The sequence below is a fragment of the Sphaerisporangium corydalis genome, from assembly GCF_025506355.1.
GTDB lineage: Bacteria > Actinomycetota > Actinomycetes > Streptosporangiales > Streptosporangiaceae > Sphaerisporangium > Sphaerisporangium corydalis.
The window spans coordinates 1-114639 of sequence record NZ_JANZYP010000014.1; the positions used below are offsets into that span (position 1 = coordinate 1).

At 72.7% G+C, this 114639-nt stretch carries 103 protein-coding genes and 2 riboswitches (1 of these 105 only partly in view); of the genes, 73 read left to right on the top strand and 30 right to left on the bottom strand.

The features are described 5' to 3' along the window. The coding region (locus NYZ98_RS12455; RefSeq protein ID WP_262842810.1) for a helix-turn-helix domain-containing protein at nucleotides 1–317 on the bottom strand (317 nt) is incomplete at its 3' end. A 115-nt stretch (nucleotides 318–432) separates the two neighbouring features. On the opposite strand from NYZ98_RS12455, the gene NYZ98_RS12460 reads away from it, so the two are divergent. Continuing rightward, nucleotides 433–900 (top strand): Dps family protein, encoded by a 468-nt coding sequence (locus NYZ98_RS12460; RefSeq protein ID WP_262842811.1) that lies wholly within the window; start codon nucleotides 433–435, stop codon nucleotides 898–900. Nucleotides 901–915: 15 nt separating this feature from the next. On the opposite strand, the gene NYZ98_RS12465 is transcribed toward NYZ98_RS12460, so the two are convergent. Continuing rightward, entirely contained in the window at nucleotides 916–4077 is a 3162-nt protein-coding gene (locus NYZ98_RS12465; protein ID WP_262842813.1) for a KAP family NTPase, read from the bottom strand. A 160-nt stretch (nucleotides 4078–4237) separates the two neighbouring features. Continuing rightward, on the bottom strand, nucleotides 4238–5149 hold the full coding sequence (locus tag NYZ98_RS12470; protein ID WP_262842814.1) for a bifunctional helix-turn-helix transcriptional regulator/GNAT family N-acetyltransferase: 912 nt from the start codon (nucleotides 5147–5149) through the stop codon (nucleotides 4238–4240). 164 nt (nucleotides 5150–5313) lie between these two features. Between NYZ98_RS12470 and NYZ98_RS12475 the strand changes: the two genes are divergently transcribed. The 3 genes from NYZ98_RS12475 to thiI all read left to right on the top strand — a co-directional run bounded on the left by NYZ98_RS12475 (nucleotide 5314) and on the right by thiI (nucleotide 9075). Next, a complete protein-coding gene (locus tag NYZ98_RS12475; protein WP_262842816.1) occupies nucleotides 5314–6327 on the top strand; it encodes a lactonase family protein in 1014 nt (337 codons plus the stop codon). A 234-nt stretch (nucleotides 6328–6561) separates the two neighbouring features. Next, nucleotides 6562–7587, top strand: a complete 1026-nt coding sequence (locus tag NYZ98_RS12480; protein WP_262842817.1) for a 6-phosphofructokinase — start codon at nucleotides 6562–6564, stop codon at nucleotides 7585–7587. Nucleotides 7588–7863: 276 nt separating this feature from the next. Then, entirely contained in the window at nucleotides 7864–9075 is a 1212-nt protein-coding gene (gene thiI / locus NYZ98_RS12485; RefSeq protein WP_262842818.1) for a tRNA uracil 4-sulfurtransferase ThiI, read from the top strand. A 53-nt stretch (nucleotides 9076–9128) separates the two neighbouring features. On the opposite strand, the gene NYZ98_RS12490 is transcribed toward thiI, so the two are convergent. Together NYZ98_RS12490 and aroF are read right to left on the bottom strand one after the other, a co-directional pair. Then, nucleotides 9129–9872, bottom strand: a complete 744-nt coding sequence (locus tag NYZ98_RS12490) for an N-acetyltransferase (RefSeq protein WP_262842819.1) — start codon at nucleotides 9870–9872, stop codon at nucleotides 9129–9131. Between the two features lie 189 nt (nucleotides 9873–10061). Further along, on the bottom strand, nucleotides 10062–11099 hold the full coding sequence (aroF, locus tag NYZ98_RS12495) for a 3-deoxy-7-phosphoheptulonate synthase (RefSeq protein WP_262842820.1): 1038 nt from the start codon (nucleotides 11097–11099) through the stop codon (nucleotides 10062–10064). A 295-nt stretch (nucleotides 11100–11394) separates the two neighbouring features. Between aroF and NYZ98_RS12500 the strand changes: the two genes are divergently transcribed. The 3 genes from NYZ98_RS12500 (at nucleotide 11395) to NYZ98_RS12510 (ending at nucleotide 14217) form a co-directional block, all read left to right on the top strand. Continuing rightward, nucleotides 11395–12003 (top strand): molybdopterin-dependent oxidoreductase, encoded by a 609-nt coding sequence (locus NYZ98_RS12500; RefSeq protein ID WP_262842821.1) that lies wholly within the window; start codon nucleotides 11395–11397, stop codon nucleotides 12001–12003. Between the two features lie 44 nt (nucleotides 12004–12047). Next, the gene (locus tag NYZ98_RS12505; protein ID WP_262842822.1) at nucleotides 12048–13235 is read left to right on the top strand and encodes a histidine kinase; all 1188 of its coding nucleotides are present in this window, start codon (nucleotides 12048–12050) and stop codon (nucleotides 13233–13235) included. 73 nt (nucleotides 13236–13308) lie between these two features. After that, nucleotides 13309–14217, top strand: coding sequence for a LytTR family transcriptional regulator DNA-binding domain-containing protein (locus NYZ98_RS12510; RefSeq protein ID WP_316249560.1), 909 nt, complete (start codon nucleotides 13309–13311; stop codon nucleotides 14215–14217). A gap of 436 nt (nucleotides 14218–14653) precedes the next feature. Here the strand turns inward: NYZ98_RS12510 and NYZ98_RS12515 are convergent, their stop codons facing one another. After that, entirely contained in the window at nucleotides 14654–15496 is an 843-nt protein-coding gene (locus tag NYZ98_RS12515) for a deoxyribonuclease IV (protein WP_262842823.1), read from the bottom strand. 256 nt (nucleotides 15497–15752) lie between these two features. On the opposite strand from NYZ98_RS12515, the gene uraD reads away from it, so the two are divergent. The 9 genes from uraD to alc all read left to right on the top strand — a co-directional run bounded on the left by uraD (nucleotide 15753) and on the right by alc (nucleotide 24303). Then, nucleotides 15753–16289 carry a 2-oxo-4-hydroxy-4-carboxy-5-ureidoimidazoline decarboxylase gene (uraD, locus tag NYZ98_RS12520; RefSeq protein WP_262842824.1) on the top strand — a complete coding sequence of 179 codons (537 nt, stop codon included), beginning with the start codon at nucleotides 15753–15755 and terminating at the stop codon, nucleotides 16287–16289. Between the two features lie 49 nt (nucleotides 16290–16338). Continuing rightward, nucleotides 16339–16662, top strand: a complete 324-nt coding sequence (uraH, locus tag NYZ98_RS12525; RefSeq protein WP_262842825.1) for a hydroxyisourate hydrolase — start codon at nucleotides 16339–16341, stop codon at nucleotides 16660–16662. Nucleotides 16663–16664: 2 nt separating this feature from the next. Next, nucleotides 16665–17537, top strand: a complete 873-nt coding sequence (gene pucL, locus NYZ98_RS12530) for a factor-independent urate hydroxylase (RefSeq protein WP_262842826.1) — start codon at nucleotides 16665–16667, stop codon at nucleotides 17535–17537. A 12-nt stretch (nucleotides 17538–17549) separates the two neighbouring features. Next, nucleotides 17550–18425, top strand: a complete 876-nt coding sequence (locus NYZ98_RS12535) for an FAD binding domain-containing protein (RefSeq protein WP_262842827.1) — start codon at nucleotides 17550–17552, stop codon at nucleotides 18423–18425. Continuing rightward, a complete protein-coding gene (locus tag NYZ98_RS12540) occupies nucleotides 18416–18889 on the top strand; it encodes a (2Fe-2S)-binding protein (RefSeq protein WP_262842828.1) in 474 nt (157 codons plus the stop codon). Before NYZ98_RS12535 ends, NYZ98_RS12540 begins: the two co-directional genes overlap by 10 nt. A gap of 79 nt (nucleotides 18890–18968) precedes the next feature. Next, nucleotides 18969–20354 (top strand): 8-oxoguanine deaminase, encoded by a 1386-nt coding sequence (locus NYZ98_RS12545; RefSeq protein ID WP_262842829.1) that lies wholly within the window; start codon nucleotides 18969–18971, stop codon nucleotides 20352–20354. A gap of 132 nt (nucleotides 20355–20486) precedes the next feature. After that, nucleotides 20487–21620, top strand: coding sequence for a glycerate kinase (locus NYZ98_RS12550; protein ID WP_262842830.1), 1134 nt, complete (start codon nucleotides 20487–20489; stop codon nucleotides 21618–21620). Between the two features lie 338 nt (nucleotides 21621–21958). Further along, nucleotides 21959–23236, top strand: coding sequence for an allantoinase AllB (gene allB / locus NYZ98_RS12555; protein WP_262842831.1), 1278 nt, complete (start codon nucleotides 21959–21961; stop codon nucleotides 23234–23236). A 92-nt stretch (nucleotides 23237–23328) separates the two neighbouring features. Further along, complete coding sequence (gene alc / locus NYZ98_RS12560; RefSeq protein WP_262842832.1) at nucleotides 23329–24303, top strand: allantoicase; 975 nt, start codon at nucleotides 23329–23331, stop codon at nucleotides 24301–24303. 7 nt (nucleotides 24304–24310) lie between these two features. On the opposite strand, the gene pknB is transcribed toward alc, so the two are convergent. From pknB to thiO, 4 genes are all read right to left on the bottom strand, one after another. Continuing rightward, nucleotides 24311–26230: a Stk1 family PASTA domain-containing Ser/Thr kinase gene (gene pknB, locus NYZ98_RS12565; protein WP_407696420.1), complete on the bottom strand. Its 1920-nt coding sequence runs from the start codon at nucleotides 26228–26230 to the stop codon at nucleotides 24311–24313. A 73-nt stretch (nucleotides 26231–26303) separates the two neighbouring features. Continuing rightward, nucleotides 26304–27128, bottom strand: a complete 825-nt coding sequence (locus NYZ98_RS12570; protein ID WP_316249561.1) for a thiazole synthase — start codon at nucleotides 27126–27128, stop codon at nucleotides 26304–26306. After that, a complete protein-coding gene (thiS, locus tag NYZ98_RS12575; protein WP_262842834.1) occupies nucleotides 27121–27321 on the bottom strand; it encodes a sulfur carrier protein ThiS in 201 nt (66 codons plus the stop codon). The genes NYZ98_RS12570 and thiS overlap by 8 nt, the downstream gene beginning before the upstream one ends. Beyond that, entirely contained in the window at nucleotides 27318–28574 is a 1257-nt protein-coding gene (thiO, locus tag NYZ98_RS12580) for a glycine oxidase ThiO (RefSeq protein ID WP_262842835.1), read from the bottom strand. The genes thiS and thiO overlap by 4 nt, the downstream gene beginning before the upstream one ends. Beyond that, nucleotides 28570–28682, bottom strand: a riboswitch (TPP riboswitch). (Overlaps the previous gene by 5 nt.) Nucleotides 28683–28820: 138 nt before the next feature. On the opposite strand from thiO, the gene NYZ98_RS12585 reads away from it, so the two are divergent. Genes NYZ98_RS12585 through thiE form a run of 3 tightly spaced genes read left to right on the top strand, consistent with a single transcriptional unit; the run spans nucleotide 28821 to nucleotide 31030 of the window. Then, the gene (locus NYZ98_RS12585; protein WP_262842836.1) at nucleotides 28821–29990 is read left to right on the top strand and encodes an NAD(P)/FAD-dependent oxidoreductase; all 1170 of its coding nucleotides are present in this window, start codon (nucleotides 28821–28823) and stop codon (nucleotides 29988–29990) included. Between the two features lie 49 nt (nucleotides 29991–30039). Beyond that, the gene (locus NYZ98_RS12590; RefSeq protein ID WP_262842837.1) at nucleotides 30040–30414 is read left to right on the top strand and encodes an Rv2175c family DNA-binding protein; all 375 of its coding nucleotides are present in this window, start codon (nucleotides 30040–30042) and stop codon (nucleotides 30412–30414) included. Continuing rightward, nucleotides 30392–31030: a thiamine phosphate synthase gene (gene thiE, locus NYZ98_RS12595; protein WP_262842838.1), complete on the top strand. Its 639-nt coding sequence runs from the start codon at nucleotides 30392–30394 to the stop codon at nucleotides 31028–31030. The genes NYZ98_RS12590 and thiE overlap by 23 nt, the downstream gene beginning before the upstream one ends. A 3-nt stretch (nucleotides 31031–31033) precedes the next feature. Here thiE and NYZ98_RS12600 read toward each other — a convergent pair whose 3' ends face one another. Continuing rightward, entirely contained in the window at nucleotides 31034–32101 is a 1068-nt protein-coding gene (locus tag NYZ98_RS12600; RefSeq protein WP_262842839.1) for a polyprenyl synthetase family protein, read from the bottom strand. Between the two features lie 192 nt (nucleotides 32102–32293). Here NYZ98_RS12600 and metF point away from each other — a divergent pair, with 192 nt between their 5' ends. Beyond that, nucleotides 32294–33220: a methylenetetrahydrofolate reductase [NAD(P)H] gene (metF, locus tag NYZ98_RS12605; protein WP_262842840.1), complete on the top strand. Its 927-nt coding sequence runs from the start codon at nucleotides 32294–32296 to the stop codon at nucleotides 33218–33220. An 18-nt stretch (nucleotides 33221–33238) separates the two neighbouring features. On the opposite strand, the gene NYZ98_RS12610 is transcribed toward metF, so the two are convergent. The 3 genes from NYZ98_RS12610 to NYZ98_RS12620 form a co-directional block, all read right to left on the bottom strand. Beyond that, nucleotides 33239–33814: a GNAT family N-acetyltransferase gene (locus NYZ98_RS12610; RefSeq protein WP_262842841.1), complete on the bottom strand. Its 576-nt coding sequence runs from the start codon at nucleotides 33812–33814 to the stop codon at nucleotides 33239–33241. A 251-nt stretch (nucleotides 33815–34065) separates the two neighbouring features. Then, complete coding sequence (locus NYZ98_RS12615; protein ID WP_262842842.1) at nucleotides 34066–34914, bottom strand: LLM class flavin-dependent oxidoreductase; 849 nt, start codon at nucleotides 34912–34914, stop codon at nucleotides 34066–34068. Nucleotides 34915–35165: 251 nt separating this feature from the next. Continuing rightward, nucleotides 35166–35642 (bottom strand): YbaK/EbsC family protein, encoded by a 477-nt coding sequence (locus NYZ98_RS12620; protein ID WP_262842843.1) that lies wholly within the window; start codon nucleotides 35640–35642, stop codon nucleotides 35166–35168. Between the two features lie 129 nt (nucleotides 35643–35771). Here NYZ98_RS12620 and NYZ98_RS12625 point away from each other — a divergent pair, with 129 nt between their 5' ends. Both NYZ98_RS12625 and NYZ98_RS12630 read left to right on the top strand, forming a co-directional pair. After that, nucleotides 35772–36581 carry a L,D-transpeptidase family protein gene (locus tag NYZ98_RS12625; protein WP_262842844.1) on the top strand — a complete coding sequence of 270 codons (810 nt, stop codon included), beginning with the start codon at nucleotides 35772–35774 and terminating at the stop codon, nucleotides 36579–36581. Between the two features lie 632 nt (nucleotides 36582–37213). Next, on the top strand, nucleotides 37214–37654 hold the full coding sequence (locus NYZ98_RS12630) for an SAV_6107 family HEPN domain-containing protein (RefSeq protein ID WP_262842845.1): 441 nt from the start codon (nucleotides 37214–37216) through the stop codon (nucleotides 37652–37654). 131 nt (nucleotides 37655–37785) lie between these two features. Here the strand turns inward: NYZ98_RS12630 and bldD are convergent, their stop codons facing one another. Continuing rightward, complete coding sequence (gene bldD / locus NYZ98_RS12635) at nucleotides 37786–38280, bottom strand: transcriptional regulator BldD (RefSeq protein WP_262842846.1); 495 nt, start codon at nucleotides 38278–38280, stop codon at nucleotides 37786–37788. A gap of 474 nt (nucleotides 38281–38754) precedes the next feature. On the opposite strand from bldD, the gene pyrR reads away from it, so the two are divergent. The 23 genes from pyrR to NYZ98_RS12750 all read left to right on the top strand — a co-directional run bounded on the left by pyrR (nucleotide 38755) and on the right by NYZ98_RS12750 (nucleotide 66050). Beyond that, nucleotides 38755–39390: a bifunctional pyr operon transcriptional regulator/uracil phosphoribosyltransferase PyrR gene (pyrR, locus tag NYZ98_RS12640; protein WP_262842847.1), complete on the top strand. Its 636-nt coding sequence runs from the start codon at nucleotides 38755–38757 to the stop codon at nucleotides 39388–39390. After that, complete coding sequence (locus NYZ98_RS12645; RefSeq protein ID WP_262842848.1) at nucleotides 39387–40322, top strand: aspartate carbamoyltransferase catalytic subunit; 936 nt, start codon at nucleotides 39387–39389, stop codon at nucleotides 40320–40322. Before pyrR ends, NYZ98_RS12645 begins: the two co-directional genes overlap by 4 nt. Continuing rightward, entirely contained in the window at nucleotides 40319–41623 is a 1305-nt protein-coding gene (locus tag NYZ98_RS12650) for a dihydroorotase (protein ID WP_262842849.1), read from the top strand. Before NYZ98_RS12645 ends, NYZ98_RS12650 begins: the two co-directional genes overlap by 4 nt. Next, on the top strand, nucleotides 41620–42777 hold the full coding sequence (gene carA / locus NYZ98_RS12655) for a glutamine-hydrolyzing carbamoyl-phosphate synthase small subunit (protein WP_262842850.1): 1158 nt from the start codon (nucleotides 41620–41622) through the stop codon (nucleotides 42775–42777). The genes NYZ98_RS12650 and carA overlap by 4 nt, the downstream gene beginning before the upstream one ends. Beyond that, complete coding sequence (carB, locus tag NYZ98_RS12660) at nucleotides 42770–46060, top strand: carbamoyl-phosphate synthase large subunit (protein ID WP_262842852.1); 3291 nt, start codon at nucleotides 42770–42772, stop codon at nucleotides 46058–46060. Before carA ends, carB begins: the two co-directional genes overlap by 8 nt. A 38-nt stretch (nucleotides 46061–46098) precedes the next feature. Next, nucleotides 46099–46971 carry a dihydroorotate dehydrogenase electron transfer subunit gene (locus NYZ98_RS12665; RefSeq protein ID WP_262842990.1) on the top strand — a complete coding sequence of 291 codons (873 nt, stop codon included), beginning with the start codon at nucleotides 46099–46101 and terminating at the stop codon, nucleotides 46969–46971. Next, nucleotides 46961–47935 (top strand): dihydroorotate dehydrogenase, encoded by a 975-nt coding sequence (locus NYZ98_RS12670; RefSeq protein WP_262842853.1) that lies wholly within the window; start codon nucleotides 46961–46963, stop codon nucleotides 47933–47935. The genes NYZ98_RS12665 and NYZ98_RS12670 overlap by 11 nt, the downstream gene beginning before the upstream one ends. Next, nucleotides 47932–48630 carry an orotidine-5'-phosphate decarboxylase gene (gene pyrF, locus NYZ98_RS12675; RefSeq protein WP_262842854.1) on the top strand — a complete coding sequence of 233 codons (699 nt, stop codon included), beginning with the start codon at nucleotides 47932–47934 and terminating at the stop codon, nucleotides 48628–48630. The genes NYZ98_RS12670 and pyrF overlap by 4 nt, the downstream gene beginning before the upstream one ends. A gap of 343 nt (nucleotides 48631–48973) precedes the next feature. Further along, nucleotides 48974–49297, top strand: coding sequence for an integration host factor, actinobacterial type (gene mihF / locus NYZ98_RS12680; RefSeq protein ID WP_262842855.1), 324 nt, complete (start codon nucleotides 48974–48976; stop codon nucleotides 49295–49297). Between the two features lie 151 nt (nucleotides 49298–49448). Next, on the top strand, nucleotides 49449–50012 hold the full coding sequence (gene gmk / locus NYZ98_RS12685; protein WP_262842856.1) for a guanylate kinase: 564 nt from the start codon (nucleotides 49449–49451) through the stop codon (nucleotides 50010–50012). Between the two features lie 98 nt (nucleotides 50013–50110). Then, nucleotides 50111–50374, top strand: a complete 264-nt coding sequence (gene rpoZ / locus NYZ98_RS12690; RefSeq protein WP_203982740.1) for a DNA-directed RNA polymerase subunit omega — start codon at nucleotides 50111–50113, stop codon at nucleotides 50372–50374. 23 nt (nucleotides 50375–50397) lie between these two features. Beyond that, complete coding sequence (gene coaBC, locus NYZ98_RS12695; protein ID WP_262842857.1) at nucleotides 50398–51618, top strand: bifunctional phosphopantothenoylcysteine decarboxylase/phosphopantothenate--cysteine ligase CoaBC; 1221 nt, start codon at nucleotides 50398–50400, stop codon at nucleotides 51616–51618. Between the two features lie 168 nt (nucleotides 51619–51786). After that, nucleotides 51787–52155, top strand: coding sequence for a hypothetical protein (locus NYZ98_RS12700; protein WP_262842858.1), 369 nt, complete (start codon nucleotides 51787–51789; stop codon nucleotides 52153–52155). Nucleotides 52156–52288: 133 nt separating this feature from the next. Continuing rightward, a complete protein-coding gene (gene metK, locus NYZ98_RS12705; protein WP_262842859.1) occupies nucleotides 52289–53482 on the top strand; it encodes a methionine adenosyltransferase in 1194 nt (397 codons plus the stop codon). A gap of 253 nt (nucleotides 53483–53735) precedes the next feature. After that, on the top strand, nucleotides 53736–56285 hold the full coding sequence (locus NYZ98_RS12710) for a primosomal protein N' (protein WP_262842860.1): 2550 nt from the start codon (nucleotides 53736–53738) through the stop codon (nucleotides 56283–56285). Between the two features lie 50 nt (nucleotides 56286–56335). Then, nucleotides 56336–58066 carry a hypothetical protein gene (locus tag NYZ98_RS12715; RefSeq protein ID WP_262842861.1) on the top strand — a complete coding sequence of 577 codons (1731 nt, stop codon included), beginning with the start codon at nucleotides 56336–56338 and terminating at the stop codon, nucleotides 58064–58066. Nucleotides 58067–58129: 63 nt separating this feature from the next. Further along, nucleotides 58130–59491 carry a hypothetical protein gene (locus tag NYZ98_RS12720; protein WP_262842863.1) on the top strand — a complete coding sequence of 454 codons (1362 nt, stop codon included), beginning with the start codon at nucleotides 58130–58132 and terminating at the stop codon, nucleotides 59489–59491. A gap of 105 nt (nucleotides 59492–59596) precedes the next feature. Next, on the top strand, nucleotides 59597–60145 hold the full coding sequence (def, locus tag NYZ98_RS12725) for a peptide deformylase (RefSeq protein WP_262842864.1): 549 nt from the start codon (nucleotides 59597–59599) through the stop codon (nucleotides 60143–60145). Between the two features lie 4 nt (nucleotides 60146–60149). Next, the gene (gene fmt / locus NYZ98_RS12730; RefSeq protein WP_262842865.1) at nucleotides 60150–61103 is read left to right on the top strand and encodes a methionyl-tRNA formyltransferase; all 954 of its coding nucleotides are present in this window, start codon (nucleotides 60150–60152) and stop codon (nucleotides 61101–61103) included. Between the two features lie 17 nt (nucleotides 61104–61120). Beyond that, nucleotides 61121–62563, top strand: coding sequence for an RsmB/NOP family class I SAM-dependent RNA methyltransferase (locus NYZ98_RS12735; RefSeq protein ID WP_380707681.1), 1443 nt, complete (start codon nucleotides 61121–61123; stop codon nucleotides 62561–62563). Between the two features lie 1203 nt (nucleotides 62564–63766). After that, nucleotides 63767–65161: a DUF3696 domain-containing protein gene (locus NYZ98_RS12740; protein ID WP_262842867.1), complete on the top strand. Its 1395-nt coding sequence runs from the start codon at nucleotides 63767–63769 to the stop codon at nucleotides 65159–65161. Nucleotides 65162–65166: 5 nt separating this feature from the next. Beyond that, nucleotides 65167–65655, top strand: coding sequence for a hypothetical protein (locus NYZ98_RS12745; RefSeq protein ID WP_262842868.1), 489 nt, complete (start codon nucleotides 65167–65169; stop codon nucleotides 65653–65655). 44 nt (nucleotides 65656–65699) lie between these two features. After that, nucleotides 65700–66050 carry a hypothetical protein gene (locus NYZ98_RS12750; RefSeq protein WP_262842869.1) on the top strand — a complete coding sequence of 117 codons (351 nt, stop codon included), beginning with the start codon at nucleotides 65700–65702 and terminating at the stop codon, nucleotides 66048–66050. Here NYZ98_RS12750 and NYZ98_RS12755 read toward each other — a convergent pair. After that, nucleotides 66043–67620: a phenylacetate--CoA ligase family protein gene (locus NYZ98_RS12755; protein ID WP_262842871.1), complete on the bottom strand. Its 1578-nt coding sequence runs from the start codon at nucleotides 67618–67620 to the stop codon at nucleotides 66043–66045. The two genes, NYZ98_RS12750 and NYZ98_RS12755, sit on opposite strands and share 8 nt — an antisense overlap. A gap of 118 nt (nucleotides 67621–67738) precedes the next feature. On the opposite strand from NYZ98_RS12755, the gene NYZ98_RS12760 reads away from it, so the two are divergent. The 3 genes from NYZ98_RS12760 (at nucleotide 67739) to NYZ98_RS12770 (ending at nucleotide 70473) form a co-directional block, all read left to right on the top strand. Continuing rightward, on the top strand, nucleotides 67739–68569 hold the full coding sequence (locus tag NYZ98_RS12760; RefSeq protein WP_262842873.1) for a TetR/AcrR family transcriptional regulator: 831 nt from the start codon (nucleotides 67739–67741) through the stop codon (nucleotides 68567–68569). 11 nt (nucleotides 68570–68580) lie between these two features. Then, the gene (rpe, locus tag NYZ98_RS12765; RefSeq protein ID WP_262842875.1) at nucleotides 68581–69243 is read left to right on the top strand and encodes a ribulose-phosphate 3-epimerase; all 663 of its coding nucleotides are present in this window, start codon (nucleotides 68581–68583) and stop codon (nucleotides 69241–69243) included. A gap of 219 nt (nucleotides 69244–69462) precedes the next feature. Next, the gene (locus NYZ98_RS12770) at nucleotides 69463–70473 is read left to right on the top strand and encodes an NAD-dependent epimerase/dehydratase family protein (protein WP_262842876.1); all 1011 of its coding nucleotides are present in this window, start codon (nucleotides 69463–69465) and stop codon (nucleotides 70471–70473) included. Between the two features lie 43 nt (nucleotides 70474–70516). Here NYZ98_RS12770 and NYZ98_RS12775 read toward each other — a convergent pair whose 3' ends face one another. The 5 genes from NYZ98_RS12775 to NYZ98_RS12795 all read right to left on the bottom strand — a co-directional run bounded on the left by NYZ98_RS12775 (nucleotide 70517) and on the right by NYZ98_RS12795 (nucleotide 76592). Continuing rightward, a complete protein-coding gene (locus NYZ98_RS12775) occupies nucleotides 70517–71557 on the bottom strand; it encodes an ABC transporter ATP-binding protein (protein WP_316249562.1) in 1041 nt (346 codons plus the stop codon). Continuing rightward, a complete protein-coding gene (locus tag NYZ98_RS12780) occupies nucleotides 71554–72618 on the bottom strand; it encodes an ABC transporter ATP-binding protein (RefSeq protein WP_262842878.1) in 1065 nt (354 codons plus the stop codon). The genes NYZ98_RS12775 and NYZ98_RS12780 overlap by 4 nt, the downstream gene beginning before the upstream one ends. A gap of 40 nt (nucleotides 72619–72658) precedes the next feature. Further along, nucleotides 72659–73639 carry an ABC transporter permease gene (locus tag NYZ98_RS12785; RefSeq protein WP_262842879.1) on the bottom strand — a complete coding sequence of 327 codons (981 nt, stop codon included), beginning with the start codon at nucleotides 73637–73639 and terminating at the stop codon, nucleotides 72659–72661. A gap of 86 nt (nucleotides 73640–73725) precedes the next feature. Beyond that, nucleotides 73726–75510: an ABC transporter substrate-binding protein gene (locus NYZ98_RS12790; RefSeq protein ID WP_262842880.1), complete on the bottom strand. Its 1785-nt coding sequence runs from the start codon at nucleotides 75508–75510 to the stop codon at nucleotides 73726–73728. Nucleotides 75511–75569: 59 nt separating this feature from the next. After that, the gene (locus NYZ98_RS12795; RefSeq protein ID WP_262842882.1) at nucleotides 75570–76592 is read right to left on the bottom strand and encodes an ABC transporter permease; all 1023 of its coding nucleotides are present in this window, start codon (nucleotides 76590–76592) and stop codon (nucleotides 75570–75572) included. Between the two features lie 530 nt (nucleotides 76593–77122). After that, nucleotides 77123–77253, top strand: a riboswitch (FMN riboswitch). A gap of 303 nt (nucleotides 77254–77556) precedes the next feature. Between NYZ98_RS12795 and NYZ98_RS12800 the strand changes: the two genes are divergently transcribed. From NYZ98_RS12800 to NYZ98_RS12820, 5 genes are all read left to right on the top strand, one after another. Further along, nucleotides 77557–78165, top strand: coding sequence for a riboflavin synthase (locus tag NYZ98_RS12800; protein WP_262842884.1), 609 nt, complete (start codon nucleotides 77557–77559; stop codon nucleotides 78163–78165). Further along, nucleotides 78162–78782, top strand: coding sequence for a nicotinamide mononucleotide transporter family protein (locus tag NYZ98_RS12805; RefSeq protein WP_262842886.1), 621 nt, complete (start codon nucleotides 78162–78164; stop codon nucleotides 78780–78782). Before NYZ98_RS12800 ends, NYZ98_RS12805 begins: the two co-directional genes overlap by 4 nt. Continuing rightward, on the top strand, nucleotides 78779–79996 hold the full coding sequence (locus NYZ98_RS12810) for a bifunctional 3,4-dihydroxy-2-butanone-4-phosphate synthase/GTP cyclohydrolase II (RefSeq protein ID WP_262842888.1): 1218 nt from the start codon (nucleotides 78779–78781) through the stop codon (nucleotides 79994–79996). Before NYZ98_RS12805 ends, NYZ98_RS12810 begins: the two co-directional genes overlap by 4 nt. Nucleotides 79997–80063: 67 nt before the next feature. Beyond that, nucleotides 80064–80534 (top strand): 6,7-dimethyl-8-ribityllumazine synthase, encoded by a 471-nt coding sequence (gene ribH, locus NYZ98_RS12815; RefSeq protein ID WP_262842890.1) that lies wholly within the window; start codon nucleotides 80064–80066, stop codon nucleotides 80532–80534. A gap of 48 nt (nucleotides 80535–80582) precedes the next feature. Then, nucleotides 80583–81035: a PH domain-containing protein gene (locus NYZ98_RS12820; protein ID WP_262842892.1), complete on the top strand. Its 453-nt coding sequence runs from the start codon at nucleotides 80583–80585 to the stop codon at nucleotides 81033–81035. A 76-nt stretch (nucleotides 81036–81111) separates the two neighbouring features. On the opposite strand, the gene NYZ98_RS12825 is transcribed toward NYZ98_RS12820, so the two are convergent. The 6 genes from NYZ98_RS12825 to NYZ98_RS12850 all read right to left on the bottom strand — a co-directional run bounded on the left by NYZ98_RS12825 (nucleotide 81112) and on the right by NYZ98_RS12850 (nucleotide 88129). Next, complete coding sequence (locus NYZ98_RS12825; protein WP_262842894.1) at nucleotides 81112–83331, bottom strand: discoidin domain-containing protein; 2220 nt, start codon at nucleotides 83329–83331, stop codon at nucleotides 81112–81114. Nucleotides 83332–83672: 341 nt separating this feature from the next. Then, a complete protein-coding gene (locus tag NYZ98_RS12830) occupies nucleotides 83673–83927 on the bottom strand; it encodes a hypothetical protein (RefSeq protein WP_262842896.1) in 255 nt (84 codons plus the stop codon). Between the two features lie 426 nt (nucleotides 83928–84353). Beyond that, nucleotides 84354–85505, bottom strand: coding sequence for an LLM class flavin-dependent oxidoreductase (locus NYZ98_RS12835; protein WP_262842898.1), 1152 nt, complete (start codon nucleotides 85503–85505; stop codon nucleotides 84354–84356). Nucleotides 85506–85507: 2 nt separating this feature from the next. Next, nucleotides 85508–86500, bottom strand: a complete 993-nt coding sequence (locus tag NYZ98_RS12840; protein ID WP_262842899.1) for an ABC transporter substrate-binding protein — start codon at nucleotides 86498–86500, stop codon at nucleotides 85508–85510. A gap of 34 nt (nucleotides 86501–86534) precedes the next feature. Then, nucleotides 86535–87293, bottom strand: a complete 759-nt coding sequence (locus tag NYZ98_RS12845) for an ABC transporter ATP-binding protein (protein ID WP_262842900.1) — start codon at nucleotides 87291–87293, stop codon at nucleotides 86535–86537. After that, a complete protein-coding gene (locus NYZ98_RS12850) occupies nucleotides 87266–88129 on the bottom strand; it encodes an ABC transporter permease (protein WP_380707689.1) in 864 nt (287 codons plus the stop codon). Before NYZ98_RS12850 ends, NYZ98_RS12845 begins: the two co-directional genes overlap by 28 nt. Nucleotides 88130–88332: 203 nt before the next feature. On the opposite strand from NYZ98_RS12850, the gene NYZ98_RS12855 reads away from it, so the two are divergent. The 11 genes from NYZ98_RS12855 to NYZ98_RS12905 all read left to right on the top strand — a co-directional run bounded on the left by NYZ98_RS12855 (nucleotide 88333) and on the right by NYZ98_RS12905 (nucleotide 98055). Then, a complete protein-coding gene (locus NYZ98_RS12855; protein WP_262842994.1) occupies nucleotides 88333–89184 on the top strand; it encodes an AAA family ATPase in 852 nt (283 codons plus the stop codon). After that, nucleotides 89177–90265 (top strand): vWA domain-containing protein, encoded by a 1089-nt coding sequence (locus tag NYZ98_RS12860; protein WP_262842903.1) that lies wholly within the window; start codon nucleotides 89177–89179, stop codon nucleotides 90263–90265. The genes NYZ98_RS12855 and NYZ98_RS12860 overlap by 8 nt, the downstream gene beginning before the upstream one ends. After that, nucleotides 90258–91448, top strand: a complete 1191-nt coding sequence (locus NYZ98_RS12865; protein WP_262842905.1) for an XdhC family protein — start codon at nucleotides 90258–90260, stop codon at nucleotides 91446–91448. The genes NYZ98_RS12860 and NYZ98_RS12865 overlap by 8 nt, the downstream gene beginning before the upstream one ends. 2 nt (nucleotides 91449–91450) lie before the next feature. Continuing rightward, the gene (locus NYZ98_RS12870; protein WP_262842907.1) at nucleotides 91451–92095 is read left to right on the top strand and encodes a nucleotidyltransferase family protein; all 645 of its coding nucleotides are present in this window, start codon (nucleotides 91451–91453) and stop codon (nucleotides 92093–92095) included. A 52-nt stretch (nucleotides 92096–92147) separates the two neighbouring features. Then, entirely contained in the window at nucleotides 92148–93188 is a 1041-nt protein-coding gene (locus tag NYZ98_RS12875) for an LLM class F420-dependent oxidoreductase (RefSeq protein WP_262842909.1), read from the top strand. A 76-nt stretch (nucleotides 93189–93264) separates the two neighbouring features. Then, nucleotides 93265–94311: a M24 family metallopeptidase gene (locus NYZ98_RS12880; RefSeq protein ID WP_262842912.1), complete on the top strand. Its 1047-nt coding sequence runs from the start codon at nucleotides 93265–93267 to the stop codon at nucleotides 94309–94311. 52 nt (nucleotides 94312–94363) lie between these two features. Beyond that, entirely contained in the window at nucleotides 94364–94924 is a 561-nt protein-coding gene (efp, locus tag NYZ98_RS12885; RefSeq protein ID WP_262842915.1) for an elongation factor P, read from the top strand. 1 nt (nucleotide 94925) lies between these two features. After that, a complete protein-coding gene (gene nusB / locus NYZ98_RS12890; RefSeq protein ID WP_262842918.1) occupies nucleotides 94926–95336 on the top strand; it encodes a transcription antitermination factor NusB in 411 nt (136 codons plus the stop codon). Between the two features lie 99 nt (nucleotides 95337–95435). Further along, nucleotides 95436–96197: a class I SAM-dependent methyltransferase gene (locus NYZ98_RS12895; protein WP_262842920.1), complete on the top strand. Its 762-nt coding sequence runs from the start codon at nucleotides 95436–95438 to the stop codon at nucleotides 96195–96197. A 67-nt stretch (nucleotides 96198–96264) separates the two neighbouring features. Then, a complete protein-coding gene (locus NYZ98_RS12900; RefSeq protein WP_262842922.1) occupies nucleotides 96265–97515 on the top strand; it encodes a DNA polymerase IV in 1251 nt (416 codons plus the stop codon). Nucleotides 97516–97662: 147 nt separating this feature from the next. Next, nucleotides 97663–98055 (top strand): DUF3040 domain-containing protein, encoded by a 393-nt coding sequence (locus NYZ98_RS12905; protein ID WP_262842923.1) that lies wholly within the window; start codon nucleotides 97663–97665, stop codon nucleotides 98053–98055. 406 nt (nucleotides 98056–98461) lie between these two features. Here the strand turns inward: NYZ98_RS12905 and NYZ98_RS12910 are convergent, their stop codons facing one another. From NYZ98_RS12910 to NYZ98_RS12920, 3 genes are read right to left on the bottom strand one after another with little or no spacing between them, the layout of a single operon-like run. Then, nucleotides 98462–100939, bottom strand: a complete 2478-nt coding sequence (locus NYZ98_RS12910) for a transglutaminase TgpA family protein (RefSeq protein ID WP_262842925.1) — start codon at nucleotides 100937–100939, stop codon at nucleotides 98462–98464. Further along, nucleotides 100936–102219, bottom strand: coding sequence for a DUF58 domain-containing protein (locus NYZ98_RS12915; RefSeq protein WP_262842927.1), 1284 nt, complete (start codon nucleotides 102217–102219; stop codon nucleotides 100936–100938). The genes NYZ98_RS12910 and NYZ98_RS12915 overlap by 4 nt, the downstream gene beginning before the upstream one ends. Next, nucleotides 102216–103220, bottom strand: a complete 1005-nt coding sequence (locus NYZ98_RS12920; RefSeq protein ID WP_262842929.1) for an AAA family ATPase — start codon at nucleotides 103218–103220, stop codon at nucleotides 102216–102218. Before NYZ98_RS12920 ends, NYZ98_RS12915 begins: the two co-directional genes overlap by 4 nt. A 502-nt stretch (nucleotides 103221–103722) precedes the next feature. On the opposite strand from NYZ98_RS12920, the gene mraZ reads away from it, so the two are divergent. The 9 genes from mraZ to ftsW form a co-directional block, all read left to right on the top strand. Then, the gene (gene mraZ, locus NYZ98_RS12925; protein ID WP_262842931.1) at nucleotides 103723–104154 is read left to right on the top strand and encodes a division/cell wall cluster transcriptional repressor MraZ; all 432 of its coding nucleotides are present in this window, start codon (nucleotides 103723–103725) and stop codon (nucleotides 104152–104154) included. Nucleotides 104155–104449: 295 nt separating this feature from the next. Beyond that, entirely contained in the window at nucleotides 104450–105421 is a 972-nt protein-coding gene (gene rsmH, locus NYZ98_RS12930) for a 16S rRNA (cytosine(1402)-N(4))-methyltransferase RsmH (protein WP_262842933.1), read from the top strand. Further along, nucleotides 105418–105957 (top strand): hypothetical protein, encoded by a 540-nt coding sequence (locus NYZ98_RS12935; protein WP_262842935.1) that lies wholly within the window; start codon nucleotides 105418–105420, stop codon nucleotides 105955–105957. The genes rsmH and NYZ98_RS12935 overlap by 4 nt, the downstream gene beginning before the upstream one ends. A 407-nt stretch (nucleotides 105958–106364) precedes the next feature. Next, on the top strand, nucleotides 106365–108062 hold the full coding sequence (locus NYZ98_RS12940) for a peptidoglycan D,D-transpeptidase FtsI family protein (RefSeq protein WP_456115249.1): 1698 nt from the start codon (nucleotides 106365–106367) through the stop codon (nucleotides 108060–108062). A 41-nt stretch (nucleotides 108063–108103) separates the two neighbouring features. Then, nucleotides 108104–109621 carry a UDP-N-acetylmuramoyl-L-alanyl-D-glutamate--2,6-diaminopimelate ligase gene (locus NYZ98_RS12945; RefSeq protein ID WP_262842996.1) on the top strand — a complete coding sequence of 506 codons (1518 nt, stop codon included), beginning with the start codon at nucleotides 108104–108106 and terminating at the stop codon, nucleotides 109619–109621. 110 nt (nucleotides 109622–109731) lie between these two features. Further along, nucleotides 109732–111105: a UDP-N-acetylmuramoyl-tripeptide--D-alanyl-D-alanine ligase gene (locus tag NYZ98_RS12950; protein WP_262842939.1), complete on the top strand. Its 1374-nt coding sequence runs from the start codon at nucleotides 109732–109734 to the stop codon at nucleotides 111103–111105. Beyond that, on the top strand, nucleotides 111102–112160 hold the full coding sequence (gene mraY, locus NYZ98_RS12955) for a phospho-N-acetylmuramoyl-pentapeptide-transferase (protein ID WP_262842941.1): 1059 nt from the start codon (nucleotides 111102–111104) through the stop codon (nucleotides 112158–112160). Before NYZ98_RS12950 ends, mraY begins: the two co-directional genes overlap by 4 nt. Before the next feature lie 100 nt (nucleotides 112161–112260). Continuing rightward, entirely contained in the window at nucleotides 112261–113655 is a 1395-nt protein-coding gene (gene murD, locus NYZ98_RS12960) for a UDP-N-acetylmuramoyl-L-alanine--D-glutamate ligase (protein WP_262842998.1), read from the top strand. Further along, on the top strand, nucleotides 113652–114639 hold the 5' portion of the coding sequence (gene ftsW / locus NYZ98_RS12965) for a putative lipid II flippase FtsW (RefSeq protein WP_262842943.1). 320 nt of this gene lie beyond the right edge of the window; only the first 988 of its 1308 coding nucleotides appear in the window; its start codon is at nucleotides 113652–113654; the stop codon falls past the right edge of the window. Before murD ends, ftsW begins: the two co-directional genes overlap by 4 nt.

Sequence of the window (114639 nt, forward strand, 5' to 3'; positions counted from 1 at the left end):
GGCGGGGTGGGGATGCGGGCGATGGTCTCCAGGGTGGTGTCCGTCGCGCCGGCCAGTTCGGCCTGGATGCCGGCGATGGAGCCGCCCTCGGCCTGGCGGCGCTTGATCGCGACGATCTGCAGCAGGTGGCGCCTGCCGTACAGGGCGACCCGGCCCCGGCGGGTCAGGGGCGGGTCGAGCAGGCCGATCGTCGTGTACCACCGGACGAGGCGCTCGTTGGGCACGTCACGGACCCGGCCGTTGGATCGCTGGGAGGTGGGGCTCAGCGTGGCCGCCGCCCGCTCCACCAGCTCGCCGATCGTCCAGGAGTCGCTCATGGGCTCATAGTGACACTGTAATCATTACAGTGTCAACGTTTAGCGCGGCCGGGACCGGTTAAGGCTTCTATGACGACAAATGGCCATTTCACGACTCCTGAGGGGGAGATCATTCATGGCGCAGATCACCAGCTCACTGTCGGCCGACAACCAGAAGATCACCGGTGAGGCCCTGCAGGGGGCGCTCATCGACCTGCTCGACCTCTCGCTCGTGGGCAAGCAGGCCCACTGGAACCTGATCGGGCGCAACTTCCGGTCGCTGCACCTCCAGCTCGACGAGATCGTGTCGATCGGGCGCCTGCGCGCCGACGACGTCGCCGAGCGCGCCGTGGCCCTCGGGGTGAACCCCGACGGGCGGGCCGCGACCGTGGGGCGTGACACCCGGCTCGACCAGCTCCAGGCGGGGTACATCGACGACGGCAAGGTCGTCGCCGCGTTCACCGACATCCTCGGCGGCCTGGTCACGCGCATGCGCGAGCGCATCGCCGCCACCGAGGAGGCCGACCCGGTCTCGCAGGACCTGCTGATCGAGATCACCCAGGACCTGGAGAAGCAGCACTGGATGATCCAGGCCCAGCGCTGACGCACCGGCGCGTTCTCAAAGGAGATCGCGGGCGAGGTGGGCGATCGGGGGGCCGGCGGCCAGCAGGGCGCGCAACGCGTCCCAGCGGCCCGTCCCTGCCGCCCCTTCCGCGGCGCCCGGCGGCAGGCCCACCTCGGCCAGGACCCGGGGCCACTCGTCCGGCCCTGAGGCGGGCGCCGCGCGTTCCAGCCGGTCGAGCACCGGCCCGCCCGAGTCCCGGGCGAGCAGGGACAGCAGGTGCGGCCAGCGGACCGTGAGCACCGCCAGCTTGGCCACCTCCTCGTCCGAGGCCCCCGGCGCGCCCGCGAGCGCCCGCCGGTAGGTGACGAAGGAGTAGAACCTGAACACGTTGACGTACCGCTTGAGCTCGCGCGGGTTGCTCGGCGTCAGCGCGGGCAGCGCCCGCTCGATGGCGGTGTACGCCTTCTGGTCGCTGTACAGGTCGTCGTGGACGCGATCCGCCGCGAGCCGCGCCGCCGCCGAAAGCCCGCCGATGGCGTCGTCCAGGCCGCCCGGCTCCCACCGTGGGCCTCGGCCGGGGGCGTCCGGGGCGGTCGGCTCTCGCCCCCGGTAAGGTCCGGGGCCGAGGGCGTCCTGGGCCTGCCGGGCCGCCGCGTCCAGGTCGCGGGCCGTCGGGCCGAGCCTCCTGATGGCCGTCTCGATGCGGTCGACCAGCTCCGGATCGGGCCGCGCGGTGCCGGACGGCCCGCCCGCTCCGGCCCCCTCGCCGCGCTCGCCGCCGCCCGCGCCGTACGGCTCCGCCGGTACGCCCAGCAGGGTGCGCAGGTAGGCGGCGACCCGCGCCCCGTCGTCCGGCGCCGGCACGCTGAGCGGAAGCTGCACGATCTTCTCCAGGAACCGCCATCCGAGGCCCGACCGCTCCTCCGCGCCGGCCGGCAGCGAGCCGGCGAGGTCGCGGTAGGCCACCTCGACGTGCGCGGCCACCACCTCAGGCTCCATCGCCAGCACGAAGACGCAGTTGGGGAACTCGCCGGCCAGGAACAGGTTCACGGCCTCGATGACCTGCGCGACCGTGCCCGGCGAGCACCTGTCCAGGTCGTCCACGAACACCACCAGGGGCCGTTCCGCGCTCGCCACCATGTCGAGCACCCGGCGCATGTCGGTCTGCACCAGGTGCAGGAACCCGGTCCTGGACCGGTAGCCGGGGTCGGGTACCAGCTCGCCCGCCGATTCGGGCACCGGTCCGAGCAGGTCGGGCTGGCGGACCAGCCTGCGGAACGTGGCGTCGGCCGACTCGCTGAGGAAACGCGTCAGCCGCACCGCCGCCGCGACCAGCACGACCAGCGTGCCCCCCGACCCGACGGCGGCCGCCGTGCCGCGCAGGGCCGGGCCGAAGGCGGGCACCAGGACCGAGGCGGCCAGGGCCGCGACGGTGGACAGCGCGGTCGCGCCCAGCGCCAGGGCCACCGGCAGCAGCCGGGTGGCGGCCAGCCGGTAGGCGCGGCGGCGCACCGCGTCGCGGTCGATCCGCGACAGGTTGAGCGTCAGCCAGAAGCGCTCCCGCTCGCCCCGGGGCAGCCGGCAGGTGACCTGGCTGATGATCTCGTGAGCGAGGCCCGCCCAGACCTGCTCCCCGCTCTGGTACATCCACGGGTTGAACCACACGGTCGGCCGCCAGTCGGCGGGCCGCAGCGGCAACTCCCCGGGGACCGCGTGCTCCACACCACCGTCCCTCGGCGCGCCGACCCGCGCCAGGACCTCGGCATTGGTCACCCCGCCAGGTCCGCGCCGCCGGTGCGGCGGCCAGCCCCGGTCTGCGGCGTCCGGGCCGCCGGTCCGCGGGAGGACCTCGGCGTTGGTCACCCCGTCCGGTCCGCGTGGCCAGGCACGGGCGGCCGCGTCCGGGGCGGTGCCCCGCCCGGGGGCCCGGTTCAGGTGGATTCCGGCGGGACGGTCGCTGGCGGCGCCGGGGTCGAGCAGGTCCTGGACCATGCGCATCAGCGAGGTCTTGCCCGCCCCCCACGGCCCCTTGACGCCGATCGTCAGCGGCGGGCGCGTGTCGGGATGGCGGACGAACGCCGCGATGGCCTCGGCGTACACGCGGTGGCCGAGCCGGTCGTCGATCGTCCACCGGTCGCCGGTCAGCCGGGCCCGGGGGCGTACGGCCCGGCGGGCGGCGCGCCGGAGCCGCAGCATGGCGGACACCTGGGCCAGTTCCTCGGGCTCCAGCCGCCCGGCGACCGCGCGCCGGACCGCGGGGTCGGCGAACGGCGTGTTCCGGCCGAGCAGCCCCCACTCCGCCAGCTCCCCGAGCGCCGCGCCGGACGGGGTGCCCTCGCACAGCAGCGCGGCCAGCTCGGGCGTGAGCGGCTCGTCCTCGGCCAGCAGCGCGGCGCGGCGCAGCAGCTCCCGGGCGTCCTCGCCGAGGTGGACGTCGTAGATCCTGCTCACCAGCTCGGCGGCCGACACCGCGGGCACGGCGTCCCCGGCGACGGCCAGCCGGGCCAGGGCCGGCCCGAACGCGGCGCCGAGGTCGGGCGCCGAGGCCCGCGCCGACGCGACCCCGATCAGCTCGCCCTCCCCGTAGGTGAGCAGGCACGGCCGCCGGTCGTCGCCGAGCTCCGCGCAGCGCTCCTCGGCGTACCGGTGCAGGTCGCCCACCGACACGGTGCCGTCGCGGTCGAGGTCGGCCTCGCCCGACAGGATGCCCTCGGCGAGGATCGCGGTGAGGGACGCGGCGCGCACCGGCCGTTCACCGGGGACGGTGGCGCTGGTGGTGAGCGCGGCGGCCGCGGCCACCGGCTCGCCCCTGACCCGCAGGCGGCTCACGGTCTCGTGGGCCCGTCCTGGCCCGGCGGTGACCAGCCAGCCGAAGTCGACGACCAGCACCAGCGCGGCGCCGTCCGACCGCTCGACCCTGCGGGCGAACTCGGCCATCAGCGCGCCGAACTCGCGCCGTCCCCACCCGGACTCGGTGGACCACCGGACCAGCAGCAGGTCGCCCGGTTCGACGGCGTCCAGGAAGGCGCCGACGAGCCGGTGGTCGCCCGCGTCGCACTCGGCGGTCTCCACGGCGTACCCGCGCGCGGCGAGGGCGTGGACGAGCCTGCGGTCGGCCCCGCCCGCCGCCTGCCTGCCGTCGCGGTCGAGGAAGACCAGCGCCCTGCGCGTCCGGATCACCGGGGCGGGCGGCGCGGAAACGATCATCGAGGTCATCGGCGGGCTCCCGTGGCCGGCCGCGGGCCCGGCGGCCCCGGGCCGCGCGGTACGGCGCTCGCCCGATGCTCCCAGAGCCCGCCCCGCCCCCGGCGGCGGTGCGAACGGCCACGACCGCCGCTTTACCCGAACTTTGCCCCCTCCGCACGCCCGCCTGCGGTCAGAGGTCGCGGGACCAGGTTTGGAAGGTGACCTCGGTGCCGTAGGCGGGGGCGGTGTGTTCCTCGTCGAGCCGGAATCCGGCCCGTTCGTAGATGCGCCGCGCCCCGGCGAGCGCCGCGATGGTCATGAGCATGATCCGCTCGTAGCCGGACCTTCTGGCGAACGCGAGGCACTCCTCGACCAGCCGGCCGCCGATGCCCATGCCCCGCGTGCCCGGCTCGACCAGCAGCAGCCGGAGCTGGGCGGTGCGGTCGTCCCTCCTGACGCAGAACACCGAGCCCACCGGCTCGCCGTCCACCTCGGCGATCCAGCCGGTCTCGCGCTTGGGGTCGTGGTCCTCGGCGTAGTCCGCCGCGATGCGGGCGGTCATCGCCTCGAAGGTCTCGTCCCAGCCCTGCTCCTCGGCGTACAGCGTGCCGTGCCGGTGCACCACCCAGCCGAGGTCGCCGGGGCGGGGCGGGCGGATGACGTACGGTTCCGGGCGCGGCGGCCCGCCGAGTACGCCCTGGATCGTGGTCATGGCCGAGATGAGGCGCCGCCGGTCCTCCTGGCCGAGCGGGGCCAGCAGCTCGCGCACCGCGGCGGCCGAGGCCGCGTCCAGGGTGCGGAACACCGCATGTCCGGCCTCGCTGAGCAGGACGATCTGCCGCCGGGCGTCGGCGGCCGAGCGCTCCCGCGTGACCAGCCCGCCGGTCTCGAAGCGGGCGAGCATCCGGCTGAGGTACCCGGCGTCCAGGCCGAGCATCCGCCGCAGCTCGCCGGCCTCCATCGACCCCCGCCGGTCCAGCTCGAACAGCACCCTGGCCTCGGTGAGGGAGTACGAGGTGTCGAGCATCTCGGCGCCGAGCACGCCGATGACGCGCGTGTAGAAGCGGTTGAACGCGCGAACCCCGGCGACCAGCTCGTCCATCGTTGCTCCAATCAACTGATTCGTTGCCTCAGTCAAACATAATGCGACCCGAAGATCCAGACCGCGACCGATCCAGGGAGGCCGCGAAGGTCCCCGGCGGGACGCGGGCACCACGCGGCCATCCGCCGGGCCCCAGGCTGGTACCGGGCGCTATTGTCGATCACATGACAACGGGGTACGACGTCCTCTACATCGGCGGATACACCCCCGGCACCGGGGGCTCGGGCGCCGGGCTGACGGTGGTACGGCGGGAGGAGGGCGGGGTGCTCAAGGCCCTGGCCGAGACCACCGCCCCCGGCCCGTCCTTCCTCGCCCTGCATCCCCGGCTGCCCGTGCTGTACGCGGTGCTGGAGCGGGAGGAGGGCGGCGTGGCCGCCTACTCCGCCGACCCCGACGGCCCCGGCCTGCTCGCCGACGGGTCCAGCGGGGGCTCCTACCCCTGCCACCTCGCCGTCGACCCGGCCGGGAAGTGGCTGGCGGTCGCCAACTACGGCGACGGCACGGTGGCGGTGTACCGGCTCGGCAGCTCCGGCCTGTTCGACGGCCGCCCCCGGCTGTTCCCCCACCAGGGCCACGGCCCCGACCCCGCGCGGCAGGCCGAGCCGCACGCCCACCAGGCCGTGTTCGGCCCCGGCCGGGTGCTGCACGTCTCCGACCTCGGCACCGACGAGATCCGCCGCCACCTGCTCGCCGCCGAGCCGGAGCTCCACCCCGAGGGCCCCGTCCGGCTGACGCCGGGCAGCGGCCCCCGCCACATGGTCCGCGACGAGGACCGCTGGTACGTCGCCGGCGAGCTGGACGGCATGGTCACCGTCCTGGACGCCGAGTGGCGCGAGCTCGGCCGGGTCCGGGCCAGCGGGTCCGCCGGCCCGAACCTCGTCTCCCACATCGAGCTCTCCGCCGACGGCCGCCACCTGTACGTGGCCAACCGGGGCCCCGACACCATCGCGGTCTTCGCCGTCGAGGCCGGCGCCGGCGCCGGGCTGGTCCCGGTGGCCGAGGTGGGCTGCGGCGGCCTGTGGCCCCGGCACTTCGCCCTGGCGGGCGAGCACATGTATGTGGCCAACCAGCGCTCCGACACCGTCGTCACGCTCCTGCTGCGCGACGGGGTCCCCGAGCCGACGGGGGAGGCCTTCCAGGTCGGCAGCCCCTCGTGCGTGCTCGTCGCACCCGCCTGACCCGGCCGGGTGCCCAGGTCGTACGGCGTACGAGGCGGCTCTGGCACCGGGGACCCCGCGGGGGATGTACCTTCGCGGGGGTAATGAGACGCTCTCACCACTTGGTCTAGACCAATGTTGGCGGCTGCGGCACAATGCCTTGGTCGGTGGCCGTGCCCGGGACGCGTGAAGGCATCCCGGCGGTCGCGGAGCTCGACATAGTCTGACTGTGTATCCCATCGGGAGGAACCCGCCATGCGTATCGGAGTACTCACAGGGGGCGGAGACTGCCCCGGTCTCAACGCGGTGATCCGCGCCGTCGTCCGCAAGGGCGTGAGCACCTACGGCCACGAGTTCGTGGGGTTCCGCGACGGGTGGCGCGGCCCGCTCGAGGGCGACACGATGCCGCTGGAGATCCAGACCGTCCGGGGCATCCTCCCGCGCGGCGGGACGATCCTCGGCTCCTCGCGGACCAACCCCATCAAGATCGACGGCGGCGTCGACCGCATCAAGAAGAACCTCGCGGACGGCGACGTCGACGCGCTGATCGCGATCGGCGGCGAGGACACCCTCGGGGTCGCCAAGCAGCTCTACGACCTCGGCGTCAACGTGATCGGCGTCCCCAAGACGATCGACAACGACCTCAACGCCACCGACTACACCTTCGGCTTCGACACGGCCGTCAACATCGCCACCGAGGCGATCGACCGCCTGCACACCACGGCCGAGTCCCACCACCGCGCCCTGATCTGCGAGGTCATGGGCCGCCACGCCGGCTGGATCGCGCTGCACGCCGGCATGGCCGGCGGCGCCAACGTCATCCTGATCCCCGAGAAGCCGTTCGACATCGACAAGGTCTGCGAGTACGTCGAGAGCCGCTTCAAGATCCGCTACTCGCCCATCATCGTGGTCGCCGAGGGCGCGCACCCGGTCGAGGGCCAGATGGCGCTCCAGGCCGGCGAGCTCGACTCCTTCGGCCACGTCCGCCTCGGCGGCATCGGCGAGCTGCTGGCCCACGAGATCGAGAAGCGCACGGGCAAGGAGGCCCGCACGACCGTGCTCGGCCACGTCCAGCGCGGCGGCACCCCGAGCGCGTTCGACCGGGTCCTCGCGACCCGCTTCGGCCTGCAGGCCATCGACGCCGCCCACGAGGGCGACTTCGGCAAGATGGTCGCGCTGCGCGGCACCGACATCGTCAGGGTCGGCCTCGACGCGGCGACCTCCGAGCTCAAGACCGTGCCGCCGTCGCGCTACCAGGAGGCCGAGGTCTTCTTCGGCTGATCGTCCCCGCGCCACCACGGCCCCCGGCGCCTCGGCCGGGGGCACGGCGCCCGCTTGCCATCGCATCCGGATTCCGGCGGTGAGAAACGGACATGAGGTCGTAGATCCGGCCGAGCGCCGGAACGGGTCGCGGGGGCCGGCGTGGCGGGCCCCCGGGCGTCAGGGGGTCCGGCGGCCCGTCATCCGGGATAAATTGAATGGTGCCGCCTGGGGGAACTCCCATCCGCCCGGCGCGGCGTCCGCCTGATCTCTCACCATCGCTCCGGAGGCGATCCCATGTCCGACGTGCCCCCCTCCGCTCTGGGCGAGCCGTGCGTGCTGCTCAAACTGGGGGAGGTCGTCCTCAAGGGCAAGAACCGCGAGCTCTTCGAACGACAACTGCAGATGAACATCAAGTTCGCGCTGAAGAGCCTCGGCGTCAAGGTCGACGTCCGGCAGCGGCACGGGGTCATCGCGATCCTGCTCCCCGAGGGCACCGGCGTGGAGACCGCCGACGCCATCGCCCTTCGCCTCACCGACGTGATCGGCCTGGTGTGGATCCACCGCGCCTGGCGGGTCGCCAAGGACCCCGACGCCGTCACCGCCGCGGCGCTGGAACTGGTCGCCGACCGCCCCGAGGTGGAGCGGAAGGCCACGTTCGCCGTGCGCTCCCGCCGCCGCGACAAGCGGTTCCCCCTGCGCTCCAACGAGCTCGACCGCGTGGTCGGCGGCGCCATCAACGACAAGTACGGCCTGCCGGTGCGCCTGAAGAACCCCGAGCTGACGGTCAGCATCGAGGTCGACAGGGACGAGGTGTTCGTCTTCATCGACGGGATGCCCGGCCAGGGCGGCCTGCCGGTGGGCACCAGCGGGCGCGGCCTGGTGCTGATGTCGGGCGGCATCGACTCGCCGGTCGCCGCCTACCGCATGCTGCGTCGCGGCCTCCAGCTCGACTTCCTGCACTTCTCCGGCATCCCGTTCACGACCTCGGAGTCCATCTACAAGGCGTACGCGCTCGTCCGCGCCCTCGGCCGGTTCCAGGGGAACGCGCGGCTGTTCGTGGTGCCGTTCGGCAAGGCCCAGCAGTCGCTGAAGGCCTCCGGCGCCGACCGGCTCCAGGTGGTCGCCCAGCGCCGCCTGATGCTCAAGACCGCCGAGGAGGTCGCCTACCGTCTGCGGCGCCGCGTCCTGATCACCGGCGACTCGCTCGGCCAGGTCTCCTCGCAGACGCTGCAGAACATCACGGCGCTGGACGACGCGGTGTCCATGCCGATCCTGCGGCCGCTCATCGGCATGGACAAGAGCGAGATCATCGCCGACGCCCGCCGCATCGGCACGCTCCAGATCTCCGAGCTGCCCGACGAGGACTGCTGCACCCTGCTCACCCCGCGCCGGGTCGAGACCCAGGCCAGGATCGCCGACCTGCGGCAGATCGAGAAGCGCCTGGACGCCGAGGAGCTCGCCGTCCAGCTCGCCGGCTCCATCCAGGAGTACAAGATCACGGACTGACGCGGGCGGCGCGGGGGCGGGCCACGCGCCGGGCCCGGGGCCCGGCGGCCCGGTCAGCGCAGGGAGTGGACCACCCACACGTTGGGTTCGACGTACACCGCGTGGTCCTGCTCGACGTCGCAGTGGACGGGAACCAGCGCGTCCGGCACCACGGTCGGCCCCGAGGTGTCGAACGGCAGGCCGGTCCAGCCGCGCCACTCGACGAGCGTGCCCGCCACCACCATCGACCGCGGCGCCACCTTCGTGATCACCCCGCCGGCGCGGGCGTGCACGCGCAGCCAGGGGTCTTCGGGCAGGCCGTCCTCCCGGCGCAGCGCCGCGTACTCGGTCATGGGCGTCCACGGCCGCAGATGCTTGCCGTTCGGGCGCACCGGGGCGACCAGGCGGTCGAAGCCCAGCCGGGCGACCTGGTCGCGCAGGGCCTTGAGCATGACGCCCGACAGCCCCTTGCCCTGCTTGTCCGGCCGGAGCGTGATCTCCAGGGCCGAGACCGTGTCGGGGGTCTGGCCGCGCCTGCGGGTGCGCAGGGCGCGCCACAGGGCGCCGTCCCAGCCGTTGTCGGGCAGTTCCTCCTCGCCGAGCAGGAACGGCACGCACAGGGCGCGCGCCACCAGTTCGCCGGGCTCGTCGAGGTCCACGGCGACCAGCGTGTACTCGGCGAACTCCTCGGCCGCGACCGGGTAGTGCAGGTTTGCGGTGAGGTCCTCCTTCATGAAGACCGGCCAGCTGTCGGCCATGGTCCACAACCCGGCGGCCAGGTCGGGCCGCTCGGCGAGCGTGGTGATGTGCAGATCCATGCCCGGATCGTCGTCAGTACCGGCGCTCTCGTCAACAGATCAGCCACCGCCCATCGCCCATCGCCCATCGCCAGTCGCCGGTCGTCCGCCGCCGGGACCCCGCCGACGCGTGAGGCGGCCGGGCCGGCGCCCGCGCTCCCGGGAAGGGGCGTCCCCCTTCCCGTCGGCGCGGGCGGGTGCCCGGTGGCGCTACGGCACCGGGACGAGCGCCGTCGCGGCGACGCGGTCGAGAAGGGGCGGGAAGTCGCGCATGACGCGGGCCAGCTCGCCGAGATCGCCGTCCACCAGGGCCTGCGGGCCGTCGCAGAGCGCCTGCTCGGGATGCGGGTGCACGTCGATGATCACCCCGTCGGCCCCCGCGGCGATGGCCGACCGGGTCAGCGGGAGCACCAGGTCGCGGTGGCCGCCCGAGTGCGAGGGGTCGACGATGACCGGCAGGTGCGACAGCCGCTGGACCACCGGCACCGCCGAGATGTCCAGGGTGTTTCGGGTCGCGGTCTCGAACGTGCGGATGCCCCGCTCGCACAGCACGATGTCCAGGTTGCCGCGCTGCGCGATGTACTCGGCCGCCATCAGCCACTCCTCGATCGTGGCGTTCATGCCGCGCTTCAGCATGACCGGCCTGCCCGCCGCCCCGACGGCCCGCAGCAGCGCGAAGTTCTGCATGTTTCGCGTGCCGACCTGCAGCATGTCGGCGTACGAGGCCACCAGGTCCACCTCACGGGCGTCCACGACCTCGGTGACGATCGGCAGGCCGGTCTCCTCGCGCACCTCGGCGAGGATCCGCAGCCCGGCCTCGCCGAGCCCCTGGAACGCGTACGGCGAGGTCCGGGGCTTGAAGGCGCCGCCGCGCAGCAATGTCGCGCCGGCGGCGATGGCCATGCGCGCCGCCCCCAGCGTCTGCTCGGGCGTCTCCACCGCGCACGGCCCGGCGATCAGGGTGACGGTGTCCGGCCCGATCGGCACACCCCCCACCCGCACCGTCGATCTCTCGGGATGGTTCTCCCTGCTCACCAGCTTGTACGGGGTCGAGACGCGGATGACGTCGGCCACGCCCGGCAGGCTCCCGATGTTCAGGGTGCCGAACTGCGCGATGTCCCCGACGAGGCCGATGATCGTGCGGTTGACGCCACGGCTGACGAACGCGTCGCCGCCCGCCGTGGCCACGAGGTCGACGACGGCGTCGACGTCCTGCTGCGTGGCCTCGGGAGTCATGACGATGACCATGGTGATGTCCCTTCTTGCCGGGCTCCGGTGAGCCCTTCGTGAACGAGGTGCGTGGGCGGGTGGGGCGGCCGGACAACGAAAAAGGCCCCGGGTCCGTTGGGACCCGGGGCCTTCGTCGACGTTTGCCGGTCAGCGCAGCATCTGACGGCGAACGGTCCGCTCCGCGGGTCCGTCGCCATACCAAAACTCGATCGCCATGCGCATGGTCCGCAGTCTAGCGCACGGCCGCCGCGCCACGCCGGTGAGACCGGGTGCCGATGGCGGGCGGCCGGGCGGGCGATGGCAGGATTGCCGCGTGCCGGATCCGACGGAGGAAGATCGGCTGCCCCCAGGGCAGCACGTTCCGCGCGGCCATCCGGTCGTCCACTATGGCCGGGTTCCCACCTTCCGGCCGGAAAAGTGGAACCTCTCGGTGTTCGGCGCGACCGCCTCCGGGCAGGAGGCCCGCCTCACCTGGCCGGAGTTCTCCGCCCTGCCGCGCACGACCGTCGTCGCCGACTTCCACTGCGTCACCAAGTTCTCGATCATGGGCAAGGAGTGGGGCGGCGTCTCGGCCGGGACCCTGATGCGCGCCGCGCCTCCCGCGCCCGGCGTCGGCCACGTCATGGTGTGGGGGGAGTACGGCTACAGCGCCAACCTGCGCCTGGCCGACTTCGAGCGCGACTCCACGATCTTCGCCCTGGAGCTGGACGAGCGTCCGCTGACGGCCGAGCGGGGGTTCCCCGTCCGCATCGTGGTCCCCCACCTGTACGCGTGGAAGAGCGTGAAGTGGGTGCGGGCCGTGGAATACCTGCTGGACGACCGGCGGGGCTTCTGGGAGGACCGCGGCTACCACAACCTGGGCGATCCGTGGCGGGAACAGCGGTACGCCTATCAGGAGGATCCCGGAGACGGCCCTCCGTAGAGTTCGCCCACGATCACGTTACGTCACCTATTACGGTTGCCCGCATGCTCCTTACCGGGTGGGCACTGTTATGCCTTCTGAGCGGCCTCGCGGGGTACACCGTGGGCCGGCGCCGCGGGCCGAGGCGATGCGACCCCGCGGGCAACCCCACGTTCGCCACCCTGCACCTCGCCGCCATGGCCGCCCCCTACCTGCGCGGCGGGCTGGCCCGCGACTCCGCGCGCAGGGCCGCCCGCCACCTGCGCGCCCTGCTCGGGACGGCCGCGCTCGCGGTGACCTCCACCGACCAGGTGCTCGCCTGGGACGGCGCCTGGGAGTCCACGGGCGACGCGCACGTCCGCGACCTCCTCGGTCACGTCCACGGCGTGCTGGCGGGCGGGCGGCCCCACCTGGTCGCCGGCGACGAGCTGTTCTGCGAGGCCGAGGACTGCGCCATCCGCAGCGCCGTCGTGGTGCCCCTGACCGTGGACGGGCGGGTCATCGGCGCCCTGGCCGCCTACGACGCCCAGGTCAGCGCGGCGCTCGTCCGGGCCGCCACCGAGGTCGGGCAGTGGGCCTCCGGGCAGCTCGAGCTGGCCGAGCTGGACGCCACCCGGCGGCGGGCGCTGGAGGCCGAGACGCGGGCCCTGCGGGCGCAGATCTCCCCGCACTTCGTCTGCAACTCGCTGGCCACGATCGCCTCCTTCACCCGGACCGACCCCGACCGGGCCCGCGAGCTGCTGCTGGACTTCGCCGACTTCGCGCGGCACGCCCTGCGCCGCGCGGGCGACCTCACCACCCTGTCGGACGAGCTGACCTGCGTCGACCGCTACCTGCTGCTCGAACGGGCCCGGTTCGGCGACAAGCTGCGCTACGTCGTGGACGTCGTCAGGGAGGTGCTGCCGGTCCCCGTGCCGTTCCTGTGCCTGCAGCCCCTGGTCGAGAACGCGATCACCCACGGCATCCGGCGCGGCGGCGGCTCGGGCGAGGTGAGCGTCGTGGTCCGCGACCTCGGCAACGAGGTGCACATCACCGTCGAGGACGACGGGGCCGGCATGGACCCCGCCCGGGTGCGGGAGATGCTCAACGGCCGGCCGCCGAGCGGCGAGAGCGGCGGCATCGGCCTGGCCAACGTCGACGTCCGGCTGCGGCAGATCTACGGCCAGGAGTACGGCCTGGTCATCGACACCGCGCCGGGGGAGGGAACCACGGTCCGCATGCGCGTACCGAAAATCCGGCCAAGTCATGGCTAAACGGAGTCACCCGATTACATGATGCCGGGCCGGGTCTTGCCCGGGGGGCGCTCCGGGCGGCAGCGTGGACATCATGCTCCGTGTCTTTGCGGTCGACGATGAAGTGCACGCGCTGTCGGAGCTGGCCTACCTCCTCCGGCAGGACGGCCGCGTCGAGCAGGTGCTGGCGGCCTCGGACGGGGTCGCCGCGCTGCGGGACATGGTCGCGATGGTCGGCGCCGGGGAACGGCTCGACGGCGTGTTCCTGGACATCCGCATGCCCGGCCTCAACGGGCTCGACCTGGCCAGGCTGGTCGGCGCCTTCCCGATCCCGCCCAAACTGGTGTTCGTCACCGCGCACGACGACCGCGCGGTGCAGGCGTTCGAGCTGGAGGCCGTGGACTACCTGCTCAAACCGCTGCGGCCCGAACGGGTCGCCGAGGCGGTGCGGCGCCTGGAGGCGGCCACCTTCGGCCCCTCGGCGGCCGAGGCGGCGATGGACGACGTCATCCCGGTCGAGCTGAGCGGGCGCACCAGCTTCGTCCCCCAGCACACGGTCACCTACGCCGAGGCCCGCGGCGACTACGTGCGCCTGCACACCCCCGAGGGCACCCACCTGGTCCGGATGTCGCTGGCCGCCCTGGAGCGCCGCTGGGCCACCTCCGGGTTCATCCGCATCCACCGCAGCACTCTGGTGTCGGCGCGGCACGTCACCGAGATGCGCTTCGACGAGGGCCGCATCGTGCTCCGCGTCGGCGCGACCACCCTGCCGGTCAGCCGCCGCCACACCCGCCGCGTGCGCGAGCAACTCGTCCGCCAGTTCCGCGGCGGCCTGCCACCCGCCCCCGACGTCCCCGCGCGGCCCCCAGGCGGTTCTCCCGCCTCCGAGGTGCCCGTGCGGCCCTCGGGCGGCCCGCCCGCCGCCGACGGGCCCGCGCGAGCCCCCGGCCTACCGCCGGTCGGCGGTGAGGCGCCGCTCGTCGCACCATCACGTTCCGTATGACGCTGGCTACTGACCGTTCGCCGAGCGGGCCGCCAAGCACCCCCGCGACCCCGATGACCCGCCGTAATGTCGTGCCCGTCGAAGAGCCACACTGCGTGACCGGGGGGGACGACCGGCCGGAAGGCCGGGCAGACCTTGGCTACGCGGACCCGATGACGACCGCCCGGCGGGTGCGCCCACGCGCCCGCGGGGAGGTCGTCCCAGGTCGCCGGGCCCTTACCGGGGGGTAGGGCCCGGCCGGCCTCGGCGGGGTGGGGTGTTCGCCCGCAGGCCGGCAGGCCCGCGGTGATCCGGTCTCAAGGGGGGCGTCCGGATCACCGAGCGAACACCCCACCACACCGTCCCGACCCGCACGGACACCCCCGCACCAGTCTGATCTCCGGATATCCCGCCATACTGGTCGCGATTCCCACGCGGGCGCCTCGCCAGGACGGGATCAGTCCTCGTCGCGGAGTTTCTTGAGGAGCAGGATGTCCTCGCGGTGCCGGTCGGCCTTGCCCGGGGTCTCGATGCACAGCGGGACCCCCGCCGCGACCGGGTGGCGCATGAGCTCGCCGAACGCCCGCGCGCCGATGAGCCCGGCCCCGATGTTCTCGTGGCGGTCCCGCGTGGACCCGCAGGGGTCCTTGGAGTCGTTGGCGTGCAGGAGCCGCAGCCGGCCCGGCGCCACCGCGTGCAGCGCGTCGAGCATGATCCCCATCCCGCCCTCGGGGGCGATGTCGTGCCCGGCGGCGAAGGCGTGGCAGGTGTCCAGGCAGATGTTCGCCCGGGGGTGGAACTCCAGCGCCTCCAGGTAGGGGCCGATGTCCTGCACGGTGGCGCAGAGCATCCGCTGCTGGCCGGCCATCGGCTCCAGCAGCAGGTCGGGCCCGTCCTCGGGGATCTCCTCCAGCAGCGGCAGCAGGTGCTCGTGGAGCTGGCGCATCGCGTCGTCGCGCGGCTGGGTCACGGCGGACCCGGTGTGCACGACGACGCCCAGCGCGCCCGTCTCCACGCCCCGCCGCAGCGAGTGCCGGATCATCTCGACGGACTTCTCCAGGGTGTCGGCGCTCGGGGAGCCCATGTTCACCAGATAGGGCGTGTGGATGTACACGGGGACGCCGGAGTCGCGCAGCGCGGCGTCCTCCGCGGGCTTGCCGGCCGCGAGCGCCCAGCCACGGGGATTGGTCACGAAGACCTGGATCATCTCGGCTTCGATCTCGGCCGCGTAGCGCAGGCCCCCCGTGGCCAGACCGCCCGTGACCAGCGCGTGCCCGCCGATGAGAGAGGTTACGGTCATGGTGCCCCCAGCCTACGGGAGCCGCCCGGATGCCGCCGCTCCCACCCGCGTGAGCCGCCCGGATCCCACCGCCACCGGCCCGCGTGAGCCGCCCGGACCCCACGGCCACCGGCCTTCGGGAGGCGCATGGATGCCACAAGCGTCCCGTCCGCCCCCGCGGGTGTTGGAGCAAGATACAAAAGCCGTGGCGGCGCGCCGGGGCACTTGGGAGCTCCCGCCGCTGGACCGCGACCGCCCGTCCCTGTCTACTTGCTGCATGCCCGACGTCACACCCGGCTCCGCCGGTCTCGCCGGCCTCAACGCGCTCGGCCCCGCCGAGGCCGAGCGGGAGCTGCTGAGCTGCTGCGCCTCGCCCGCGTTCGCCCGAGGGGCCGCCGCCCTGCTGCCCTGCGACGACCCCGCGCGGCTGGTCGCCTCGGCCGGTGACCTGGTCCGCGAGCTGGGCTGGGACGACGTGCGGGAGGCGCTCGCCGCCCACCCGCGCATCGGCGCCCGCGCGGCCGGGACGGGCCGGGAGGCGTCCTGGTCCCGCGCCGAGCAGTCCGGCACCGCCGGCGCCGACCGGCGGGTGCTCGCCGAGCTGGCCGCCGGCAACGCGCTCTACGAGCAGCGGTTCGGCCACGTCTACCTGGTCTGCGCCACCGGCCTTTCGGCCGAGGAGATGCTCGACCGGCTGATGGCCCGCCTGCGCGCCGACGAGGAGACCGAGCGGGCCGTGGTCAGGGAGGAGCTCGCCAAGATCACCGAGCTCCGGGTGGCTAAGCTCCTGGCGAGGGACGAGGAGAGCGCATGACCTTCCCGGCGCGCCCGCCCGCCGCCGTCGACCGCGGAGAGGGAGAGACGTGAGCCTGTCCACCCACGTGCTGGACTCCAGCAACGGCAGGCCCGCCGAGGGCGTGGCCGTCAGCCTGCACCAGGCCGACCGCCTGGTCGGCAGGGGAGTGACCGACCACGACGGCCGGCTGCGCGACTGGCTGCCCGCCGGGGAGCCGGGCAAGGGCGTGCACCGCCTGGTCTTCGAGACCGGCGCCTACTTCGCCAGGTCGGGCCGCACGTCGTTCTACCCCGAGGTCGCCGTCACCTTCGTCGTGGACGACCCGGCCGCGCACTACCACGTGCCGCTGCTGATCAGCCCGTTCGCCTACTCGACCTACCGAGGGAGCTAGCGATGACCGTGGTCCTCGGGCCCAACCGCTACGGCAAGGCCGAGACCCGCGTCGTCCGGGTCACCCGCGACGGCGAGGTCCACCACCTGAAGGACTGCAACGTCGGCGTCTCCCTGTCCGGCGCGATGGAGGACGTGCACCGGAGCGGGAGCAACGCCGCCGTCCTGCCGACCGACTCGCAGAAGAACACCGTCTACGCCTTCGCCAAGAAGTACGGGATCGGGCAGATCGAGGAGTTCGCCCTGCTGCTCGCCCGGCACTTCGTGGAGTCCCAGCCCACCATCCACCACGCCCGGGTCGTGGTGGAGGAGTACTCCTGGGAGCGGCGGGGCCCGCACTCCTTCGCCCGCTCGGGCACCGAGACCCGCACGTGCGCCGTCCACCACGACCGGGACGGCACCTCCACGGTGGTGTCGGGCCTGCGCGACCTGGTGGTCCTGAACTCGACGGGCTCGGAGTTCCACGGCTTCGTCCAGGACGAGTACACGACGCTCCCGCCGGCCACCGACCGCGTCCTCGCCACCGCCGTGACCGCCCGCTGGCGGCACGTGCCGGCCGCCGGTCAGGCACAGCCCGATTTCGGGAAATCGTATGATGAAGTGCGGCGATGCCTGCTGGAGGCGTTCGCGGGGACCCACAGCCTGTCCCTGCAGCAGACCCTCTTCGCCATGGGCGCCCGGGTGCTCGCCGAGCGCGAGGAGATCTGCGAGGTACGGCTGGAGCTCCCGAACAAGCACCACTTCCTCGTCGACCTCTCGCCTTTCGGGCTCGACAACGACAACGAGGTGTACTTCGCCGCCGACCGCCCGTACGGGCTGATCGAGGGCACCGTGCTCAACGACGACGCGCCGGACGCCGGCCCGGCCTGGGACTGACGGGGAGGACCGATGGAATTCCTGCGACCCGCCACCTGGGCGGAGGCGCTGGCCGCCAAGGCCGGCACCCCGGACGCGGTGCCCATCCAGGGCGGCACCGACGTGATGGTGGAGATCAACTTCGACGTGCGCCGTCCCGTGGCCCTGCTGGACCTGAACCAGGTCGCCGAGCTCCGCGGCTGGGAGCCGCTGCCCGACGGCCGGCTCCGCGTCGGCGCCGGGGTCCCGTACGCGCGGGTGATCGCCGAGCTGGGCGAGGAGCTGCCCGGCTTGGCGCAGGCGTCCCGCACGGTCGGGTCGCCGCAGATCCGCAACCGGGGCTCGGTCGGCGGCAACCTCGGCGCCGCCTCCCCTGCGGGCGACAGCCACCCGCCCCTGCTCGCCGGCGACGCCGTCATCGAGGTCGAGTCCGCCGCCCGGGGCATCCGGCTCATCCCGGCCACCGAGTTCTACCTGGGCGTGAAACGCAGCGCGCTGGCGCCCGACGAGCTGATCCGCGCCTTCTGGATGAGCCCGGCCACCGGCCCCCAGTACTTCTCCAAGGTCGGCACCCGCAACGCCATGGTCATCGCCGTGTGCTCCTTCGCGATCGCGCTGCACCCCGGGGAGCACCGGGTGGGCACCGGCATCGGCTCCGCCGCCCCGACCCCGCGCCGCGCGCCCGCCGCCGAGGAGTGGCTCGCCGGCGAGCTCGACTGGGGCGGTACGGCCGCCCTGGCCCCGGCGCTGGTGAAACGGTTCGGCGAGCTGGCCGCCGAGGCCGCCTCGCCGATCGACGACGTGCGGGGCACGGCCGCCTACCGGCGCCACGCGATCGCGGTGATGGCCCGCCGCACGCTGACCTGGGCGTGGAACGACTACCGGGAGAGGGTGGCGCCATGCGCGTGAACTTCACCGTCAACGGCAGGCCGGAGGCGGTCGACGGGGTGTGGGAGGGGGAGAGCCTGCTGTACGTCCTGCGGGAGCGGGTCGGCCTCCCCGGGTCCAAGAACGCCTGCGAGCAGGGCGAATGCGGGTCCTGCACGGTGTACCTCGACGGCCTGCCGGTGTGCGCGTGCCTGGTGGCCGCCGGGCAGGCCGAGGGATGCCAGGTGCGCACCATCGAGGGGCTGTCCGACGGTGACCGGCTCGACCCGGTCCAGGAGGCCTTCGTCGAGTGCGGGGCCGTGCAGTGCGGGTTCTGCACGCCGGGCCTGATCGTGCAGGCGCACGACCTGATCGAACGGGTGCCCGAGCCCGGCGACGCGGAGATCCGCGAGGCCCTCGCGGGCAACCTGTGCCGCTGCACCGGCTACGAGAAGATCCTCGACGCCGTACGCCTCGCCGCCGCCAGAAAGGCGGCGGCACGGTGACCGGCCGGACCCTGAACGGCAGAACCGGAGACACGATGACGGGCGGCGGTCGCCGGGGGATTCACGGGGCGGGAGCGCGATGACCGGCGGCACGCTGATCGAGAACGTGGCCATCGCGCCCGTCGTGGGCCCGGAGATCGGCCGTGGGTGGATCCACCTCGACGGCGACCGGATCGCCGCCCTGGGCGCCGGCCAGGCCCCGGAGACGCCCGGCGCCGCGCGGGTCGACGGCACCGGCTGCCTGGCCACCCCCGGACTGGTCAACACCCACCACCACCTGTACCAGTGGGCCTCCCAGGGCGTGGCCCAGGACGCCACCCTGTTCGAGTGGCTCACCGCCCTGTACCAGGTGTGGGCCGCCATGGACGCCGAGGTCGTCAAGGGCGCCGCGACCGCCGGGCTCGGCTGGCTCGCCCTGTCGGGCTGCACCACCACCACCGACCACCACTACATCTTCCCCAAGGGCCGCGGCGACCTGTTCGCCGCCGAGATCGAGGCCGCCAGGGACCTCGGGCTGCGGTTCCACCCCTGCCGGGGCTCCATGGACCGGGGCGCGTCCCAGGGCGGGCTGCCGCCCGACGAGGTCGTCGAAGGGCTGGACCGCATCCTCGCCGCCACCGCCGAGGCGATCGACACCTACCACGACCCCTCGCCCGGGTCCATGCTCAGAGTCGCCGTCGCCCCGTGCTCGCCGTTCTCGGTCAGCGCCGAGCTGATGACCGAGGCGGCGGCGCTGGCCCGCGACAAGGGCGTGCGCCTCCACACCCACCTGTGCGAGACCCTCGACGAGGAGGAGCACTGCCGCGAGCAGATGGGCTGCACCCCGGTCGACTACATGGAGAAGCTCGGCTGGCTCGGCCCCGACGTCTGGGTGGCGCACGCCGTCCACCTCCACGACCGTGACATCCGGCGGTTCGCCGACACCGGGACCGGCTCGGCCCACTGCCCGAGCTCCAACGGGCGGCTCGGCGCGGGCATCGCCCGGGTGTCGGAGATGCTGCGCGCCGGCGCGGTCGTCGGCCTCGGCGTGGACGGCAGCGCGTCGAGCGAGCTGACCCCCCTGGCGGGGGAGATGCGGCAGGCGCTGCTGTTCCAGCGGGCGAGGTACGGACCGGCGGCGCTCACCGCCCGGCAGGCGCTGGAGATCGGCACCCTGGGCGGCGCCCGGTGCCTCGGCCGGGAGGACGAGATCGGCTCCCTGGAGCCCGGGAAGCTCGCCGACCTGGTCCTGTGGCGGGTCGACGGGTTCGCCTCGGCGGTGGAGGACCCGGTGTGCGCGCTGGTCTTCGGCGCGACGCCGCCGGTGGCCCGCGTCATCGTGGGCGGCAGGACCGTGGTGGAGGACGGCGAGCTGCGCACCGTCCCGCACGACGCCGCCGGCCGCGCCGGCGCCGACGCCCACCACCGCCTCCTCACCCTGGCCGCCGCCCGAGGCCACACCGTCACCCAGGAGGTCCACCATTGACCCCGGAACCCACCCCAATGCCCCCGTCCGCCGCAGGTCGTGCCGCGCGGCTGGAGGTCGTCCGTTGACCCGGGATCCCGCTCCGATGCCGGCCTCCCCTGCCGGTCGTGCCGCGTGGCCGGAGGGTGAGTGGTGACGGCCGGGCATGTGCTGGTGGCGCCGGACAAGTTCAAAGGGTCGCTGAGCGCGGTCGAGGTCGCCGGGCGGGTGGCGGCCGGGCTGCGGGAGGTGCGGCCGGACGTCGCCGTCGTGACCATGCCGGTCGCCGACGGCGGGGACGGCACGGTGGACGCCGCCGTGGCCTGCGGGTTCGAGCGCGCCGAGGCCGTCGCCTCCGGCCCCACCGGAGAGCCGGTCACCGCCTCGTACGCCCTGCGTGACGGGGTCGCGGTGGTCGAACTGGCCGAGGCGTCGGGCCTGCACCGGCTCCCCGGCGGGCGGCTCGCGCCCCTGACGGCCACCAGCCACGGCGCCGGGGACCTGATCGCCGCCGCCCTGCGCCACCGCCCCCGCCGGGTGGTGCTCGGCCTCGGCGGCAGCGCGTGCACCGACGGCGGGTCCGGCATGATGCGCGCCCTCGGCGTCCGCCTCCTCGACACGCGCGGGCGGGAGCTGCCGCCCGGCGGCGGGGCCCTGACCGGCGTGCGGGCCCTGGACCTGTCGGGGTTCGCCCGGCCCGCCGGTACCACGTTCGTCGTCGCGAGCGACGTGGACAACCCGCTGCTCGGCCCGGACGGCGCGGCGGCGGTGTACGGCCCGCAGAAGGGGGCCGGGCCCGGCGAGGTGCCCCTGCTGGAAGAGGGCCTGGCCCGCTGGGCGGACGTCGCCGAGCGGGAACTCGGCGTCCGCGTCCGCGACGCGCCGGGGGCCGGGGCGGCGGGCGGGGTCGGGTTCGCGGCGATGGCCTTCCTCGGCGCCGGGGTCGAGCCCGGCATCGGTCTCCTGCTGGACCTGCTCGGCTTCTCCGCGCGGCTCTCCGGGGCCCGGCTCGTGATCACGGGGGAGGGTTCGCTCGACGGCCAGACCCTGCGCGGCAAGGCCCCGGCCGGGGTCGCGTCCGCCGCCGGGCGCGCCGGGGTGCCCGTGGTCGCGGTGTGCGGGCGCCGGGCGCTCACGGGCGAGCAGCTCCAGGCCGCCGGCATCGAGGCCGCCTTCGCCCTCACCGACATCGAACACGACCTGCGCCGCTGCATGGCCGACGCCGGCCCCCTCCTCCAACGCCTCACCACCACCCTCGCCACCCAATGGCTCCCCCCCACCCACTGACCGTCCCCGCACGTCCGACGTCCCACCCCCAACCCCCAGCTCCCATCCACCGACCATCCCTGGACGTCCGGGGTCCCCACCCCCCACCCACCGACCATCGCTGGACGTCCGACGTCCCCACCCCCACCCCCGCTCCCTCCGCCTTGTTCTTGTGGTTGTTCTTCGGGCGCCGGTGCGGAGGGAAGGAGGTCGGTGAATTCGGCGCCTTGTGCGGTGGCCGGGTGGCAATCGAGTGAAATGTGACCCATGGAGGCGTTTTGAGGTCTGGTGAGAGTTCGCCCGCCGGCGCGGGGTCCTGGGTGACCCGGGAACCGGGTGCCGGGGGGTTCGATTTGGTGGTGCGGTCGCGGCGGGTGGTGGTGGGGGAAGGGGAGCGGGCGTTGGCGGTGGGGGTGCGGGGTGGGGTGATCGCGGCGTTGCTGCCCTACGACGACCCGGCACCGGCGGCCGAGCGGGCCGACCTCGGGGAGGTGTGCCTGCTTCCCGGGCTGGTGGACACCCACGTCCACGTCAACGAGCCCGGCCGCACCGAATGGGAGGGGTTCGCCACCGCGACCAGGGCGGCGGCGGCCGGCGGTGTCACGACGATCATCGACATGCCGCTGAACTCGCTCCCGCCGACGGTCGACGTGGCGGCGCTCGCCGTCAAGCGGGCCGCCGCGGCCGGGAAGTGCGCCGTCGACGTGGGCTTCTGGGGCGGCGCGATCCCGGGGAACGCCGCGGACCTGCGCCCGCTGCACGAGGCCGGCGTGTACGGGTTCAAGTGCTTCCTGTCCCCGTCCGGCGTGGACGAGTTCCCCCCGCTCGACGAGGAGGGCCTGCGTACGGCCCTGCGCGAGGTGGCCTCCTTCGACGGGCTCATGGTGGTGCACGCCGAGGACCCGTCCCTGCTCACCGACCCCCTCGGCCCGACATATCCGGAATTCCTCGACTCGCGCCCCGGGTCGTCCGAACGCCGGGCCGTCGAGCGCGTCATCGCCGCCGCCCGCGAGACCGGGGCCCGCGTCCACATCCTGCACGTCTCCTCCGCCTCCTGCCTCGAACCGCTGGCCGCCGCCCAGCGGGACGGGGTGCGGATCACCGCCGAGACCTGCCCCCACTACCTCACCCTGACCGCCGAGCAGGTGCGCGGCCCGGAGTTCAAGTGCTGCCCGCCGATCAGGGACGGCGGCAACCGCGACGAGCTGTGGGACGGCCTCGCGGCGGGCGTGCTGAGCTGCGTCGTCTCCGACCACTCGCCCTCGACCCCCGACCTGAAGGTGCCCGACTTCGCCGCCGCCTGGGGCGGGATCTCCTCGCTGCAGATCGGCCTGCCCGCCGTCTGGACCGAGGCCCGCGCGCGCGGGCACGACCTGGCCCGGGTCACCGGCTGGATGTCGGGACGCACGGCCGAGCTGGCCGGCCTGACCGCCAAGGGCGCCATCGCCGTGGGCCGGGACGCCGACCTGGTCGCGTTCGACGACACCGCCGAGTTCACCGTGGACGTCGCCGAACTGCGCCACCGCAACCCGGTCAGCCCCTACCACGGCCGTACGCTGACGGGAGTGGTGCGCGCCACCTGGTCGCGCGGGCGCGCCGTGACCGACGACGTCCCGCCGTCCGGCCTTCTGCTCTGACCCACCACCCGCCCGCAGCCTTTGGAGCGCCGCTTTGATCGAGGTACCAGCCGCCACCGCCCGCCCGCCACACGCGCCCTCAGGGAGCGCCGGTGAGTGACGTGACCCGCCTGCCGGACCTGGCCCTGCGCTCGTACGGCGGGTCGGTCGTGGCGGCCAGCGACGAGTCCTTCGCCGAGCGGCAGGCCCTGATCCGCCCCGGCGCGCCCGCGTTCCAGCCGGCCACCTTCGGCGCCCGCGGCCAGGTGTACGACGGCTGGGAGACCCGGCGGCGCCGCGAGCCCGGCCACGACTGGGCGATCGTCCGGCTCGGCATGCCCGGGGTCATCCGGGGCGTGGTGGTCGACACCGCCTGGTTCACCGGCAACTACCCGCCGTTCGCGTCCGTGGAGGCGTGCGCGGTCGCCGGCCACCCCTCGCCGGCCGAACTCCAGGACGCCGCCTGGGCGGAGATCGTGCCGAGGAGCCCGCTCGGCGGGGACGCCGCCCACGAGTTCACCGTCGCCGACCCCCGCCGGTACACCCACGTGCGGCTCAGCATCTTCCCCGACGGCGGTGTGGCGCGGCTGCGCGTCCACGGCGAGGTCGTCGCCGACCTCGCGCTGTACGAGGGCATGACCCTGGACCTCGCCGCGCTGGAGAACGGGGCCGTGGTCACCGGCTGCTCGGACGAGTTCTACTCCTCGCCGGCGAACGCCATCGCCCCCGGCCTGCCCCGCCACCAGGCGGAGGGCTGGGAGACGGCCCGCCGCCGCGACGGCGGCCACGACTGGATGACCGTGCGGCTGGCCGTCCCCGGCGTCGTGCGCGTCGCGGAGCTGGACACCAGCAACCTGCTGTACAACGCCCCGGGCGCCGCCGCGCTGTCGGGCACGTTCCTGCCGGACGGGCACCCGGCGGAGGGCGCCGAATGGTTCGAGCTGCTGCCCCGCACCCGGCTGCAACCGGACACCCGCCACGCGTTCCGCCTGCCCGGCGACCGCGTGACGACGCACGTGCGCCTCGACATCCACCCCGACGGCGGCATGGGCCGCCTGCGCCTGCTCGGCAGCCCGCGCACCCCCTGACGGGCGGTCAGTGCCAGATGGTGATGCGGGTGCCCTGCGGGGCCTGACCGAGGGGGTTCTCGGCGACCACGGCGCCCGCCCCCGCGATGCGGCGCACCCGCACCCTGAACCCGGCGGCGCGCAGCTCCCTGGTCGCGTCGGAGACGTTCTTGAACCGCACGTCGGGGATCGGCACCAGGGCCTGCCCCGGCTGGACGTTGTCGGGGTTCTCCCAGGGCCAGTGGAACCCGGTGTCGGGCCCCTTGGAGCAGGTGAGCTGCACGGCCTGCCCTGCGGTCACCTCGGCGCGCGCCGAGGGGCTCTGGGCGATGACCGTGCCGGGCTGGGCCTTGTCGGTCTGCTGGACGACCGCGGGCTGGTACCCCTTCTGCCGCAGGAACGCCTCGGCCTGGTCGCACTGCATCTCGCTGACGTCGGGCATGAGCTGTCCCGCGCTCAGCACGAGCTGCACCTTGCCGCCCTTGGTGACCTTGTTGCCGACCAGCGGGCTGGTGCGCATGACCAGGCCGCGCTGGACGGTGTCGCTGGGCACCCGGCTGACCAGCCCGACGGCCAGCCCCACGTCGGAGATCTTGGAGCGGGCGTCGGACTCGGACAGGTTGACCACGTTCGGCACCGCGATCTTGACCTTGCCCGCCGACGGGATCAGCGTGATGGTCGTGCCCTTGAGCACCTCGTTGCCGGACTCGGGGTCGGTGCGCAGCACCCTGTCCGCCGCGACCTTGTCGTCGTGCTCGGCGGGGCCGAGCCTGACCTTGAACCCCTGCTTCTTGGCCTCGGAGGCGGCGATCGTGACGTTCTGGCCGAGCAGGTCGGGGACCTTGGCGTACCGGCCCTCGGAGAACCACCACCCCGAGGCGGCCATCCCCGCGATCATCACCAGGACCAGCGCGACGATGAACCAGTTGGGCCGGAAGCGGCCCCTGCGCCGCGCCTCGGGGGCCGCGACCGCCGGGGCGGTCAGCATTTCGGTGCGCGAGTGGATCAGGGTCGGGTTGGCGGGCGGCGCGCCCGCCGTGAGGACGCCGGATGAGCGCGGCGCCGCCGCGCCCGTGGGCGGGCGTTGCGGGCCCATGTCGCGCGGCAGCACGCGGTGGGCCTCGACGGCCGCGACCAGCAGCGCGGTCGCGTCCGCGGGCCGGCGGTTCTGGTCGCGGTCGGTCGCCGACAGCACGAGCGCGTCGAGCGGCGGCGGGACGTCGGCCGCCAGCGAGGACGGCGCGGGCACCCGGTCGTGGACGTGCCGGTAGGCCACCGACATGGGGTTCTCGCCCTGGTAGGGCTGGTGGCCGGTGAGCAGCTCGAACAGCATCACCCCGGCCGCGTACACGTCGCTGCGCGCGTCGGCGACCCCGGCGGTGACCTGCTCGGGCGACATGTACGCGATCGTGCCGATCATGACGCCGGTCTTGGTCTGGTTGCCGGCGTCGACGGCGCGGGCCAGCCCGAAGTCCACGACCTTGACCCGGCCGTCGTCGGTCAGCAGGACGTTCTCCGGCTTCACGTCGCGGTGGACCATGCCCGCCTGGTGGGCGGCGCCGAGCGCGGCCAGCACCGGGATCATGATCTCCAGGGCCTCGCGGGCCGGCAGCCGCCCCCGGTCGCGGAGCACGTCGCGCAGCGTGCGCCCCGGGACGTACTCCATCGACAGGTAGACGTGCTCGCCGTCGGTGCCCTGGTCGAAGACGTGCACCACGTTGGGGTGCGAAAGGCTGGCGACGGACTTGGCCTCGCCGATGAAACGCCGCACGAAGTCGGGGTCCTCGGCCAGGGAGCGGTGCATGACCTTCAGCGCCACCGTGCGGTCGAGACGGATGTCCAGGGCCAGGTAGACGGCGGCCATCCCACCCCGGGCAACCCGGGACTCAACGCGATAGCGCCCGTCCAGCACCCGCCCTACAAGGGGGTCCGCAACCGTCGTGTCCACGGGAGTGAGTTTACGGGCGGTTTGCCAGGGGGAGGGCAAGCACATCCCAAACCGATGCCGACATGTTTTCCCGTCAGGAAGGGGCTCGTCGCTGTTCGCCGACCGGCCCGGTGACCGGTGAGGAGGCCTCAGCGTACCGCCGCCTGGGTATCCTGCCCGCGAGGCGCGCCCTACGGCCCGCGACCACCCCGTCACGCATCGCCATCGCCATCAGCTCCGGCCTGCGCGCCCGTGTGACGGCGGTGGCCAGCAGGACCGCGTCGCAGCCGAGCTCCATCGCCAGGGCCGCGTCGCTCGCGGTCCCGATGCCGGCGTCCAGGATCACCGGCACGGTCGCCGCCTCGGTGATCAGCTCGATGCTGTGGGGGTTGCGGATGCCGAGCCCCGAGCCGATCGGCGAGCCGAGGGGCATGACGGCCGCGCACCCCGCCTGCTCCAGCCGCCGGGCCAGCGCGGGGTCGTCCCCGATGTAGGGCAGGACCACGAAGCCCTCGGCCACCAGCCGCTCGGCCGCGTCGAAGGTCTCGATCGGGTCGGGCAGCAGCGTGCGCTCGTCGTTGATGACCTCCAGCTTGACCCAGTCGGTGCCCAGCGCCTCCCGGGCCAGGCGCGCCGTCAGCACGGCCTCGCCCGCCGTGTAGCAGCCGGCCGTGTTGGGCAGCACCCTGACGCCGCGCTCGCGCAGCACGTCCAGCACCGACCCCCGCGACGCCGGGTCCAGGCGGCGCATGGCCACCGTGGTGATCTCGGTGCCGGACGCGGCCAGCGCCCGGTCCAGCACCTCCAGCGACGGGGCGCCGCCGGTGCCCATGATCAGGCGGGAGGCGAACTTCTCCCCGCCGAGTACCAGCGTGTCGTCCGTGTCGTCCACGAGGTCGTGCTCCCGTCCGTCAGCCACCCTGCACCGCCGTGAGCACCTCGACGCGGTCGTTCTCGCCGAGCGTGGTCGAGCCCCACGCCCCGCGCCGCACGACCTCGTCGTTCACCGCGACCGCTACCCCGGCGCCGGCCTGGGTCAGCGTCTCCACGGCCTGGGCGACGGTGGCGCCGGGGGGCAGGTCCCGGGAGATGCCGTTGATCGTCACTCTCATCGCGCTTCCGGGGCGGCGGGCCCTGGCGTACGGCCAGGGGAGGGGCCCCGTTCCTCCTTCGTCCATGGGAAGTGGCCGGTGCCCGGCCGGGGCGGGCCGCCGAACCGCAGCGGCGAGCAGATCGAGGCGACCGGCGGATCATCGGTCCCGCCCGCGGGGGAGCGGTCCCCGGCGATCTCGGCGGCGACGACGTCGGCGGTCAGGGGGGCGAGCAGGACGCCGCCCCGGTGGTGCCCGGTGGCGAGCAGGAGCCCGGGAAGGGCGGTCCGCCCGATGAGCGGGAGGTTGTCGGGGGTCCCCGGGCGCAGGCCGGCCACCACCCCGGCCACCTCCAGCTCGGTGACGCCCGGCACGAGCTCGCGGGCGTCGCGCAGCAGCTCCCACAGGGCGCCCGCGGTGACCCGGGTGTCGAAGCCCATCTCCTCCTGGGTGGCGCCGAGCACGATCTCCCCGTCGCCGCGCGGCACCAGGTAGGCGCCGGACCCGTGGACGGTCCCGCGCACGCAGCGGCCGAGGAACCCCGGGGCGCCGCGCAGCCGCATGATCTGGCCCTTGACCGGCCGGACCGGCGGCAGCGCTTCCGGCGGCAGGCCCTCCAGCGTCCCCGACCAGGCCCCGGCGGCAAGCACCACCTGGTCGGCGGTGATCAGCCGGCCGTCCGCCAGGCGCACGCCGCGCACCGCGTCCCCCTCCACGGCGAACCCCCGCACGCGGGCGGCCACCATGGTCACCCCGCGATGGGACAGCGCCGCGAGCAGCGCGGACGTCACCCGGCGCGGGTCCACCCAGGCGTCGCCCGGGGCCAGCACGCCGCCGCGCACCGAGGGGGCGAGCATGGGCTCGACGCGGCGGCACTCGCGCCCGGTCAGCCGTTCGACGGGCAGGGAGAGCTTCTCCATCAGCCCGGCCACCTCGCCGAGCGCGGCGAGGTCGTCGGGCCCGAAGGCGACGTCCAGCGTGCCGTCCGTGCGGTGGTCGACGCCGATCCCGGACTCCCCGGCCAGCTCGGCGGCGAAGGCGGGCCACCTGACCAGGGACGAAAGGCCCAGGCGCAGCAGGGGTTCCTCGGTGTAGGTCAGCTCGCTCACCGGGGCGAGCATCCCGGCCGCCGCGTGCGTGGCGCCCGAGCCGGGGGAGGGGTCGGCCACGGTGACGGCGTACCCGCGCTGCGCCGCGCGCCAGGCGACCGACAGGCCGACGACGCCGCCGCCCACCACCAGCACCTCCGCGTGCGCGGCCGGTGGTACGTCCATGAGCGGTCCCGCTCCCTTCGCCGGCATGATCCGGATCAGGTCTGTGGCGGTCGAGGGCCCTGAGCCCTCCTCTCAGCCCGGTCTCGCCGGACTCCCGCGCGTGCTGACGCCCCCAGCCTATTCCTGCCTCCCTACGGCTTGCGCACCCGCATGTGCGTTCTCATCACTGCGTGTGTGCGATGGTGAGCCAATTTGTTACCAAATCGCCGTTGGCGAGTTACCCGGCTGGCCGCTTAGGGTCAGGATGTGAATCATGTCGTGGTCGTGGGAGCCGGGCTGGCCGGCGTGCGAAGTGTCGAGGCGCTTCGGGCGCGCGGGTACCGAGGGCGCGTCACCCTGGTCGGAGACGAGGACCATCGCCCCTATGACCGGCCACCTCTGTCCAAGGCGGTGCTGCTCGGCGAGCTGGACTCGACGGCCGTCGACTCCGATCTCGGGGCGCTCGACGTCGACCTGCGCACCAGCGTCGCGGCCAAGGGGCTCCGCGAGGGCGCGGTGGAGACCACCGAGGGCGAGCTGGAGTACGACGGCCTGATCATCGCCACCGGCGCGGCCCCCATCAGGCTGCGCGGCGAGGGCACCCAGCACGTGCTGCGCACCATCGACGACGCCCTGGCCCTGCGCGGGCTGCTGGTCCCCGGCGCCCGGGTCGTGGTCGTCGGCGCCGGCTGGATCGGCGCCGAGGTCGCCACGGCGGCGCGCCGGGCCGGCTGCGAGGTGACGGTGGTGGAGGCCGCCCGCTCGCCGCTGGCGGTGGCCCTCGGCACCGAGGTGGGCGGCCTCACCGTCCCCTGGTACGCCGAGGCCGGCATCGACCTGCGGCTCGGCACCATGGTCGGCTCGGTCGACCCCGGCGGCCTGACCATGATGGACGGCTCGTGGCTCCCCGCCGACGTGGTGGTGACCGGCGTCGGCGTGCGGCCCACCGTCGGCTGGCTCGCCGGCTCGGGCGTCGAGCTCGACAACGGCGTCCTGGTGGACGAGCACCTGTCCACCAGCATGAAGGGCGTGGTCGCGGTCGGCGACTGCGCGAACTGGCTGTCGCGGCGCTTCGGCCGCCGCATGCGGGTCGAGCACTGGGACACCGCGCTGCACGCCCCCGAGACCGCCGTGGCCACCCTCCTCGGCGAGACCGCCGTGTACGACCCGGTCCCCTACTTCTGGTCGGAGCAGTTCGGCCGGATGCTGCAGTACGCCGGCCACCACGACGGCGCCCGGCTGGTCCTGCGCGGCGATCCGGCCGCCGGGCGCAGGTGGTCGGCCTTCTGGTTGACCGACGACGACCGGATGGCCGCTATCCTTACCGTCGAAGTCCCCCGTGACCTGGTGCAGGGCCGACGCATCATCGAGGGGGGTCAAAGACTCGACGTGGATCGCGCGACGGACCCCTCGGTACCCTTGCGTGACTGTTTGTGACCCCCTCTGGGGTGTTTGAGAAGAGGCGCGACGTGGTAGTTGTGGTTTCGTGACGCTTTCTGTTGCGCAGATCGACCGGGAAACCGACCAGTTGGTAGGGGAGTGGCTCCCTCTCTCGGAGGTGGGCAGGCGGCTCGGCCTCACCACGGGGCGGGCCAAGCAGCTCCTCAAGGACAAGAGGCTCATCGGCGTCCGCCGAGGCGGCTCGGAGCCCGAGGTGCCCGCCGCCTTCATCGACGGCGACGACGTGGTGAAGGGCCTGCCAGGGACGCTGACCGTCCTGTCCGACGCGGGCTACACCGACGTCGAGGCCCTGCGATGGCTCTACACCGCCGACGACTCCCTACCGGGGGCGCCTGTCGACGCCATCGTCGCGGGACGCCACACCGAGGTGAAAAGGCGTGCCCAGGCGCTCGGTTTCTGACGCCAGGCTCTACCTCTGCACCGACGGCCGCCGCCGTCAGGGCGACCTCGCGCGCTTCCTCGACGCCGCACTCGACGGCGGCGTGGACATCGTCCAGCTCCGCGAGAAGGGCCTTGAGGCCCGCGAGGAGCTAGCGCTGCTCGAGGTCTTCCGCGCGGCGTGCGACCGGCACGGCGCCCTGCTCGCGGTCAACGACCGGGCCGACATCGCCTACGCGGCCGGTCCCGACGTGCTGCACCTCGGGCAGGACGACCTCCCCGTGGCGGTGGCGCGCGCGATGCTCGGGCCGGACATCCTGATCGGGCGGTCCACCCACAGCGAAGCGGAGGCGACGGCGGCCGCGGCCGAGGAGGGCGTGGACTACTTCTGCTGCGGGCCGATCTGGCCGACGCCGACCAAGCCCGGGCGCCCCGCGCCGGGGCCCGGCATGCTGAAGCACGCGGCGGCGCTGGGCGGCGGCCGGCCGTGGTTCGGCATCGGCGGCGTGGACCTGAGCACGCTCGACGAGGTCATGGCCTGCGGCGCCACGCGCGTCGTGGTCGTGCGCGCGATCACCGAGGCGGACGACCCGAGGGCCGCCGCCGCGGAGTTCGCCCGCCGCCTCGCGACCGCCTGAGGGTCAGCTGCGGCGGGAGGTGGCGGCCACGGCGAGCTCCACCAGGGCCTCGCGGGCCTCGGCGGTGATCGGCGCGTGCTCCAGGGAGTTCAGCGCGTCGTCGAGGTACCGCTTGATCATCTCCTCGCTCGCCATGAGGGCCCCGGTGTCCTCGATGATCTCGCGGAGCCGCACGACGCCGCCCGCGTCCAGGCCGGGATCGCCGAGCAGGCGCCGCACCTCGGCGGCCTGCGCGTCCGAGGCGGCCGACAGCGTGCGGGCGATGAGCATCGTCCGCTTGCCCTCGCGCAGGTCGTCGCCCGCCGGCTTGCCGGTCTCTGCCGGGTCGCCGAAGACCCCCAGCACGTCGTCACGGAGCTGGAACGCGATCCCGACCTTCTGCCCGTACTGCACGCACAGCCGGTCGATCCACGGCTCCTCGCGGCGCGCGGCCAGCAGCAGGCCGAGGCGCAGCGGCTGCTCGACCGAGTACTTGCCGCTCTTGTGCAGGGCCACCCTGAGCGCGCTCTCGAAGGTGTTCTCCCCGTGCGCCTGCTCAAGCAGGTCCAGATACTGGCCGCACATCAGTTCGGTCCGCATGAGGTCGTGAACATGCTCGGCGGCGGCGAGCGACTCCGCGGGGAGCCCGCTGGTCCGCCACATCTCGCCCGACCAGACCAGCAGCAGGCTGCCCAGCAGCACGGCAGCGCCCTCGCCGAACTGGGCCGCCGACCCCCGCCACCCCGACTCCTCGTGCATCGCCTGGAACCGCCTGTGCGCCGACGGCATCCCGCGGCGAAGATCGCTGGCGTCCATGACGTCGTCATGGATCAAGGCGCTGGCCTGCAGCAACTCCAGCGACGCGGCGGCCGTGAAGATCGCCGGGTCGTCGTCGCCCCCCGCGCCGCGCCAGCCCCAGTAGCAGAAGGCGGGACGCAGCCGCTTGCCCCCGGCGAGGAAGTCCTCGGCGGTCGTCATCAGAGGAATCAGTTCGGGACCGCTGACCAGGGGGCGCTGCCCGTCGACGAACGTCCTGAGGCGATGGTCCACCTCGGAGCGGAGGGCGTCCGACTGGGCGAAAGATGTGGTCATGCTCTGAGATTAACCGGCGTCCCCTGACGTACTGATTCGCCGTACCCGGTGTAACACGGCGCGGCGCGTCCGCACCCGGCCCCCGAGGGCCGGAGCGGCGCCCTCGGGCCGGGCTCGAAAGGGGCTGGAGTCCGGCTGGAGACCGCACGTTGCCAGAGGTGCGGGGCGGGCGGGACCTGTAGCCTTGGGCGTATGGCTCTGGGTCGTCCTTCGTTCATGCCCGACCGGGTTCCCACGGTCCGGGAACTGCTCGCCTCAGGGGGCCGGTCGTTCTCGTTCGAGTTCTTCCCCCCGAAGACCGACGAGGGGGAGCGGCAGCTCTGGCGCGCGATCCGCGAGCTGGAGGCGCTGCGCCCGACGTTCGTCTCGGTGACCTACGGCGCCGGCGGCTCCACCCGGGACCGCACCGTCGAGATCGTCGAGCGCCTCGCCCACGAGACGACGCTCACCCCCGTGGCGCACTTCACCGCCGTGAACCACTCGGTACGCGAGCTGCGCCACCTGATCGGCCGGTTCGCCGGGGCCGGGGTGCGCAACATCCTCGCGGTGCGCGGCGACCCCCAGGGCGCCGACCCGCTGTCGGAGTGGGTGCGCCACCCCGAGGGCGTGCTGTACGCCGAGGACCTGGTCCGGCTCATCCGCCAGGCCGGCGACTTCTGCGTGGGGGTGGCCGCCTTCCCGTACCGGCACCCGAGGTCGCCGTCGATCGAGTCCGACACCGAGTACTTCGTCAGCAAGTGCCGGGCCGGCGCCGACTACGCCATCACCCAGATGTTCTTCCAGGCCGAGGACTACCTGCGGCTGCGCGACCGGGTGGCGGCGTCGGGCTGCGACACGCCGATCATCCCCGGCATCATGCCCATCACGCAGATCGGCACGATCGCGCGCTCGGAGCAGCTGTCCGGCGCCCCGTTCCCGCCTGATGTGGCCGCGCGCTTCGAGGCGGTCGCCGACGACCCGGCCGCCGTGCGCGAGCTGGGCGTCGAGCACGCCGCCGAGCTGTGCCAGACCCTGCTCGACGAGGGCGCCCCGGGCATCCACTTCATCACCTTCAACAGGTCCAGCGCGACCCGCGAGGTCTACAAGGCCCTGGCGCCGTCCCCGGTCCCCGCCCTCTGACCCTCTTGCTCCCGCGGGCTAGGGTGCGGCGGGCGCGCCGGGCGCGTCCGCCGTGAGCGGCAGCGGGGTGCCGACGATCGCGTAGTGCTCGTAGCCGCCGGGGAACACGAACATGGTCATCAGGTCGACGAAGCCGAGCCGCCGGTAGAGATGCCGCGCGGCGGTGGGCTGGTCGTGGGTCGACAGCACGGCGGTGCTCTCGGGCCGGCCCTCGCACAGGCCGCTCACCAGCCGGCGGCCGATGCCCTTGCCCTGGTAGGCGGGGTGGACGTGGATCTCGGCGATCTCCAGGGCGTTCCCGAACCAGCCGGCGGCGGCCTCGGCGCCCGACCGCTCCTCCAGGGCGCGGCGCACCACCTCGTGCCACCACTGGCCGGGCATGCCGTGGAAGCCGTAGCCGAACCCCACCACCGTCCCGTCCTCGGTGTGCGCGAAAAGGCAGGTGAAGTCGGGGAACGTCGCGTGGTTGCGCATGATGTTCTGCCGGCCCGCCAGCTGATCGACCGGCGGGCGCATCGCCGCCGTGTAGATGCCGATCACGGTGTCCAGAGCGGGCATGAACCCCTCAGGACCGGCGCGTCGCAGTTCGATCACTCATCGCACACTAGCAGGGGCGGTGAACGTCCAGAGGGCGAACCCGGCGAGTGCGATCTTCACCCCAGGTTTCCCGCTATCGGCCGCCAAAATGCCTTTTCACCACCGATACACGGCAGCCTGGCCGGACGACGGCCGCCGGCCACGAAAGGCCCGGCCGGACTACGGCCCCCGGCCAAGGAAAGCCGGGCGGGTGACGGCCGCCCGTCCATGAAAGGCCGGGCGGGTGACGGCGGCCCGGCCTCCGGCCGTCAGATCACCACCGCGCCGAGGCGGCCGACCTGGTCGGCGTCGGCGGACCAGCAGTAGAGCATCACCTCGTCGGCGCCGAGGTCGCCGAACGCGGTGATCGCCTCCCGGATCGCCCGCGGCGTGGTGAGCAGGCCGCCGAGCACCCGCTCGGTGTCACCGGTGAAGGCGTAGTACGCGCCGATCGCGTCCCTGGCGTCCTGAACAGTGGCGTCGGGGCCGAGGGCGACGTTGACCTGCGCGACCAGGCGCGGCCGTCCGGCCCGGCCCGCCGCGTCCCAGCTCCGCTCGACGCGGCGCATGAGCCCGTCCGCCACGCGGGGCGGTGCGGCGCACAGGAACCCGTCCCCCCACCGGGCGACGCGTTCGAGCGCGGCCGGGGCGAAGGCGCCGATCAGGACCTCGGGGCCGCCCTCGGCGACCGGCGCCGGGCCGATCGGGCCCGCGCCCTCGCCGTACGGCTCGCCGGCCCAGAGGCGCCGCATGGTCGCGAGCTGCTCGTCCAGCCGCCGCCCGCGTGTACGGAGGTCGGTCCCTGCGGCGGCGTGGTCGTCGGGGCGCCCGCCCACCCCGACGCCGAGGGTGAAACGGCCGCCGGAGAGAGCGTCCAGGGTCGCGGCCTGCTTGGCGAGCAGCGCCGTCTGGCGAAGGGGGCCGAGCAGCACCTCGGTCTGGAGGCGGATGCCCCACGTGGCGCCGGCGAGCGCCGCCAGGGTGACCAGGGGCTCGGGGTTGGCGTAGACGAGGCGGTCGAGCAGGCCGAGGGTGCTGAAGGGGCCTGCCTCGGCGCGCCTGGCCCAGGTCAGCAGGGCGGCGGGGTCGCTGATGGGCAGGCCGAGACCTACGTTCATGGGGACGGAACCTCCGGAAGGGCATGCGGAAAACGGCTGCCGCCCCTCACGGTCACCTGCGCGTACCCGCGCGGTGCGCTCCCTTGCTGCGACGTCCATCCGGGGAGCGTTGTTCTCAGAGTGCGACCACCCTACCGGACGGCCCCGCGCGTGCGGCGCGCACGGGGGACGGCCCCCCGCGCGGCGGGCGGGTCCCATGGCACCGTCCCGAACCGGACCCCGCGACGACGGCCCCCGCGCGGGCGGGCGGGTCAGGCCACCTCGGCCGGGGTGCCGCCGGTGACGCGGACGAGCTCGTCGAAGGACGTCGGGAAGACCGTGTGGGAGTGGCCCGCCGCCGCCCACACCACCTCGTGCTCGCCGAGCCAGGTGTCCACCAGCGTGCGGATGGGCGCGGGATGGCCGACCGGGGCCACGCCGCCGATCGTCTGCCCGGTCGCCGTCTTCACGAACTCCGGAGAAGCCCGCCTGACCTTGGAGACGCCCACGAGCCCGGCGACCAGCCCGGTGTCGACGCGGTGGGCCCCGCTGGTGAGCACCAGCAGCGGCTCCCCGTCGGCGTCGAAGACGAGGCTGTTGGCGATCGCCCCGACCCCGCACCCGAGCTGGGCGGCGGCCGTGGCGGCGGTGGGCGCGGACTCGGTCAGCACGACCACCTCGCCGGTCACCCCGGCGGCGCGCAGGGCCTCGGACACCTTCACCACGCTCGGGTGCAACTTTTCTGACACACGGACACTCTAAACAGATTGCCGGGCATCAGTGATTGATTACATCTCCGTGACTGTAGGGGGAGCGGGGATACCGATGCGCTAATGTCCGTTTACTTTTTGTGGTGTTCTCAGAAGGGAAGTTCGGACATGGGGGTTGGAAGACGGCTCGCCGTGGCGGTGGTGATGACCGCGGGAGCCGTGCTCGTCTCGGGCGGCGGGGTGGCGGCCGCGCAGGCCGCGACGCCCGCGGCCGTCCACACGCTGACGCTCCCGGCGGCGCCCGCCGGTCACGTGACCGCCGCCGCGCCCTTCGTGGCGCCGCACGGCACTCTGCGGCTCGGGGCCAAGGGCGCCGCGGTCAAGGAGCTGCAGACCAGGCTGCGCGAGCTCGGGTACGTCCCGGGCAGGCTCGACGCCAAGTACGGGGGGACCACGCAGTCCGCCGTCTGGGCCTTCCAGAAGGTCCAGGGCCTGTCCCCGAGCAGCACGATCAACGCCCGCACCTGGCGGGCGCTGGAGAACCCCAAGGTCCCGCAGGTGCTCGTCCCGAACGGCAAGCCCGACCGGGTGGAGATCAACCTCACCAAGCAGGTCGCGGTGCTGTACAGGGCCGGCGCGGTGAAGCTGATCACCCACATCTCCTCGGGCAGCGGCATCCCCTACTGCGAGACCGCCACCTGGCAGGGCAAGACGCAGAGGTTCTGCGGCGACGCGCGTACCCCCACGGGCAACTTCAAGACCACCTGGCGGCGGTCGGGCTGGCACAAGTCCTACCTGGGCCAGCTGTACAACCCGGTCTTCTTCAACGGCGGCATCGCCCTGCACGGCGCCCTGTCGGTCCCGCTGTTCCCCGCCTCCCACGGCTGTGTGCGCCTCCCGATGCACGTCGCGGCCATCCTCCCCGGCCTCCTCGGCACGGGGGTCCCCGTCCACGTCAAGGGCAGGTTCCAGCGCTGACCCCCGCACCTCCGGCCCGGCGAGTCGCACCGGGCCGGTGAAACCCGGCATCGCGCGTCGCCGCGCGAGACCGTCGGTCCCCCGAAGGGCCGAGGCCGTCACACGGCCTCGGCCCTTTCGCCGTCCCGGCCCCGTTCCCCGCCCCTGGTGGGCCGCCTGTTCGAACGGCGGGTTGACCACATGATCGAACCTATGTTCGTGTGCCGCTTGACATCTCGGGTCATCGAATTTATGTTCGATATCAGTGAGGGCGGGACTCGCGGCCCGCCCTCACTACAGGGCGGGAGAGCGTCGTCGGCGGCGGCCCTCACGCGAACCGGATGGCCGGACGGGGAGAGGGGAAGCTCCTCGTCCGGCCCTGGTGAACACGGCAGGGACCCCGGGTGCGGGCAAGGCCGCCCGCGCCCGGTGAAGGTCCGTCGCCGAATACCGGGCGCCTCAGCGGGCACGGGTTGTAGATCGGGCGCGCAGGGCGCCCGGTGCCGGACGTCCAGCGGCCGGCCCTGGCGAGGGAGCGAGGTGCGAGCCGGCCGAGTGACCACGACCAGCGGACCACCGGAATTGTCGGTGGTGTCTGCGACTGTGTTATCACCGGCGGTCACCGCCGGGGCCACGACCCCAAGGAGGGTGTCATGACTCGAGAGTCCGGAGAAGGTCCCCGGGTTTCACAGACCGTGCGCGCGCACCTTGCCGACGCGCATTCCTGCCTCGCGGACGCCGCGGCGGCCGGCACCCCCGCCGAGCGGTACGTCTCGGCCCATCTCGCGGCGCTCCGCGCGGCCGCGGCGATCCTCGCCGCGCTGCCGAGGCCGATGGACGGGCGCAGGCGGCGGCTGCGCAGCGCGTGGGAGCTGCTGCCCGAGGCCGAGCCCAGGCTCGCGCAGTGGGCCGCCTACTTCGCGGTGAGCGCGACCAAGCGCGCCTCGGCCGAGGCCGGCATGGTGCGCGTGGTGTCGGCCCGTGACGCCGACGAGCTGATCACCGAGGCCGACACCTTCGTGGGCGTCGTCGAGGGCATCCTGGGCGTCCCCGGCCAGTCCGCCCTCCCGGTCCGCGCCCCCCTGGCAGGCTGATCCCGCTCCCGTCCGGGACGGGCCTTCACCGCGCCCTGGGCGGCTCCGGCCGCGCGGGTCAGGGCCGGTGGGCGCGGAAGGCCGCCGGGGGAGCGGGGACGCTCATCCGGCGGCCCTGAGGCGGGACGGCGTCAGAAGGACTCGACGGCGCGGCGGGCCTCGGCGTCGAGCACGCCCCAGGTGATGAGCTCCTCGGTGAGCTCGGTGGGCGACTTGTCATAGATGACCGCCAGCGAGCGGAGGTCCTCCTGGCGGATCGACAGCACCTTGCCGTTGTAGTCACCACGCTGGCTCTGGATCGTCGCCGCGTAACGGGCGAGCGCTCCGGCCTTCTCCTTGGGCAACTGGGCGAGCCGCTCGAGGTCTATCACCAGTTTCGGCTGCGGGCCAAGCGGGCTCGGCGCGGAGCCGCCGGGCAGCAGCTCCGAGACGGGCACACCGTAGAAATCTGCCAATTCCGCTAGCTTCTGCACGGTCACGGCCCGGTCGCCACGCTCGTACGAGCCCACGACGACCGCTTTCCACCTGCCCCGCGACTTCTCTTCGACTCCATGCAGCGACAGTCCCTGCTGGGTGCGGATGGCGCGGAGTCGTGCGCCCAGCGACTTGGCGTAGTCAGACGGCATCGTTTGGCCCCCCGGCTTTCTATGAACGTTCTCACTTATTGTGCGCCTTGCGACGAATGCCACGGCGATCGGGTGGCACCCGGGGAGGCACCATCGGTGACCGACGCGTCGTGGTTTACCCGAGAACGTCGCGAGGTGTGGTTACGGACAGTGACGGTAAAGGTGTGGACGTGATTGGTCAAGCTGATTGGAAAAAAGATGCCGAATCCTGTCCGGTCCGGCCCTGATCTGCTGGGTCACAAGCGCCGCTCCCGCTCCTCCCGTCCAGCGGCCGCACGGCTCGCGCGCGGGCGCCCTCGCGGCTCCGGCACCGCGGCCGAGGGCCGGGGTCCCGGCGCGCGACACCCGGCATAAGGCCATCTGCCCAGGTTAGGAAGGCCGAACCGGTTCCGGGCGCTTCCGGAGGGGCTGCTACCGTGGTGGAGCCGAGTCCTTTAAGACCCGTCCTGTGAGGCGGGAAAGGTGGTGACCTCCATGAACGTCGCCCGAAATCAGGTGCGCGACGATCCGGAACCCGATGGCGGCCGGGCCGGTGACGGCGGGCGACCGCGCGAAGACGGGCCCCCGCATGACGGGGAGCGCGCCGTGCTGGAGGCCCCGGACATCAACCGGGCCCTCACCCGCATCGCCCACGAGATCCTCGAACGCGCCAAGGGCCCGGAAAGGCTCCTGCTCCTCGGCATCCCCACCCGCGGCACCTTCCTGGCCCGCAGGCTCGCCGAGCGCATCGAGCAGGTCGAGGGCCACCCCGTGGCCTCCGGCTCCCTCGACGTGACGATGTACCGCGACGACCTGCGCCTGCGGCCCGCCCGCGCCCTCGGCCGCACCGTACTGCCCGAGGACGGCGTGGACGGGCGCATCGTCGTCCTGGTCGACGACGTCCTGTACTCCGGCCGCACGGTCCGCGCCGCGCTCGACGCGCTGAACGACCTCGGCCGCCCGACGGCGGTCCGGCTGGCCGTCCTGGTCGACCGGGGCCACCGCGAGCTGCCGATCCGCGCCGACTACGTGGGCAAGAACCTGCCGACCTCGCGCGCCGAGACCGTCCGGGTGTGCCTGAGGGAGACCGACCAGCGCGACGCCGTCCTGCTGCGGGGAGGCCAACGGTGAACCGCCACCTGCTGTCCACCGCCGACCTGTCGCGCGAGGACGCCCTGCTGATCCTGGACACCGCCGAGGAGCTGTCGCGGGTCTCGGGACGCTCGATCAAGAAGCTGCCGACCCTGCGCGGGCGCACCGTCGTGAACCTGTTCTTCGAGGACTCCACCCGCACCCGCATCTCCTTCGAGGCCGCCGCCAAGCGGCTGTCCGCCGACGTGATCAACTTCTCGGCGAAGGGGTCGAGCGTGTCCAAGGGCGAGAGCCTCAAGGACACCGCGCTCACCCTGCAGGCGATGGGCGCCGACGCCGTGGTCGTCCGCCACGGCGCCTCAGGGGCCCCGCACCGCCTGGCCAACTGGGTGGACGGCAGCGTGGTCAACGCCGGCGACGGCACCCACGAGCACCCCACCCAGGCCCTGCTGGACGCCTTCACCATGCGCCGCCGCCTCGGCGAGCTGGACGGCCGGCGGGTGACGATCGTCGGGGACGTGCTGCACAGCCGGGTCGCCCGCTCCAACGTCCACCTGCTGCACACCCTCGGCGCCGAGGTGACGCTCGTCGCGCCGCCGACGCTGCTGCCGGTGGCGATGGGGGAGTGGCCGTGCGAGGTCTCCTACGACTTCGACTCCGTGCTCGCCAAGTCCGACGTGGTGATGATGCTGCGCGTCCAGCACGAGCGGATGAACGCCTCCTACTTCCCCTCCGCCCGGGAGTACAGCCGCCGCTACGGGCTGGACCCCGACCGGCTCGGCCGGATGCCCGAGGGGGCCATCGTGATGCACCCCGGGCCGATGAACCGCGGCATGGAGATCGCCGCCGAGGTCGCCGACTCCGCGCGCTCGACCATCGTCGAGCAGGTCACCAACGGCGTGACCGTGCGCATGGCCGTCCTGTACCTGCTTCTGTCCGGCTCGGAGCCCGCCATCGGGGGAAACCTGTGACCTACCTTGTGAAGGGCGCCCGCGTCCTCGGCGGCGAGCCGAAGGACATCCTGGTCAAGGACGGCGTGATCGCCGAGATCGGCGCGCCGGGGCGGGTGGACGGCACCGGCGCCGGCCACGTCGACGCCGACGGGCTGGTGGCGCTGCCCGGCCTGGTCGACCTGCACACCCACCTGCGCGAGCCCGGCCGCGAGGACGCCGAGACGGTCGCGTCCGGCACGGCGGCGGCGGCGCTCGGCGGGTTCACCGCCGTCCACGCCATGGCCAACACCTCGCCGGTGGCCGACACCGCGGGCGTGGTGGAGCAGGTCTGGCGGCTCGGCCGGCAGGCCGGGCACTGCGACGTGCAGCCGGTCGGCGCGGTCACCGCGGGCCTGCTGGGCAGGCAACTCGCCGAACTGGGCGCGATGGCCGACAGCGCCGCGCGCGTGCGGGTCTTCTCCGACGACGGGGTCTGCGTCTCCGACGCGGTCCTGATGCGCCGCGCCCTGGAGTACGTCAAGGCGTTCGACGGGGTGGTGGCCCAGCACGCGCAGGAGCCGCGCCTGACCGAGGGCGCGCAGATGAACGAGGGCGCGGTGTCGGGCCGTCTCGGGCTGACCGGCTGGCCCGCCGTCGCCGAGGAGGCGATCATCGCGCGCGACTGCCTGCTGGCCGCGCACGTCGGCTCCCGGCTGCACATCTGCCACGTCTCGACCGCCGGCTCGGTGGAGATCATCCGCTGGGCCAAGTCGAAGGGCTGGGACGTCACCGCCGAGGTGACCCCGCACCACCTGCTGCTCACCGACGCGTGCGCCGAGACCTCGCCGGCCGGCGCCTACAACCCGATCTACAAGGTGAACCCGCCGCTGCGCACCGGCGAGGACGTGCGGGCGCTGCGCGAGGCCCTGGCCGACGGCACGATCGACTGCGTGGCCACCGACCACGCCCCGCATCCTGTCGAGGACAAGGAGACCGAGTGGCAGGCGGCGGCCATGGGCATGATCGGCCTGGAGACCGCGCTGTCGGTGGTCCAGGAGGCCATGGTCGAGACCGGCCTGCTCGACTGGGCGGGCGTCGCCGACCGCATGTCCGCCCGGCCCGCCCGCATCGGCAGGCTCCCCGGCCACGGCAGGGAGCTGCGCGCCGGGTCCCCGGCGAACCTCGTCCTGGCCGACCCCTCGGTCCGCTGGGCCGTGGACCCCGGCGGGTTCGCCTCCAAGAGCCGCAACACGCCCTACCAGGGCATGACGCTTCCGGGCAGGGTCGTCGCGACGTTCCTGCGCGGCCGTCCCACCGTTCTCGAAGGGAAGCTCACGTGACGCGCGCGACCACGACCCCGGCGGTCCTCGTCCTGGAGGACGGCCGGGCCTTCCACGGCACGTCGTACGGCGCGGAGGGCGAGACGTTCGGCGAGATGGTCTTCTCCACCGGCATGACCGGGTACCAGGAGACCCTCACCGACCCCTCCTACCACCGGCAGATCGTGGCGATGACCGCCCCGCACATCGGCAACACCGGGGTCAACGACGAGGACCCCGAGTCCTCGCGCGTCTGGGTCGCCGGGTACGTCGTGCGCGAGCCGGCGCGCGTGGCCTCCAACTGGCGGTCGCGCCGCTCGCTGGACGAGGAGCTGCGCGCGCAGGGCGTCGTCGGCATCGCCATGCCCGGCACGCGGGCCCTCACCCGCCACCTCCGCGAGCGCGGCGCCATGCGCGCCGGCGTCTTCACCGCCCCCTCGGCCACGGTCGGTGAGCTGGCGGAGCGGGTGCGCGACAGCCCCTCGATGCTGGGCGCCGACCTGGCCAGGGAGGTCTCCACCGCCGAGCCGTACGTCGTCGCCGCGCACGGGCGCAAGCGGTTCACGGTCGCGGCGCTCGACCTCGGGATCAAGTCGATGACGCCCTACCGCATGGCCGAGCGGGGCTGCGAGGTGCACGTGCTCCCCGCGGGCTCGACCGCGGCCGACATCCTGGCCCTGGACCCCGACGGGGTGTTCCTGTCCAACGGCCCCGGCGACCCGGCCGCGGCGGACTACGCCGTCGAGGCGCTCACCGGCGTGCTCGATGCGGGCCGGCCGGTGTTCGGCATCTGCTTCGGCAACCAGATCCTCGGCCGCGCCCTCGGGCTCGGCACCTACAAGCTGGCCTACGGCCACCGCGGGGTCAACCAGCCCGTCCAGGACCGCCGCACCGGCAAGGTGGACATCTCCGCCCACAACCACGGCTTCGCGGTGCGGGCGCCCCTGGACGGCCCGTTCGACACCCCGTACGGCCGCGCGGAGGTCAGCCACGTCAACCTCAACGACGGCTGCGTGGAGGGGCTGCGGCTGCTGGACCGCCCGGCGTTCAGCGTGCAGTACCACCCCGAGGCGGCGGCGGGGCCGCACGACGCCGCCGGCCTGTTCGACGAGTTCTGCGCCCTGATGGCGCGCCCCGGTACCACGGCGAAGGCGGAGGCGGACAAGCGTGGCTAAGCGCACGGACATCCAGACGATCATGGTGATCGGCTCGGGGCCGATCGTGATCGGGCAGGCGTGCGAGTTCGACTACTCGGGCACGCAGGCGTGCAGGGTCCTGCGCGCCGAGGGGTACCGCGTCGTCCTGGTCAACAGCAACCCCGCGACGATCATGACCGACCCGGAGTTCGCCGACGCGACCTACGTCGAGCCCATCACGCCCGAGATCGTCGAGCAGATCATCGCCAAGGAGCGGCCGGACGCCCTGCTGCCCACCCTCGGCGGCCAGACCGCGCTCAACGCGGCGGTGGCGCTGCACGAGTCGGGCGTGCTGGAACGGTACGGGGTCGAGCTGATCGGCGCCGACATCGACGCGATCCAGGCCGGCGAGAACCGCGAGCTGTTCAAGGGCATCGTCGCGAAGGTCGCCGCCGAGCACGGCCTGAACGCCGAGTCGGCCGCGTCGGCGATCTGCCACACCCTGGAGGAGTGCCTCCAGGCGGCGGACGACCTCGGCTACCCGGTGGTCGTGCGGCCGAGCTTCACCATGGGCGGCGCCGGCTCGGGGTTCGCCTACGACGCCGGGGAGCTGCGCCGCATCGCCGGCGCCGGGCTCGACGCCTCCCCGACCACCGAGGTCCTCCTGGAGGAGTCGATCATCGGCTGGAAGGAGTACGAGCTGGAGGTCATGCGCGACCGGGCCGACAACGTCGTCATCGTCTGCTCCATCGAGAACATCGACCCGATGGGCGTGCACACCGGCGACAGCGTCACCGTCGCCCCGGCGCTGACCCTGACCGACCGCGAGTACCAGAACATGCGCGACGTCGCCATCGCGGTGATCCGCGAGGTCGGCGTCGACACCGGCGGCTGCAACATCCAGTTCGCCGTCGACCCGCGCACCGGCCGCATGATCGTCATCGAGATGAACCCCCGGGTGTCACGGTCCAGCGCCCTGGCCTCCAAGGCCACCGGCTTCCCGATCGCCAAGATCGCGGCCAAGCTCGCCGTCGGCTACACCCTGGACCAGATCCCGAACGACATCACCCGCGAGACCCCGGCGTCGTTCGAACCCTCCCTGGACTACGTCGTGGTCAAGGTGCCGCGTTTCGCCTTCGAGAAGTTCGCCGGGGCCGACCAGACCCTCACCACCCACATGAAGTCGGTCGGCGAGGCCATGGCCATCGGCCGGTCGTTCCCCGAAGCCCTCCAGAAGGCCCTCAGATCGCTGGAGAAGAAGGGATCGTCCTTCTCCTGGTCAGGGGACCCCGGAGACAAGGACGGCCTTCTCAGCGCCTCACGCACGCCGCACGACGGCCGCCTGCGCACGATGCAGCAGGCGATCCGCGCCGGGGCCACGCCGGAGGAGCTCAACGAGGCCACCAACGTCGACCCGTGGTTCGTCGACCAGCTCTTCCTGATCGACGAGGAGGCGCGGGCGCTCGGCGAGGGCGAGCTGACCGCCGCGGCCTTGGTCCGCGCCAAGCGGCACGGCTTCAGCGACGCCCAGATCGCCGAGATCCGCGGCACCACCGAGGCCGAGGTGCGCGCGGCCCGCCACGGCCTGGACGTCCGCCCGGTCTACAACACCGTCGACACCTGCGCCGCGGAGTTCGCCGCCAAGACGCCCTACCTGTACTCGACCTACGACGAGGAGACCGAGGTCCCCTACGGCGACCGGCCCAAGGTCATCATCCTGGGCAGTGGCCCGAACCGCATCGGGCAGGGCATCGAGTTCGACTACGCGTGCGTGCACGCCTCGTTCGAGCTGTCGGCCGCCGGATACGAGACCGTCATGGTCAACTGCAACCCCGAGACGGTCTCCACCGACTACGACACCTCCGACCGGCTCTACTTCGAGCCGCTCACCCTGGAGGACGTCCTTGAGGTCGTGCACGCCGAGCGGCTGACCGGCCCGGTCGCCGGGGTGATCGTCCAGCTCGGCGGGCAGACGCCGCTCGGCCTGGCCCAGTCGCTCAAGGACGCGGGCGTGCCCGTCGTCGGCACCAGCCCCGAGTCGATCCACCTGGCCGAGGAGCGCGGCGCCTTCGGGCGGGTGCTGGCCGAGGCCGGCCTGCTCGCCCCCAAGCACGGCACCGCCGTCACGGTGGGCGAGGCGCGGGCCATCGCCGCCGAGATCGGCTACCCGGTCCTGGTGCGCCCCTCCTACGTCCTCGGCGGCGCGGGCATGGCGATCGTCTACGACGACGAGACGCTGAGCTCGTACATGGCGCGCGCGGGCGCGGCCAGCGACCACCCCGTGCTGGTGGACCGGTTCCTCGACGAGGCCATCGAGATCGACGTGGACGCCCTGTACGACGGCACCGAGCTGTACCTCGGCGGCGTCATGGAGCACATCGAGGAGGCCGGCATCCACTCCGGCGACTCGGCGTGCGCGCTGCCGCCGATCACGCTCGGCGGGTTCGACATCAAGCGCATCCGCGCCGCCACCGAGGCCATCGCGCGCGGCGTCGGCGTGCGCGGGCTGCTGAACGTCCAGTACGCCATGCTGTCCAACGTCCTGTACGTCCTTGAGGCCAACCCGCGCGCCAGCCGCACGGTCCCGTTCGTGTCCAAGGCGACGGCCGTGCCACTGGCCAAGGCCGCGGCCCGGATCATGATGGGCGCCACCGTCGCGGGCCTGCGCGCGGAGGGCATGCTGCCGGGCGAGGGCGACGGCGGGACGCTGCCCCTGGACGCGCCCATCGCGGTCAAGGAGGCCGTGCTGCCGTTCAACCGCTTCCTCGGCGTCGACACGATCCTCGGCCCCGAGATGCGCTCCACGGGCGAGGTCATGGGCATCGACGAGGTCTTCGGCACCGCCTACGCCAAGTCGCAGTCGGCCTCCTACGGGTCGCTGCCGACCAAGGGCCGGGCGTTCGTCTCGGTCGCCAACCGCGACAAGCGCGCGATGATCTTCCCGGTGAAGGCGCTCGCCGACCTCGGCTTCGAGATCCTTGCCACCGAGGGCACCGCCGAGGTGCTGCGCCGCAACGGCGTCCATGCCAAGATCGTGCGCAAGCAGAGCGACGGCACCGGCACGGACGGTGAGCCGACCATCGTGACCCGGATCCTGGACGGCGAGGTGGACCTCATCGTGAACACCCCCTTCGGCAGCCCGGGACAGTCAGGCCCGCGCCTGGACGGCTACGAGATCCGCACGGCGGCCGTCCTGCGGGGCATCCCGTGCGTCACCACTGTGCAGGGACTCGGCGCGGCCGTCCAGGGCATCCAGGCGATAGCGGCGGGCTCGGTGGGCGTACGGTCGCTGCAGGAGCACGCCCAGCGGCTGAGGGGCTGACGACCCGGCGGGAGGTGAGGAAGACGGCCGTTACTCCGGTGCAGGTGACGGGCACGGTGCTGACCACGCGCCGCGTGGACGCCTACCACGCGCTGACCGTGGTGGCGCCCGGCATCGCCGAGCGCTTCCGGCCCGGGCACTTCGTCTCCGTGGCCGTCGGCGGGCCGCGCACCTCCATGCCCACCCGCCGCGCCTTCTCCGTCCACGACGTCAAGCCCGACTACGGCGGCACCGTCGAGCTGGTCTTCTCGGTGCGCGGCGCCGGCACGTCCTGGCTGGCCGAGCGCAAGGCCCGCGACAGCCTCGACCTGGTCGGCCCGCTCGGCCGCCCGTTCCCGGTGCCGCGCGACCCTTGCGCGTGCGTGCTGGTCGGCGGGGAGTACGGCTCGGCGTCGCTGTTCTCCCTGGCCGACACGCTGCAGCAGCGCGGGTGCCGGGTGGACTTCGTGCTCGGCGCCGCCTCGGCCGACCGCGTCTTCGGCGCGCTGCGCGCCCGGCGCATGGGGGAGACCACGACGCTGACCACCGAGGACGGCTCGCTCGGGCTGCGCGGGCGCGTCACCGACGTGCTGCCCTCGGTGATCGCCGACGCGCGGGCCGACGTGGTCTACGCGTCCGGGCCGATGCCGATGCTGCGCGGCGTCACCGCCGTCGCCGTCGAGTTCGACATCCCGGTGCAGGTGTCGGTCGAGGAGTCGATGGCCTGCGGGTACGGCGTGTGCATGACGTGCGTCCTGCCGGTCCTCGGGGACGACGGGGTCACCCGCATGGTTCGATCCTGCGTGGAGGGGCCGGTCTTCCGCGGCGAGCGGGTGCGGTTCGAGGACATCGGCACGATCCCCTTCGACGCCCTCGGAGCACCCGGGGGACGAGCCCAGGAGGGAGGTGCTCACACCCGACATGTCAGTTGACATGCGGACGTACCTCGCGCACGTCGAACTGGCCAACCCGATCACCACGGCCGCCGGGTGCGCCGCCTCCGGCGCCGAACTCGCGCAGTTCTTCGACCTCGCCCGCCTCGGCGCCCTCGTCACCCGGTCGATCACCATGGCCCCGAGGGCCGGGCGGCCCACCCCCCGGATGGCCGAGACCCCCTCCGGCATGCTGAACGCCGTGGGGCTCCAGGGGCCGGGCGTGGACGCCTTCCTCGAGCTCGAACTGCCCCGCCTGGTCGAGCGCGGGGCGCGCGCGGTGGTGTCGATCGCCGGCGGCAGCGTCGCCGAGTACACCGCGCTCGCCCGCAGGCTGGCCGACGCGCCGGGCGTGGCCGCCATCGAGGTCAACCTGTCCTGCCCGAACGTCGAGGACCTCGGGCGCGTGTTCGCCCGCGACCCCGCCGCCTCGGCCGAGGTGGTCGCCGCGGTGCGGACCACGATGCGCTACGACGTCCCGGTGGTGGCCAAGCTCGCCCCCGACGTGGCCGACATCGTCGCGGTCGCCCGCGCGTGCGTCGACGGCGGCGCCGACGCGCTCGCCATGATCAACACGCCGCTGGGCATGAGCATCGACGTCGACACCATGCGCCCCTCGCTCGCGGCCGGCACCGGCGGGCTCTCGGGGCCCGCAATCCGGCCGCTGGCCGTGCGCTGCCTGTGGCAGGTGCACGCCGCGCTGCCCGGAGTGCCCCTGGTCGGCATGGGCGGCGTCCTGACCGGCCGCGACGCCCTGGAACTGATACTCGCGGGCGCCTGCGTCGTCGCCGTGGGCACCGCGCTGTTCCACGACCCCTACGCCTGCCTGCGGATCCTGCGTGAGCTCGAAGACCTGCTCAAAGAGCGCGGCTTCGAACGCCTCGCCGACGCCGTGGGGCTGGCCCACCGGCCACCCGGGGCAGGACCCCGGCACCGAATCGACCTGGAGGAGAGCTCTCTGTGACGTCCGCACCCATCGCCGTCGCCCTGGACGCACCCGATCTGGAGACGGCGGCCCGCTGGGCGGCCCTGGTCACTCCGCACGTGAGCACCGTGAAGGTCGGCCTCGAACTCTACCTGCGCTACGGCCCCGACGTGATCGCCTCGGTACGCGGCGCCACGGGCGTTCAGGTCTTCCTGGACCTGAAGCTCCACGACATCCCGAACACCGTCGCCGGCGCCGCCAAGGCGGTCGCCCGGCTCAAGCCCGCCATCCTGACCGTCCACGCGGCCGGGGGGCGCACCATGATCCAGGCCGCCGTGGACTCGGCACCGAACACCTGCATCGCCGCCGTGACGGCGCTGACGTCGCTGTCAGAGGACGATCTGGAGCGCATCGGGGTCAGGGGACCCTCGGGGGACGCCGTGCGCCGTCTGGCGGTCGAGGCCGTCGGCGCGGGCGCCCAGGCCCTGGTCTGCTCGCCCCGCGAGGTCGCCGCGGTGCGCGCCGAGGTCGGGCCCGGCATCACCCTGATCACTCCCGGGGTCCGGCCCGCCGGTTCCGGCACCCAGGATCAGGCAAGAGTAGCGACTCCTGAGCGCGCGATCGCCGATGGGGCCGATCTTCTCGTGATCGGACGGCCCATCACGGGCTCGGCCGACCCCGGGGCGGCCGCCGCGGCCATCGCCGCGGCCATCCGCCGGGTCGCCTCCGGCTGACCCGGGGCGGTCCGCGGGGCGTTCGCGGGTGATCCGAGGGGCGTTCGCGGGTGATCCGCGGGGCGTTTCCTGCCGTTTCGCCGGGCGCCGCCGCGCGTCCGGACAGGGCCCGCGAGGCGGGGCGCGGACTAGCCCGTCCGGGCCCGCTCCCCGCCGCTGTGACTAGCCCATGAGGGGCCTGTACAGGCGCGTTTTGTCGACGCAATGCGATATCGCGAACACGCAGAGTGATGAAATGGAATTTGTGGGGGGAGAAACTGGTCTTGACGTTGCTTGAAGGCCCAAGACCAGCTAGTTTCCCCTCCCGTCCGAGTACATCGACAGAAATTCGAGGTGACCCGGCGTGGCTCTTCCTCCCCTGACCCCCGAGCAGCGCGCCGCAGCCCTGGAGAAGGCTGCCAAGGCCCGCAAGGAGCGTGCCGAGGTCAAGAACCGGCTGAAGCACGGCGCGGTTTCTCTGGCTGAGGTGCTGAAAAGTGGTCAGGCCGACGACGTCATCGGCAAGATGAAGGTGTCGGCACTTTTGGAGTCGCTCCCCGGCGTGGGCAAGGTCCGCGCCAAGCAGCTCATGGAGCGGCTCGGTATCGCCGAGTCCCGTCGCGTACGGGGCCTCGGCGCGAACCAGCGCGCCGCACTGGAGCGCGAGTTCGGCGGTGCCGAGAGCTGATCTCGGCTCGCATCGGCAAGTCAACGGGGGGTGTGGAGTGACCGGTACGTCCTGGCCCGAAGAGGGCGGAGCCCACGAGGCGCCCGTTTTCGGGAGGTCTGGGACAGCTGCCGGTGACTCCGTGCCTCCATCCGGGAGTCCGGAGGTGGCCATGGCCTCCTCCGGACCGACGGGAAAGCGCCTGACGGTCCTCTCCGGGCCGTCGGGCGTGGGCAAGTCCACGGTCGTCGCCGAGCTTCGGCGGTCCCACCCTGAGGTGTGGCTGTCGGTCTCGGTGACCACCAGGGCACCCCGTCCGGGCGAGACGCACGGCGTCGAGTACTTCTTCGTCGGCGACGGCGAGTTCGACCGGATGATCGCCGCCGGGGACCTGCTCGAATGGGCGGAGTTCGCCGGCAACCGGTACGGGACCCCCCGGGTGCCCGTGGAGCGCAAGCTCGCCGGAGGCGTGCCGACGCTGCTGGAGATCGACCTCCAGGGCGCCAGGCAGGTGCGCGAGACCATGCCCGAGGCCCTGCTGGTCTTCCTGGCCCCGCCGAGCTGGGAGGAACTGGAGAGCCGCCTGCGCGGCCGTGGCACCGAGCCCGAGGACGTCATAGCGCGCCGCCTGGCCGCGGGCCGCGTCGAGCTGGCCGCCGAGAAGGAGTTCGACCTGTCCCTGGTCAACACGGCCGTCAGCGAAGTGTGCGGCCGGCTGATAGCCTTGATGCGGTGAAGATCGGCCAGGACCGGCTCCGTCGGCCCCGCCCGCTTCCCTTGGTATCCTTCGAGGCCAAGACCGAACACTCGACATCCGACTGAGAGGCCGACGACGTGGCAGGCACTGCCCCGGTTGCCGAAGGCATCACCAACCCGCCGATCGACCAGCTCCTCGAGGTCGTCGACAGCAAGTACAGCCTGGTCATCATGGGTGCCAAGCGCGCCCGCCAGATCAACGCCTACTACTCCCAGCTCGGCGAGGGCCTCCTCGAGTACGTGGGCCCCCTGGTGGAGACCCACGCCCAGGAGAAGCCGCTGTCCATCGCGCTGCGCGAGGTCTCCGAGGGCCTGCTCACCTCCGAGCCGATCGAGGGCTGAGCCGGCTCCGTCCGGAGACCGTCATGACGAGCCAGGCCCGTGCCAGGCCGAGAGTCGTTCTCGGCGTCGGCGCGGGCATCGCCGCGTACAAGGCCTGTGAGCTCCTGCGGCTGTTCACCGAGTCCGGGCACGACGTCCGGGTGGTCCCCACCCGCGACGCGCTGCGCTTCGTCGGCGAGCCGACCTGGGCCGCCCTGTCCGGCAACCCGGTGACGAGCGAGGTCTGGGACTCCGTCCACGAGGTGCCGCACGTCCGCATCGGCCAGAGCGCCGACCTGGTCGTGGTCGCCCCCGCGACCGCCGACATCCTGGCCCGCGCCGCGCACGGCCTGGCCGGCGACCTGCTGACCAACACCCTGCTGACCGCGCGCTGCCCCGTCGTCCTGGCGCCCGCCATGCACACCGAGATGTGGGAGCACCCCGCGACCCGGGCGAACGTGGCGACGCTGCGCGAGCGCGGGACGCTGGTCGTCGACCCCGCCGTGGGCCGGCTGACCGGCGCCGACACCGGCCCCGGGCGGCTGCCCGACCCCCAGCAGATCTTCGAGGTCTGCCGCCGCGTCCTCGCCGGGCGCCCCCGCGACCTCGCCGGCCGCCGCGTCGTGGTCTCCGCCGGCGGCACCCGCGAGGCGATCGACCCGGTCCGCTTCATCGGCAACCGCTCCTCCGGGCTCCAGGGGTACGCCCTGGCCCGCACGGCCGTGGCCCGCGGCGCCGAGGTCACCCTGGTCGCCGCCAACGTCGCCCTGCCCGATCCCGCCGGGGCGACCGTGGTCCGGGTGGAGTCCACCGCCGACCTGCGGGCCGCCGTGCTCTCGGCGGCCGGGACCGCCGACGCGGTGGTCATGGCGGCCGCCGTCGCCGACTTCCGGCCCGCCGCGCGCGGCGACTCCAAGATCAAGAAGACGTCGGCCGAGCCCGAGCCCATCCACCTCACCAAGAACCCCGACATCCTCGCCGAGCTGTGCGACCGGCGGCGGGAGGGGCGCGGGCCCGCGCCCGAGGTGATCGCCGGGTTCGCCGCCGAGACCGACGACATCCTCGCCAACGGGCGGGCCAAACTGGCCCGCAAGGGGTGCGACCTGCTCGTCGTCAACCAGGTCGGCGAGAACCTCGCCTTCGGCACGCCCGACAACGCCGCCGTCGTGCTGGTGGCGGGCGGCGACCCCGTCGAGGTCCCGCGCGGCCCGAAGGACGACCTCGCCGACGTCGTCTGGGACCTGGTCGCCGCCCGCCTCGGCTGACCCTGTCCGGGACCCGGCCACCGCGCCGGCGGCCCCCTGCGGCGGGTGGACGGGGCCGGGCGCGCGTGATCGGGGCGTCTTCCGCGCGATGGGGGGCGCGGGGCGCTTGATGACGGCGCCTCCCCGGCGGATACTCCAGGAGGACGCTGTAGCGGGAGGGCCGAAAAAATGCCGGTGACCGCCGCCATCAGAGGACGCTGCCGGGCCCTGCTGGCCCCCGGCGAGGACATCCAGTACGTCTTCCCCGTCTCGCTGGCCGGCTCGGGCGACGCCGTCAACTACATGGTCGTGGTCACCGACCGGTCCGTCACCGTCCTGGCCACCAAGGTGTTCAGCCGCTTCGAGCCCGCCGCGGTGTGGGCGACGTACCCGCGCCAGACCCGCCTCGGCCCGCTGGAGCCCGGAGACGGGCCCACGATCGAACTGGGTGGTACGGTCTTCGAGGTCGACGACGAGTACGCCGCCGTCGTCGCGGCGGCGGACGCCGAGGAGTTCACCCCCGGTGACCTGCCCAGGGATCCGCTTCCCGATCTCTAGGCCGTCGGCCACGACCACCCGTCAAGACGGTTGAGCGGCGCCGCCTCAGGTAGGGCTAGACTCTGCGGAGCGCTTTGGCCGTCTCACGCCAAAGCCCACGACGTCAGCAGCCGCTGCATGAGGAGCCACTGAGTTGTCCCGCCGCCTGTTCACTTCCGAGTCGGTTACCGAGGGCCACCCGGACAAGATCGCCGACCAGATCAGTGACGCGATCCTCGACGCCATGCTCAAGGACGACGCCACCAGCCGCGTCGCGGTCGAGACCATGATCACGACCGGTCAGGTCCACGTCGCCGGTGAGGTGACCACGGAGACCTACATCGACATCCCGGGCGTCATCCGGGAGAAGATCCTCGAGATCGGGTACGACGCCTCCCACAAGGGCTTCGACGGCGCCTCGTGCGGCGTGTCGGTGTCCATCGGGGCGCAGTCGCCCGACATCGCCCAGGGCGTCGACGACGCCTACGAGCACCGCGTGGACGAGGGCGGCGACGAGCTCGACCGCCAGGGCGCCGGCGACCAGGGCCTCATGTTCGGCTACGCCTGCCGCGAGACCCCCGAGCTCATGCCGCTGCCGATCACCCTCGCGCACCGCATGGCCCGGCGCCTGGCGGAGGTGCGCAAGAACGGCACCGTCCCCTACCTGCGCCCCGACGGCAAGACCCAGGTCACCATCGAGTACGACGGCGACCGGCCCGTCCGCCTGGACACCGTCGTCGTCTCCACCCAGCACGCTCCCGAGATCGACCTCAAGGAGATGCTGGCCCCCGACATCAAGGAACACGTCGTCGACCCGGTGCTCGCCGCGCTCGACATCGACACCGAGGGCTACCGCCTCCTGGTGAACCCGACCGGCCGGTTCGAGATCGGCGGCCCCATGGGCGACGCCGGGCTGACCGGGCGGAAGATCATCGTGGACACCTACGGCGGCATGGCCCGGCACGGTGGCGGCGCGTTCTCCGGCAAGGACCCCTCCAAGGTGGACCGCTCGGCCGCGTACGCCATGCGGTGGGTCGCCAAGAACGTGGTGGCCGCCGGGCTGGCCGACCGCGCCGAGGTGCAGGTGGCGTACGCCATCGGCAAGGCGCAGCCGGTCGGGGTGTTCGTGGAGACCTTCGGCACCGAGAAGGTGGCGGTCGAGAAGATCCAGGAGGCGATCCTGGCTGTGTTCGACCTGCGGCCCGCCGCGATCATCCGCGACCTGGACCTGCTCCGCCCGATCTACTCGGCCACCGCCGCCTACGGCCACTTCGGCCGTGAGGACCCCGACTTCTCCTGGGAGCGCACCGACCGCGCCGACCAGCTCCGCCAGGCCGCCGGCCTCTGATCATCCCCGAACGGCCGCCCGGCGGGTCCACGCCCACCGGACGGCCGTTCGGCATGTCCGCGACCGTCCGCCCGGTGTGTCCACGCCCTCCGGACGGCCGTTCGGCATGTCCACGACCGTCCGCCCGGTATGTCCACGCACTCCGGACTGCCGTTCGGCGCGTCCACGACCGTCCGCCCGGTGGTCGTCCGAGGATCTCCGGGGCCCGCGATTCGATTACGGTCCCACCGGCGGCGTCTGGTAGGACCTGAACGTGACCCAACCGAGCCGACCCGACGACGTCAGAGCGGCACCCCGCCCCGTCGCCACGACCGGCTCCGCACCGCCCCCCGGCCCCCCCACCTCCGGCGACGCTCCGGAGTCGGCCAAGGAGGAGCGGCCCGCCAAGGGGGCGCTGGTGCCGGCCGAGGTGCTGCCCGTCGCGCGCGTCCTGGTGGACAACCCGCTGCCGCACCTGGACCGGCCGTTCGACTACCTCGTGCCCGAGGCCATGGCCGCGGACGCCGTTCCGGGGTGCCGGGTGCGGGTGCGTTTCGCGGGCAAGCTCGTCAGCGGGTTCCTGCTCGAACGGGCCGGCACCAGCGAGCACGAGGGCAAGCTCATCGGCCTGGAGCGGGTGATCTCTCCCGAGGCGGTGCTCACCCCGCGCATCGCCGAGCTCTGCCGGGCCGTGGCCGACCGCTACGCCGGCACCATGTCCGACGTCCTGCGCCTCGCCGTCCCGCCCCGCCACGCCAAGGTCGAGGCCGAACGCCCTCAGCCCGCCCCCGGCCCCGAGACGAGCGCGAAACCCTCCGAGGGCACCTCGGCCGGCCCGGCGGACCCCGAGGGTGCCACCGCCGCCCCCGCGACCCCTGAAGGCGGCTCCGGGCCCGCCGAGACCGACCCGGGCAACGGCGCCGACCCCGAGGAACCCGGCCTGTCCGACGACCCTGAGGGCGGTCCCACGGACGGCCCAGGGGTCTCTGCGCCGGTGCCCGCGGGGGTCTGGGGGGAGTACGCGAACGGCCCCTCGTTCCTCGCCGCCCTCGCGGAGGGCCGGGCCCCCCGCGCCGTATGGACCGCCCTGCCCGGCATACCACCGCCAGTCCCCGCGACCGGAGGGCCGGGTGCCGGAGGGGCCGGGGGGCCGGGGTGGGCCGAGGGGGTGGCCGAGGCGGTGGCGGCGGTCCGGCGCGGCGGGAGGGGGGCCGTGGTCGTGGTGCCGGACGGCAAGGACGTGGCGATGCTCGACGCGGCGCTGCGGCGCGTCCTCGGGGAGGGCGGGCACGTCGCGCTGACCGCCGACCTCGGCCCCGCCGAGCGGTACCGCCGATGGCTGAAGGTGCTGCGCGGCGAGGTGCGGGTGGCCGTGGGCACCCGCGCCGCCGCGTTCGCCCCCGTGTCCGGGCTCGGGCTCGTCGTGATCTGGGACGACGGCGACGACCTGCACGCCGAGCGCCTGGCCCCCTACCCCCACGCGCGCGAGGTCCTGGCCCTGCGCGCCCACCTGACCGGCGCCGCCATGCTGATCGCCGGCCACGCCCGCACGGCCGAGGCGACGCAGCTCGTCGCCACGGGCTGGGCCCGGCCGATCGGCGCGTCCCGGGAGACGCTCAGGCGGTACGCGCCCCGCGTGCGGCCCGCCGGGGACGACGCCGACCTCGCCCGGGACCAGGCGGCCCGCGCGGCCCGCCTGCCGAGCGTGGCCTGGGCGGCGCTCAAGCAGGGCCTTCTGAGCGGCCCGGTCCTGGTCCAGGTCCCCCGGCGCGGCTACCTGCCCGCCCTCGCCTGCCAGCACTGCCGCGCCCCGGCCCGCTGCGTCCAGACCCCGGCCATCCTCCCCGCCCCGCCGCCCGCGCCGCCCGAGCGCTCCCGCCCCACGCTCTTCCCGCCCGGCGCGTCCCGCTCCGGCACGTTCCCGGCCACCGGCCCCGCAAGCCCGCCCGCGTCGTCCGGCTCGTCCGGCTCGTCCGGGTCATCCGGGTCATCCGGGGTCCCGGGGCGGGCGGACTCTCCGCGCGGGGACGGGGGTCCGTTGTGCGGGGGGCCGCTGGCGTTGCGCAGTGGCCACGCGGCGCCGTACTGCCGGTGGTGCGGGCGGATCGCGGGCATGTGGCGCTGCCCCGCGTGCGGCGGTGACCGGATGCGGGCCGTCGTGGTCGGCGCCCGGCGCACCGCCGAGGAGCTCGGCCGGGCCTTCCCCTCCGTCAAGGTGCGGACCTCGGGCCGCGACGGCGTCCTGGCGACGGTGGGCCCCGCCGCCGCGCTGGTGGTGGCCACCCCGGGCGCGGAGCCGGTCGCCGAGGGCGGGTACGCGGCGGCCGTGCTCCTGGACGGCTGGGCCCAGCTCGGCCGCCCCGACCTGCGCGCCGCCGAGGAGACCCTGCGCCGGTGGATGAACGCGGCCGCGCTGCTCCGCCCCGCCGCCGAGCTGGTCGTCCTCGCCGACTCCTCGGTCCCGGCCGTCCAGGCGCTCCTGCGGTGGGACCCGGTGACCCACGCCGAGCGCGAGCTGGCCGAGCGGGCCACCCTCGGCTTCCCCCCGGCCGTCCGCATGGCCACCCTGACCGGTTCGGCCGCCGGGGTACGGGAGATGGCCGCCGATCTCCGGCTGCCCGAGGGCGCACAGGTCCTCGGCCCCGTCCCGCTCGACACGCCGCGCGGCGAGCCGGGGGAGGCCGGGGAACGGCTCATGATCCGGGTGCCGCGCGGGGCGGGCGGAGCCCTCGCGAGGGCGCTCAAGGGGGCCATGGGAGTGAGGTCCGCGCGTAAGGCTCCCGACCTGGTCCGGGTGTGTATGGATCCGATCGATCTGATCTGACCGCACGTCGCCGATTCGCGGTGCTGAAAGTAAGCCGTTAGTTTCTCCCTGTGTCGATCGAATGGGTGAACGGGGCCATCGAGGAGATCCGGGCGTGGGGGCGCTCGAAGGATGTCGCGGTGGACGTCGACGAGGTGCGGCTCCTGTGCGACTACGCCAGCGACTATCTGGACGTCGGCGAGCTGTCCGACTTCACGCCCGGCACGTTCGAGCAGCTCCTGCTCGACATCTACCCCCGCAAGGTCATCGCTCCGCCCGAGAGCGCGGCCGAGACCGTCGCGGCGGCCCGCACGCTGGTCGACTTCCTGCTCGACAGCGGTGAGATCGGCGCCAAGATGGCCACCCGCATGCGGTCGAAGATCGACGACATCGCCCCCGAGATGCCCGGCGCCCTCGCCGACACCTCCAAGTTCGGCATGGCCAAGAGCATCTTCGGCGCGATGGGCGCCGACGCCGACGCGCCGGGCCCCGTCACCGACCACCAGGGCCGGCGGCTGCGCGGCGTCACCGCCGACGACGAGTGCGGCTGCCCCGGCTGCTCGCCGCTGCCCCCCGTGCGGCCCGCCGCGCCCCAGGCGATCGCGCGCGCCGTCCGCGGGTCCGGCCTGCTCCGCGACGCCCACGCCCTGCTCGCGTGGATGCTGGAGGGCGGGCGCACCCCGACGGTCCGCGGGACCCTGCGAGTCAGGGACGCGGCCCGCGTCACCCGCGAGCTCGGCCTCGCCGCCCCGGCCCTGGCCTGGGAGCTGGTGGTCGCCGTCGAGCTGGCGGAGGTGTCGGGCGCGTCCGTGCGCGCCCCGGGCCTGGTGCCGCTGGACGCCCGGGGCGACGAGGAGGTGCTCGACCTGTGGGCGGGCACGGTGACGTTCCTCACCGGCGGCCCGGCCGCCGAGGTCACCGGCTGGCCCAAGCTCGACCGCGAGCTGTACACGGTCCACGAGTCGCTGTACCGGCTGCGGGGCCCCATGGCCGTCCAGGCGCTGCGCGAGCACCTCGACGGCGCCCCGCCGGACGACGACGGCGGCCCCGAGGACGGCCTGGAGCTCGACCTGGACGGGGACGACGGCGGCGAGGACCCCGGCCGCCTCGACGCGGCCCTCGCCGCGCTCGCCCGGTGCGGCACCGTCGAGCGGCGCGGGGACACCGTCCGGCTGACGGCGCAGGGCCTGTGGGGGATGCGCGAGATGTTCTCCCGCATGGGCCTGCCCGCGCCCGTCGCCCCCGGCCTCGCCGACGGCGGCGCCGCCGAGCTGATCGCGGGGCTGCTGGAGGGCATGCCCGCCGAGCAGGCCGAGCCGGACATCGCCTCGTGGCTGGAACGCCGCACCCAGGCGGAGGCCGCCTCCGATCTGCTGTCGGCCGTGCGGGGGGAGCCGGCGGTGGCGCGGGGGGTGGCCGTGACGATCGTCGACCGGTTCGGGGCCGAGGCGGCCGGGGCCGTACGGCCGTTCCTGGACGATCCTGAGCTTCGCCCGCACGTCGTCCACTGGCTCGCCGGGCGGGGCCTGGAGGCGCCCGCCCTGAGCCCCGGAGAGGTCCTGTGGGCGAGCGTCGACATGCTCGCGCTGGCGGTCCCCGCCGCCGGGACCGACCCCGGGGAGTTCGCCGAGACGCTGGCGGGCGCGGGGCCTCCCGCCCACGTCATCGAGGAGATGTGGCAGGTGGACCACCCCGACGTCGCCGAGGTGCTGGACCTCCTCGGCCGTCATCTTCCCGACCGCGACCTCGCCAAGGCCGCGCGCAAGGCGGCGTTCAAGGCCCGCTCGCGCGGCATTCACTGAGCGGTCTTGGTCAACGTCGGAAGTCCGTCATCGGCTGTGGCTGGTGTGGAGTAAGTTGCCTGAATGGCCAACAGCGGGAACGGTGGCGTCTTCGATCTTGGAGAGCTGCGCAGCCTCATCGACGAGCTGGGAAGCGTGTCCGGCGAGGAGCGGGAGGCGCTGCTCTCCGAGATGGCGGGCGGAAGCGACGAGTGCGACTGCGGCGAGTGCGAGAGCGAGGTGCTGAGCTTCCCGCCGGTCGAGGTCGCGTCCTCCGACGAGCTCGCCGAGGCGGTCCGCGCCGTCCCGCTCGTGAGCGACGCCCTGCGGCTGGCCGCCTGGACCGGTGCCCGCGAGGTGACCATGGAGGGCCTGCTCCACCCCGCCGACGCCCTCGCCGCCGCCGCCGAGCTCGGCCTGGACGGCGAACGGCTGCGCCTGGTGTGGATCGTCGCCGTCAACAGCGGCCTGCTGCGCGTCACCCGCGCCGGCGCCGCCGCCGGGCCCGGCCTGCCGCCCGACCTGATGGAGTTCTGGGACGGCGTGGTCATGGACGTGCTCGACCGCACCGAGGACGGCCTGACCGGCTCGGCCGTCGCCGACGAGCACCTCACCGAGATGCTGGCCACCATCTACGCCACCAGCGACGGCATCACCTACTCCGCCCTGGTCGAGGGCATGCTCCAGGCCCACGAGATCGGCTGCGAGGCGCGGGCCCCCGAGATGCGCCGGCTGCGCGAGGAGCTGCCCGGCGAGCTCGACGTCGCCCTGGATCTGCTGCGCTACTGCGGGCTGTTCGAGCGCACGGCCGACAGCGTCCGCCTGACCCCGCTCGGGGTGTGGGCCGTACGGCAGGACCTGCTGCGCGAGGGCCATGACGCGCCGCTGCTCTCGGAGGTCGCCGGGTTCGCCGAGCTGAGCGCCGCCGAACTGGTCGACGCGATGCTCACCGGCGAGGCGCCGTCCAGCGCCCCGACCCTGTGGGTGGAGTGCCGCGTGCCCGAGGACGCCGCCCGCGAGCTGATCAAGGTCGCCGCCTCCGGCACCGCCGGCCAGCGCGGGGTGATCGGCACGGTCCTGGAGGAGATGGGCCCGGAGGCCGAGCCCGCCATGCGCGAGGCCCTGGCCGAGCCGACGATGTGGCGGCACGCGGCGGTCTGGCTCGGCGTGCGCGACCTGGACGCCCCCGCCCTGTCCGAGGACGACGGCACCTGGCTGGCCGTCGACACCCTGGCCACCCTGCTGCACATCCCCGACGCCCAGGAGGCGATGGGCGAGTTCGAGGCGCTGGAGGCCGGGGACGAGCTGCTGCGCCTCGTCGAGGACGTCAGCCGCAGCAGCCACCCCGACGCCATCGCCGTCCTGGACCTGCTCGGCGCCCACCACCCGGACGCCACGGTGGCCAAGGCCGCCCGCAAGGCCGCCATGAAGGCGCGTTCGCGCTGAGGCGGGCGGGTTGCCCGCACGGACCGGCAACGATCGGCAAACGACGCGTTCGCGGTGGCCCATAAACTAGAGGCACCTTTACTCGTGATGTGAACGGAGTCGTCCGTGGCCATTCAGTCGATCCGCCTGTTCGGCGATCCGGTGCTGCGCACCCCCGCGGAGCCGGTCAGGGATTTCGACAAGGAGCTGCGCAAGCTCGTCAAGGACCTCACCGACACGATGGTGGACGCGCCGGGGGCCGGGCTCGCGGCGCCGCAGATCGGCGTCGGCCTGCGCGTGTTCACCTACTACGTCGACGACACCCTCGGTCACCTGGTCAATCCCACCCTCGACCTGTCGGAGGAGCGCGACGAGGAGGGCGAGGAGGGGTGCCTGTCCTTCCCCGGCCTGGCCTTCCCGACGCCGCGCGCGATCCGGGCCGTGGCCAAGGGGTTCGACATGCACGGTGAGCCCGTCACGATCGAGGGCACCGACCTGCTGGCCCGGTGCGTCCAGCACGAGACCGATCACCTCGACGGCGTGCTGTTCATCGACCGCATGGACCCCAAGCAGCGCAAACTGGCGATGAAGGCGATCCGCGAGGCCGAGTGGAGCGGCCTGTCGGCCCCCACGGTCAAGCTCTCGCCGCACGTCACTCAAGGGAAGGCCCTCTAGCGTCGTGCGTCTCGTCTTCGCCGGAACCCCGGAAACCGCCCTGCCCTCGCTCCGGGCGCTGCTCGGCTCGCCCCGGCACGAGGTGGCGGCCGTGGTGACCCGGCCGGACGCCCAGTCGGGGCGCGGGCGCCGGGTCCATTCGAGCCCGGTCGCCGACCTGGCCGAGTCCGAGGGCATCGAGGTGCTCCGGCCGGCCAAGGCCGGTGACCCGGAGTTCCTCGACCGGCTCAGGGCCATCGACCCCGACTGCTGCCCGGTGGTGGCGTACGGGGCGATGCTGCCGCAGCGGGCCCTGGACGTGCCCCGGTTCGGCTGGATCAACCTGCACTTCTCGCTGCTGCCCGCCTGGCGGGGCGCCGCCCCCGTGCAGCACGCCGTCCTGCACGGCGACGCGATCACCGGCGCGGCGACGTTCCAGATCGTCAAGGAGCTCGACGCCGGCCCGGTGTACGGGGTGGTGACCGAGGAGATCCGGCCCGCCGACACCAGCGGCGAGCTGCTGGCCCGCCTGGCCGAGGCCGGCGCGGGGCTGCTGCTGGCGACGCTCGACGGGGTGGAGGACGGCAAACTGGAGGCCCGCCCGCAGCCGCCGGGCGAGGGCGTCAGCTACGCCGCCAAACTGGACGTGACCGACGCCCGGGTCGACTGGACGGCGCCCGCGATGCGCGTCGACCGGCTGGTCCGCGCCTGCACGCCCGCCCCGGGCGCCTGGGCCCGGTTCCGGGGGCAGCGGGTCAAGCTCGGCCCGGTGACACCGGTGCCCGCCGCCGCGGACGCCGTCCCGGGCGCGGCCACCCCCGCGCCCGGCGAGATCGTGGCCACCAAGAACGTCGTCCTGGTGGGCACCGCGAGCCATCCGGTGCGGCTCGGCGACGTCCAGCCGGAGGGCAAGCGCCAGATGACCGCCGGCGAGTGGGCGCGGGGTGCCCGCATCGCCCCCGGCGACCGGTTCGACTGAACCGCCCATCATCGGACATGACCACATCGGGCAGGCGTGAGTACGGGGGAATCGTGACACGGGGGGACAAACAGGCGGACCGGCCCACGGGCGGGGGCCGCGCGGGCGGGAAGCGGCCGAAGCCGGTGCGGGACGAGGCGCGCAACGTCGCCTACGACCTGCTGCGGGCCGTGGACGAACGCGACGCCTACGCCAACCTCCTGATGCCGACGCTGCTGCGCGAGCGGGGCCTGTCCGGGCGGGACGCCGCGCTGGCGACCGAGCTCGCCTACGGCACCCTGCGCGGCCTCGGCACCTACGACGAGATCATCGCCGCGTGCAGCGACCGGCCGCCCGAGGACATCGACCCGCCGCTGCTGGACGCCATCCGCATCGGCGTCCACCAGCTCCTGCGGACCCGGGTGCCCCCGCACGCCGCCGTGAGCGCGACCGTCGACCTGGTGCGGCTGCGCATCGGCACCGGCGCGTCCAAGTTCGCCAACGCGATCCTGCGCAAGGTCGCCACCCGCGACCTCGGCCAGTGGCTGCCCATCGTGGCGCCCGACCCGAAGGACGACCCCGTCGGCCACCTCGCCGTCGCGCACAGCCACCCGAGGTGGATCGTCTCGGCGCTCCGCGACGCCGTCGGCGGCCGCTTCGAGGACGCCGAGGCGCTGCTGGCCGCCGACAACGAGCGGCCCGCCGTCACCCTGGTCGCCTGGCCGGGCCGCAGCACCGTCGGCGAGCTCGCCGACTCCGGCGCCGTCCCCGCCCGCTACTCGCCTTACGCCGCCTACCTCCCCGACGGCGACCCCTCGTCCGTCGAGGCGGTCGGCCAGGGCCGCGCGGCCGTCCAGGACGAGGCCAGCCAGCTCGTCGCCCTCGCCCTGACGCGGGTGCCCGTCGAGGGCTCCGACCGGCTGTGGCTGGACATGTGCGCCGGTCCGGGCGGCAAGGCGGGCCTGCTCGACTCGCTCGCCGTCCAGGACGACCGCCACCTCCTGGCCGCCGACCAGCGGTTCCACCGCGCCCGGCTGGTCTGGCGGGCGACCCGGCGCGCCGGGGTCATCACGGCGGACGGCACCGAGCCCGCCTGGCGCCCCTCGGTGTTCGACCGGGTCCTGGTGGACGCCCCCTGCACGGGTCTCGGCGCCCTGCGCCGCCGCCCCGAGGCGCGGTGGCGGCGTTCCCCGGAGAGCGTGCCCGAGTTGGCCGCGCTCCAGCGCCGCCTGCTCGGCTCCGCGCTGGACGCCACCCGCCCCGGCGGGGTGGTCGCCTACGTCACCTGCTCGCCGCACCTGGCCGAGACCCAGGCGGTGGTGGGGGACGTGGTGAAGCGCAGGAGCGACGCCGAGGTCCTGATCGCTCCCGACTACCTGGAGGAGGTCGACCACCTCGGCGACGGCCCGTACGCCCAGTTCTGGCCACACCTCCACAACACCGACGCCATGTTCCTAGCCCTCCTCCGCAAAACCCCCTGACCCCCCACCGCCTCACGCAGGGGAAGCGGCATTCCCGCCTACCGCCGAAAAGGTGCCTTCGGCGCAGTCCTTTTTGGCGACCCTCCGCCTCCCACTGGCGGTTCGTCCCGCAGGCGGGCCGCCGGTGCCTGTCTCAGAGGCTCGTGGCAGTGAGACGCCCGCCGTTCGATGACGTCGAGTCGGAGATGACCTTGTTCAGCCCGCCGGCTCCGGCTCCCGATCGCGCGATGCCTCTGACCTGCCGATATTGAAAAGGTGCCTTCGGCGCAGTCTTCTATGAGCGACCCTCCGCTTCCCACTGGCGACCATCCCGCAGGCGGGCCGCCGGTGGCTGTTCTAGATGCTTGTGGTGGTCAGGCGCCGTTGAATGGCGTCGAGCCGAAGGATGACCTCGTCCAGCTTGGGGGAGTCGGTAGTGGTCATGGACTGCCGGGCCTGGATGAAGCCAGCTGTCACTGAGACGATGGCGCGGCATAGTCCAGCGGTGCTGTACGTCGGGCGGTGGCAGACCGCTTCACGCCAGGCGGTGAAGACCGCCCGCACATTGCGTGAGATGGGGCCATGAACGGAACGGGAGAGGTGGAAGGCTCCGGCTGGGAAGTGGGGGTTCACGGGTCGGGGGTTCAGGCTGGGTTCGGCGGGTTCAGTGAGGTGGAACTTTGACGCGCTGGTGTTCCGGCGGCGCGGTGGAAGCCCCAGTGAGTCGCCCCTGCGTTCGCTATCGCCAGGCACGGCCGCCCGGATGGTGGTACGTAACGCTCAACTCAGGGATCTGTGCCAAGCAGAGACTGATCGTCAACTGACTCACGGCTCATCCGTGCTTATTTACTCGGTGATGTGTCGCTTAGTGTGATTTCATACGGGTTGCGAGATAGGTCAGAAGGGTGGGGACTTGAAGTAAGTAGACGTTCGGCAGACTGTCGATCCAGGCTTTCGGTCAAACTCACGAAAGATGGAACATGGGGGAGTGACCCTTCGCCATCCCTTACCTCAACGTCGAGCTGACGACACGGGCCCCATCGCTGCCAGCTCTCGCGTGCGGGGATCCCAACCCCGGCGCCGCGATGCGGCCCGCCCTCGGCGCCGGCGAATCGATGGTGTAGGTCGGTTCAATCCGCACAAGGTTTGCACGTGGACCAGCTGACGTCGGCGCATGACCTCTACTAGGGTTAAGTCACGCAGAAAGCGATCCGTAGGAAAAAGATGATAACGAAGCTGAGACTTCAGAATTTCAAAGCTTGGGAAGATAGCGGACCGGTCGAATTTGGGCCGATCACCGCATTCTTTGGTAGCAACTCATCCGGTAAGACTAGCTTTCTTCAGAGCCTGCTACTCCTGAAGCAAACAGCGGAGTCGTCCGACCGGGGGCGCGTATTTGACTTGGGGGGCCCTGCATCACTGGTCAGCCTCGGGACGTTCAGTGATATTATATTCAGTCATGAATTCGATCGAACGGTCGGCATTGATCTGTCCTGGCAAGAGGACAAACCGTTTGAGATAGCAAACACAGAAACCAAAAAGCGTGAGGTAATAGCCTCAAGTCGGGATTTGCGACTCTCCGCCGAAGTGCGGGCAATGCGCGCCACACCGGTGGTTCAGCAGGTCGGCTACGGCATGGGTGACCTTTGGTTCGCCCTGACCCGCCAGCGGGGATCTAAAGATGAGTACAGCCTGGATGCGGACGGATTCACTTTTAGGCGTGTTATAGGGCGGCCATGGCCCTTGCCTCCTCCAGGAAAATTCTACAGCTTTCCTGATCAAGCTCGCGCGTACTATCAGAATGCGGCATTTCTTTCCGATCTCGAGCTTCAGTTCGAAAAGCTTTGTAGTCGGATCTTCTATCTAGGGCCACTTCGACAAGATCCCGAGAGGCAGTACATCTGGTCGGGAGGGAGGCCGGTCGATGTTGGCCAACGAGGTGAGCTTGCGATTGAGGCACTGATCGCCTCGCAATCCGATACCAAGAGAAATGCTCGGGGATTCGCTATCAGAAAGGACGGGAAGAGGCGGACGAAACTTTACTCCGTGGAAGAGCATGTGGCCATGTGGCTTAAAGACCTGGGGCTGATTCACTCCTTCAGGGTAGAAGCGGTCGATGACCGAAAGACCCTATATCGAGTTCAAGTCCAGAGGTCAGAAGCCAGCACATCGGTGCTGCTGACAGATGTCGGATTCGGGGTCAGCCAGGTGCTTCCCGTACTGGTCCTGCTGGCGTATGCACCCGAGGGTTCAACGGTTTTGCTAGAGCAGCCGGAAATTCACCTGCACCCTGCCGTACAAACAGGGCTCGCTGATGTGATCATCGAAGCGGCGAAGGTGCGAAATATTCAGGTTGTACTGGAGAGCCATTCCGAGCATCTCTTGATGCGACTTCAAAGGAGAATCGCAGAAAGAAGTGTCGGCCAGGGCATCGTGCTGGAACCGGAGGACTGTCGACTGTATTTCTGCGAGGCGCAAGAGAAAGCATCGTCAATCAGCCGTCTTGATATGGATCTCTTCGGTAACATCACGAACTGGCCTGACGATTTTTTCGGAAATAGTTTTCAAGAGGCTGCGGCAATGAATATTGCTGCACGCAAGCGAGCAATCCGAGAGTAATCAGAGTGAACTATCCTGCGCGCGCGGTCGTGGACTCAAATGTCCTGATCGTTGCGAATGGCAAATCGAGTCATTCATCAACTGAGTGTGTTATAGCTGCGACGGAGTTCCTTTCGTACGGCGAGAAGAATGCAGTTATTGTCCTCGACTCCTCCTGGCTCATTTTCGATGAGTACCGAAAATACTGTTCTTTCAGAGGGCAACCGGGAGCGGGAGATCGATTCTTCCTTCACTTGCACCAAACACAGGCCGATCCCCGAAGGGTTCAAAAAGTGGAGATCCATCAAAAAGAAGACGGCTCTTTCGCGGAGGTGCCGGATATGCTGTCTGGTTTCGACCGATCCGACCACAAATTCGTTGCCACCGTCATCGCTGATCGGCGGCAGTCTGTAATCGTGAACAGCTCTGATTCTGATTGGCGCGAGGCGGCTGAGAAATTAGCTAAATGTGAAATCGAAGTTATTGAATTATGTCCAAACTTAAGACGTAGATAGATGGAAAGACAGTGCAACGTCGGCATGCCGGAGGAGCCAGCGGAGTGGTGCCCAGAGCAACTGTGGAGGCTTGTTTCGAGGGGGGTGCCGTGTGGGTGCGTAACTCGAATGATCCGCCGTTGCTGGGGTCGGTGATCGAGGCTTCGGTGGAGGGGTGGCTCAGGTTTCTGGCGGAGGTGCGGGCGGGGGAGTTGGCGCTGGGCAGGCTGGGGGTGCGGCGTTCGTACGGTGGTGGTCTTGTCGTTGGTTTCGACGGGATTCGCGTCACTGTGGCGCTCGATACGGGCTCTGGGGTCGTCGCGTATACGAGGGCGGAGTGGCAGGTGTTCGTGGACGGGGTGGCTCGCGATGGTGAGTTCACCCTGGAATGGCTTCTGGCCGAGCCCGTCACTTGACGTCGGGCGGGAACGGGCCGGGAGGCAGGGGGACGATTGTGCGGTGTTTGCCGCCGGGGGAGCGTTGTGGGGGTTCTTCCGCGCGTTCGAGGGTGACGCCGGGGAGGCCGTGGGTGGTGAGCAGGCGTGTGAGGTCGGTTCGGACCGTCTGCCAGACGTGGTCAGGGGTGGCGTCGGCCGCGAGCGTCAGGCGTACGCGGAGGGTCGACGGGGTGGTTTGGAGTAGCTGGAACTGTTCGATTCCGGGGATGCGGTCGAGGAGGGTGGCGAACTGGAGGGGGGCGAGGACGGTGGGGTCGCCGGAGGCGGTGGGGAAGGCGAGCAGGTCGGCGGCGCGGCCCTGGACCCGGATCGCGGGCAGCGGGTCGCCGCACGGGCAGGGGTCGGGCCGGGTCAGGACGCCGTCGCCGAGGTCGTAGCGCAGGATCGGTTGCACGCGGTTGGCGAGGTTGGTCAGCAGGACGGTGTGCGAGGGCTCGCCCGGCGGGACGGGGCGGTGGTCGGCGTCGACCGGCTCGGCGATGACCCAGTCGCCGTTGACGTGGTACCACCCGTGCGCGCAGCCGTCGCCGATGAAGGTGCACTCGGTGGCGCCGTAAGCGGTGCGGACCTTGGCGCCGTAAGCGGTGCGGACCTTGGCGCCGGATGGGGTGTGGACCTTGGCGCCGAACGGGGTGCGGACCATAGCGTCGTAAGAGGAGCGGAGCTTGCCGTCGTACGGGGTGCGGAGCTTGCCGTCGTACGGGGAGTGGAGGTTGGCGTCGTGTGGGGTGCGGACCACGGCGTCGTGCGGGGTGTGGAGGTTGGGGCTGAAGGCCGTGCTGATCTGGGTGCGGTCGTTTTCGGTCAGGGTTTCGCCGCCCGGGTCCACCAGTACGGGGTCGATGCGCAGCCGGCCGGCCGTCTGCTCGGTGGCCAGTAGCGCGATCATGCTGCCGTAGCCGAGGAGGATCGCCGGGCGGAACCGGTTGAGCTCGGCGACCAGCTCCGGCAGGGGCATGTGCACCGAGAAGATCCTCACCGCTCGGCCGACCGGGCCGAGGCGGGTGGCGCCGGCGCGCCCCATGGAGTGGCCGCCGGTCACGACCACCTCGGCGATCCGCCCGCCACGGGCGAGGACCCTGGCGACGCCGTCGGCGCCGAGCCAGGAGAGTCTCATCCGGAAGGCGAGGACGAGGCTCACGGCGACCGCCCGGTCGTCCATCACGAAGATCCCCGGGCTTCCGGTGGTGCCCGAGGTGGTGGCCACCAGGTACCTCCCGAGGAAGCGCTCGCCGGCCAGCGCGGGGTTCGCGACGAACGCCCGGGCCTTCGCCAGCGTCACCTCGCGGTCGGTGACCCAGTCGTCGAACCGGGGCATCAGCGCACTCTTGCCGGTGACCGGCAGCATGGCGGGGTCCTCGACGCGATCGGGCAGGTGCCGGTAGAGCTCGCGGTAGTAGGGCGAGCGGGCCCGCGCGTACGCCACGAGCTCGGCCAGGCGGGCGCGCCGCCGCCGCGCCATCGCCTCCGGGCCCCCGCTTCTGGCCCGGCGGATGTCGCGCCACAGCCCAAGGACACTCTCGCCCATGATCCCCACGCCCTCTCAGGTCTCCCGACGGCATCCCACCGCCTCTCCGCATTAGACAGCACTGAGTGCAAAATCGCAAAGAGTGCTGATATGCCTGCGGTGCAGTAGGATGACGCGCATGGTGGACGAGCCGGGGTTCCGGGAGCGCAAGAAGCAGCGCACGAAACGGGCGCTGGTCGAGGCGGCCCTGCGGCTCTTCGACGAGCAGGGGTACGAGGAGACCACCCTCGACCAGATCGCCGCCGCCGCCGACATCTCCCGGCGGACCTTCTTCAGCTACTTCCCGGCCAAGGAGGACGTGCTCTTCCTCGGCATGGAGGAACGGGTGGAGGGGGTGCTGCGGGGCATCGCCGGGCGCCGGCCCGAGGAGGCGATGGTCGACGTCCTGGTGCGCGCGGCCGAGGAGGTGGCCGGGCACGCCTGGGGCGACGACCTGGCCGGGGCCCTGGAACCGGTCGAGCTGCGGCTGCTCCTGACGGTTCCGGCCCTGCAGGCGCGGGCCCTGTACCGGCTGTCGCTGGCCGAGGCGCGCATCGCCGAGGCGCTGCGGGCCGCCTTTCCCGGCGAGCTGGACCCGATCACCGCCGTCGCCGTCGTCGGCGCGGTCGTACGGGCCGGGACCGCGGCGGCGATGGCCGCGCTGCGGAACGGCGAGCCTGGTGACCAGGTGCGGGCCGCGACGCGCCGCGCCGTACGGATCGTCGGCCAGGGCCTGCGGCACACCCTCGGACCCCGGCCGGAGGACCGCTCGGCCCAAGTCCCCTCGGAGGACCGCTCGGCCCGAGGCCCCTCGGAGGGGCGCCCAGTCCGAGGCCCCTCCGAGGACCGTTCAGCCCGAGACCCCTCGGAGTGGCGCTCAGCCGAGGACGGCTCGACCGAGGACGGCTCGGTCGAGGGCGCGCTCGGCGTGCGGACAGAGGCCGATGCCGACCAGGGCGGGAGGTTCTAGACTGCGGGCTCATGGCCGTACAGATCTCACCCAGCATCCTCACCGCCGACTTCGCGCGGCTGGCCGACGTGGCCGCCAAGGTCGCGGACGTGGCCGACTGGCTGCACGTCGACGTGATGGACAACCATTTCGTGCCGAACCTGACGATCGGCCTCCCGGTGGTCGAGTCGCTGCTCAAGGCGACGGGCCTGCCGCTCGACTGCCACCTGATGATCGAGGACCCCGACCGGTTCGCCCCCGCGTACGCCGAGGCGGGGGCGGGCAGTGTGACGATCCACGCCGAGGCCGCCAAGGCCCCCGTGCGCACCCTGCGGCAGATCAGGTCCGCCGGGGCCAGGGCCGGGTTCGCGCTCAACCCCGGCACGGCCGTCCAGGACTACGAGGGCCTGCTCGGCGAGATCGACATGCTGCTGGTGATGACCGTCGAACCGGGTTTCGGCGGGCAGCCGTTCCTGGACATCATGCTCCCGAAGATCCGCCAGGCACGCGAGCTGATCGGCAAGCACGGCGGCGAGATCTGGCTCCAGGTGGACGGTGGCGTGTCGGCCACGACCATCGAGCGCTGCGCCGAGGCGGGCGCCGACGTGTTCGTGGCCGGCAACGCGGTGTACGGGTCGCAGGACCCGGCGCAGGCCGTGCGTGCCCTCCGCGCCCAGGCCGAGAACGCCTCCTGAGCGGTCCCCGGGAGGGGCCGGGGCGAGCGGGTCAGCGCCCGGATGCGGGCGTGCTCGCCTTGCGGGCGGCAAGCCCCGGCGTCCGACGTCGGGCGGCCTTCGCCGTTCGGGCCGCACGCCGCTCATCCGGATCAGGCGCGTTTGCGCTGATGGTGAACGGGGTTGAGCTGACGGTGAAAGGGATTGAGCGGGCGAGCGGCGTGGTGGTTCAGTGGCCGGATGGAGATCTTGGTGCTGGGCGGCACGGCGTGGGCCGGCCGGGAAGTGGCGAGGCAGGCGCTGGCCCGGGGACACCGGGTGACGTGTCTGGCCCGGGGTGAGAGCGGGGAGGTCGCCGACGGCGCCGTCCTGGTCGCCGCCGACCGCAGCGACCCCACGGCGTACGCGCCGTTGCTCGACCGTGAGTGGGACGCGGTCGTCGAGGTCTCCTGGCAGCCGGGGTTCGTGCGCGGCGCCCTCGCGGCGCTGGCGGACCGTACGGCGCACTGGACCTACGTCTCCTCGGTCAGCGTCTACGCCTCGCACGCCACGCAGGGGGCGGACGAGTCCGCCGAGATCCTCGGGCCGATCGCCTCGAGCGAGGCCGGCCGCGAGGAGTACGGCGAGGCGAAGTCCGCGTGCGAGCAGGCTTCGGCGGACGCGCTCGGCGACCGCCTGCTGATCGCCCGCGCCGGTCTCATCGGCGGCCCCGGCGACCACAGCGGCCGTACCGGATACTGGGTCGCCAGGTCGGCGCGCGACCCGCTCGGGCCGATGCTGGTCCCCGACTCGCCGGGCGCCGCGACGCAGGCCGTCGACGTCCGCGACCTCGTCGCCTGGACGCTCGACGCCGCCGAGAAGGGCACCACCGGGACCTACGACGTCGTCGGGCCGGTCGTCCCGTTCACGGAGTGGGTCGAGCTCTCCCGCACGATCGGCGGGCACGAGGGGCCGGTCGTCGGCGCCGATGCCGCCTGGCTGCTTGAGCAGGGCGTGAACGAGTTCATGGGGCCGGAGTCGCTGGCGATGTGGCTGGTCGAGCCGGGCTGGGAGGGCTTCACGACGCGCTCCGGCGCGGCGGCGGTGGCCGCGGGCCTGAGTCACCGCCCGCGAGCCGAGCTGCTCGCCGACACGCTGGCATGGGAACGCGAACAAGGCCTGGACCGCGAGAGGCGTGCCGGCCTCAGCGCCGGGCGCGAGCGCGAACTGCTCAGGGCACTGGGGGTCACGCCCCCGGATCCGCAGGCGTGATCGGGGGCCGGCCCAGGCCGCCGGTCCAGGAGGGGGCGGGCGGTCAGGCGAGGGCCGGGTCCAGGACGATCTCCTGGTCGCCGTGGACGGTGGGCTCCTCGGGGAAGTGGCAGGCGGTGAGGTGGCCCTCGTGGTTGCCGGTGATCTGGATCAGCGGCGGCTCCTCGGCCGCGCACTTGTCCTGGGCCTTCCAGCACCGCGTGCGGAACCGGCAGCCGGACGGCGGGTCGATCGGCGAGGGCACGTCCCCGGCCAGCCGGATGCGCTCGGTCCCCACCCCGTCCTCGGGCAGCTCCACCTCGGGCACGGCCGACAGCAGCGCGTGGGTGTACGGGTGGCGCGGCCGCTCGTAGATCGACTGCCGGTCGCCCACCTCGACGATCTTGCCGAGGTACATGACGGCGACCCGCTGGGAGACGTGGCGCACCACCGCGAGGTCGTGCGCGATGAACAGGAACGCGATCCCGAGGTCCCGCTGGAGCTGCTGCAGGAGGTTGACCACCTGGGCCTGGATGGACACGTCGAGCGCGGACACCGGCTCGTCGGCCACGATGAGCTTGGGCTCCAGGGCGAGCGCCCGCGCGACGCCGATGCGCTGCCGCTGGCCGCCGGAGAACTCGTGGGGGAACCGGTTGTAGTGCTCGGGGTTGAGCCCGACGGTCTCCAGCAGTTCACGGACGCGCTTCTGCCGCCCGCCGGGGGGCTGGATCCCGTTGACCTCCATCGGGCCGCTGATGATCGTGCCCACGGTGTGCCGGGGGTTCAGCGACGAGTACGGGTCCTGGAAGATCATCTGGATCTCGGACCTGATCGGCTTGAGCTCGCGCCGGCTCGCGTGGCTGATGTCCTGGCCGTTGTACCGGATCGTGCCGCCGCTGGGTTCCAGCAGCCGGGCGACCAGGCGGCCGGTGGTGGACTTGCCGCACCCGGACTCGCCCACGAGGCCGAGTGCCTCGCCCGCGCCGACGGTCAGGTCGACGCCGTCCACGGCGTGCACGCGCCCGACCTGGCGCTTGAAGACCAGCCCGCCCATGACGGGGAAGTACTTGGTCAGGCCGGACAGCTCCAGCAGGCTCTCGGTCACAGGCGTTCCTTGATCTTGCCGTTGAAGATTTCCCGCTTCTGCGCGAGCGTCAGGTAGCAGGCGTCCCGGTGCCCGTCGGCGGGGGACAGCTCGGGCCGCTCGGTCGAGCACAGGTCCGGGCCCACCAGGTCGCGGTAGTCGCACCGGGGGTGGAACGGGCAGCCGGACGGGGGGTTGAGCAGGCTGGGCGGCGTGCCGCGCACGGGCAGCAGCGGCAGGTCCACGTTGGAGTTCAGCTTCGGCATCGAAGCGAGCAGGCCCCAGGTGTAGGGGTGGTGCGGCTCGCGCAGGACCTGCTGGACGGTGCCCTGCTCGATGGCGCGCCCCGCGTACATCACCAGCACGTTGTGCACGGTCTTGGCGACCACGCCGAGGTCGTGGGTGATCAGGATGATGGACGTGCCGAAGTCCTGCTGGAGGTCCTTGAGCAGGTCGAGGATCTGCGCCTGGACGGTGACGTCCAGCGCGGTCGTCGGCTCGTCGGCGATCAGCAGGTCGGGGTCGCAGACCAGGGCCATGGCGATCATCACGCGCTGGCGCATGCCGCCGGAGAACTGGTGGGGGTAGTCCTCCAGCCGGGTCTTGGCCTGCGGGATGCCGACCCGGTCGAGCATCTCGATGGCCCGCGCGCGGGACTCGGCCTTGCTCGCGCCCTTGTGCTTGCGGAAGACCTCCGAGATCTGCCGGCCGACCGTGTGGTAGGGGGACAGCGAGGTCAGCGGGTCCTGGAAGATCATCGCGACCCGGTTGCCCCGGAGGCGCTCCAGGGTGCTCCGGCTCGCCGAGACCAGCTCCTGGTCCTCCAGCCAGATCTCCCCGCCGATCTTGGTGTGCGCCTTGTCGTGCAGGCCGAGGATCGACAGGTTGGACACCGACTTGCCGGACCCGGACTCGCCGACGATCCCGAGGGTGGTGCCCTTCTCCAGGTCGAACGAGAGGCGGTCCACCGCGTGGACGATGCCGTCCTCGGTGCTGAACTGGACCGACAGGTCACGGACCGACAGGAACGGCCCGGGACCACGCGGTGTCGCCGGCTCGCGGTCCCAGGTCACGGTGGTCACTCGCTGCTCCTTGAGGTCGTACGGTGTGCGCGCATGCCCCTCACGCCAGCCTGACGCGCGGGTCGATGAAGGCGTACAGGACGTCCACCACGATGTTCAGCACGACGATCGAGAAGGCCCCGACCAGGGTGACACCGAGGAGCATCGGCAGGTCGGTGTTCTGCACCGCCCGCACCGCCAGCTCGCCGATGCCGTGCAAGGTGAACGTCTGCTCGGTGATGATGGCGCCGCCGAACAGGGTGGCGAGGTCCACGCCGAAGATGGTGACGATCGGGATCATCGCCCCCCGCCAGGCGAACCGCAGGAAGACCGTGCGGCTGGACATGCCCTTGGCGCGGGCCGTGCGGACGTAGTCCTCGGCGAGCTGTTCCACCATGACCGAGCGGGTCATGCGGGTGTAGTTCGCGGTGAAGATGATGGACAGCACCACCCACGGGATCAGCAGGTGGACGAACCACCCGAGCGGATCCTCGGTGAAGGGGATGTAGGAGGGCCGGGGGAGCAGGCCCATGCTGTCCACGACGAAGAAGACCACGATCGGCCCGACGAAGTAGATCTGCAGCGACGCGCCGATCACCGAGGTCGTGCTCGCGATCTTGTCGAGCGGCCTGCCCTGCTGCCAGGCCGCGATCATGCCGGTGATGATGCCGAAGCTCAGGAACACCACCGCCGCGCCCATGGTCACCGAGATGGTGACCGGGAACCGGTCGATGATGGCCGAGAAGACCGACTCCTGGGTGGCGAAGGAGTACCCGAGGCACGGGGCGTCGCACTGGCCGAACTGGACCAGGTCGCGCCCGGTGAAGATGCCGACCAGCCAGTGCCAGTACTGCACGAACAGCGGCTCGTCCATGCCGAGGTTGTGCCGGATGAGGATGAGGTTCTGCGGCGGGCAGATCTTCCCGCAGAAGGCCCGGGCGGGGTCACGGGGGATCGCGTAGAACAGGAAGAACGTGACGGCACTGATGATCAGCAGGATCACGGCGGCGCCGATGACTCGACGGACGAAAAACCGGAACATGGCCTCGGACTTCTTCTCCTGCTGGGCGGACGATCTGGTGCCGGTGGCCGCCGCCCGGGCCGGAGCCCGGGCGGCGGCGTCGGTGACTACTTGATGTAGACGTTGGTCGGCGACTGCTCGCCGTCGATGGCGCTGAACTCCACGCCGCCGAGCCCGGAGCCGTACAGACCGAAGTAGGTCTGGTAGAACTCGGGCACGATCGCCGCCTGCTCCATGATCTTCTTGTCGAGCGCGGCCCAGGCCTTGCCGGCCTCGGCGGCGTCGGGGATGGCGTTCGCGGCGTCGATCCCGGAGTTGATGTCCGGGACGTTGAGGTGGCTGTAGTTGGACGCGTTGTCCGCGATCAGCCGGCCGTCGAACAGCGGCTGGATGGCCGTCGAGCCGGTGGGCCAGTCAGCGGCCCAGCCGCCCCAGTAGATGTCGAACTTGTTCTCCACCGGGCCGATGGCGTCGTAGAACGTCGCCGGGTTGAGCGGCTTGGCGACGACCTTGAAGCCGGCCTTGGTCAGCGCGTCCTTGATCGCGACCGTGAGCTTCTCCTGGGTCGGCGTCTGGTTGTAGGCGTAGACGACGGTCGGGTTCGGCTCGCCGGCCTCGGCGAGCAGCGCCTTGGCCGCCTCGGGGTCGCCGGTCGGCTTGGTCAGCATGCCGTACAGGTCGAAGGACTCGTAGCCGAGCACCGTCGGGCTCATCACCGTGGTGGCGATCTTGCCGGTGTTGACCTCGCCGCCCTGGATGAGCTGGAGCTGCTTGGACGGCCACGCCTTGATGATCGCCTCGCGGACCTTCTGGTTGGTGATCCGCTTGGTGTTGATGTTGTAGAAGGTGGTGAACGGCGTCAGGCCCTGGATCGACCGCTTCATGGCCTCGGCGTTGCCCAGCACCTCCTGGACCCGCTCGGGCGCGATGGCGTTGTGGAAGGTCATCGCGGTCTTGTCCGCGCCGGAGTCCGCCAGGAAGCGCTCGGTGGAGTTCTGCGACTGGACGCCGAACTCCATGTGCCACTTGTCGGGGTAGGCGTTGCGGATCGGGTCGGTCTTCGGGTCCCAGTTGGGGTTGCGCACCAGGTCCAGCGACTTGTCGGTCACGTGGCTCTCGATCTGGTACGGGCCCGAGGAGAAGGGCTTCTTGTCGTACTTCTCCTTGGTGTCCTGCGCCTTCGGCACCGCTCCGTAGCCGGTCATGGCGACGGTGAAGTTGAAGTCAGGGTGCGCGGCTTGCAGGGTGAACTCGATCGTCTTGTCGTCCGGGGTCGCGATGGCGTCCAGCGACTTGCCCTTGTACGGGCCCTCGTAGGCCTTGCGGTAGTCGCCCTTGACCAGCCACTGCTGGATGTAGGTCGGGCCCTCGGTGATGAACGGCGCGTAGAGGCGCTCGAAGCTGTACTTGATGTCAGCCGAGGTGATCGGCGTGCCGTCCTGCCACTTCAGGCCGTCCTTGAGCGTGAACTTCCACGTCTTGCCGCCGTCGGTCGTGGTGCCGGTGTCGGTGGCGAGGTCGCCGACCAGCTTGATGCCGTCGGCGCCGGTGCGGTAGCCGGTGAGCTGGCGGGTGAACAGCTTGGACGCGGTGGCGTTGTAGTTCAGGTAGACACGGGCCGGGTCCAGGTGGGAGAAGTCGTCACGGTCGATCATGTTGACCGTGCCGCCCGGCTTGCCGCCCTCGGCGGGGGTGGCCGGGCCCGTGGAGTCCGCGGGGGTGCCGACGGTGATGCTGCCGACGGCCTTGTTCTCCAGCGGCTTGGCCGGAGTGCTGGCCCCGCCCGCCGCCGTGGGGCCGCCGCCGCCGCCCTTGGCGCAACCGGCCAGCGTGAGGGCCCCGACCGTCAGGACCACCGCTGCCGCGGTCGCCCTGCTGCGTGCGAATGTCATATCGACCTTTCTGATCATGTGCTGGCTGTTCCTGGTCGGCAGGTCAGCGGGTGGACGGCTCAGCGCCGGGTCTTGGGGTCGAAGGCGTCCCGCAGGGAGTCTCCGAGCAGGTTGAAGGCGACGACGAAGATCACCATGGACACGCCGGGGAAGATCAGATAGGTGATGTCCTGGTGATAGACGTTGGAGCCGACCAGGAACATGCGCCCCCAGTCAGGGGTCGGCTCGGTCATGCCGACGCCGAGGAATCCGAGCCCGGCCTCGGCGCCGACGTACAGCGGCAGCGCGAGGGTGGACTGGATGATGATCGGCGTCCACAGGTTGGGCAGCAGTTCCTTGAAGATGATGCGGAACGGCGAGGCCCCGGTGACCTTGGCCGCCTCGATGAACTCGCGCTCACGCAGGGACAGCACCTGGGCGCGCAGCAGCCGGGAGATGGTGGCCCAGCCGAGGACGGTGAGCACCACGCAGATGGAGACGTAGCGGAGCCAGACCGGCGTCTCCTCCTCGGGTGACACGACCGCCGCCTCGACGACCGGCAGGAACACGATGAGGAAGAGCTGGGAGGGGAAGGCGAGCAGCGTGTCGATGATCCGGCCGATGACGTAGTCGGTCTTGCCGCCCACGTAGCCCGACCAGATGCCCATCACCACGCCGATGACCGTCGTGATGATCGTGACCACGATGGCGATGGACAGCGAGGTGCGGATGCCGTACACGAGCTGCATGAACACGTCGCGGCCGAGGCCCGGCTCCAGGCCGAACCAGAAGTCGCCGCTGACGCCGCCGTTGGGCAGGATCGGGTAGCCGTAGTCGTTGAGCAGGCCCGGCTGGTTCTGGCCGTAGGTGGTGTACGGATCCTTGCCGTACACCATCGAGATCACCGGCGCGAGGATGGCGACCAGGAAGTAGAACGCCACGATGAAGGCGGACGTCACTCCCGTGCGGTCGCGGCGGAAGCGCCGCCACATGAGCTGGGCGGGCGAGCGGCCGACCATGGGAGAGCCGCCCGCGCCTGCCACCGCGGCCGGCGAGGGCCCGGAACCGGCCTCGGGGGTCGTGGCCTGTGAGGGGAGAGTCATTGTGCGGGTGCCACCAGAGATCGATCGCAGTAAATCGTGACTTGAGGGAACCTTGGCAATTTATTACCCGTGGGTCAATGTCCGCGACTCATCCTTTACACGATTTCGACGTTCGTTGCGCAAAGTCAATCAGGTTGTGTCCCTGGACCCATTGACCTGCGGCGATAGCGTAGGTCAGACTATCGATTGCGCGCAATTTGCATTGTCACGATTCTGTGACACAAGCATGACGTGCCCATGACGGAATCCCCCGATTATACGCCGATCGCCCAAATGGGATCGCGCGTGCGCGAGGAGGATGCGCCGCCCGCCCCCGTGAGGTGACGACCTCCGTACACGGTCGCCCCGCGCCGCGGCGTCCAGGTGATCCCGGCCGGCCTCCGTTACGGCCCCGGCGCGCGGCGCGCCAGACGCCTGCTGCTCGGCCGCCTGGAAGACAGGGGTGACCCCTACCTAGCAAGCGCTTGCTTAAAGTGGGGGCCCCGAGGGTTACGCCCGCTTTGCCGTGCATGGCACACTGATAGGCAGAGCAGCGTGCTCCGGGGTCGGTGAAATTCCGAACCGGCGGTGACAGTCCGCGACCCGGCCGAGTCCATCGGCCGGTTGACCCGGTGGGATTCCGGGACCGACGGTGAGAGTCCGGATGGGAGGAAGCGCGCATGCGTCCGGCGACCCTGTCGCCGGGCGTCTACGTGGTGCGTCGACCGCGCCCGATCACCCCGGGGCCCGCCGTGGCAGTAATTGCTACTGGCGAGTAGGAGGGGCCGGATGGGCCGACCGGAGACGACCACGTGCCGCGCGGGCGCACGCGCCGCGCCGTTCCGCACCCTGCCCGGCACCGCCCCGGGTTCGTCCCCGCCCTTTCGCGGAAGACGCGCGGGTCCACGCGGGTTGGTTCCTCACGCGGGAACCGATCGGCCACGGCCCCGGCTCCTCGCCCGGCCCCACCGCGTAAGGAGCGTTCATGTTCACTGGAATCGTTGAGGAGCTCGGCGAGCTCGCCGGGGTGGAGGCGCTGCCCGACGCGGCGCGCTTCTCCATCCGGGGCGCCACCGTCGCCCCCGGCGCCCGCCACGGCGAGTCGATCGCGGTCAACGGGGTCTGCCTGACCGTCGTGGACGCCGAAGGCGAGACCTTCACCGCCGACGTGATGAAGGAGACCCTCGACCGCAGCTCCCTCGGCGCCCTCACGCCGGGCACGCGGGTCAACCTGGAGCGTGCCGTCCGCGCCGACCAGCGCCTCGGCGGCCACATCGTGCAGGGCCACGTCGACGGCACCGGCGAGATCCTCGCCCGCGAGCCCGCCGAGCACTGGGAGGTCGTGCGCATCTCCCTGCCGCCCGGCCTCGGGCGCTACGTGGTGGAGAAGGGGTCGATCGCCGTCGACGGCGTCAGCCTCACCGTGATGAGCGTCGAGGAGGACCGGTTCGCGGTCAGCCTCATCCCGACCACTCTGCGGCTCACCACCCTCGGCCTCAAGCGGCCGGGCGACCCGGTGAACCTCGAGGTCGACGTGATCGCGAAGTACGTCGAGAAGCTCGTCGGCGCGCACACCGGGAGCGCCGCCCGATGAACTGGACCCAAGCGGGTTTCGACCTGTCCGGCCAGCACGTGCTCTACACCGACCTGGCCGGCAACATCCTGGCCCTGACGACCGTGTGGCTGGCGATACGGCGCACCATCTGGACCTGGCCGGTGCAGCTCGCCGGTTCGGTCCTGCTGTTCGCCGCCTCGGTCCAGGCGCACCTCACCGGCAGCGCGCTCAAGCAGGTGATGTTCGGCGTGCTCGCCGTCTACGGCTGGGTCCGCTGGACGCGCGGCACCAAGGACGGCGGCACCCTGCCCGTGCGCCCCGGCAGCGCCGCCGAGCGCCTCACCCTGGTCGCCGTCATGGTGGCGGCCACCGCCGCGGTCGCCTGGTTCTTCTCGGTCACCGGCTGGTCCTGGGCGCCGCTGCCGGACGCCTACATCTTCGTCGGCAGCGCCATCGCCACCTACGCCCAGGGCCGGGCGCTCATCGACTTCTGGTGGATCTGGGTGGCGGTCGACCTGGTCGGCGTCCCCCTGGCGTTCCAGTCCGGGCTGGTGGTGTCCGGAGTGGTGTACGGCATCTTCTTCGTCATGGTCCTGCTCGGGTTCCGCGAATGGCGGCGGCAGTACGGCCGCCGGCTGGAGGTAGTCACGACATGAGCGACACCACGCTCGACCCGATCGAGCGCGCGATCGGCGACATCCGCGAGGGCAGGGCGGTCATCGTCGTCGACGACGAGAACCGCGAGAACGAGGGCGACATCATCTTCGCCGCCTCCAAGGCCACCCCCGAGCTGCTGGCCTTCACGATCCGCTACACCAGCGGGGTCATCTGCGTGCCCATGCTCGGCGAGCACCTCGACCGCCTCGGCCTGCCGCTGATGGTCCACCAGAACCGTGAGCGGCTGCGCACCGCCTACACGATCAGCGTGGACGCCCGCGACGGGGTGAGCACCGGCATCTCGGCGGCCGACCGCGCCAGGACCATCCGCACCCTGGCCGACTCGGCCACCGAGCCCTTCGAGCTGGTGCGCCCCGGCCACATCTTCCCGCTGCGCTACCACGAGGGCGGGGTCCTGGCCCGCCGCGGCCACACCGAGGCGGCGGTCGACCTCGCGCGCCTGGCCGGGCTCACCCCCGCCGGCGTGCTCGCCGAGATCGTCAACGACGACGGCACCATGGCGCGGCTGCCCGAGCTGCGCCGGTTCGCCGACGAGCACGACCTGGCGCTGGTCTCCATCGAGCAGCTCGGGGAGTACCGCCGCCGCACCGAGCGGGTGGTCACCCGCGTCGCCGTCACCGAGATCCCCAACCGGTACGGCCTGTGGCGCGCGTACGGCTTCGCCAGCGGCATCGACGGCGGCGAGCACCTCGCCCTGGTCTACGGGGACATCGGCGACGGCGAGGACGTCCTGGTCCGCGCGCACTCCGAGTGCCTGACCGGCGACGTGCTCGGCTCGCTGCGGTGCGACTGCGGGGTGCAGCTCGACCACGCCATGCGCACCGTCGCCGCCGAGGGCCGGGGGGTCATCGTCTACCTGCGCGGGCACGAGGGGCGTGGCATCGGGCTGCTGGCCAAGCTGCGGGCCTACAGTCTCCAGGACGGCGGCAGCGACACCGTGGACGCCAACCTGGAGCTCGGCCTGCCGGTCGACGCCCGCGAGTTCTCCAACGCCGGCCAGATGCTGGCCGACCTCGGGGTCAAGTCCGTGCGGGTGCTGACCAACAACCCCGCCAAGCTGCGCGGCCTGGACGGCTACGGCATCAAGGTGCTCGGCCGCGCGCCCATGCCGGTGGCGGCGAACGAGTACAACATCAGGTACCTCACGGCCAAGCGCGACCGCCTCGGCCACCAGATCGAAGGAGTCCGATGAGCGAGCGCGCGGCGCGCGGCCGGAACGCCGGGAAGGGCCCGCGCGCGGCGGGCGGCGGGGCGGGCCGGTGAGCGGCACCGGGCGGCCCGAGGCCGTCCCCGTCGGCGCGGCGGGGCTGACCGTCGGCATCGTCGCCGCCCGATGGCACGAGGACATCACCGACCAGCTGCTGACCCGGGCGCGGGAGGCCGCGCGGGAGTGCGGGGCCGAGAGCGTCGCGGTGCGGGTGGCCGGCTCGCTGGAGATCCCCGTGGTGGCGCAGGCCCTGGCGCGGCGCTGCGACGCGGTGGTGGCCCTCGGCGTGGTGATCCGGGGGGAGACGGCGCACTTCCAGTACGTCTGCGACTCGGTCACCTCCGGACTGACCCGGGTGTCCCTGGACGAGTCGACTCCGGTGGGCAACGGGGTCCTGACGTGTGACAACCTTGATCAAGCCGTCGACCGGTCGGGCCTGCCCGGGAGTCACGAGGACAAGGGGTACGAGGCCACGGTCGCGGCGATCGAGACAGCGTTGGTGTTGCGTGATCTGAAGGGATGAGGGAATTGCCGCGCCGATCCATCCGCCGCGCCCGCCGGGCGGGCCGTCGTGCCTGACAACGACCCCCCGCCGCTGCCGGTGGTCTGGCGCCCGCGCCGGGCCCGGATCCTGGCGTACGGGTTCGCCGCGGTGATGCTCGTGGGCTCGGTCGTGCTCGCCCTGCTCCTGCCGCCGCCCTTCAAGCTGCCCGACAAGATCGGGCTGGTGGTCTTCGGCTGCGTGGTCGCCTTCATCCTGCACCTGCTCGGGCGGCTGCGCGTCGAGGCCGACGAGCTGGGGGTCACGGTCGTGAACGCCGTGCGCGTCCACCGCTACGAGTGGCCCGAGGTGCTCGGCGTGACCCTGCCCGAGGGGGAGCCGTGGCCCAAGCTCGACCTGGCGGACGGGTCCAGCGTCGGCGCCATGGGCATCCAGGGCACCGAGAAGGGCCGCTCCCGCAGGGCCGTGACCGAGCTGCGGGCCCTGATCCACCAGTACGGCGAGGCCCCCGACCGCCGGTAGCCGCCCCGCCCCGCACGCGCGGGAGGCCCCGGCGCGTGCCGGGGCCTCCTGTGCTCATCTCAGCGGGTCGTGGGGGTCAGGGGTAGGAGACGACGTTGGACGGGACGGTGTTGGTGCTGAAGTTCGGCTCGCCGGTGTCGTTGATGACGTGGTTGTACCGGCCCTTGCCGCCTAGGGACACCACCAGCAGGCTGTGGAACTTCACGCCCGCCTTCACCGGGGTCTCGAAGCCGTGCTCGGCCTGGATGGCCGGGTCACTGGTGAAGTTGCAGTAGCTGCCGACCCCCCAGGCCTCGTGGGTGTTCACCGCGTTCTCGACCTTGTACGCGGCCCAGCCCTTGACCGAGCCGTTCATGTACGCGGCCTGGTTCGGCGGGTCGTAGGGGAGCTCGTTCTGGAAGAAGATCGTGCGCCCGCGCTCACCGAACCACTGCACGTTGTACTTCTGGTAGTGCTCGACGAACAGGCCCGTCGCCAGCACGTCGTCGCCGTAGACGCGCAGGCCGTAGTCGGCGGTGTTGACCGTCCAGCCGATGCCCGAGCCGTGGTCGGCGCGCCACAGCCAGGTGTGGTCGATGATCGTGTCGTCGGAGTACACGGCGACGCTGGTGGTGGCCTTGCCGGCGAACTGGCCGCCGATCCGCACGAACACGTCCTGCACCGTGATCGGGTTGGCCGAGTGGTCCACGTGCGCGCCCTGCTGGCCGATCTCCAGCAGCGTGGGCGAGTTGACCGTCCCGGCGTCGATGAGGAAGCCCGCGAGCTTCACGCCGTCGACGTCGGAGACCTTGACGGCGGTCACGCCGTTGTCGGGCACCAGCGTCGCCAGGCCGAGGCCGAGGAGGATGGTGTCGGCCCGGGTGACGTTCACCGTCTGGCTCAGGTGGTAGACGCCGGGGGTGAACAGGATGTGCAGGCCCTGGGTGATCGCCTGGTTGAGGGTGGCGGCGGTCACGCCGGGCTTGGCCACGTAGAACTGGCTGAGCGGCAGCGACGTCCCGGGGGTCGGGCCGTTCGCCCAGGTGGTCCCGCGCGAGTTGGTCCGCTTGCTCGGCACGAACACCCGGTACTCCGAGCCCTCCAGGTACAGGTAGGGCTTCTCACGGGAGATCGGGGTGGTGTCCAGGGTGGTGTACACCGGGTTCGGGAAGCTCGTCGCCGGAGCGCCCTGCACGCCGGAGAACGTCATGTTCCACACGCCGTTGAGCCAGCCGCCGATCGAGCTGTCGCGGGTGTACCACTGCTGCTGCGAGTAGGGGCCGACCGTGCCGTCGATCTTGCTGTCGGCGATGTAGCCGCCGGAGGCCCAGCCGTAGCCGGACGGCGCCAGGTTCAGCCCGCCCTTGATGTGCATGCGGCGGAACGGCGCCGCCTGGGCGACGGCCCACCGGTTGGTGCCGTCGTAGGGGGCCACCGACAGGTTCTCGGTGGAGCGCCAGAAGTTCTGGGTGGCGTTGCCGCCGAACCAGCCCGCGTCCACCGACACGCCCTTGACCGTCACGTCGTCGGGGTTGCGCCCGAGGCCGTGCACCGAGGTGTAGAAGCCGGTGTTGACGTTGACGTCGTAGCTGCCCGGCTTGAACATCAGCGCGTAGCGGCCGAGGCCGAACTGCGCGGCCTCCTGCTGGGTGAAGATCGTGTTGATCTGCGACTGGATCGTGGCCGAGGACATCGAGGGGTCGAAGACCTTCACGTTCGGGCCGAGGTCGCCGCCGCCGGGCAGCGTCGGGCCGCCGGTGCCGCCGTCGGTCAGGACGTGGACGCCGATTTCCCACAGCGAGTAGCCGTAGCCGGTGGCCCGCGCGGTGCCGTAGACCCGCAGGTACCTGCCCGAGCCGGACACGTCGTAGGAGACGGTGCCGCCCGTGCCGCCGGTGACCGCCTTCAGGTCGCTCCAGGCGGACCCGTCGGCGGACGCCTGGACCTTGAAGTCGCGGCCGTAGGCGGCCTCCCAGGACAGGTCGACCTTGCAGATGCTCTGGGAGGAGCCGAGGTCGACCTGGACCCACTGCGGGTCGCTGAACTGGCTCGACCAGCGGGTGCCGGCGTTGCCGTCGAAGGCGAACCTGGCCGCGTTGCCGTCGTTCTCGTTGCTGGAGCTCGTCGCGGTCTTGTTCAGCGCCGCGTTCGCGGTGTCGCAGACCGCGGCGGCCGCGAGGGCGTTCGCGGTGGAGGGGGCCGTCGCCGCCTTGCCTTGCGGCAGGGGGGCGGCGGCGCGGGCGGGGGCCGCGACGGCGGTGCCGGCGAGCATTCCGCCGAGCATCACGAGTGCGGCGCCCGCAGCTCTGACTCTCATGTTCTGACGCTCCGATTCACTGGGGTGGGGGGTGGACTGGCGGTACCCAGATGGGAGAGCGCTCTCCAAATTGCCACGTCAATGCCCCTGTCAAGGGGTGGGACAGGGGTGCCCGGAGAGCCGGGAGGGCATCCGTCCCTGATCAGGACCATGGCGCGGTGCCTGACAGGGGCGGCGCCCCCTCGCTGGAGAGCGCTCTCCGATGCGGCTGACGCTAGATCCCGATTTCGCCCACGTCAAGGGTTACGGACGTGTGAACCTTCGCGGCGGATCGTGTTGCGTTTCCCGCACCAGGCGGGGCGAGGGGTCGTTGGAAGCGGCGGACGGCCCCTCGCCTGAGCTCACCCCGGAGGCGGCGGAGGGTAGCGGCTCTTGCGGCGCGTCTCGGCCGCGGCCTGCTCGTCGAGCTGCCGCGCGAGGTCCTCGAGGTTGTCGGCGCCGAGCACGTTGGAGACTCCGAAACGGGCGGCGGTGGCGGACCAGGGGTGGCGCCGGTAGGCCACCCACCCGCCGTGGAAGTCCAGGATCTCCCACGTCCTGCCGTGGGCCTGCTGGACCTGGGCCAGCGTCGGCCGGTTCACGGTCACCGCCCGCATGCCGGGCCCCCGAGGACTTCGCCCGGCTGTTTCCCGTTCGGGTGGGGGCGGCGCGGTGCGGGGGGAGATGCGACGTGCGTGCAGGCCACTGTCACGGGAGCCTTTCCTCGGAACCTGAGTCAAATTCGCTTTACCGAACGCCGTCAGGACGTTCAGAAGTCATTCGACGCCGAGGGGTATCTGGATGACTCGCAATCAACTTCTTCGAGGATCCGGCGGGTTTTTTCGCCCGCCAACCAGGCCTAACCGGGCGTACCGGGAGATGTTCCCCGCGTACGGACCGGACCGTTCCGCGCGTTTATGGGCGTCCGTCATCTCCTCGCCGTGCCCGGCGGCCCGCACCCCGAAGTTCTTGACCGGCCCGGCCGCCGTGCAGATGATCGGCCGGTGGCGCGGGCGGGCCCGCGCCACCGCGTGTCCCGGCGGTCAGGCGGGCAGGCGGACCGCGTCGCCGGCGCGGTCGAGGACGCCTCGGCGGCGCAGTTCCGGCAGCACCCCCTCACCGAACCAGTAGGCCTCCTCAAGGTGCGGGTAGCCGGACAGGACGAACTCGCTGATGCCCTGGTCGGCGTACTCCTCGATGAGGTCGGCCACCTCGGAGTGGCTGCCGACCAGCGCCGTGCCCGCGCCGCCGCGCACGAGCCCGACGCCCGCCCACAGGCCCGGGTGGATCTCCAGGTCGTGGACGCCTCCCCCGTCGCGGCGGTAGCCCTCGTTCAGGGCGAGCATGCGCTTCTGCCCGACCGAGTCGCTGCGGCCCAGGGTCTGCCGGGCGGTGGCGATGTCGGCGGGGTCGATCGCCGCGAGCAGCCGCCCGGCCTCGGCCCAGGCCTCCTCGGAGGTGTCGCGGGCGATGACGTGCAGCCGGACGCCGAACCGCAGCGTCCTGCCCTCCTCGGCGGCCAGCCCCCGCACCCAGGCGATCTTCTCGGCGACCTGGGCCGGCGGCTCGCCCCAGGTGAGGTAGGTCTGGACGTGCCGCGCCGCGACGACGCCCGCCGCCGCCGAGGAGCCGCCGAAGTACAGCTCGGGCACCGGGTCGGGCACCTCCGACACCGTGGCGCCCTCCACCTGGTAGTGGGCCCCGGTGAAGTCGTAGGGGGTGCCGCTCCACGCGCCGCGCACGATCGACAGGAACTCGTCGGTGCGCGCGTACCGCTCGTCCTTGGACAGGTGGTCGCCGAAGCGCCGCTGCTCGGTGCCCTCGCCGCCGGTGACGACGTTGAGCAGCAGCCGGCCGCCGGAGATGCGCTGGTAGGTGGCGGCCATCTGGGCGGCCAGGGTGGGGGAGACGAAGCCGGGCCGGAAGGCGACCAGGAACTTCAGCCGGGTGGTCTGCTGGGTGAGCGCGGCGGTGACCAGCCAGGCGTCCTCGCACCACGTGCCCGTCGGGGTGAGCACCGCCTCGAACCCGAGCTGCTCGGCCGACCGCGCGATCTGGCCGAGGTAGTCGATGGTGGGCGGCCGGAAGGCGTTCGCCGTGGAACGGCCGTGACCCCCTCGCAGCCCGTGTCCGCCGCCGACGATCGCGCGGCCGTCTCCGGAGGTGGGCAGGAACCAGTGGAACTTCACAGCCATGCTCAGGTGTCCTTCTTGACGATGTCGTTGAACCTGCGGTCGGCGAAACGCGCGAAGTCGATCTTCGAGGGGAACAGGCCCCCGGCGGTGAACGCGTCGGCCATCTCCTGCTCGGAGGCGATCAGCGCGTCGTCGATCGGCACCGGGGTGGTGGTGCGGTTGGCCGCGGCGGCGGTGGTGACCTCGATGGGCAGGCCCGTCTCCTTGGCCCACACCTTGGCCCATTCGGCCTGGTGGGAGTTGGCCCAGATCTTGGCGCGCTGCAGGCGGGTCAGGTAGTCGCGGATCGCGTCGGCCTTGGCGGTGTCGGCGAGCGCGGCCTGCCCGGCCACCTGGAAGTTGTAGCCGTTGACGTAGCCGGTGCCGTCCACCAGGACCTTGGCCTGGTTCGCCACCTTGGCCTGCGAGGTGTAGGGGTCCCAGATCGCCCAGGCGTCGATCTTGCCGGAGCTGAAGGCGGCGAGCGCGTCGGCGGGCTGCAGGTAGCTCACCGTGATGTCGTCGAAGGTCAGGTTCTCCTTCTTCAGCACGGCCAGCAGGTGGTAGTGGGCCGAGCTGCCCTTGGCCACCGCGACCCGCTTGCCCTTGAGCTGGGCCGGGCCGGTGATGGCCGACCCGGCCGGCACGACCACGGCCGCGCCGGCGACGTTCTGCCGGTCGGCGGCCACCACGGTGATCTTCGAGCCGGCCGCCGCCGCGAAGATCGGCGGGGTGTTGCCGACCGCCCCGAGGTCGACGCCCCCGGCGTTCACGGCCTCAAGGAGCGGCGGGCCGGAGGTGAACTGCGCCCAGGTCACCTTGTACGGCAGCTTGTCCAGCTCGCCGGCCGCCGTCAGGAGCACCTGGGAGCCGGCCTTCTGGTCGCCGATCCGTAAGGTGATCTCCTGGGCGCCGGACGAGGAGCCCGGGGCGGAGGTGCCCGAGGCGCCTCCGCAGGCGGCGAGCACCGCCGTCAGCGCCAGCGCGCCGAACAGCCGGACGGTCTTGCTGATCATGGTTTTCCTTCCGGGGCGGGGCCGGGGGCGGTGGTCATCGCCCGGCCTCCGCCGTGAGGGGCCGATCGGGCACGGGATGGCCCTCGGGGCCCACGCCGAGGGCGGTGAGCAGGCGGGCGCGCAGGGCGACCAGCTCGGGGTGGTCGCGGTGGCGGGGGCGGCCGGCGGAGATGGCGGCCTCGTGGGCGATGCGTCCCCCGTCCAGGACGAGCACGCGGTCGGCCAGGACCAGCGCCTCGTCCACGTCGTGGGTGACCAGCAGCACGGCCGGGCGGTGCGCGGCCCACAGCCGCAGCACGAGCCGGTGCACGGTGATGCGGGTGAGCGCGTCCAGGGCGCTGAACGGCTCGTCGAGCAGCAGCAGCTCCGGCTCCCTGACCAGCGCGCGGGCCAGGCTGGCCCGCTGGGCCTCGCCGCCGGACAGCGTCAGCGGCCAGGCGCCCGCCCTGCCGGTCAGCTCGACCTCCTCCAGGGCACGCCGGGCGCGCGCGGCGGCGTCGGGCGCGGCCAGGCCGAGCGCGACGTTGGCCTCCACCCGCTTCCAGGGCACCAGGCGCGGTTCCTGGAAGGCGACGGCGACCGTGCCGGTCACCTCCAGCCCGCCCTCCACGTCGCGGTCCAGCCCGGCCAGGGCGCGCAGCAGCGTCGACTTGCCCGACCCGCTCCGGCCGAGCAGCGCGATGAATTCGCCGGCGTGGACGTCGAGGTCCAGTTCGTCGAGGACGGTGCGGTCGCCGAACCGCCGGGTCAGGCCCCGGACGGCGGCTACTCGCCGAGGAAGCCGCTCCTCCATGAGAGCGCCCTCCGTTCGAGCAGGCGCACGACGGCGTCGGTGAGCAGGCCGAGCGCGCTGTAGACCAGCAGCCCGACCACGATCACGTCGGTCCGCAGGAACTCCCTGGCGTCGTTGATCATGTATCCGAGCCCGGCGTCCGCGTTGACCTGCTCGGCGACGATGAGGGCGAGCCAGGCCACGCCGAGGCTCTGCCGCAGCCCGACGAGCGTCTGCGGCAGGGCCCCCGGCAGCACGATGTGGCGGATCAGCGCGGCGCGGCCGAGTTCCAGGGTGCGGGCCAGCTCGGCGAGCTTGCCGTCCACCCCCCGCACGCCCGCGAAGGTGTTGAGGTAGAGCGGGAAGGACACGGCGAGCGCCACCAGCGTGACCTTGGGGGTCTCGCCGATGCCGAACCACAGGATGAACAGCGGGATCAGCCCGAAGAAGGGCAGGGCGCGGAGCATCTGCATGAGCGGGTCGACGGCGTTCTCCCCCGCGCGGCTCAGCCCGGCGACCAGGGCCAGCAGCACCCCGGCGAGCCCGCCGAGGACGAACCCGATGGCGACCCGCTGGAGCGAGACGGCGATGGCGGTGGGCAGGGTGCCGTCGGTGACCAGGTCGACGGTGGTGGCGGCGATGGTGGCGGGCCCGGCGAGCAGGCGTTCGGGCAGGAGCCCGGTGGCGCTCGCGACCTGCCACAGGACGACGACGACCAATGGGCTGATCCAGCGCCGCCAGGCCTTTCTCCGGGCCGAGGGGCGGGGGGCCGGTGGGCGGGGCGGGCGGCCGGGTGCGGGCGGGCCCGGCGGGGCGGGCTCACGGGCCGCCTGAACTTCCAGTGCGGGGGAGGACATCGAAGGGCCTCGCTGAGGTTGTCGAGTGCGGCGTCTCTCCGCATAATTAACGGTAATTCCTACCAAGTCAATAGGTTTTGTCCTTTGCTTCGGGTCCGGGACCGTTTCGGCGGCTCCGGCCAGAGCGGCGCCCCGCTACCGGCGCGTAACCTGAGGGGGTGCTGCACAGGACGGTCCGGGCCGTGGACATCGAGACCCCGGGCATGCTCGCCCGCCTCCTCGGCGAGCACGCCTACCTCGCCGACGAAGGGCTGGCCACCGCGTGCTTCCTCGCGCTGCGCATGGGCCGGCCGCTGTTCCTCGAAGGGGAGGCCGGGGTCGGGAAGACCGAGCTGGCCAAGACCCTCGCCGCCGTCCTCGGCGCGCCGCTCATCCGCCTGCAGTGCTACGAGGGCCTGGACGCCGCCCAGGCCCTGTACGACTGGGACTTCGCCCGCCAGCTGCTGCACCTCAAGGCCGCCGAGGCCACCGGCGCCACCGGCGCGGGCGACGCCGCCCGCCTGGAGGGCGAGCTGTACGACCGGCGGTTCCTGATCGCCCGCCCGCTGCTCAAGGCGCTGGAGACCCAGCCGAGCGTGCTGCTGGTCGACGAGGTCGACCGGGCCGACGACGAGTTCGAGGCGTTCCTGCTCGAGGTGCTGTCCGATTTCACCATCTCGGTGCCCGAGCTCGGCACCATCAGCGCCAAGACGCCCCCGGTCGTGGTCGTGACCTCCAACCGCACCCGCGACGTGCACGACGCGCTCAAGCGCCGGTGCCTCTACCACTGGCTGGAGCACCCCGGGTTCGAGCAGGAGGTCGCCATCCTGCTGCGCCGTCTGCCCGACTGCACCGAGACCCTCGCCGCGCAGGTCGCGCGCGCCGCCGGGCGCCTGCGCGCCGCCGGCCTGGTCAAGCCGCCCGGCGTCGCCGAGACCATCGACTGGACCGAGGCGCTGCTCACGCTCGGCGCCCGCGACCTGGACCCCGGCCTGGCCGCCGCCACCCTCGGCGCGGTGCTGAAGTACCGCGAGGACCAGCGGGCCGTCCGCGAGAACGGCCTGCTCGGTGGGTGACCTCACCGCCACCCTGACCGGCTTCGCCCGCACACTGCGGGCCGCCGGCGTCCCGGCCGACCACGAACGGACCCAGAACCTCCTGCGCGCGGCCGCCTGCCTGGACGTCACCGACCGCCGGGCCGTCTACTGGGCCGGCCGGCTGACCCTGTGCGCCGGGCCCGACGACCTGCCCCGCTACGACCGCTGCTTCGCCGCCTACTTCGGCGGCGAGCGAGCCCGCCCCGGCCGCCCGGCCCCGGCCGTGGTGACCGTCACCCGCCACACCGTCTCCCCCCGAGGCGAGGACGCGGGCGGGGACGGCGACCAGCGGGCGCTCCCGGCGACCGCCAGCCGCGCCGAGGTGCTGCGGCGGCGTGACGTCGCCCGCGTGACCGCCGCCGAGCTCGCCGAGATCCACCTGCTGCTGTCGATCCTGAACGCGCGAAGGGAACGGCGCCGCTCCCGCCGGTTCGCCCCGGCCCACCGCGGCCGCCTCGACGCCCGGCGCACGATCAGGGAGACCCTGCGCCGGGGCGGCGAGACGGCCCGGCTGCGCCGCAGGGTCCACCGGTCCCGGCCGCGCCGCGTGGTGCTGCTGGTCGACGTCAGCGGCTCGATGGCCCCCTACGCCGACACCCTGCTGCGGTTCGCGCACGTCCTGGTCCGGTGCGAGCCGCGCGCCACCGAAGTGTTCAGCGTCGGCACCCGCCTCACGCGCGTCACCGCCGAGCTGCGCCACCGCGACCCCGGCACGGCGATGCGCGAGGTCTCCGCGGCCATCCCCGACTGGAGCGGCGGCACCCGGCTCGGCGAGGAGCTCAAGGAGTTCCTCGACCGGGGGTCGGGCGCGCGCGGCGCCGTCGTCGTGATCGCCTCCGACGGCTGGGAGCGCGGCGACCCCGCCCTGCTCGGGCACCAGATGGCCCGGCTGTCCCGGCTCGCCCGCCGGGTGGTCTGGGTGAACCCGCACAAGGGCCAGGACGGTTATCAGCCGCTGACCGGCGGGATGCGTGCGGCCCTGCCGCACGTCACGGCGTTCGTGGCCGGGCACAGCCTGGCCGCGTTCGAGGAACTCGCGGAAAGGCTGTCCCATGCGTGACGTGCTGTCGCAGATCGTGCGGTGGTGGTCGGCCGGGGAACGGTTCGGCCTGGCCACCGTGGTCGGCACCTTCCACAGCGCCCCGAGGCCGCCCGGCGCTTCCATGGCCGTCTTCGGCGACGAGGCCGTCGGCAGCGTGTCCGGCGGCTGCGTCGAGGGCGCGGTGTACGACCTGGCCCAGCAGGTCGTCAAGGACGGCCAGGCGGTGCTCCAGAGGTACGGCGTCAGCGACGACGACGCGTTCTCCGTCGGGCTGACCTGCGGCGGCATCATCGACATCCTGGTCGAGCCGGTGTCGAAGGAGACCTTCCCCGAGCTCGGCCGCGTCGCCGCGTCGGTGCGCGCCCACGAGCCGGTGGCCGTCGCGACGATCCTGGCCGGGCCCGGGCGCGCCGGGGCGCGCAAGGTGATGTGGGCCGGGCACGCCTCGGGGTCGCTCGGGCCGCCGAGGCTGGACGCCGCGGTGGACGACGACGCGCGCGGCATGCTCGCGCAGGGCCTCACCGGCGTGCGCCGGTACGGGCCGAGGGGCGAGCGGCGGCTGGACGACCTGTCGGTGTTCGTGCAGTCCTTCGCCCCGCCGCCGCGCATGCTGGTGTTCGGGGCCATCGACTTCGCCGCGGCGGTCGCGCGGGTCGGCAAGTTCCTCGGCTACCACGTGGTGGTGTGCGACGCGCGCCCGGTGTTCGCGACGACGAAGCGCTTCCCCGACGCCGACGAGGTGGTGGTGAAGTGGCCGCACGACTACCTGTCCACCGCGCACGTCGACGAGCGCACGGTGATCTGCGTGCTCACCCACGACCCGAAGTTCGACGTGCCGCTCCTTGAGGTGGCCCTGCGCACCGACGCCGGGTACGTGGGCGCCATGGGGTCGCGCCGGACCCACGACGACCGGCTGGCCCGGCTGCGCGAGGCGGGCCTGCCCGAGGCGGCGCTGGCCCGGCTGCGCTCGCCGATCGGGCTGGACCTCGGGGCCAGGACCCCCGAGGAGACGGCGGTGTCGATCGCGGCCGAGCTGATCCAGCATCGCTGGGGCGGCTCGGGCCGTGCGCTGAGCGACACCAGCGGCCGCATCCATGGCATCGCGGGCACGGCGGAGCGGACCGAACGCCCGGCGGAGGGCGCCGCGGAGGGCGATCATGGGAACGGATCGGGGAAGGAGCCACGGGAAGGGGCCACGTGAACGTGTCGACCAGATCAGGATGCGCCGGCTTACTGCTCGCCGCCGGGCAGGGCGCCCGCCTCGGCACGCCGAAGGCGGTCGTGGAGTTCGAGGGCGAACGGCTGGCCGACCGGGGGGCGCGGCTGCTGCACGAGGGCGGCTGCCACCCGGTGATCGTGGTACTCGGCGCGGTGACCGTGCAGGTCCGCGCGGCGGTGACCGTGCGCAACCCCGACTGGGCCACGGGGATGGGCTCATCCCTGCGCGTCGGGCTGGACGCCCTGCCGCCGGCCGCACTGGCCGTCGTGGTCGCCCTCGCCGACCAGCCGCTGATCGGCGCGCTCGCGGTGCGGCGGCTGATCGACGCCTGGCGGGGCGGCGCGGCCGTGGCGGTCGCCACCTACGGCGGCGCGATGCGCAACCCCGTGCTCATCGGCAGGGCGCACTTCGGTGAGGTGGGCAGGCTCGCGGCCGGGGACGTCGGGGCCCGGCCGTTCCTGCGGGCGCACCCTGAGCTGATCACGCGGGTGCCCTGCGACGACGTGGGGGATCCCGCCGACATCGACACGCTCGACGACCTGGTCAGGCTCTCGCCGCCCCCCGAGGCGACCGGCGCCCCGGGCACGCGGGCGCGGCCTGGAGTTGGTGACGAGGACGCGACTCGATAACCTGACCCGACTGGAACAACATTCGGTTCCTGCTCGGACGGAAGGACGCGGGATGCGCATCGGCATGGCCCTGAACTACGCCGGAGGCTTCAAGGAGACCGTGGCGGAGCTGGCCGACTACGAAAGCGCCGGGCTCGACATCGTGTTCGTCGCCGAGGCCTACAGCTTCGACGCCGTGAGCCAGATGGGGTACATCGCGGCGAAGACCGAACGGATCCAGATCGCCTCGGGCATCCTGCCGATCTACTCGCGCACGCCCGCCCTGCTCGCCATGACCGCCGCGGGCATGGACTACGTCTCCGACGGCCGCTTCGTGCTGGGCCTCGGCGCCTCCGGCCCGCAGGTCATCGAGGGCTTCCACGGCGTCCCGTACACCGCGCCGCTGGGCCGCACCCGCGAGGTGATCGAGATCTGCCGCAAGGTGTGGCGGCGCGAGCGGCTGACCCACGAGGGCAGGCACTACACGATGCCGCTCCCGGCCGGCCAGGGCACCGGGCTCGGCAAGCCGCTCAAGCTGATCAACCACCCCGTCCGGCCGCGCATCCCGATCGTGGTGGCGGCCATCGGCCCGAAGAACGTCGAGCTGACCGCCGAGCTGGCCGAGGGCTGGGAGCCGATCTTCTACGTGCCGGAGAAGGCCGCCGGGGTGTGGGGCGACGCCCTTTCCGCGGGCAGGGCCAAGCGCGCCGGCGACCTCGGCGAGCTGGACGTCATCGCCCAGGCCACCCTGGCGATCGGCGAGGACGTCACGGGTTTTCTGGAGTTCGGCCGGCCGATGGCCGCGCTGTACATCGGCGGCATGGGCGCCAAGGGCAGGAACTTCTACAACGACCTCGCCCGGCGCTACGGCTACGAGAAGGAGGCCGAGGCGATCCAGGAGCTCTACCTCGACGGCAAGAAGGACGAGGCCGCCGCGATGGTGCCCATGGAGCTGCTGGAGAAGATGTCGCTCGTCGGGCCTGAGGGCTTCGTCCGCGACCGCGTCGAGGCCATGCGGGAGTCCGGGGTCACCACGATCAACGTCAACCCGATCGCCGGCACCCACCAGGAGCGGATCGCGCTCATCGAGAAGATCAAGGAGATGGCGGCCTGAGGGCGCTTCCTCGCTGATCGCGCCGGATGTCATGGCGTGCGCTGGTTTCGGCGTGCAAGGTCGTACAGTCGTGGACATGTCCGCCATACACGAATCGCGGCGCGCCCTGCTCGCCGCGCTCCTGGCCGAGCACGACGTGGACGCGCTGCTGGTCACCCGGGGCGTCAACGTGCGCTACCTGACCGGCCTGGTCAGCTCGAACGCCGCCGTCCTGGTGCGGGCCGACGCCACCGCCCTGCTGGCGACCGACTCCCGGTACATCGAGACGGCACGCCGGGTCTGCGACGGCGTCGAGGTCGCCGACCGGCGCGACCCGGCGGCCGCCCTGATGGAGGCGGCGGAGCGGCCGGGCATCGAGGCGCACGTCATGTCCGTCGCCCAGTACCGGCGCCTCGGCGAACCGGTGGCCCTGGAGGGCCTGGTGGAACGGCTGCGGGTGGTCAAGGACGAGACCGAGATCCAGGCGCTGCGCTCCGCCTGCGAGCTGACCGACCAGGCCTTCGCCGACGTGACGGCCACCCTGGCGGCGGGCATGACCGAACGGCAGGTCGCCCGCGCGCTGGAGTCGCGCATGACCGAGCTCGGCGCCGACCGGCCGGCCTTCGACTCGATCGTGGCGAGCGGGCCGAACGGGTCGGTGCCCCACCACGCCCCCTCCGACAGGCCCATTGAGCGCGGCGACCTGGTCACCATGGACTTCGGCGCCCTGTACGAGGGCTACCACGCCGACATGACGCGGACCGTCGCGGTGGGCGCGGTCGCCGGCTGGCAGCGCGAGCTGTACGACCTGGTCCGCCAGGCGCAGCGCGCCGGGCGGCGTGCCCTGGCCCCCGGCGCCTCCACGGCGGAGGTGGACGCCGCCGCGCGCGACGTGATCGAGGACGCCGGGTACGGCGGGCACTTCGGGCACGGCCTCGGCCACGGCGTCGGCCTGGAGATCCACGAGGACCCGTTCCTGCGGGCCACCGGTGCCGGTAGACTCGAGGATCGGGTTCCGATCACCGTCGAGCCCGGCGTCTACCTGCCGGGCAGGGGCGGCGTCCGGATCGAGGACACTCTCGTGACGCGCACCGACGGACCGGAGCTCCTCACCCGCACGACGAAAGAGCTGCTGGTCCTGTAAGGGCGGGCCGGCGGCCGCGCGAGCGTGACCATGACGACGCAGGAGAGAACGAGTGGCGACGACCAACGACCTCAAGAACGGCCTGGTGCTCAAGCTCGACACTGGCGAGCTGTGGACCGTGGTGGACTTCCAGCACGTCAAGCCGGGCAAGGGCGGCGCCTTCGTCCGCACCAAGCTCAAGAACGTGCTGTCGGGCAAGGTCGTGGACAAGACCTTCAACGCCGGCGTGAAGGTCGAGGTGGCCAATGTCGACAAGCGGGAGATGCAGTACTCCTACATGGACGGCGACGACTTCGTCTTCATGGACACCGAGACCTACGACATGCTCAACGTCCCCCGGGTGACCGTGGGCGACGCCGCCAACTACCTGCTGGAGAACACCCTGGCGACCGTCGCGGTCAACGAGGGCAACGTGCTGTACATCGAGCTCCCGGCCGCCGTCGAGCTGACGATCTCCCAGACCGAGCCGGGCCTGCAGGGCGACCGCTCCACCGGCGGCACCAAGCCCGCCACGCTGGAGACCGGCGCCGAGGTCAAGGTGCCGCTCTTCATCACGACCGGCGAGAAGATCAAGGTCGACACCCGCACCGGCGAGTACCTCGGCCGGGCCTGAGGTGTCGGCTCGGGGAAAGGCGCGCAGGCGCGCACTGGACATCCTCTTCGAGGCCGAGCTGCGGAGCGAGCCCCCGGCGAACGTGCTCGCCGAGCGCGTGGAGCGGGCGGAACCGCCGGTGAACGAGTACACCACGACCCTGGTCGAGGGCGTGAACCTGCACCGGTCGCGCATCGACGAGCTGATCTCGACCTACGCCGAGGGCTGGACCCTCGACCGCATGCCCGCCGTCGACCGCAACCTCCTGCGGGCCGGCACCTACGAGCTGCTGTGGGTCACCGACGTGCCCGAGGCGGTCGTCATCAGCGAGTGGGTCCACCTCGCCTCGGAGCTGTCCACCGACGAGTCCCCCCAGTTCGTCAACGGCCTGCTGGCCCGCTTCAAGCAGCTCAAACCATCGCTCGCGCTGTGAGGCGTCCCGGCCCCGCGGGGAGGCCGGGCGACCCGCCGCGGCGGCGCCGCACCGCGTAGGCTGGGGCCCACCGACACGCTTCAAGGAGGCGAGCTGAAGTTGCGCACCGAAGGCGCCACACGCCAGGCGGCCACCTCTCCGGCGGTGCGCACCGCCGTGGTGTGGGACGCGCTGCGGGCCGCCCTGGCCGAGCGGGCGGGCGCCACCGGGCGTGAACGGCTCGACATCCTCGACGCCGGAGGCGGCACCGGAGGCTTCGCCGTGCCGCTCGCCGAACTCGGCCACGCGGTCACCGTGGTCGACCCGAGCCCCGACTCGCTCGCGGGCCTGGAACGGCGGGCCGCCGAGGCCGGGGTGGCCGTCAGGGGCATCCAGGGCGACGCCGCCGACCTGCGCGACCTGCTCGCGCCCGGCTCGGCCGACCTCGTGCTGTGCCACAGCGTCCTCGAGTACGTCGAGGACCCCGCCGGCGCGCTGGCCGCGGTCGCGGGGCTGCTGAGGGACGGCGGGGTGATCAGCGTCCTGGCGGCCAACCCGGTCGCCACGGCCATCCACCGCTCGCTCTCGGGCCATTTCGACGAGGCCAGGCAGGTCCTGACCGACCCCTCCGGCCGCTGGGGGGACCAGGACCCGACGCCCCGGCGCTTCAGCGGCGACGCGCTCGCGGCCCTGCTGGCGGCGGCGGGGTTCACCCCCGGCGAGGCCAGGGGCGTGCGGATCTTCGCCGACCTGGTGCCCGGCCGGCTGCTCGACGGGGAACCGGGGGCCGCGCGGGCGCTGATCGCGCTGGAACAGGCCGCCGCCGCCCATCCGGTGCTCCGTGACATCGCCACCCAGCTCCACGTGCTCGGCCACCGGTGACGCCCACCGGAAAAACGTCCCCGGCGCAAGCCACTGGTAGAACGCCTGTTCGGTAAAGGATCAACGCGTGTCGCGCAAGCAGGTTCTGCGGTCGGATCCAGGGCCGGGCCATGACCCGGCCCGCCCGGCCGACGACACCGGCTGCCCGATCCTGCACGTCGACATGGACGCCTTCTTCGCCAGCGTCGAACTGCTCGACCGTCCCGAGCTGCGCGGCGCCCCGGTGATCGTCGGGGCCGCGGGCGCCCGGGGGGTCGTGCTCAGCGCCACCTACGAGGCCCGCCGCCACGGGGTCCACTCGGCGATGCCGATGACCCGCGCCCGCCGCCTGTGCCCGGACGCCGTGGTCATCCCGCCCAGCCACGGGAAGTACTCCGCGGTCTCCAAGGGCGTCATGGAGATCTTCCACGCCATCACCCCCGAGGTGGAGCCGATCTCCTCCGACGAGGCGTTCCTGGACGTGGGCGGCGCCCTGCGCCGGCTCGGGCGGCCCGCCGCGATCGCCGCCATGATCCGCGCCCAGGTCGCCGAGCGCCACGGCATCACCTGCTCGGTGGGCGTGGCGAGCAGCAAGTTCGTGGCCAAGCTCGCCTCCCGCCACTGCAAGCCTGACGGCCTGCTGGTCGTCCCCGCGGCCGGGGTGGTGGAATTCCTCCACCCGCTGCCCGTCGCGGCCCTGTGGGGCGTCGGGGAGCGCACGGAGCAGGCCCTGGTGCGGCTCGGCATCAAGACCGTCGGCGATCTCGCCCAGGTGCCCCCCGCGACCCTGCGGCGCGAGTTCGGGGCCGCGGGGACCCATCTGTCCGAGCTCTCCTGGGGCCGCGACGACCGCCGGGTCACTCCGCACACCCCCGACAAGAGCATCGGCGCCGAGGAGACCTTCGCCCACGACGTCGACGACCCCGAGGCCATCCGCCGCGAGCTGCTGAGGCTGTCCGAGCGGGTCGCCGGCCGGCTGCGGGGCGGCGGCCACGTCGGCCGCACGGTCAGCGTCAAGCTCCGCCGTTCCGACTTCACGACGATCACCCGTTCCCGCACCCTGCGCGAGGCGACCGATGTTGCGAAAGAGATATATGCCACTGCCTGCGACCTCTACGGGGCCGCCGGTCTGGAGCGCGTACGGCTCCGGCTGGTGGGCGTGAGAGTGGAGAACCTGCGCCCGGCGGGCACCGCGACCCGCCAGATGGGCCTCGGAGAACGTGAAACGGGCTGGCGGGAGGCCGAAATGGCGATGGACAAGGCGATGCGGAGGTTTGGCCCGGAAGCGGTCCGCCCGGCGTCGCTTGTCAGGCCCCCGTTTGATGGAATAGATCTATGACGTCGCCTCCGGTTTGGTCTACGTTGGACGTTTTCTTTCGCCTACGTCTACAGCCTCGTATTCTGGGGATAACCGACCGCGAGGTCCGGACACCCTGTGGTGCCCGTTGCCGTCTACCCCGTCAAGGGGCTGTCCTTGGGAGGCGCCGTGCCGCTCTCTGAGCACGAGCAGCGCTTGCTCGACCAGATCGAGCAGGCCCTCTACGCCGAGGACCCGAAGTGGGCCAATACCGTTCGGATCAGTGATCCGCGCAACCATTACAAGCGCCGCCTGGTGAAGGCCTCCATCGGCTTCGTCCTCGGTGTCGTCCTGTTGATGGTGGGCGTCGTGGCACCGATCATCCCACTCGGTGTAGGCGGCTTCGTGGTCATGCTCGCCGCGTGTCTGTGGGGTCTGTCCAGTTGGAAGCGCATGAACGGGTTCGGCGGTGAGGCAAGGCCGGCGGGCGCCACGGGGCAACCCGAGCGGCGGCGGGCCAACCGTCCGAGCTTCATGGAGCGCATAGAGGAGCGCTGGCGCCGCAGAGGCGACGAGCGCTGAGCCGCCGCACGGCGGCCCCCCGCCGTGCGCCTCCGCCCCCCGGACGCCCCCCGTCACGACTCCTCAGGGTGACCTTCCGGCTGCCCGGCGTCCCCTCCGGCGGCCCCGGCACGCGCGCCCGTCCCATCCCCGCCGAGGCTCCGCGCCGCCGTCGGCGGCCCACGGCCCGGTCGCGCACGGTGACCGCCCGCGTGCCCGGCGTCCCCCCGGACCGATCCGGGACGGCCGTACGGCGTCACCTCGGGGGAGGCCGACCTATCCGGACGGCCACAGTTCGAATTCCGGTCACCGGACGGGAACGGTCCGTGACCCCCGGCCTTCGGGCATGACAGACCCCCGTCGCCGGCCCGGGTGACGGCGGCGCCCCACCGCCGGGTGGCGGAGCCGGGGCGCCGGCCGTGATCGGTCAGCGGGAGCCGGAGCCGGTGAGGACGCGGTCCTCGGCCGCCTCCTCGGGGACGGCGCGGCGGGCACGGCGCGGCCACAGCCGCAGGGTCTCCAGCCGGTCGAACCCGTCGAGCACCTTCTCGCCCAGCCCCCGCACCCTCAGCAGGGTCGAGGGCGGCAGCAGCCCGGCGCGCAGCCGCCGGCCGCGCGACACCGTCGCCCCGAGCGCCCGGCGCACCCGCGCGAGGTCCCCGGTCAGCGAGCCGATCGCCCCGGGCGCGCGGGCGTACCGCGTCCGCTCCTCGGCCGAGGCGATCCTGGCGACCGAGGCCGCCGTCTCGGCGTCCAGCCCGTACTGCCCGGTGAGCCGCGCGGCCAGCGCGCGCGGGCTCTCGCTGGCCTCGTGGCCGATCCCGAGGTCGTGCAGGGTGTCGACAAGCTCGCGCCAGCTCGCGTGCACCGCCTGCCCGAGACGCCGGGTGTCGGGCCCGAGGCCGTCCGCCCGCGCCTGCGGAGGGGCCCCTGACGGGGTCTCCCGCTCGGCCCAGGCGCGCCGGCGCCGATAGCGGGTCCCCGCCCGCCACACGGCCGGGATCAGCGCGATCAGCAGCAGGACCACCAACCCGATCCCGATCTTGGCGGGCACGCCCAGACCGGTGTCCACCAGGATCGGGTCGGTGCCGAGGCCCGGGTCGGGGTCGCGCAGGTCGCGCTTGCGGCCCGCCAGCGTGTCGGCCAGGTCGGTCGAGTCCGGGCCGGCGGTCGGGCTCGCGGTGGCGCCGTCCCCCGAGGGGTCGGTCGTCGCGGGCGGGCGCGAGTAGTCGGGGACCCGGGCCGTCTGCTGGCCGAGGCCGCCGGAGGGGGTCGGCTCGAACCGCAGCCACCCGGCCCCCTGGAAGTACAGCTCCGGCCAGGCGTGCAGGTCGTGGGTGCGGACCTGCCACGAGCCGTCGATGCTGGTCCCCCCGGTGTACCCGATGCTCACCCGGGCCGGGATCCCGAGCGAGCGGGCCATCACCGCCATCGCGGCGGCGAACTGCTCGCAGTACCCTGCCCGGTTGCGCAGGAAGTCGACCAGCGCGTCGTTGCCGTTGCCCTGCGTCCGCAGGCTGTACACGAACCCGCCGCGGAAGGTGAACCACGCCTGGAGCTTGACCGCCTTCTGGTACGGCGAGTCCGTCTCGTCCACCAGGCTGGAGGCGATGGCGCGGATGCGGGACGGCAGGTCCTGCGGCAGTTGCAGGTACCGCTGGTTCACCTCGGGGGAGGGGACCTCCAGCAGCGTGCCGAGCGTCTCGGGCGTCGGCTGGGGCTCGTGGCTCACGACCTCGTACGCCTGGCCGCCCGCAGTGTCGTGCGTGGAGAAGACCATGAGCGTGCTCTCGTCGGCCCGCCAGTCGCCGTCCACCTTCACCTGCGTGGCCGGGTAGGGCAGCGGGAGGAAACTGAGCCGCTCCACCTCGTCGCTGACCCTGATCTGGGTCATGGTGTTCTTCAGCGGGACCGTCGCGTACAGGCCGGGGGGCGCCGGCAGCGGGCCCTCCGACACGCGGTTCTCCGGCCGGCCCTTGGGCTGCGACATGGTCCACTGCGCGCCGTCGAAGGTGTCCAGCGAGTACATCCGCAGGTAGCGCGGCACGTTGTCGTTGTTGGTGTAGGTGAGCACCGTGGCGTTCGCGGGCTGGGTGAGCTGGCCGCGCAGGCTCGCGATGGGGTTCGGGATCGTGATCGTGTTGCCGCCCTCGCCGGAGCCCGAGCCCACGCCGAAGCCGAACAGCGGGTTCGGGTCGAGCGTCGGGAGCGCCGCGGGCAGGGCGACGGCGATGGCGATGGCCGCGAACCCGATGCGCTTGCCCGCCAGGGACAGCGGCGCCGCGTCGGTCCGCACGGCGGCCCCCGTGCTGCGCGAGCGGCGGACCAGCACCGCGCGTCCCCAGTGGGTGAGGCGCTCGCGCCCGTCGGCGGTGAGCAGGCCCACGTACCCGAGCGCGGCGATGATGAACGCCGGCCAGGCGATGGGGTCCGACAGCACGGCCGCGGGCACCGTGAACAGGGCCAGCAGCGGCAGCCCTGCGAGCGCCGCCCGGCGCGCGCGCACGGCGAGAAGGTCGACCAGCAGGGCGACCAGGCCGATGCCGCCTGCCGTGAGCAGGGAGATCCCCGGGTTGGCCGGCACCGGGGCGGCGTAATGCTGGATGTCCTCGAACCCCTCGCGCAGCAGCTCGGCGAGGGCGAGCACCGTGTCCTTGGTGGGCACCACCCAGGCCCAGGTGTACGCGCCGGCGAACACCAGCGTGAGGTACAGCCACAGCGCCACGAGCCCGAGCGGCGGCCCGAGCCAGCGCGGCACGGTGTGGCGCGTGGTCAGCGCCGAGACGGCGGTCACCACCAGGATCGCGCCCATCCCGGTCCAGAACCAGGTGCCCCCGCTGAACAGCGGGTACAGGGTGATCGACACCGCGGCCGTGGCCAGGCCCGCCGCGATCGGGAGTCTCATGCCGCGTCTCCTGCCGTCATCGTGCCCTGCGGCCCGGCGTACCTGCTGTCGCGGGCGGCGTCCTGCCAGACCGAGGCCAGCGAGGTGCCGGCCGGGAGCCGGACGACCCGCCAGCCCGCGCCGGCCAGCACGGCGCGCGCGGTCTCGTGGGACCCGCCGGCGCCGGTGTGGTGGGCGGGGGTCTGCTGCCAGGTCGTGACGTCGAGCATGACGGCCACGCCGGTGACCCCGCCGCCGCGCAGCCGCGCCAGCGCGTGGGCCTCCTCGGCGTCCAGGTCGCCGAGCACGGCGACGATCAGCCCGTCCCCGCCGCCCTGGCGCAGGGCGCCGATCCCCGACTCCAGCGACCGCGCGGTGCTCTGCCGCACGACCGCGAGCGCGTCCAGCAGGGAGGTGCCGGCCCCGCCGTCGGTGAGGTGGTGGGCGCCCTGGTCGGTGACCAGGCGCAGGCCGAGCCCGTCGCGGGCCAGGTGCGCCCCGATGGACGCCGCCGCCGACACCCCGACCTCGAACGACGACCTCGGGCCCTCGCCGCGGTGGGCGTGCCTGCGGGTGTCCAGCAGCAGGGCGCCCCGGCTCTGCCACTGCTGCTCCTCGCGGCGCACCATCAGCTCGCCGTACCGCGCGGTGGAACGCCAGTGCACGCGGCGCAGGTCGTCGCCCTGCCGGTACTCGCGCGGGCCGACGTCGTCCTCGCCCGCGGCGGCCACGCTGGTGGTGCGGCTCTCGCCGCCGCCGGTCCACTCGCCCGACAGCCGCACGTGGGGGAGCGCCACGACCTCGGGGACCACCATCAGGGTGTCGGTGGCGGTGAACGCCCGCGTCAGCTCGACCAGCCCGAAGGGGTCGGCGATGCGGACCGACAGCGGGCCGATGGGAAACCTGCCCCGCAGGTCGGACCGCACCTTGTAGTCGATCTCCCGGATGCCGCGCGACTCGACCCGGTCCAGGACGAACCTCGGGCGGGTGCCGACGGCGTAGGGGACGGTGTCCTCGATGAGCAGCAGCCCGGTGGGCAGCCGCGTCACGTTCTCCAGCCGCAGCGTGACGGTGCTGTCGGACCCGACCGCCACCCTGCTCGGGTCCAGGCGCCTGGCGCAGCTCAGCCGGTAGCGGGTGCGCGCGACGACCAGCGCCGCGAGCAGCGGCAGGGCGATGACGAGCACGCTCACCCGCAGCAGGTCGCTCTCGCCGAGGGCGACCGCGCACAGCAGGGCGGCCGTCCCGGAGGCGAGGAACGAGCGCCCGCGCGAGGTGAGCGCCCTCAGCCCCGCGATCACCGCCGGGGTCCCGCCCCGTCGAACCCCTTCTCCCGGCTCTCCGGCACGGGGACGCGGCGGACGAGGTCGGCCATGACGTGCTCGGGCCGGCGCCGCTGGCCCTGGGCCTCCAGGCTGGGCAGCAGGCGGTGGGCCAGGACCGGGACGGCCAGGTCCTGCAGGTCGTCGGGGATGACGTAGTCGCGACCCGAGAGCGCGGCGTGGGCGCGCGCGGCCCGCACCAGGTGCAGCGTGGCCCGGGGGGAGGCGCCGAGGCGCAGGTCGGGGGACTGGCGGGTGGCGGTCACCATGTCGACGGCGTACTTCTTGATGGGCTGGGAGACGTAGACCGCGCGCACGGCGTCGATCAGGGCGCGGACCTCGGCGGTCGTGGCGACCGGCTCCAGCTTGTCCAGCGGCGAGGAGGAGCCGTGGACGTCGAGCATCTCCAGCTCGGCGGCGGCCTCGGGGTAGCCCATGGCGATCCGGGCGGTGAAGCGGTCGCGCTGCGCCTCGGGCAGGGGGTAGGTGCCCTCCATCTCGATGGGGTTCTGGGTCGCGATGACCATGAACGGCGTCTCGAGGTGGTAGGTCATGCCGTCGACGGTGACCTGGTGCTCCTCCATGCACTCCAGCAGGGCCGACTGCGTCTTGGGCGAGGCGCGGTTGATCTCGTCGCCCACCACGATGTTGGCGAAGACCGGGCCGGGCTTGAACTCGAACTCGCGGGACTGCTGGTTGAAGGCGCTGACGCCCGTGATGTCGCTGGGGAGCAGGTCGGGGGTGAACTGGACGCGGCGCACCGGGCAGTCGATGGACCGCGCGAGCGCCTTGGCGAGCATCGTCTTGCCGACGCCTGGCACGTCCTCGATCAGCAGGTGCCCCTCCGCCAGCATCACGGTGATGGTGAGGCGGACGACATCGCTCTTTCCCTCGATCACCGACTCGATCGCCTCACGGATCCGATGCGCCGTGGCGACCAGACCTTCCAGCTCCTGTCCGACATCGTGGGTTACTCCCACCGGGCCTCCATGAGGGTGCGACAGCCCCACGCGGCATCACGATGCGGGGGGCTTGGTGTTTCCGACTCCATTGTGCTTACCGACACTACGATGCCGTGGGTTCCCCGGCGACTTTCCATCAGATTTCGGACGAACACGCTCAGTGTTCTTCTCCGGCGTCGCGTTCTCGTCCCGCCGCTGTCCGAATCCCGTGACATAAGCCGACGTGAGAGGCCGTCCGGCCCTCCCCTTTCCTCCACCGAACGCCGCCGTTTACCGCGCGTCCGGCGGAGGCGGCCCCCGCCTGTCAAACCGGGCCGCCGACACGCCCGTTCGCGTGTGCGCGGGGCTCACGGCGCTCCACTCCGCTCCACCCCTGCTGACCTGCGTAAACGCGCGCGAAACGCCGATCGAATACTGTTTGAATCAGTTGACGGTGGAGAGAAGTGGAGTATGGTGGTGCGCAGTGGAGCGACTGGGGTCCTAGCGCCAGTCGTTTCACGTGGCACGGGAGGTGGGGCCGGTGTTCCTCGGCACCCATCAACCGCGTCTGGACGAGAAAGGACGACTGTTCCTGCCGGCGAAGTACCGTGAGGAGCTGGCGGAGGGTCTTGTGATCACCAAGGGCCAGGAGCGGTGCCTCTACGTCTTTCCCGTGGAGGAGTTCCAGCGCATTACCGAGGCGCTGCGCACCGCGCCGGTGACAGCCAAGGCCGTCCGCGATTACAGTCGTGTCTTCTTCGCCAGTGCTTCCGACGAGACGCCCGACAAACAGGGGCGGCTCACCATTCCCCAGAGCCTGCGTGTGTACGCGGGCCTCCGCCGAGACTGTGTGGTCATCGGGGCCAACACCCGGCTGGAGATCTGGGACGCGACGGCCTGGGAGACCTACCTGGCCGACCAAGAGCAGGCGTTCTCCGAGCTGTCGGAGGAGGTGCTGCCAGGAGTCCTTTGAAACGGTCGACTCGTCGGTGAAGACGTCGTTCGGCGAGGTCTCCACCCGCTCCCACGGTGCCGGGACGGTTCCCGGCCTGCCACACGCGCCGCCGCTAGCTGATGCACCTTCCCCGGTGTCAGGTGGCGGGGCGCAGGACCGGGGACGCGGATGGGGACCTGGCCGGACGAGCCCGTCCATCGGGGTGGGGCCCGGGGCCCGGCGAGAAGACGATCAGAACAGCCGCACATCCGCGAGCAGGGAAGTGTCCCGGGGTCTCAACGGACACGACCATGGCGGCGAAGGGGGTCAGACCATGCATGCCGAAAACCACGCCGAGCCGGGCGGGCACGTGCCGGTGATGCTTCACCGTGTCCTGGAGCTCCTCGCTCCCGCCCTCGCCGGGCCGTCCCCCGTCCTCGTCGACGCCAACCTCGGCCTCGGCGGTCACGCCGAGGCGCTGCTGGCCGCGCACCCCGCCCTCCACCTGGTCGGCATCGACCGGGACCCCACCGCCATCGAGCGGTCCACGCTGCGCCTGGCCCCGTACGCCGGCCGGACCACTCTGGTGCGCGCGGTCTCCGACGAGCTCCCCGAGGTCCTGGAGCGCTCCGGCCTGGCCCGGGTGGACGCGGTCCTGTTCGACCTCGGGGTGTCCTCCCCGCAGCTCGACGAGGCCGGGCGCGGCTTCGCCTACTCCTACGACGCCCCCCTCGACATGCGCATGGACCCCGAGCAGGAGCTGACGGCCCACGTGGTGGTCAACACCTACTCCGAGGGGGAGCTGACCCGCATCCTGCGCGACTACGGCGAGGAGCGTTTCGCCTCCCGGGTCGCCCGCTTCCTGATCAGGGAGCGGGAGCAGGACCCCGTCACCTCGACCAAGCGGCTCGCCGAGATCGTGCGCGACGCGATCCCGGCCGCGACCCGCCGTACCGGGGGAAACCCCGCGAAAAGAACGTTCCAGGCGTTACGCATCGAGGTCAACGGGGAGTTGACCGCTCTCGAACGGGCGCTCCCCGCCGCACTCGACGCTCTGTCGGTGGGGGGGCGCGTGGTCGTGCTCTCCTACCACTCACTTGAGGACCGGCTCAGCAAGCAGGCCCTCACGGCGCGAACCAGGGACACCGGCCCTCCGGGGCTGCCCGTCCCGCTGCCGGCCCACCAGCCGAGGTTCCGCCTGCTGACGAGGGGAGCCGAGCTCCCAGACGAGGAGGAGGTGGCGCGCAACCCGCGCGCCACCTCGGCCAGGTTGCGGGCGGCAGAGAGGATTCGTGAGCCGGAATGACGACCGACAAGGACACCACGCGGGACGGCGGCGCCACGGCGACCGCCGTCGGAGAGCGGCCCGCCACGCGTCAGGCGCGCGTCGCGCCGCCGAGGCCGGACCGGACCACGCGCCGCGCCGCGCCGTCCCGTCCGCCGCGCCCGGCCGCGGCCAAGGCGGCCGTGAAGGCCCCGAGGCGGGTGCTGCCCGCGCGCGGCGCGCCGAAGGCTCCGTTCGTGCTGCTCGTGGTCGGGCTGCTGTGCGGCGGGCTGGTCAGCCTCCTGCTGCTCAACACCGTGCTCGCCAAGGACTCCTTCCGGATGAGGGACCTGCGCGACAGCACCCAGCGGCTGCACCAGCAGTTCGCCGACAAGAGCAAGGAGATCCTGGTCAAGTCCCAGCCGGGCGAGCTGGACCGCCGCAACACCGAGCAGGGCGGTGGCCAGCGCCAGGACGACAGCGCGCCCGGCTTCGTCCGCGTGCCCGCGGGCGGCGGGAGCACGGGCCCCGGGGCGACGGCGAGCGGGCGGCCCCAAGCGGAGGTCGCGGCGCCGTGAGAGAGGGCGGCGGCCGCCGGCCCGGTCGCGACGGGCCCGGCGGCGGCCCGGGGAACGGGCGCGGGAAGGGCAGGCCGGAGGACTCGGGGCGGGGCGAGGGGAAGGGCAGGCCGGACCCCACCGCCAAGCCCGGTTCCGGCGCCCGGCCCGCCCGGCCCGGTGCCGCGGGCCGCGCCGAGCCACCGGCCCGGTCCGGGCGCCCGGCGCGGCCGGGCAGGCCCGAGGCCACCAAACCTCTGCCCCGCCGCGTCCTCGGCAACGGCCAGGGTCCCCGGCGGGTGCCGCCCGGCGGCCGGGGAGGGGGCCCAGGCGGCCCCCCGGGGCCGGGTCCCGACCGGCCGAGGCCGCCGCGCCCGCCCGTCCCGCTGCGCCTGGGCAACCCGGCCAGGCGGATCAACATCGGGCTGATGGGCATGGCCGTCGTGATGTCGCTGTTCGCCGGCCGGCTGGTCCAGCTCCAGGGCCTGGACTCCAAGGTGTTCGAGGCCAAGGCCGCCACGCTGCGCGTCCGCGAGGAGACGCTGCCCGCGCGCCGGGGGCCGATCACCGACGTCAACGGCCACGAGCTCGCCGTCACCGTCGAGGCCCGCGAGATCTCCGCCGACCCCACCGTGATCACGCCCGCCCGCCGCGACGCGGTCGCCGCCTCCCTCGCCACCGCGCTCGGCGTCCCGAAGGCCGACATCGCGGCCAAACTCGCGCTGCCCAGGACCCACTACGCCCTGCTCGCCCGCGACGTGTCGCTCGGCGCCGCCAAGAACGTGCTCGACCTGAAGATCAACGGGGTGGCCGCCGCGCCGCAGTACCAGCGGTTCTACCCCGGGGGGAACCTCGCCGGCGGCCTGGTGGGCTTCGTCGGCGACGACGGCACCGGCCTGACCGGGTTCGAGCAGACCTACGACAAGCTCCTCGGCGGCAAGGACGGCAAGCAGACCGTCGAGACCGGCGGCGGCGGCGTGGACGGCCAGCGCATCCCGATGACCCGCAGCGTCCGGCAGGAGCCGGTCGCCGGGCAGGGCGTGCGGCTGACCATCGACCGCGACATCCAGTGGGCCGCCCAGAAGGCCATCGCCGAGCGGGTCAAGGCCAGCGGGGCGCGCAGCGGCAGCGTGATCGTCATGGACGTGCGCACCGGCCAGGTGCTGGCCATGGGCAACGCCCCCGAGGTCGACCTCGCCGACTGGAAGGACGTCCCGGCCGCCGACTGGGGCAACCGGGCGGTGACCGAGGTGTTCGAGCCCGGCAGCACCAACAAGGTCATCACGGCCGCCGCCGCCCTGGAGGCCGGCGCGGTGCGTCCTGAGACGGTGTTCGAGGTCAGGGACAAGTACCAGTGCGCCGACCGGCTGCTCAACGACGCCCACCCGCACCCGCCCGAGCACCTGACCTTCACCGGGATCATCGCCGAGTCCAGCAACGTGGGCACCATGATGGCCGCCGACCGCATCGGCGACCAGCCGCTGTACGACATGCTCAAGGGCTTCGGGTTCGGCGCGAAGACCGGCGGGGGCTTCTACGGCGAGGAGGCCGGGCTGCTGCCCCGCCGGGAGTCGTGGTCGGGCAGCCAGCGGTGCACGATCGCCTTCGGGCAGGGCGTCTCGGTGACGGCCCTGCAGATGGCCAGCGTCTACCAGACCATCGCCAACGGGGGCGTGCGGATCACCCCGCAGATCGTGGCGGGCACGGTCGATCAGCACCACAGGCTGATCCCGGCGAAGCCCGGCAAGCGCACCCGCGTCATCGGCACGACCACGGCCAAGGACATCTCGCGGATGCTGGAGGCGGCGGTCGGCGCCGAGGGCAGCACCGGATCACTCGCCGCCATCAAGGGTTACCGGGTGGCGGGTAAAACCGGCACCGCCATGCGGTACGACGAGAACTGCCGAGGGTATTGCGGTTATACCGCTACGTTTGTGGGGTTCACTCCCGCGGACGCGCCGCGTCTGGTGGTGCTGGCGGTCGTCCAGGCGCCCAAGAACGGCCACTTCGGCGGGGAGATCGCCGCGCCCGTGTTCAAGGATGTCATGACGTTCGCGTTGAAGAGCCGCAAGATTCCGCCGACCGGTACGACCGCCCCATCGGTGCGCTTGAGCACCGACGGGTGACGGGGGAAGGTACGCTCTCGCCCGTGCGTCCCCCGTCGTCCATGCGCCCCACGGCATGCCCGGTCCGGCCGTTGTCCGGCCTGGCGGCCCTGCTCGGCGCGCCCTCCGCCGGCCCGAGGGCCCCGCTCGCCGCCGTCACCGGCGTCACCATCGACTCGCGCCAGGTGCGCCAGGGCGATCTGTACGTGGCGCTGCCGGGCGCCAGCTCCCACGGCGCCGCGTACGCCGCCCAGGCCGCCGCGCGCGGTGCCGTCGCGGTGCTCACCGACCCGGCGGGCCGTGAGGCGGCCGTCGCCACGGGCGTGCCCGTGCTGGTGGTGCCCGACCCGCGCTCGGCGCTCGGCCAGGTGGCCGCCTGGGTGTACGGGCGGCCCGCCGACGAGGTGCTGCTGCTCGGCGTGACCGGCACCAGCGGCAAGTCGACCACCACGTTCCTGCTGGAGGCGGGCCTGCGGGCCGCCGGGCACCGCACGGGCCTGGTGGGCGGCGTGGAGATCCACGCCGGCGACCTGAACTTCGCCCCCACGCTGACGACCCCGGAGGCGAGCGACCTTCAGGGCCTGTTCGCCCTCATGCGCGAGCAGGGCGTCACCGCGGCCGCGATGGAGGTGTCCAGCCACGCCCTGGCGCTCGGCCGGGTCGACGGCGTGTTCTTCGACGTCGCGCTGTTCACCAACCTGTCCCAGGACCACCTCGACTTCCACGCCGACCTGGAGGACTACTTCCTGACCAAGGCGCGGCTCTTCACCCCTGAGCTGTGCCGGGCCGGCGTCGTCAACATCGACGACGGCCACGGGCGGGAGCTGACGGGCCTGTCCAAGGTCCCGATCACGACGTTCTCGGCGTGCGGGGCCCCGGAGGCCGACTGGCGCGCCCAGGACGTGCGCCTGGGCGCCGACGGCAGCACCTTCCGGGTGATCGGCCCGGGCGGCGTCGAGGCCGACGTGTCGGTGGCCCTGCCGGGCCCGTTCAACGTCGCCAACACGCTCGGCGCGCTCGTCACCCTGGTCGAGGCCGGGGTGCCGCTGCAGGCGGCCGTGCACGGCGTCGGCACGGTCATCGGCGTCCCGGGCCGCATGGAGCGGGTGCCGGGCGCGCGGGGCTTCCAGGCGATCGTCGACTACTCCCACAAGCCGGGGGCCGTCGAGTCGGTGCTGGGGGCGCTGCGGGAGGTCACCTCGGGCGAGCTGATCATCGTCCTCGGCTGCGGCGGCGACCGCGACCGGGGCAAGCGCCCCATGATGGGGCAGGCCGCGGCACGGCTCGCCGACGTGGCCGTCCTCACCAGCGACAACCCCCGATCGGAGGACCCGCTCCGCATCCTCGCCGAGATGCTGGAGGGGGCGCTTTCGGTGCCCGGGCGCGAACGGGCGCACGTGGTCGTCGAGCCCGACCGGGCGGCCGCGATCGACCTCGCGATCGCGCGGGCGAGGCCCGGCGACGTCGTCGTCGTCGCGGGCAAGGGCCACGAGCAAGGTCAGTACGTCGACGGTGAGGTCCTGCCGTTCGACGACAGGCAGGTCGTGGCAGAGGCGATCGGCAGACGCGGGCACATGTGACAGGCGGCGTTGTGCGAGGCTGAGCCGGTGGCCCGGCCGGTGCACGGGGCGAGGCGCCGGTCCCCCCGCACACCCCACGGACAGCTTGTATGGAGAGTAGGGAAAAACGAATGATCCCGTTGCCGCTGGCAAGGATCGCCGAGATCACCTCGGGTGCCCTCGCGGGCACGGCCGATCCTCGCGCCGTGGTCCTCGGGCCCGTCCTGATCGACTCGCGCGCCGCCGAGCCCGGATCGCTGTTCGTCGCGATCAGGGGGGAGCGGGCCGACGGGCACGACTTCGCCGCACGGGCCCACGAGGCCGGCGCGGTGGCCGTGCTGGCGAGCAGGCCCGTGGAGGCGCCCTGCCTGATCGTGGGCGACGTCGTGACGGCACTGGCCGAGCTGGCCGCCGCCGTGGCCGCCGAGCTGCCGCGCACGACGGTCGTCGGCGTGACCGGGTCCGCGGGCAAGACCACCACCAAGGACCTGCTCGCCGGGCTCACCACGCTGATCGGCCCGACGGTCGCCCCGGTCGGCAGCTACAACAACGAGATCGGGCACCCCCTGACGGTCCTGCGGGCCGACGAGGGCACCCGCTTCCTGGTGCTGGAGCTGAGCGCCCGCGAGGAGGGCCACATCGCCTACCTGGCGCGCATAGCCCCGCCGAGGATCGGCGTCGTGCTCAACGTCGGCTCCGCCCACCTCGGGGTGTTCGGGGGCCGCGAGCAGATCGCCAAGGCCAAGGGCGAGCTCGTCGAGGCGCTGCCCGCCGACGGCGTCGCCGTGCTCAACGCCGACGACCCGCTCGTCCGGGCCATGGCCTCCCGCACCCAGGCCAGGGTGACCCTGTTCGGCCGCTCCGCCGACGCGGCCGTGCGGGCCGAGGGCGAGACGCTGGACGAGCGCGGCAGGGCCTCCTTCACGCTCAGGGCCCCCTCGGGCAGGGCGCGGGTCAGCCTGCGCCTGTACGGGGCGCAGGCCGTGGAGAACGCCCTCGCCGCCGCCGCCGCGGCCTACGAGCTGGGACTCCCGGTGGCGACCATCGCCGAGGCGCTGTCCCGCGCCGAGCCGCGCAGCCGGTGGCGCATGGAGGTCACCGACCGCCCCGACGGGGTCACCGTGATCAACGACGCGTACAACGCCAGCCCCGACTCGGTGCGCGCGGTGTTCCACACGCTCGGCGTGCTCGGCAAGGAGCGGCGCAGGTTCGCCGTGATCGCCGCGATGCGCGAGCTGGGCGACCAGAGCGACGCCCTGAACGAGGAGGCGGGCCGGCTCGCCGCCGGCGCCGGCCTGGAAGGACTATGGGTGGTCGGGGACGACCCGGGCCCGGTCATGGCCGGCGCCAGGGGCGCGCCCGCCGTCCAGGTGGCCGACCCGGCCGCCGCCGCCGCCGAGCTGGCCGCCCGCCTGCGCCCCGGCGACGTGGTGCTCGTCAAGGGACCGCGCGCCGCCGGCCTGGAACGGGTCGCCGAGGCGCTGCTGGGAGGTGATGCCCGATGATGGACGTCCTCGTCGCCGCCGGCGTCGCCCTGTTGCTGTCCATGCTCGGCACCCCGCTGGCGATCCGGATCTTCAGCCGCCGGGGCTACGGGCAGAACATCCGCGAGGAGGGCCCCTCGGGGCACCAGGAGAAGCGCGGCACGCCCACCATGGGCGGCACGGTCCTGGTCATCGCCGCCCTGGTCGGCTTCGCCTGCTCCCACCTGGCCACCTGGACCCCGCCCACGGTCTCGGCCGTGCTGGTGCTGTTCCTGATGGCCGGCCTCGGCACGGTGGGCTTCCTCGACGACTTCATCAAGATCTACAAGCAGCGGAGCCTCGGCCTGCGCAGCGGCGCCAAGGCCCTCGGGCAGCTGATCGTCGGCGCGGTCTTCGCGGTGCTGGTGGTCCGGTTCCCGAACGCCTACTCGATCACCCCCGCCGAGACCCGGCTGTCGTTCCTGCGCGACTTCGGGCCCTCGGTCGGCATCGTGGTGTTCACGATCTGGGTCCTGATCATGATCGTGGGCTTCTCGAACGCGGTGAACCTCACCGACGGCCTCGACGGGCTCGCCAGCGGCGCCACCGGCGTCGTCCTCGGCGCGTACGTCCTGATCGGCAACTGGCAGCTCCGCAACAGCTGCCTGAACCAGCTCGGCCCGAGCTGCTACTGGGTGCGCGACCCGCTCGACCTCGCCGTGGTGGCCGCGGCCGTCCTCGGCGCGCTGGTCGGCTTCCTGTGGTGGAACGCCCCGCCCGCGAAGATCTTCATGGGCGACACCGGCTCCCTGGCGCTCGGCGGGGTGCTCGCCGGGCTCGCGATCACCACGCGCACCCAGTTCCTGCTGTTCATCCTGGCCGGGCTGTGCGTCATCATCACCGCCTCGGTCATCATCCAGGTCGGCTTCTTCAAGATGACGGGCAGACGGGTCTTCCGCATGGCACCCCTCCAGCACCACTTCGAGCTGGCGGGCTGGGCCGAGACGACGATCGTGGTCCGCTTCTGGCTGATCGCCGCCCTGTGCACGGCCGCCGGCCTCGGCCTGTTCTACGTCGAGTGGATGCCCAAGCAATGACCCCCGTACGGACGGCCGGGCGACGGGCGCCGGGGACGGCCGGGCGGCGAGCACGAAGGACGGGCGGGCGGTGAGCACGAAGGACGGGCGGGCGGTGAACATGAAGGACGGCCGGGCCGTGAGCACGGTCTGCGTGGCCGGGCTCGGGGTCTCAGGGATGGCCGCCGCCCGGGCCCTGGCCCGGTCCGGCCACCACGTCATCGTGGTCGAGACCGCCGCCGGCGAGCGCCAGCGGGCCGCCGCGGCCGAGCTGGCCGGGCTCGGGGTGGAGGTGCGCTTCGGCGGCGGGCTGCCGCCCGAGGCCACGCTGGTGGTCACCTCCCCGGGGTGGCGCCCCGGCCACCCCCTGCTCGCCGAGGCCGCCGCCACCGGCGTCGAGGTCATCGGCGAGGTGGAGCTCGCCTGGCGGCGGCGGCCCGCCGGGGCCGCCCCCTGGCTCGCACTCACCGGCACCAACGGCAAGACCACGGCGGTGCGGATGCTCACCTCCATGCTGCGCGCCGCCGGGCTGGACGCCGCCGCCGTCGGCAACGTCGGCACCCCGATCGTGGAGGCCGTCGAGAAGCCCTACGACGTGCTCGCCGTGGAACTGTCCAGCTTCCAGCTCCACTGGTCCACCAGCCTGGCCCCGGCCGCCGCCGCGATACTCAACGTCGCCGACGACCACCTCGACTGGCACGGGTCGATGGCGGAGTACGCCCGCGCCAAGGGCCGCATCTACGAGCACGCGCGGGTGGTCGTCCACAACGCCGACGACCCCATGGCCACCCGCCTGGCGGTCCCGTACGCCGAGGACGGGTCCGCGCGCGTGGTCGGCTACACGCTCGGCGTGCCCGGGCGCGGGATGCTCGGCGTCGTGGAGGACCTGCTCGTCGACCGCGCCTTCGTGCCCGACCCGGTCGGCGGGGCCGAGGAGCTGGCGACCCTGGCCGACGTGCGCCCGTTCGCGCCGCACAACGTGGCCAACGCGCTGGCCGCCGCGGCGCTGGCCCGCGCGCACGGCGTCCCGCCCGCCGCCGTCAGGCAGGGCCTGCTCGACCATGTCCCCGACCCGCACCGCATCGCGCACGTCGCCCGCGTCGGCGAGGTCGACTACGTGGACGACTCCAAGGCCACCAACCCGCACGCCGCCGCCGCCTCCCTGGCCGCCTACCCCTCGGTCGTGTGGATCGCCGGAGGGCAGCTCAAGGGCGCCGACGTCGACGACCTCGTCCGGCGCTCGGCCGGCCGGCTGCGTGCGGCGGTGCTCCTCGGCGCCGACCGGGAGCGAATTCGGCAGGCTCTGGCGCGACACGCGGCGAATGTTCCGGTCGTGGAGGTCCAGGGGCAAGACACTGGGGTCATGGACCGTGTCGTCACCGAAGCCGCCAGGCTCGCCTCCCCGGGGGACACCGTGCTGCTCGCCCCCGCCGGCGCGTCGCTGGACATGTACGCCGGCTACGGCGCCCGTGGGGAGGCGTTCGCCCGAGCTGTCCACCGCCTTCCGGCGCGATGAGCGACGTCCCGATCGGACCCGGCGCCGCCACCACCCGGCGGGCCGGGCGCGCGGACCGGCTGGCGGCGCTCGGCGAGCTGCTGAACCGTCCCCTGACGTCCTACTACCTGGTGCTCGGGTGCAGCGCCCTGCTGCTCGCGCTCGGGCTGATGATGGTGCTCTCGGCCTCCAGCATCGAGGCGCTGCAGAAGACGGGCAACCCGTTCTACTGGTTCCTCAAGCAGTCGCTGTCGGTCGGGCTCGGCCTCCCGGTGATGTGGATCTGCTCCCGGCTGCCCCAGCGGTTCTTCCGCCTCGCCGGCTACCCCCTGATGGCCCTGTCGGTCATCGGCCTGATCATGGTCATCTTCATCGGCGAGACCGAGCTGGGCGCCCAGCGGTGGCTGTACGTCGGCGGGCTCACCATCCAGCCCTCAGAGCCCGCCAAGCTCGGCCTGGTCCTGTGGGGGGCCGACCTGCTGGCCCGCAAGGCCAAGGGCGGCCTCATCGAGTGGCGGCAACTGCTGATCCCGCTGATGCCCGGCACCGCCATCCTCGCCGTCATGGTCATGCTCGGGCGCGACCTCGGCACCACGCTCGTGCTCATGCTGGTCTTCCTGGCGCTGCTGTGGGTCGTCGGGGCGCCGCTCAAACTGTTCGGCGGCATCCTGGCCGTCTCCACCCTGGCCACGGTCATCATGATCAGCGTCGAGGGTTACCGCTCGGCCCGCATCGCGGGCTGGCTGGACGTCTGGGGCAACGCCCAGGGCTCGGGCTACCAGGCCGCCATGGGCCAGATCGCGCTCGGCTCGGGTGGCTGGTTCGGGCTCGGGCTCGGCAGCAGCCGGCAGAAATGGGGCCGGGTCCCGCACGCCGAGAGCGACTTCATCTTCTCCATCATCGGCGAGGAGCTCGGGCTCATGGGCACCCTGCTGGTGGTCGCCCTGTTCGGCCTGCTCGGGTACGCGGGCCTGCGCGTGGCCAGCCGGGTGAAGGACCCGTTCG

Bases quoted from the DNA above. Each gene is read 5' to 3' on its own strand.
- NYZ98_RS12700 (WP_262842858.1), top strand. From the start codon at position 51,787: ATGCCGGTGACCGCCGCCATCAGAGGACGCTGCCGGGCCCTGCTGGCC.
- NYZ98_RS12910 (WP_262842925.1), bottom strand. From the start codon at position 100,939: ATGAGACTCCCGATCGCGGCGGGCCTGGCCACGGCCGCGGTGTCGATC.
- NYZ98_RS12615 (WP_262842842.1), bottom strand. From the start codon at position 34,914: ATGAACGTAGGTCTCGGCCTGCCCATCAGCGACCCCGCCGCCCTGCTG.
- NYZ98_RS12510 (WP_316249560.1), top strand. From the start codon at position 13,309: ATGCTCCGTGTCTTTGCGGTCGACGATGAAGTGCACGCGCTGTCGGAG.
- NYZ98_RS12735 (WP_380707681.1), top strand. From the start codon at position 61,121: ATGACCACATCGGGCAGGCGTGAGTACGGGGGAATCGTGACACGGGGG.
- uraD (WP_262842824.1), top strand. From the start codon at position 15,753: ATGCCCGACGTCACACCCGGCTCCGCCGGTCTCGCCGGCCTCAACGCG.
- gmk (WP_262842856.1), top strand. From the start codon at position 49,449: ATGGCCTCCTCCGGACCGACGGGAAAGCGCCTGACGGTCCTCTCCGGG.
- NYZ98_RS12535 (WP_262842827.1), top strand. From the start codon at position 17,550: ATGGAATTCCTGCGACCCGCCACCTGGGCGGAGGCGCTGGCCGCCAAG.
- NYZ98_RS12790 (WP_262842880.1), bottom strand. From the start codon at position 75,510: ATGACATTCGCACGCAGCAGGGCGACCGCGGCAGCGGTGGTCCTGACG.
- NYZ98_RS12845 (WP_262842900.1), bottom strand. From the start codon at position 87,293: ATGGAGGAGCGGCTTCCTCGGCGAGTAGCCGCCGTCCGGGGCCTGACC.
- NYZ98_RS12515 (WP_262842823.1), bottom strand. From the start codon at position 15,496: ATGACCGTAACCTCTCTCATCGGCGGGCACGCGCTGGTCACGGGCGGT.
- NYZ98_RS12840 (WP_262842899.1), bottom strand. From the start codon at position 86,500: ATGATCAGCAAGACCGTCCGGCTGTTCGGCGCGCTGGCGCTGACGGCG.
- NYZ98_RS12470 (WP_262842814.1), bottom strand. From the start codon at position 5,149: ATGGACGAGCTGGTCGCCGGGGTTCGCGCGTTCAACCGCTTCTACACG.
- NYZ98_RS12740 (WP_262842867.1), top strand. From the start codon at position 63,767: ATGATAACGAAGCTGAGACTTCAGAATTTCAAAGCTTGGGAAGATAGC.
- NYZ98_RS12810 (WP_262842888.1), top strand. From the start codon at position 78,779: ATGAGCGACACCACGCTCGACCCGATCGAGCGCGCGATCGGCGACATC.
- NYZ98_RS12465 (WP_262842813.1), bottom strand. From the start codon at position 4,077: ATGACCTCGATGATCGTTTCCGCGCCGCCCGCCCCGGTGATCCGGACG.
- NYZ98_RS12785 (WP_262842879.1), bottom strand. From the start codon at position 73,639: ATGTTCCGGTTTTTCGTCCGTCGAGTCATCGGCGCCGCCGTGATCCTG.
- NYZ98_RS12670 (WP_262842853.1), top strand. From the start codon at position 46,961: ATGTCAGTTGACATGCGGACGTACCTCGCGCACGTCGAACTGGCCAAC.
- rpe (WP_262842875.1), top strand. From the start codon at position 68,581: ATGGCCGTACAGATCTCACCCAGCATCCTCACCGCCGACTTCGCGCGG.
- NYZ98_RS12760 (WP_262842873.1), top strand. From the start codon at position 67,739: ATGGTGGACGAGCCGGGGTTCCGGGAGCGCAAGAAGCAGCGCACGAAA.
- NYZ98_RS12855 (WP_262842994.1), top strand. From the start codon at position 88,333: ATGCTCGCCCGCCTCCTCGGCGAGCACGCCTACCTCGCCGACGAAGGG.
- NYZ98_RS12805 (WP_262842886.1), top strand. From the start codon at position 78,162: ATGAACTGGACCCAAGCGGGTTTCGACCTGTCCGGCCAGCACGTGCTC.
- NYZ98_RS12460 (WP_262842811.1), top strand. From the start codon at position 433: ATGGCGCAGATCACCAGCTCACTGTCGGCCGACAACCAGAAGATCACC.
- NYZ98_RS12850 (WP_380707689.1), bottom strand. From the start codon at position 88,129: ATGTCCTCCCCCGCACTGGAAGTTCAGGCGGCCCGTGAGCCCGCCCCG.
- rsmH (WP_262842933.1), top strand. From the start codon at position 104,450: ATGCATGCCGAAAACCACGCCGAGCCGGGCGGGCACGTGCCGGTGATG.
- NYZ98_RS12945 (WP_262842996.1), top strand. From the start codon at position 108,104: ATGCGCCCCACGGCATGCCCGGTCCGGCCGTTGTCCGGCCTGGCGGCC.
- NYZ98_RS12800 (WP_262842884.1), top strand. From the start codon at position 77,557: ATGTTCACTGGAATCGTTGAGGAGCTCGGCGAGCTCGCCGGGGTGGAG.
- metF (WP_262842840.1), top strand. From the start codon at position 32,294: ATGGCTCTGGGTCGTCCTTCGTTCATGCCCGACCGGGTTCCCACGGTC.
- NYZ98_RS12830 (WP_262842896.1), bottom strand. From the start codon at position 83,927: ATGCGGGCGGTGACCGTGAACCGGCCGACGCTGGCCCAGGTCCAGCAG.
- NYZ98_RS12480 (WP_262842817.1), top strand. From the start codon at position 6,562: ATGCGTATCGGAGTACTCACAGGGGGCGGAGACTGCCCCGGTCTCAAC.
- NYZ98_RS12600 (WP_262842839.1), bottom strand. From the start codon at position 32,101: ATGACCACATCTTTCGCCCAGTCGGACGCCCTCCGCTCCGAGGTGGAC.
- thiS (WP_262842834.1), bottom strand. From the start codon at position 27,321: ATGAGAGTGACGATCAACGGCATCTCCCGGGACCTGCCCCCCGGCGCC.
- NYZ98_RS12630 (WP_262842845.1), top strand. From the start codon at position 37,214: ATGACTCGAGAGTCCGGAGAAGGTCCCCGGGTTTCACAGACCGTGCGC.
- NYZ98_RS12935 (WP_262842935.1), top strand. From the start codon at position 105,418: ATGACGACCGACAAGGACACCACGCGGGACGGCGGCGCCACGGCGACC.
- NYZ98_RS12625 (WP_262842844.1), top strand. From the start codon at position 35,772: ATGGGGGTTGGAAGACGGCTCGCCGTGGCGGTGGTGATGACCGCGGGA.
- NYZ98_RS12880 (WP_262842912.1), top strand. From the start codon at position 93,265: ATGTCCGCCATACACGAATCGCGGCGCGCCCTGCTCGCCGCGCTCCTG.
- NYZ98_RS12755 (WP_262842871.1), bottom strand. From the start codon at position 67,620: ATGGGCGAGAGTGTCCTTGGGCTGTGGCGCGACATCCGCCGGGCCAGA.
- pyrR (WP_262842847.1), top strand. From the start codon at position 38,755: ATGAACGTCGCCCGAAATCAGGTGCGCGACGATCCGGAACCCGATGGC.
- NYZ98_RS12940 (WP_456115249.1), top strand. From the start codon at position 106,365: ATGGGCATGGCCGTCGTGATGTCGCTGTTCGCCGGCCGGCTGGTCCAG.
- thiO (WP_262842835.1), bottom strand. From the start codon at position 28,574: ATGGACGTACCACCGGCCGCGCACGCGGAGGTGCTGGTGGTGGGCGGC.
- bldD (WP_262842846.1), bottom strand. From the start codon at position 38,280: ATGCCGTCTGACTACGCCAAGTCGCTGGGCGCACGACTCCGCGCCATC.
- NYZ98_RS12540 (WP_262842828.1), top strand. From the start codon at position 18,416: ATGCGCGTGAACTTCACCGTCAACGGCAGGCCGGAGGCGGTCGACGGG.
- NYZ98_RS12770 (WP_262842876.1), top strand. From the start codon at position 69,463: ATGGAGATCTTGGTGCTGGGCGGCACGGCGTGGGCCGGCCGGGAAGTG.
- NYZ98_RS12505 (WP_262842822.1), top strand. From the start codon at position 12,048: ATGCTCCTTACCGGGTGGGCACTGTTATGCCTTCTGAGCGGCCTCGCG.
- NYZ98_RS12545 (WP_262842829.1), top strand. From the start codon at position 18,969: ATGACCGGCGGCACGCTGATCGAGAACGTGGCCATCGCGCCCGTCGTG.
- NYZ98_RS12825 (WP_262842894.1), bottom strand. From the start codon at position 83,331: ATGAGAGTCAGAGCTGCGGGCGCCGCACTCGTGATGCTCGGCGGAATG.
- NYZ98_RS12865 (WP_262842905.1), top strand. From the start codon at position 90,258: ATGCGTGACGTGCTGTCGCAGATCGTGCGGTGGTGGTCGGCCGGGGAA.
- mraY (WP_262842941.1), top strand. From the start codon at position 111,102: ATGATGGACGTCCTCGTCGCCGCCGGCGTCGCCCTGTTGCTGTCCATG.
- murD (WP_262842998.1), top strand. From the start codon at position 112,261: ATGAAGGACGGCCGGGCCGTGAGCACGGTCTGCGTGGCCGGGCTCGGG.
- aroF (WP_262842820.1), bottom strand. From the start codon at position 11,099: ATGGTCATCGTCATGACTCCCGAGGCCACGCAGCAGGACGTCGACGCC.
- NYZ98_RS12490 (WP_262842819.1), bottom strand. From the start codon at position 9,872: ATGGATCTGCACATCACCACGCTCGCCGAGCGGCCCGACCTGGCCGCC.
- NYZ98_RS12795 (WP_262842882.1), bottom strand. From the start codon at position 76,592: ATGACTCTCCCCTCACAGGCCACGACCCCCGAGGCCGGTTCCGGGCCC.
- pucL (WP_262842826.1), top strand. From the start codon at position 16,665: ATGACCGTGGTCCTCGGGCCCAACCGCTACGGCAAGGCCGAGACCCGC.
- NYZ98_RS12950 (WP_262842939.1), top strand. From the start codon at position 109,732: ATGATCCCGTTGCCGCTGGCAAGGATCGCCGAGATCACCTCGGGTGCC.
- coaBC (WP_262842857.1), top strand. From the start codon at position 50,398: ATGACGAGCCAGGCCCGTGCCAGGCCGAGAGTCGTTCTCGGCGTCGGC.
- thiI (WP_262842818.1), top strand. From the start codon at position 7,864: ATGTCCGACGTGCCCCCCTCCGCTCTGGGCGAGCCGTGCGTGCTGCTC.
- NYZ98_RS12720 (WP_262842863.1), top strand. From the start codon at position 58,130: ATGGCCAACAGCGGGAACGGTGGCGTCTTCGATCTTGGAGAGCTGCGC.
- NYZ98_RS12875 (WP_262842909.1), top strand. From the start codon at position 92,148: ATGCGCATCGGCATGGCCCTGAACTACGCCGGAGGCTTCAAGGAGACC.
- NYZ98_RS12835 (WP_262842898.1), bottom strand. From the start codon at position 85,505: ATGGCTGTGAAGTTCCACTGGTTCCTGCCCACCTCCGGAGACGGCCGC.
- NYZ98_RS12475 (WP_262842816.1), top strand. From the start codon at position 5,314: ATGACAACGGGGTACGACGTCCTCTACATCGGCGGATACACCCCCGGC.